Raw genomic sequence first — 93,702 nt, forward strand, 5'->3', positions numbered from 1 at the left:
AGGTTCATCATAGGTACGACAAACTGTTCGCCTGCACATTTCTGCGCGACGGCATCACTTCCCTGTTCCGCAATTTGTTTGCGGATTTGAACGCGCCCTTCATCCAAAACCTTCAGCGCATTTTTTACATCCTGCACGTCTTTGGGATTTGTTCTTTCGTATACGCCCATAAGGTTGCGAGTACAGGCCTCCGCTGCTCTGAAGTACTGATCGCATGCAAGAGGTATTGATTGTGCGCTGGCCAAAGTGGCAAGCACAGTAAGAATTGCGAGCATTGTCCACTTCACCATTTTCGCTCCTGACTGGCATGTCTCGATGTTCAAATATCGTCGTAGGACTTCAAGCCAGCTACCGACGCTTCACCCCGCACGTCACGTAAAGCAGTCTTTGCGTTTTCACTTCTAGCTTCTTCCGCGAGTTTCGTAGTCACGATGCTCTTGCCTATCGGTGCAATAGCCAGCCCAGCCAATTTGAAATGTTGAATTCCAAATGGAATTCCAAAAATGGTCAAACAACAGAAAATGCCCAAAACTGTATGAGCGAGCATGATCCAGAAGCCAAGAAGTAGGAACCAGACAAAGTTGCCGAGAGCGCCAAACCATGAGGTCCCCACATCACGGGTCAACGTCAGTTCGCGCCGATTGATAGCCTCTTTCCCGAATGGAGCTACTGCGAGCTCCGAAATGTTGTAGCAGGCGCGCCCCCAAGGAATACCAACGACAGAAACAAAGGCAACGCCTGAGGCGACCAACCAGAGCAACCACGACCAAAATCCCCCGAGAAAGAAAAACCAGATTGCGTTACCAAGTGTGCGCATCAGAAGCTCCGAATTGGTTGAGCGAAGGCTGGCAGGCAGTCACACCCCCATCAGAATTCAACTCAAAAGGTTGTTATACGTAAATAAACATCTAATATTACTATGCAAAAAGTTGACCGACAACCAATTAATGTGTTACGTGAATAAGGTTGGTAGCCGACCATCTACGTTGTCAAACTAGACGCACGTGGAGAGGTTGAACGTGGCTCTGTCCAAGCAGGAACAGCTGGTCAATCGGAAAATCGGCAAAACGATCGCAAAGAAGCGGCGAATTGCGGGCTATACCCAAGAACAGGTGGCGGAACACCTGGGCATCGGGAACGAAGCCTTCTCTCGTATCGAACGAGGGCTAGTGAGTCCCGGCATCTTCAAGTTGTACGAAATGGCCGAGTTGTTTGAGTGCGGGGTAGAAACGTTTCTGATAGAGGGGTCTAGACGCCCGACCGACCAAGCGGAACACGTTCAGCAGCTACTTTCCCGGTTGTCTCCGGTTGATCGTCAGATGCTCGTTGGAATCATAGAAAAACTCGCGCTGAGAATCGGACGAGAAACTCGCAAGTCCAAATACACGCACGTTGAAGCTGAAGGGGACGAGCTAACCTAACCGGCATCGAAGACGATGCCGGTTAGGTAGATTTTGTGCGGTTTCTACAGAGTTTCGAAGACGGCGACTTCGGAATGACAGATGATCATAGAGATCGCAAGGGAGTTGTCGGCCAATTTGGCAAACTGTCGAATGATGATCCGAGGTTGTTGCCGAACGGAATTTGCTCTCGCATGTGGCGCAAGCGGAACCGGGCCACATGTCTGACGATCCTCGAATATCACTGAGCGCGAGTCCTTCGAGCAAGGTAACGGCAACGACTATGCCTTTGTAGTCGAAGGTGCCATTCTTCGGACCTTCGGAGGCGCCATGCCTGCGTCGATCAACCATTTCGGCGTTCTCACCGGATGAAGCGATAGAGACGCGTTCAGTGGCGCACTTTCAAGATTCGGGCACGCGATGTCGATACCTAGAATGCGGAACTTCGCGCGATAACGCGCCAAGGTACGTGCGGGAAAAATTGACGCGAGGTCGGCCCCGAGCTTATGCAAAAAGAACACACTGCGAAGTTTCGGGGGAATAGCGTTGAATTCATCCTCGGACACAGGCCCGCTCGTGACGTTGAGCGCAGGAAGTTTCGCGACGTACTGTCGAAAAACGTCTCTTGCCCTCTCAGGCGTCCAATCCATGGCACGCGAAAGACCCAGCTTCTTGAGCTCCGGCCGCCGCAAGCGCACTTCAACGCGAAGCAGGCTCTGGCATTCGCTGACGAGCCGCGCGAAGTTTAGATCTGATTTCGAGCGATTCAATTTCGACCTCAATTGCGGGCCCTTTGCGTATCCGGCCACGCAGTATTTTCTAGCGCGCTGCGGAGCCAGAGACACGTAACCATCATATGCGTGGCAGTTGGTATTCCGGCCAATTAGTTGATGAGCTAGCCGTTTGATGAGCGCACGAACGGCCGATTCGGATCCGAGATCGAAGTTGACGGCCAAGTCCACACGATAAAGTTCGATATCGCCACCCTTCCAGCGCTCCCACACTTCGGTGGTTGTAGTGAATCCAATTTGATCCCGAATCCTACGCAATGCTGCGACACAGCCTGAGCGGAGGCGAGCCGACGTGTGCACGTTCTGCCCGTAACGAAATCCGAACAGTGACCCCTCGACAAAAAGAACGCCATTCTTCCCGAAGTGCTCACGAAGTTGTCGATAGCGGACTTGCAGCGGATGGCGTTGATGCGCACCAGCAATCGGCTTGCGATTCGTGGACATTGCCAGAGCTTCACCGTCCGGGCTCGTCGTCGTCATCTTCGTAACACCGAGCGATGGTACGTGAACGTCAGAGACGGAGAACTCAACGGTGTCGATGTTCACCTGGAATTTGTCACCCAGGACTTCAATTAAGGGGTTCTTGTTCATAGTTTTCTTAAATATCAGAGTCAGTTGATGCCGATTTGTCGGTTTCTGAAAACACATAGGAATCCTAAATTTATTGGCAATACCACATGCCAAATAATGTCTAGATGCCATGTATTACAGTGATTCGGTGTAAGTCCGAAACGAAGGAGTGTTACGTACGTTGCGCCATCTTCTGCTGAATCCACGCATCAATTTCGTTCGAGACCCAGCCTACGGACTTGACCGATAGGCGAATGGGTGCCGGAAACGTGCCATTTTGAATCCCGGCGTATATGCTGGAGCGCGAAAGTCCGGTAATGAGTTCCACGTCCTTGCGACGCAGAATTGTCATATCTTGCCAAATAGACCGCGCGCTGTTCTGTTCGATGTGGATGATGTTGGTCATGTCTGTCCTCGGGAGATCTCCGTTTTCTGCAATAGCATGGATGACATGATCCGACATATACGTGCCCTCGCCACGGAGGAAAAACAGTTGTTTTTTCCTCCGCGGGGCTATTATTTGCTGTCCTGTTCTTTGGGTCGAACCGGCATGCGCTCCAGCCGCTTCGGAGAAGAAAAAATTGCGGTGTACCCGAATTCGGTTAAGTCCCTCGCGGACCTGACAGCCTTACGAATCGCATCGGCTTCCAACGTTTTGAGTTGACCTTTCTCCGTATATTCGCGCCACCAAGGCAAACGAGCAATGTCGATAGGATCGTGCCCCACAGCAGTAGCATCTAGCAGTCGAAGATTCCGAAGGTGTTGCTTCCTGCCAAGTTGGCTCTGTGGGTGTTGCTTGCAGTCTTTCTCAAAACCCTTCAGATTCTCGAGGTACTTTTGCAGACATTTTTCTGCGTTGGCCACCATCGCCCCTATCGCATTCTTCGCGTGGAGCGCGGGGCGAAGATTGAATACGATCGCGACTTGATCGTGTCTTAACGCAGTGGACCATTCCGTTGCACCGATTGACTGCGGCAAAGGAGACGGCTTGATAGCTTGAAAGGCGGGCTTCTGTGTCTCACACGGAGCATCGCAATCGCGATACCTTTTCAACATGAACCGCTGAGCGATCTCGGCCTTGCGCGCAAGCCGTTCGGCACTATTTTTTATCGCAGATACTTCGGCACAAGCGGCTCGAAACGACAAATTTCGCCTCAGGTACTCCCATGCCCATCGTCGATAATCCCACTCTTCCCACCCTTTGTAGTCGTCGATGCTTGCCCCATCCGGCAGGGGTATTCGTTGAGATTTTTTCATAATCAGTTGGTATCGGAGCTGCCCAAAGGATTTCCGGCATCACTGCCACGTCGGCCCAGCTCGCTAATCCCAAAGTGGCGATGTGGCAACGCATCAGTGGTTGGACACCAAGCTTGGGCCTAAATAATCGACGGGAAATATAATGAGGCACGTCTGCCTTATGTTCGATCTTCCTCGTGAAGGCCCATCTTTTCGATCGGTAGGAGTAGCCAGGGAAAGGCTGGTGGGGTGCACACCGACGCTCAACCCATAGGCACACCATGTATGCCGTTAGCTCTTAGCTTTTCCAAATAGTCAGCCCACTTCTGCATCATGGCGCATCGCTCTTTGATGAATTTCGTACGGTTGTATGCCTTGCCGAGATTGTCCGGAACCGCATGCGCGAGCTGATGCTCAATTACCTCCGGCTTTTGCTCCAACTCCTCGTGCAAAATCGTGCGGGCCATTGCTCGAAAGCCGTGTCCTGTAATTTCCGTGCGAGTGTCATAGCCGAGTCGACGAAGGGCCGCATTGACCGCGGCCTCACTCATTGGGCGCTGGGAGGAGCGTGCTCCGGGAAAGACGTAACGACCGTTGCCGGTCAGCGCCCGAAGCTCCCGCAGAATTTGCACAGCTTGGGTTGCTAGCGGAACCAGATGCTCTGTCTTCGTTTTGGTGACAAGGTACCGCCACTCGCCCTTATCAAGATCGATCTGAGCCCACTCAGCCTTTCGCAACTCGCCAGGCCGAGTAAACAACATGGGAGCAAGCTTCAGCGCGCACAGAACAGGAAACGTGCCGGAAAACCCGTCGAATGCTCGAAGCATTGCGCCAACCTTCGCCGGTTCGGTAATCGAAGCGAAATGCGTTGTCTGCGCAGGTGGAATAGCATTGACCAAATCACGAGCCGGGTCAGATTTACAGTAGCCTTCCTTGATTCCGTAGCGAAATGCACGACTGATCTCACCACGAACCTTGTGAGCCGTGAAACGCGCACCGCGGCTATCGATCCGCTTGAGGACCGTCAGAACTTCAGGAGCATCGATTTCGGCAACCGGTCGCTTACCGATCCAAGGGAACACATCCTTCTCGAAGCGAGCCTTAGTTTTCGCCATCGACCCAGCCGTAATGTACGGCTTGAGTTCATCCATCCAGCCAAGCGCAACAGCCTCGAAGGAATTGGTCGCCGCCAGACGCACCGCCCGTTTATCGGCTTTCTTCGCTTCGCCTGGGTCAATACCTGCCGCCAGTATCTTTCGCGCACCATCCCGCTTTTCCCGCGCCACAGCCAACGAAACATCCGGATAGACTCCCAACGCGAGCCGCTTTTCCTTGCCAGCAAAACGATACTTGAAGCGCCAGTACTTCCCACCTGAGAGGGCGACCTCCAGGTACATACCACCACCATCAGCAAGGCGGTACGGCTTTTCACGGGGCATCGCTTTCCGGACAGCAATGTCGGTCAATGGCATAAGGCACCTTACAACCCGAGGGGGCATTTTTCTCGGGGGCACATGTCAAATGCCAAAAGTCCCCCGGAGGTGCCCCCACATGCCCCCGGATCTGCACGGGCATCACTGGACAAAGCTGGAATAAAAAAACCCGTGATGCCTTATGCTATCACGGGTTTTTGGATTTCCCAGGACAACCTGGGAATGGTATTTGGTGCCGGCTGCAGGACTCGAACCCGCCACCTGATGATTACAAATCAACTGCTCTACCAGATGAGCTAAGCCGGCGAAGTCGCGTAGTATAACCGATTCGTCGGTCACTGCGACTACCTGTCGGTGCGAAATCGCTCGTTATTTCGCGGCTCGACGCGACACCCGAAAGCCTCGCGTCTCACCGTCGTCACGAATTACTTCACGACCTTCAGATGTGCACGTCCGGCATTGCTGCCAGCCGCGCCATTACCACCGGGACGCGTCGGATCCGGGTCGTCGCCTTCCGGCTCCTGCGCTGTCGGCACCGCTTCCAGCTCGGGACCCTCGTCCGCAGACGCCTGCTTGTCGACCGGGAACGCCATGCCCTGACCGTTCTCGCGAGCATAAATCGCCAGCACGTTCGGCACCTGCACTTCCACCTTCTGCGAGATGCCGCCAAAGCGGGCGCTGAATTCAATCGAGTCGTTGCCCATCTGCAATCCGCTCGTGGCGTCGAAGCTGATGTTCAGCACGATCTCGCCATCTTTCACAAACTCGCGCGGAACACGCGTTCTGGCATCGACATGCACGGCCAGATACGGCGTGTACCCATTATCGGTACACCACTCGTACAGCGCGCGCAGTAAATAAGGCTTGGTAGACGTTTCAGGCATATAACCAACTTATCCCGCCGCGAAACCCGTTCGCCATTCCCCGGCAAACCAGCCTCACCAGCGGGCATATCGACACATTAGCGACGCATGACCTTTTCGGACGGCGTCAGTGCTTCAATGTACGCCGGACGGCTGAAAATCCGCTCGGCATACTTCATCAACGGTGCAGCGTTCTTCGACAGTTCGATGCCGTAGTGATCCAGACGCCACAGCAGCGGCGCAATCGCCACGTCGAGCATCGAGAACTCCTCACCCAGCATGTACTTGTTCTTCACGAAAATCGGCGCAAGCTGCGTCAGACGATCGCGAATCGAAGCGCGGGCCCTCTCGTGCGTCTTCTCCGCCGCCTTGCCCTTTTCGTTCTCGAGCGAGCTCACGTGCACAAACAGCTCTTTCTCGAAGTTGAACAGGAACAGACGCGCACGCGCACGCTGCACCGGATCGGCCGGCATCAGTTGCGGATGCGGGAAACGTTCGTCAATGTACTCATTGATGATGTTCGATTCGTACAGAATCAGGTCGCGCTCGACAAGAATCGGCACCTGACCGTACGGGTTCATCACCGCAATGTCTTCCGGCTTGTTGAACAGATCGACGTCACGGATTTCGAAATCCATGCCCTTTTCGAACAGAACCAGCCGGCAACGCTGGGAGAAGGGGCACGTCGTGCCCGAGTACAAAACCATCATAGCGCGTCTTCCTTAAAAACCAACGGGGCCGGGGCGGGAAACCGAGCTTCCCAAACCCTGGCCCCGTCGTACAGACGTTATTTTACTTCACGTCCTTCCAATAGGCCGAATTCAGGCGCCAGGCAAGTACCGTAAAGAGTCCCAGGAACAACAGAACCCAGACACCCAACTGCCGACGCGTCCGCTGCGCCGGCTCCGACATCCAATCCAGATAAGATACCAAATCCGCCATAGCAGAATCAAATTCCACTGGCTTCATCGTGCCTTGAGTGATCTGCACGAACTGCGCCGCACCATGTTCCGCCCCCTCCGCATGCTTCAGCCCCCGCTGTCCCTGCAACTGCCAGAACGGGTTCGGCATGCCCACATTGGGGAACGCGACGTTATTCCAACCGGTCGGACGGGAATCGTCCCGGTAGAAGGTACGCAAGTAGGTGTACAGCCAGTCCGTGCCCTTGGCACGGGCCTCGACCGACAGGTCGGGCGGGGCCGAGCCGAACCACTCCTTGGCATCCGCCGCGCGCATGGCCACGGTCATCGTCTCGCCGATCTTGTCGGTCGTGAAGAGCAAGTTGTTCTTGATCTCCGTGTCCGACAAGCCCAGATCCTTGAGCCGCGAATACCGCATCGAAGCCGCCGAGTGGCAGTTCAGGCAGTAGTTCACAAACATTTTGGCGCCCCGCTGCAGCGACGCCAGATCGTCGATCCGGTTGGGCGCCGTGTCCAGCGCCCCACCCTCTTCAGCCAAAGCCGGCGCCGTGAAGCCACTCAGGAGCGCCAGGATAAGCAACAGTTTTCTCATCTTGATATCCCTAGTCGTCGTTTGAGTGCGCTCAATGCGCCGCGAAGGTCACGCGCTCCGGCACCGGCTTGAAGGTGCCGCGCTTGCTCCACAGCGGCATCAGCCAGAAGAATCCGAAGTAATACAGCGCGCCAATCTGCGAGATGGCCGTCTTCACGGGCGTCGGCTCCTGGATCCCCAGATACCCCAGCACCGCAAAAACAACGACGAGAATACCCAGCAACACCTTATGGAATCCCGGACGGTAACGAATCGACTTCACCGGACTATGGTCCAGCCACGGCAGGAAGAACAGCGTCACCACCGCGCCGCCCATCACCACCACGCCCCAGAACTTCGCCTCGGTCAGGTACATCGCCAGCAGCAGCAACACCACGCCGCCTGACGCAGCCACCTTGGTTGTCACCGCCGCGCGGCCCTTGATCCACCAGACCGCCGTGACCAGCACCGCAATGCCCATCAGCAGATGCTTGAAGTCATCGGTGGTCGCGCGCAGCATCGAATAGAACGGCGTGAAATACCACACCGGTGCGATGTGCGGCGGCGTCTTGAGAGGGTCCGACGGGATGAAGTTGTTCGCTTCCAGGAAGTAGCCGCCCATCGTCGGCGCGAAGAACACGATCGCCGAGAAGACCATCAGGAACACGCCCACGCCCATGATGTCGTGAACCGTGTAGTACGGATGGAACGGAATCCCGTCGAGCGGACGGCCGTTGGCGTCCTTCTTGTCCTTAATCTCGACGCCGTCCGGGTTGTTCGACCCGACTTCGTGCAGCGCAATGATGTGCGCGACGATCAGACCGATGAGCACCAGCGGAATCGCAATCACGTGGAACGCGAAGAAGCGGTTGAGCGTGGCGTCCGACACGACGTAGTCGCCGCGAATCCACAGCGACAGGTCCGGGCCGATGAACGGAATCGCCGAGAACAGGTTCACGATCACCTGCGCTCCCCAGTAGGACATCTGGCCCCAAGGCAGCAGATAGCCCATGAACGCCTCGGCCATCAGGCACAGGAAGATCAGGCAACCGAACACCCACACCAGCTCGCGCGGCTTGCGGTACGAGCCGTAGAGCAGCCCGCGGAACATGTGCAGATACACCACGACGAAGAACATCGAGGCGCCCGTCGAGTGCATGTAGCGGATGAGCCAGCCCCACGGCACCTCGCGCATGATGTACTCGACCGACGCGAACGCGAGGTTGGCGTCGGGCTTGTAGTTCATCACCAGGAAGATGCCGGTGAGAATCTGGATCACCAGCACCAGCATGGCCAGCGAGCCGAAGAAGTACCAGAAATTGAAGTTCTTGGGTGCGTAATACTCAGATGCGTGGTCTTTCCAGAGCTGCGTGAGCGGAAACCGGCGGTCGATCCAGCCCAGCAAGCCCGTCGTGTCGACTTGTTTGTCGGCGGCCATTTACGCTTCTCCTTTTTCGTCTTTACCGATCACGATCTTGCTGTCGCTCAGGAACATGAAACGAGGAACGTCGAGATTCTTTGGCGCCGGCTTGTTCTTGAAAACACGGCCAGACATATCGTAGGTCGAACCATGACACGGGCACAGGAAGCCCGGGTCCTGGCCAAGGGCCGGGATGGTATTCGCCACGTAAGGGCCGGAAGGGATGCAGCCGAGGTGCGTACAGACGCCGATGACGACGAGCAAATCCTTATGCTCGACGCGCGTGCGGAACTCGTTCTTGGCGTAATCCGGCATCGGAAAGGAAAACGTTTCCTTGGAGTCCGGATCGGCCAGTTCGGCGGTCACTTTGGACAGCGAAGCCATTTCGTCCGGCGTGCGGCGTACGATCCACACAGGAAGGCCGCGCCAGGCGACCGTCATCTTCTCGCCGGGCCGCAACCCGCTGATGTCGGCTTCGACGGGCGCTCCGCCAGCCTTGGCGCGCTCCGAAGGTTCGAGGGAACTGACGAAAGGAACCACGGTTACAACGCCGCCTACGCCTCCTACTACGGACGTTGCAATCAAAAGGTTCCGGCGGTTGCTGTCGACGGCACGTTTCTGATTGTTACTCATCACAAGCCCCACACGGTTGAATTTGTATTTCCGTCAACCTTAAATCATACGCGAGCGTAAATGCCTGAAACAACGGCAAAACGCCTCAGTCTCCTAGTGGTTTTCGCGTATTTTCAAAGGATTAACGTACCCTGCGGGTGGCTACCGCCCACCCGGGGTTTCGCTTTTGGGATGCTGCTCGAGAACCGCTATGATCGCCGCTTTCGTTGACGCGTGCACGACATTTAGTCATCATTTTCCCTGTCTCGCCCCGGTGACATCGTGCGCGACAGCGATGCTCGCCTGGCCACTCATTAAAACAGCGGAGGAATGGCATGAGCTTCATGTCGGAATTCAAGGAATTTGCCGTCAAAGGCAATGTGATCGATCTGGCCGTCGGTGTGATCATCGGCGGAGCCTTCGGCAAGATCGTCGATTCGGTCGTCAAAGACCTGATCATGCCGATCGTCGGCGCGATCTTCGGCGGACTGGACTTCTCGAGCAAGTTCATCCTGCTCGGCACCATCCCGCCTGACTTCAAAGGCAACCCCACGTCCTACGCCGACCTGACCAAGGCCGGTGTTGCCGTGTTCGGCTACGGCAACTTCATCACCGTCGCCCTGAACTTCCTGATTCTGGCGTTCATCATCTTCATGATGGTCAAGCAGATCAACCGCCTGAAGCGCCCGGAGCCGGAAGCCCCGGCCGCCCCGGCACCGACCCCGGAAGACATTGTTTTGCTGCGCGAAATCCGCGACAGCCTCAAGAAGCAGAACGGGTAAGGCAACCGCCAGAACCGCCTGAAGCTGCCGCCCCACGGGTGGCGGCTTGTGCTTCGCCCCCCCAGGTCTCAGGCCGGGTTCGGCATATCGAAGAATCGATGTTCGAGTCCGAAGCGTTCGGCGACATACTCGCCGAGCGCGCGGGCGCCGCCACGTTCAGTCGCGTGATGCCCCGCTGCCAGATACCCCACCCCGCTCTCCATCGCGAGGTGCTGCGTGGGTTCGGACACCTCACCACTGATATATACGTCCGCCCCGGCGGCAATCGCCGCTTCGAAGAAGCCCTGCGCGCCACCGGTACACCACGCCACCCGGCTCACCTGACGGCTGGGATCGCCCAGCATCAGAGGCTGGCGTCCCAATTGCTTTTCGACGTGTGTCGCCAGTTCCGCCAGCGTCATCGGTCGCGCGGGCGCGCCGAGCCATCCGAGCTGATCGGGGCCGAAACGGCCGCCATCGTCGGCGAATCCCAGCAGCTTGCCGAGTTGGGCGTTGTTGCCCAGTTCGGGATGTGCGTCGAGCGGCAGGTGGTAAGCGAACAGGTTGATGTCGTTGCCGATCAGCAACCCGAGACGCTTACGCTTCATCCCGGTAATGCGGGCATCTTCGCTCTTCCAGAAATAACCGTGATGGACGAGCACGGCATCCGCGCCCCAGTCGCGGGCGGCTTCGAGAAACGCCAGGCTGGCGGTCACACCGCTGGCGATTTTCTTTATCTCGCTGCGCCCTTCGACTTGTAGGCCGTTCGGGCAGTAATCGCGAAATTGCGCGGTTTGCAGGGTATCGTTCAGATACAATTCGAGTTCAACACGATTCATATAAGGCCTCGCTTCTTCATGCTCAGACGCTTCTGGCTACTGTTCGCGCAAGCGGTCACCGTGCTGCTTGCGTTGCTCTTCATCATCGCCACTCTCAAGCCTCAGTGGCTGCAACGCCAGGGTTCATTCGGCAAGCAACTCGCCAATCCGATCATCGCCTTGCAGGAAGTCGCGCCGAGTCTGTCCGACAAACCGGCAGCAGGCTCCTATGCGGATGGCGCACAAAAGGCCATGCCTGCGGTCGTCAGCATCTTTTCCAGCAAGGAACAAAAGCAGAATCGCGACCCGCGCCTCGATGATCCGCTGTTCCGCTATTTCTTCGGAGACGGCGGCGGCACGGTGCGTCAGGACCCGGTGTCGAGCCTCGGCTCTGGCGTGATCGTGAGCAGCGAAGGCTATATTCTCACGAATCATCACGTGGTGGACGGCGCGGACGAGATCGAAGTCGCGCTCGCGGACGGCCGCAAAGCGCGCGCCAAGCTGGTCGGCAGCGATCCAGAAACCGATCTGGCCGTGCTCAAGATCACGCTCGACAATCTGCCCGCCATCACCCTCGGTCGCATGGAACAGGTGCGCGTAGGCGACGTGGTCCTCGCCATCGGCAACCCGTTCGGTGTGGGCCAGACGGTCACGATGGGCATCATCAGCGCGCTGGGCCGCAACCACCTCGACATCAGCACGTTCGAGAACTTCATCCAGACCGATGCCGCCATCAATCCCGGTAACTCGGGCGGCGCGCTGGTCGACGTGAACGGTAATCTGCTGGGCATCAACACGGCGATTTACTCCCGCAGCGGCGGCAATATGGGCATCGGCTTTGCGATTCCCGTGTCGACGGCGCGCTCGGTGCTCGAAAGCATCATCACGACCGGCGGTGTTACGCGCGGCTGGGTCGGTGTCGAACCGCAGGACATCACCTCGGACATCGCCGAGTCGTTCGGCCTGCAACAGGATTCCGGCGTCATCATCGCGGGCGTCGTGCAGGCCGGTCCGGCCGACAAGGCAGGCGTCCAGCCCGGCGATATCCTGACGAAGGTGAACGACGAGTCGATTCGCGACACGACCGAGTTGCTCAACGTCATCGCCCAGATCAAGCCGGGCACGCAGGCCAAGCTGCATGTCACGCGCAAGAAGAAGGAGCTGGATCTGACGGTGACAATCGGCAAGCGTCCGCCGCCGCCCAAGCGCGCGGTGCAGGACGAAGACGACGGCAGCGACGACAACAACGCTGACTGATCGGCGGGGGAAACGAAACACCCCGGGTAACGAATAACGGCTGCGCTTCGGCGCGGCCGTTTTCGTTTTGGCGTCCGTCCTGCGAAGAGACTCGAGCGAGGGCTACAAACGACCGCCCACGCTCGTCAGTGCTCAATGACACGCGACCGGCCTCTCCCTCATGAGCCAACAAAAAAGCACGGGACGAAACCCGTGCTTCCTTGTGTTGACCTGGCAGGCTGCGATTAAGACGTCGCCTTGCCGTCCTCTTCGCTGCTCTCGCCGTTGGGGGCATGCCCCTGTTTGACGAAGATCCGTGCAGCGATCAGGCCCAGCTCATAGAGGATACAGAGCGGTACGGCCAGCATCAGTTGCGAGAGGATGTCCGGCGGCGTGACGACCGCGGCCAGCACGAACGCGCCCACCACCACATACGGACGAATCTGCTTGAGCTTGGCGATGCTCACCACGCCCATGCGGGCGAGCACGACGACGACGACCGGCACTTCGAAGGTTACGCCAAACGCCATGAACATCGTCAGCACGAAGCTCAGGTAATTGTCGATATCGGTGTTCATCTCCGCGCCCAGCGGCGCGTTGTAGTGCGCGATGAAGTGGAACACCGTCGGAAAGACGAGGAAATACGCGAACGCCATGCCGATCAGGAACAGCGAGTAACTGCTCACAACCAGCGGCATCACCAGCTTCTTCTCGTGCTGATACAGCCCCGGCGCGATAAACGCCCACACCTGATACAGCACGATGGGCAGCGCAATCACGAACGCGACCATCAGCGTGACCTTCATCGGGACAAAGAACGACCCGGTGATGTCGGTGACGATCAGCTTGCCGTCTTTGGGCAGCGATTGGGTGAGCGGGCGGGCAAGTAACCGGAAGATGTCCGGGGCCCAGTAGACCAGCGACAGGAAGACCACGATCACGGACGTGCCCGCACGAATGATGCGGTTGCGCAGCTCGACCAGATGCGAGATGAAGGTCTCTTCGGTGCCCCCTTCGGGGATTTGTTTCTCGTCGCTCACGTCGACTTATCCAGGAATGAAGCCAGCACAGTGCCCGATGGCGGGAAGTTCGGCGCGATTATGCCTCGGAAGGCCTCAGAAGAACTTGATGGGCCGGCGCAGCTTGGCCGGTGTGTGACGCGCCACGCGCGCCGCACCCGACTGCACCTGCGTGCGCGTCGTGCTGGCCTGCTTGAACCACATGGGCGTCGCGGCCCGGCGCACACGCCAGTTGCGGCGCTTGGGCTTCGCGCGGAGGCTCGACGTCACCACCGGTTCGGACAGATAGCTGTCGGAATACCCAGTCGCGGCATCGGTGCCGCCCCCGGCGGTCTCGTTCGACGACGTACCGGTGGCGCTCGCCCAGGCATCATTGAGCGACGCCTCCTGCTCATGCAACTGCTTCTGAACGGTGTTCTGCGCGCTGCGGGCCGCGTCCTCGAACTGGTTGCGCATGTTGCGCAGCTCGTCGAGTTCCATCTCGCGGCTCACTTCGGCCTTCACGTCGTTGATATAGCGTTGGGCGCGACCAAACAGCGCGCCCGCCGTGCGTGCCACTTTAGGCAGGCGTTCGGGACCGATCACGACCAGCGCAACCACGCCGATCAACATCAGTTTGGAAAGGCCGAGATCGATCATGTCGACGCCGACTTAGCCTTGCTTGTGATTGCTCGCGTCCTTGGCCTGCACGTCGATGGTGGTCGAATCGCGCAGTTCCTTGGCAGCCGCCGGATCTTCCTTGGACGGGGAGGCTTCGCCTTCCTTCATGCCGTCCTTGAAGCCCTTGACCGCACCGCCCAGATCGCTACCCATGTTGCGCAGCTTCTTGGTGCCGAAAACCATCATCACGATCACCAGCACGATCAGCCAGTGCCAAATACTCAACGAACCCATGACCACTCTCCTTGCGTTTACCTACCTCTGCCGCGTCGCGACGAGGTTTTATCGAGCCCCGCTGCGCAGGCCCTCAAGCCTTTGGCGCAGTGCGCTATGTTTGCCCCGCGTTACTCATGTTACGCAACCATGTGCCCCATTGTGGCACATTGCGCGTCACGTCCAGCATCGTAACCGGGCGCGACGCCGGGTAGAAATAAATGTTTCGTGAAACCTTTCCCGATGCGGGAGCGTTGCACCATTCCATCACATAACGCGGCAAACCGTCGCGATATTCCCGGACTTCGCTGTCGCGCTGACTTTACATGCGCTTCCACGGCCGCGGTCCGGCCAGAATGTGCATGTGAAGATGATAAACCTCCTGCCCGCCACCCGGTCCGGTGTTCATCACCACGCGAAACCCGTTGCCATCGATGTTCGACGCATCGCCATCGAAGGCGTAACCCTGCTCGCGGGCCAGCTTCGGCGCAAGCAGCATCATCTTGCCGAGCAGCGCCTGATCTTCCGGCTGGCAGTCCTGCAACGTGGCGATATGCTTGCGCGGAACCATCAGCAGGTGCAGGTCGGCGGCCGGATTGATGTCCTTGAACACCACGACGTCGTCGTCGCTGTAGACCTGCGCGCTCGGGATCTGCCCGGCGACGATTTTGCAGAAGATACAGTTGTCGTGCGTCATGCTTGTGTCTTCCTCTCGAATGCTCTGATGAATCGAAGCGCCGCCCTGCATGCCTCAGGCGCGCGCCGCGTACATGGGTTTGTTGTCGTTCAGATACAGCCAGCCCTTGACGATCCGGTACAGCGTCCAGATGCCGAGCACCCAGAGAATCGCGAACCCGACCACCACGACGGCAAGCGCCACACCCAGCACCGCCCAGACCACCGACCACCAGAAGGTGCGGATTTGCCAGGTGAAATGCGACGCGTACAGCGTGCCGGCCGCGTCGTCGCGTTTGATGTAGTTGATGATGATGGCCACGATGGCGGTCACGCCGCCGGTGAGCCAGAACAGCGCATACAACGCGTAGAGCACGTGCGTGAGCTTACGCATCGCACGTTCCTGCTCCTCGCTAGGGGCACTCGCGATCGTTGTCGTGTTGACGGTATAGGGATGGCCCGGGCCGCCGGATTGTTGCGGATCGTTCATGAAGCGTCTCCTCTTGAGAGCCTGCGTAATGTCTCGGGATGACTCGGCAGTGTCGGACAAATGGAGTGCAGGGAGCAAATTGGGCTGGGGGTGCTGCCGCAAGACAGCGGCAGACGCCGATGTCAGTCCGCGTGTTCGCCGCGCGTGCCGCGCTGTGCCTTCTCGACGAGGCCCGAGAGCCCCTCGCGGCGCGCGAGCTCAGCAAGCACTTCGTTCGGGCTCAGGTCGTGGTGAGCCAGCAGCACCATGCAGTGGAACCACAGATCGGCCGTCTCGTTGACGAGCTTCTGACGCAGATCGTCCGCCCCGCCAATGCGAATGTCCTTGGCCGCGAGCACGACTTCGGTCGCTTCTTCGCCGATCTTCTTGCAGATGGCGTCGTCGCCCTTGTGAAACAGACGGGCAACGTAAGACTTGTCGGGATCGGCGCCCTTACGCGACGCGATCACTTCGGCAACACGCTCGAGCGTATCGTTCATGGCAATCACTTGTAGATCTTGTTCGGGTCCTTGAGCACCGGCTCGACGGTGGTCCACTGACCTTCCGCGGCGTTGCCCTCGAACTTCTGGAAGAAGCAGGAATGACGGCCCGTGTGGCACGCGATGCCATCGTTCTGCGTCACCTTGAGCAGCACGACGTCTTCGTCGCAATCGAGACGGATCTCATGCACCTTCTGCACGTGCCCCGACTCCTCGCCCTTGTGCCACAGACGCTTGCGCGAACGCGAGTAGTAGACGGCCTCGCCGATTTCTACGGTGCGCGCGAGCGCTTCGCGGTTCATCCAGGCGAACATCAGCACGTCGTTGCTGCCGACTTCCTGCGCGATCACGGGCACGAGGCCCTGCGCGTCCCAACTTACTTTGTCCAGCCAGTCTTGCGTCATGATGCGTCGAGTCCCGTTCAGAGGCCTTACAGACGTACGGAAATGCCCTTATCGGCCATGAAGCGCTTCGCTTCGCCGACGGTGTGCTCGCCGTAGTGGAAGATGCTCGCGGCCAGCACGGCATCCGCACGGCCTTCGGTCACGCCGTTGGCCAGATCGGCCAGCGAACCCACGCCGCCCGAGGCGATCACGGGAATGCTCACAGCGTCGGACACGGCGCGCGTGAGCGCCAGGTCGAAGCCGCTCTTGGTGCCGTCGCGGTCCATGCTCGTGAGCAGGATTTCGCCAGCGCCCAGCGCCTCGATCTGTTTGGCCCAGGCCACGGCGTCGAGACCGGTGTTCTTGCGACCGCCGTGCGTGAAGACTTCCCAGCGCGGGGCTTCGCCGTCGGCCGAGACACGCTTGGCGTCGATGGCCACGACGATGCATTGCGAGCCGTACTTGGCTGCCGCATCGGCGACCAGTTGCGGATTCGCAACGGCCGACGAGTTCATGCTGACCTTGTCCGCGCCGGCATTGAGCAGACGGCGAACGTCTGCCACTTCGCGCACGCCGCCACCCACCGTGAGGGGGATGAAGACCTGCGCGGCCACCGCTTCGATGATCGGCAAAATGAGATCGCGTCCGTCGGAGGTCGCAGTGATGTCGAGGAACGTCAGTTCGTCCGCGCCCTGCTCGTCATAACGGCGGGCGATCTCGACGGGGTCGCCCGCGTCGCGAAGTTCGACGAAGTTGACGCCCTTGACCACGCGGCCGGCCGTCACGTCCAGACACGGGATGATGCGTTTAGCGAGAGCCATGATGTTGGCACGCGAGACGGCCGCAGCCGTAGTCCCGCTTATGCCGCTCCTTCGGAAAGCTCGTCGGCACGCGTTTGCGCCGACGCGAAATTCAGATCGCCCGAGTAGATGGCACGGCCGCAGATGACGCCTTCGACGCCCTCGCTCTCGACCTTGCACAGCGCATCGATATCGCCCAGATTCGACAGTCCGCCGCTGGCGATCACCGGCACGGTCACCGCCTGCGCGAGGCGCACCGTCGCTTCGATGTTGATGCCCTGGAGCATGCCGTCGCGGCCGATGTCGGTGTAGATGATCGATTCGACGCCGTAGTCCTCGAACTTGCGCGCCAGATCCACGACTTCGTGGCCGGTGAGCTTGCTCCAGCCGTCGGTGGCAACCTTGCCGTCCTTGGCGTCGAGACCGACGATGATGTGGCCGCCGAACGCGCTGCAGGCATCGCGCAGGAAGCCGGGGTTCTTCACGGCTGCCGTACCGATGATGACGTACGACAGACCGGCGTCGAGAAAGCGCTCGATGGTGCCCAGGTCGCGAATGCCGCCGCCCAGTTGCACGGGGATGTCGGCGCCGACTTCCTCGACGATGGCGTGGATAGCCGCTTCGTTACGCGGCTTGCCAGCAAATGCACCGTTCAAATCCACCAGATGGAGGCGGCGCGCACCTTGCTCGACCCAATGTCGAGCCATGGCGGCGGGGTCCTCCGAGAATACGGTGGCTTGATCCATGTCGCCTTGTTTAAGGCGAACACATTGACCGTCTTTAAGGTCGATGGCCGGGATGAGCAGCATAGGCAATCGTGAAACGTCGCTAGTGGGAAGTAAAAGGAATTCGCAAGTTACGCGGACAACATAAAACCGACCCCGGTCTTGCCGGACTTCGGCGCGTCGGGATCGGGTTCATCAACATGACACAGTATAAGCCGTGATGGAGGGCACGCTCGGGAAGGAAACCGGATTCCGGCGCGTCGCACGGGTCGTCATCAGGGCTTCCACTGTGCAAAATTGCGGTAAAGCGCAAGGCCCGCCTGGGCGCTCTTTTCCGGGTGAAACTGAGTGGCGAAGATATTATCTTGGGCCACAGCACAGGTAAAGGGCACTCCGTAGACCGTCTCGCCGGCCGTCAGTTCGGGCTTCGCGGGCACAACGTAGTAGCTGTGCACGAAGTAAAAATAGCTGTCGTCGGGCACGCCGGCCCAGATCGGGTGGGCGCCCTGCGTCTGATGCACGCGGTTCCAGCCCATTTGCGGCACCTTGAAGCGCGAACCGTCATCCTGCACCTGACCTTCGAGATCGAAGCGCACCACGCGGCCCGGCAGCAGGCCCAGCGCAGGGGTGTTGCCTTCGTCCGACATATCGAACAGCATCTGCTCGCCCACGCACACGCCGAACATCGGCTTGGTGGCGGCAGCTTCGACGACGGCCTCGCGCAGGCCCGACTCGTTCAGGCAGCCCATGCAGTCGCGCATCGCGCCCTGCCCCGGCAGCACCACACGGTCGGCGGCGCGAATCTCGGCGGCGTCGCTGCTGATGCTCACGTCGGCCTCCGGGGCTGCGGCACGCAGCGCCTGATAGACCGAGCGCAGGTTGCCCATTCCGTAGTCGACAATCGCAATCTTATTCATCTCAAACCCGGCAGCAGTATTTTCAAACCATCGATAATGAATTCCACGGCGAGCGCCGAGAGGATCAACCCCATCAGGCGCGTGCCGATGTTGATGCCCGTGCGCCCGAGCCAGCCTTCGATGCGACCGGCACTGCGCAACGCCACCCAGCACACCGCACCCACCCCTACGCCAATCGCCATGAGCGCCAGAATCTGCGCCCAGCCATGCGCGCGGCCGGAGTAGATGATCACGGTACTGATCGTCCCCGGCCCGGTGAGCAGCGGAATCGCCAGCGGCACCACGGCGATGTTCGGCCGCTCCTCCGCTTCGTGACGCTCTTCCGCCGTCGCCCGCGTGTTCCCCGTCTGCGCGTTGATCATGTTCACCGCCATGAGCAGCATGATCACGCCACCACCGACTTCCAGCGACGCAATCGAGATGCCGAAGAAGCGGATGATGGCCTCACCGAACAGTCCCGAACCCGCCACCACCAGTGCAACGGCAATCGCCGCAACGTTGATCGTGTGGCGCTTCTCTTCCCGTGTCTGCGTGGACGTCAGGCTGATGAACAGCGGAATCGCCCCGAGCGGATTGATCAGGGCCAGCAACGAGATGAAAAACTTGAAGGCGTCGAGCGTCATAAGGGGCACACGGCGCCGGCGTCCGGCCGGTCGATGAATCTTCGCAGGGGCGCCGGACTCGCGTCCGGCGGGCTATCCGGCTGGCGACGCCGGTCAGACCGGCGTCACAAGCGCTACAGACCCGTCAATGTCAGAGGCTTCCCTTCGTGGACGGCACGACACCCGCCGCACGCGGATCGATCTCGACCGCCATGCGCAGGGCACGACCGAACGCCTTGAACACCGTTTCACACTGGTGATGGGCGTTGATGCCGCGCAGGTTGTCGATATGCAGCGTGACGCCCGCGTGATTCACGAAGCCACGGAAAAATTCGATGAGCAGGTCGACGTCGAAGTTGCCCACGCGAGCGCGCGTGAAAGGCACATGGAATTCGAGACCGGGACGACCCGAGAAGTCGATCACCACCCGCGAGAGGGCTTCGTCGAGCGGCACATAGCTATGGCCGTAACGCACGATGCCCTTCTTGTCGCCGATGGCCTTGGCCACCGCCATACCCAACGTGATGCCGACGTCTTCCACCGTATGGTGATCGTCGATGTAGGTATCGCCCTTGGCTTCGACATCCATGTCGATGAGGCCGTGGCGCGCGATCTGGTCGAGCATGTGGTCCAGAAACGGCACGCCGGTATCGAGCGTCTTCCGGCCGGTGCCGTCCAGGTCGATCTTGACGCGTATTTGCGTTTCGCTGGTATCGCGAACGACTTCCGCAATGCGCATGATGGTGAGTTCTCGTCGTATAGCTTGTTAGAGTGATGCCGCCAGAGCCTTGGCCATTGCGGCATTCTCCGTGGGGGTGCCGACCGTCAATCTGAGGCAATTGGCCAGCAATACGTGCATTTTACCCACGTTTTTGATCAACACCTTGTGCGCGAGCAGGCCAGTGTGGGTTTTGTCGGCGTCCGGCACCCGAACGAGCAGGAAATTCGCGTCGCTGGCGAACACCGTCACCCCGGGAAGCGCCGCCACTGCGGCCGCCAGCCGGGTGCGCTCCGCGCGCAACTCGGCCGCCTGCGCGTCGAGCACGTCAAGGTGATCGAGCATAAATTCGGCGCACGCCTGCGTCAGCACGTTCACGTTATAGGGCGGACGCACCTTATCCAACTGATCCAGCCACTCGGCGCTGCCCGCCACATAGCCCAGCCGGATACCCGCCAGTCCGAGCTTGGAGACGGTGCGCATCACCAGCAGATTGGGGAATTCGGGCAGACGCGGCATCCACGTCTTGCCCGCGAACGGCTGGTACGCCTCGTCGATCACCACCAGCCCGTTGCCCGCCGCGCGCACCAGCGTTTCGATGTCCTCGTCGGCAAACAGGTTGCCGGTCGGGTTGTTCGGGTACGCCAGATAGACCACCGCGCCGGGATGCGCCGCAATCGCGTTCAGCATCGCAGGCATGTCGAGCGAGAAGTCGGCCGTGAGCGGCACGCCGACAAACTCGACCCCAGCGAACCGCGACGACATCTCGTACATCACGAAACCCGGCATCGGCGCGATGACCGCCGCACCCGGGCGTGCCGTCGCCATCGCGATCATGCTGATGATTTCGTCCGAGCCATTGCCGAGCAGCAGCTTCGCACCTGCGGGCACGCCCATCGTGCGCGAGAGCTTCTCAAGCAGCGCCTGCGGACGCGGTGCCGGATAACGATTGAGCGCCACATCGGCCAGACGCTGCGCCAGCGCGGTGCGCAGTGCATCGGGCAGGCCGTAGGGGTTCTCCATCGCGTCGAGCTTCAGAAAGCCGCTGGCATCGGGCACGGGATAGGTGCTCATGGCGAGCACATCGGGGCGAATCACTTGGTCGACGGACATGGCGAATCGAAGGCGATGGATGACGAATTAGGGATGAATCAATCGGTACGGAAGCGGCGACTCAGTTGAACGCGAACGTCAGCAACCCGGCATCCGCCCCGTCGATCTTGACGGTGCAACGGCGGCCGGTCTCCACGTTGCCGAGCGCGTCGGTAATGCGCTGCACGCGCACGCCCGTCTGCCACGACAACGCCTGCGCCACGGCCGGGCTCACCCGCGCGGGTGACTCCTCGGCCTCGCAGCGCATGGCGACGAGCCGGTTGCCGACACGGCCGAACACGCCGTGCGCCACTTCCTCGTCAGTGCCGCGAAGCGCGGTCTTGCCGTCCAGACGCAGCACGTAAACGTCGTTATCGAACGCCTGACGCCGCACACACACCGTCATCTTCTCGACGGATGTGCCTTCGAATTTGGCGTGCTGGCAATAGCTGCCCGCGGCGTGCGCCGCCGTGGCCAGCGTCATGCCGAGACCGAACAGCACGACCGTCTGCACGGCAGAACGCAGCGCAGCCCGCACAAGGCGGGCTGGCAACGAAACCGATTTGGAAAGCTTGGAAACAGCGTTTGCGCGGGTCCGACGCCGGACAGTGGCCGGCGTCGAAGGACAATACGCGGGCCGCAGGGCGTCGTCGCGCATGTCAGGACTCGTGATGCAAACGGTATTCGGCGCTGCGCGCGTGCGCTTGCAGGCCTTCGCCGTATGCCAGTTCGGCCGCGATCTCGCCGAGCATGCGGGCGCCGCCCTCGCTCACTTCGATGAGGCTCGAACGCTTGATGAAGTCGTACACCCCGAGCGGCGACGAAAAACGCGCGGTGCGCGAGGTCGGCAGCACGTGGTTCGGACCGGCGCAGTAGTCGCCGAGGCTTTCGCTCGTGAACTTGCCGAGGAAGATCGCACCGGCGTGACGGATCTTGTCGCCCCACTGCTGCGGCGTCTCCGCCGAGATTTCCAGGTGCTCCGGCGCGATCACGTTGGCGATCTCGCACGCTTCGGCCGTATCGCGCACCTTGATCAGCGCACCACGGCCTTGCAGGGACGCTGCGATCACCTCACGGCGCGGCATGTCGTCGATCTGACGCTCCAGCGACGCGTACACACGCGCGATGTACTCGGCGTCCGGGCACAGCAGGATGGACTGAGCGAGTTCGTCATGCTCGGCCTGCGAGAACAGGTCCATCGCCACCCAGTCGGGATCGGTCGTACCGTCGCAGATCACGAGGATTTCCGACGGACCGGCGATCATGTCGATGCCGACGGTGCCGAACACGCGACGCTTGGCCGCCGCCACAAAGGCATTGCCCGGGCCGACGATCTTGTCGACAGCCGGCACCGACTCGGTGCCATACGCCAGCGCGCCGACCGCCTGTGCGCCACCGATAGTGAACACGCGGTCCACACCGGCGATGTGCGCCGCCGCCAGCACCAACGGGTTCTGCACGCCGTCCGGCGTGGGCACCACCATGACGATTTCCTTGACACCGGCCACACGCGCCGGAATCGCGTTCATCAGCACCGACGACGGATACGCCGCCTTGCCGCCCGGCACGTAGATGCCGACGCGATCGAGCGGCGTCACCTTCTGACCCAGTACCGTGCCATCCGACTCGGTGTATTGCCAGCTATGGCTGCCGCATTCGATGCGCTGCTTCTCGTGATAGGCACGCACACGCGCAGCCGCTGCTTCGAGGGCAGCGCGACGCTTCGGCTCAAGCCCTTCGAGCGCCGCCGCCATCACGTCGGCAGACAGCTCCAGCGCGCCCATATCGGAGGCGCTGAGACGATCGAACTTGTTGGTGTATTCGATGACGGCAGCGTCGCCGCGCGCTTTCACGTCGGCGAGAATTTCGGCGGCCGCACGGTCGATGGCGGCGTCTTCGCTCGCTTCGAACGCCAGAACGTCGCGCAACTGCGCGGCGAATCCTTCAGCGGACGAATCGAGTTTGCGAATATCGAGTTTCATGCTGTTTGCCGGGACGCCTGCTCGAAGGCATCCAGAATAGGCTGCAAAGACTCACGCTTCAATTTGAGCGCAGCCTGGTTGATCACGAGGCGGGACGAGATATCCATGATCTCCTCCACTTCCACCAGATTATTGGCCCGTAGCGTGCCGCCGGTGCTCACCAGATCGACAATCGCGTCGGCCAGACCCACGAGCGGGCCCAGCTCCATCGAGCCGTACAGCTTGATCAGGTCGACGTGCACGCCCTTGGCCGCGAAGTGTTCGCGCGCGGTCTGCACGTACTTGGTCGCCACACGCAGACGTGCGCCCTGACGTACGGCATTCGCGTAGTCGAAACCCTTCGGTACAGCCACAGACATGCGGCAACGCGCAATGTTCAAATCGATCGGCTGATAAAGGCCGCCACCGCCGTGTTCGATGAGCACGTCCTTACCGGCCACGCCGAAGTCGGCGGCACCGTATTGGACATACGTCGGCACGTCCGTCGCGCGCACGATGATCACGCGCAGATTCGGATCGGTCGTCGGCAGGATCAGCTTGCGCGAGGTTTCGGGATCTTCCGTCACCTCGATACCGGCCGCTGCAAGCAACGGCAGCGTCTCCGTAAAGATACGCCCTTTCGAGAGCGCCAGCGTAAGCGGTTGGGCCAGCGGCTGGGCCGGCTTGGCCGACTTCACGGTACTCATGCAATCTCTCCCTGGCATGCTTCGACACGCCGGATTCGCGCGCCCACGGCGCACAACTTGGCCTCGATACGATGATAGCCGCGATCGAGGTGATGAATGCGGTCGACGAGGGTGCGGCCTTCGGCCGTCAGACCCGCGACAATCAGACTGGCGGACGCACGCAGATCGGTCGCCATCACATGCGCGCCCGACAGACGATCCACGCCGGAAATCCGCGCCGTGTTGCCTTCGATGCCGATATTTGCGCCCAGACGCATCAATTCCTGCACATGCATGAAGCGGTTCTCGAAGATCGTTTCAACGACCTGCGACGCACCCTGCGCAATGCAGTTCAGCGCCATGAACTGCGCCTGCATATCGGTCGGGAACGCCGGATATTCCGACGTCCGAAAACTCACGGCCTGCGCGCGACGACCCATCTGCACACGCAGCCAATCCGCACCGCCGGTCACATTCGCGCCGGTCTCACGCAATTTTTCGATGACGGCGTCGAGCGTACCCGGCACCACGCGGCGCAGCGTAATGTCGCCGCGCGTGGCCACAGCCGCACACAGGAACGTGCCAGCTTCGATACGATCCGGCACGACATCGTGCGTTGCACCATGCAAGCGCGCAACGCCCGTCACCACCAGACGATCCGTTCCGATGCCGTCGATCTTCGCGCCCATCTTCACGAGCAGATGGGCCAGATCGGTCACTTCCGGCTCGCGTGCGGCGTTGGCCAGCACGGTCACACCGTCGGCCAGCGTGGCCGCCATGAGCAGGTTTTCGGTGCCCGTCACCGTGATCATGTCCGTCACCAGCGTTTCGCCGCGCAGACGTGAGGCCTGCGCCACGATGTCGCCATGCGTCAGCGTGATCTCGGCACCCATCTTTTGCAGGCCCTTGATGTGCTGATCGACGGGTCGCGCACCGATGGCGCATCCGCCCGGCAGCGACACGCGCGCCTCGCCGCAACGGGCGAGCAGCGGGCCGAGCACCAGAATCGATGCGCGCATGGTCTTCACCAGCTCGTACGGTGCGGCCGGCTCGGTAATCTGCGACGCGTCCAGCGTCACCGACTCGCCGTTGCGCTCGACCTTCACGCCCATGCGCGCGAGCAGCGTCAGCATGGTGCGCACGTCGTGCAGATCCGGGACGTTGCCCAGCACAAGCGGCTCAGCCGTCAACAGGCTGGCACACAGAATGGGCAGCGCAGCGTTCTTGGCACCCGAGACGGTAATCTCGCCTTCCAGCCGCTCGCCGCCTTCGATTTCCAGGTGGTCTGCGGCCACACGCTCGCCAGCGAGAACCTCGCCGTTGCCGGCAGCGCCAGCGCTTTCTTGCGTAATCCTCATTGCGCCTGATACTCCGCCGGCGTGAGCGTCTTCATCGAGAGCGCATGGATTTCGGCCTTCATGCGGTCGCCCAGCGCGCCGTACACGAGTTGATGGCGCGCAATGAGGCGCTTGCCTTCGAACTGCGCGCTGACGATGGTCGCGAAGAAGTGCTGACCGTCACCTTCGACGGCCACGTGATCGCAAGCCAGACCGGCTTCGATGTACTGCTTGATTTGTTCGGGGGTAGGCAGCATGGCTGATCCTGGAGAAGTTCAGTGACGCAGTTTGTAGCCACGGCGCAGCAAATTCAGCGCCACGGTTGCGAGTATCAGGAAAGTCACGCCGACGACGGCGAGACTCGTCGTCGGGGCCACATCGGACACGCCGAAGAAGCCGTAACGGAACCCGTCGATCATGTAGAAGAACGGGTTGAAGTGCGAGACGGCCTGCCACAGCGGCGGCAGCGACTGGATCGAATAGAACACGCCCGCGAGGAACGTCGCAGGCATGATCAGGAAGTTCTGGAAGGCAGCGAGCTGGTCGAATTTCTCGGCCCAGATGCCCGCAATTAATCCCAGCGTACCGAGGATTGCCGCGCCGAAGAAGGCGAAGCCCAAAATCCACAGCGGTGCAGCAAATGTCAGATGCGTGAACGCGACCGTCACGAGGAAAACGCCCAGCCCGACCGCCAGCCCGCGCACGACAGCCGCCAGCACGTACGCGCCATACATCTCCCAATGGGAGAGCGGCGGCAGCAGCACGAACACGAGGTTGCCCGTAATCTTCGACTGAATCAGCGACGACGAGCTATTGGCGAACGCGTTCTGCAACACGCTCATCATCACCAGTCCCGGCACGAGGAACGACGTGTAGTTGATCTGATCGTAGACCTTCACGCGGTCTTCGAGCACGTGGCCGAAGATCATCAGATACAGCAACGCAGTGAGCACCGGTGCGGCCACGGTCTGGAAACTCACCTTCCAGAAGCGCAGCACTTCCTTGTAGAACAACGTGCTGAAGCCGGTCATGCTGCCACCTCCTGCGCGCGCGAACCCGACATGATCTGCACGAATACGTCCTCGAGGTCGGCCTTCTGAATGTCGATGTCTTCGACGATGCCGCCTGCCGCACGGCAGGTGGCGAGAATGGATTCCACTTCGTCGCAGCCCGACAGGCGCAGCGCGAACTGATGGCCGTTCGTGTCCTGACCGTCGACCAGCAACGGACGCAGCTCGGCCGGTAACGTGCCCTGCTTGAAGCGCAGCACGAGACGCGTGCCCGCAAAGCGCTGCAACAACGACGCCGTACGCTCCAGCGCCACGACTTCGCCGCGCTTGAGCATGGCGATGCGGTCGCACAGCGCTTCCGCTTCTTCAAGATAGTGAGTGGTCAGCACGATCGTGTGACCTTCGCGGTTCAGACGCGAGATGAACTTCCAGAGCGTCTGACGCAGTTCGACGTCGACCCCGGCGGTCGGCTCGTCGAGTACGATCACCGGCGGGCGATGCACCAGCGCCTGCGCCACCAGCACGCGTCGCTTCATGCCGCCCGAGAGCTGACGCATGTTCGCGTCCGCCTTGTCAGTCAGATCGAGGTTAGCCATCACTTCGTCGATCCAGTCGTCGTTGCGCTTGAGTCCGAAGTAGCCGGACTGAATACGCAGCGTCTCGCGCACGGAGAAGAACGGATCGAAGACGAGTTCCTGCGGCACCACGCCGAGCTTGCGGCGGGCGTCGCGGTAATCGCGCACCACATCGTGACCGAGCACACTGATGTTGCCCGAATCCGCGCGCGCGAGGCCCGCAAGAATGCTGATCAGCGTGGTCTTGCCCGCGCCGTTGGGGCCGAGCAGACCGAAGAATTCGCCTTCCTCGATCGAGAAGCTGACGCCCTTGAGCGCCTGCAACGCTTCATAGCGTTTTTTGACGTTACGGATTTCGATGGCGGCCATGACTACACGCACCCGTCTTCGCGGGTACGCCATTATTGTTTTCCGGGTCGGGGGATTGCACCCACCAGAATGGCGGTGCCGGGGCCCGGACGGGGGTCACTGCCCAAAAGTCGGCAGAAAACCCCTGATTATAAAGGAAGCTGGTGGCGGCCGTGCTCGCGCCCGCCTTAACCGGTCTGTAACCTCGGTAACGCACCAGCGGCGCGGCACCGAAGGCTTATGGCCTGCGCCGCCCTGCGCCCAGCCATAAAAAAAGCGCCGTCACGTGACGGCGCTTCTTCGAAAGGGCGGCAGTCCGGCCGGACGAATCAGCTCGAGAGCAGATGGTCGACGCCGTACACCAGCGCAAGACTGGCCAGCCCTGTCGGCAAGTTAGTGAACGCCAACGTCGCACCGCGCCGACTCGCGTGACGGCGCAAAGCCAGCAGCACCGCGAGCGCCGACGAGTCGAAATGCGTGAGCCCGGCGCAGTCGATCTGGGTCTCGCCCGCGTCAATGCGATCGATGGCCCGCGCGAGGACGTCGCCGGCAGTGTCGTGAGTCAGGTCGGTTTGCAACGCGAGCATGGGCTTACTTGCCGCCTGCGAGTTGCTGGTTACGTTGCGTCAGGAACTGGATCAGGCCATCGACGCCAGATTGATTCACCTTCTCGGCAAACTGATTGCGGTACGTCTGAACCAGCCACGCGCCCAGCACGTTCAGGTCATACAGCTTCCATTCGCCGCTCGCCGTCTTGTAAAGACGGTAATCGAGCTCGATCGGTTGACCGTTGTTGACAACGCTCGTGTACACCACGGCATCGGTATCGCTCGGCTGACCGCGGAACGGCTTGTATTCGACCTGCTGGTCGCGAATCTGGGCAATGGCACCGGCATACGTACGCAGCAGCAGCGTCTTGAACTGTTCCGTCAACTGCTTTTTCTGCTCGGGCGTGGCCTGACGCCATGCAGCGCCGCTCGCCAGTTGCGTCGTCTTGGTGAAATCGGCGTGCGGCATGATCTTCTGCTCGACCAGACGCGTGATGCTGGTCATATCGCCCTTCTGGATGTTGGGATCGCTCTTGGCCGCAGCCATCACTTCGTTCACGGTCTGCTTAACGAGCGCATCCGGGGACTGCGCTTGCGCCATGGCCGAGCCAGCGGCGGTGTACGTCATGAAAGCCATGACGGGAATGAGCCAGAACTTCTTCATTGTGGACTTCCTCTTTCGAGTGACGAGTGTTGCGGGTTTGGATACCCGCGCGGCGTCTGGAGTTCTCGGATTGCCGGGAGTGTCGTGTAACAAACTGTTGCCCGGAGACGACGCGACTATCGCCTGAATAGCGCGCCGGGCTCCGTTTCAACAACAGTCGACGACAGTCGTCGACGATCGATGACGATTAGCGACGGAAGGGCAAACCGCCCGGCACCATCTTGCCCGGCACGGGCGAGCCTTGCGGCGCGTCCGGTTCGGCATGCGCACCTGAGGCGGGTGCCGGAGCACTTGCGCCAGAGGCCGGTTGGGCGGCGGGCATCGGCTGTGCGCCAGCGCCACCGGCCGCTGCAGCACCTGCACCGTCTTCATCTTCGTAATTCGGCAGCGACGTATCGCTCGTCGCCCCGCCGTTCACCAGATACTTGCGACGTGCAAGATATGCGTCGCGCGTGAACGAGTACGGATCGAGCGCGGCGGCTTCGAGCAGGTTCGACGCGTCGAGCAGGTTGGCGCGCGTATTCACGAGACGCACACCATACAGCGAGTAGCTGATCCAGTCCGGCTTGATATACGACGTCGGGTCGATGAACATGTTACCGGCCATGCCGACGCCGTCGCGCACCGTGCTCGGGCCGAGCAGCGGCAGCACGAGGTATGGGCCTGCAGGAATACCCCACTTGCCCAGCGTCACGCCGAAATCCTGGCTATGCTTGGGCAGGCCCGCCGGCGTGGCGAAGTCGAACAGACCACCGACACCGAAGAAGGTGTTGATCGTCAGGCGCATCAGATCCTGCGCGGCGGCCGTGATGTCCAACTGAAGCAGGTTGTTGGCGACGTTGTACACGTCGCCAACGTTCGAGAAGAAGTTCGTGACCATGTCACGCGCCGGTTCCGGCACGGTGAAACGGTAGCCCTTTGCCACGGGCACGAGCACGGCCTTGTCGAGCGTGTCGTTGAACTTGTACATCGAACGGTTGAAACCTTCGATGGGGTCAGCGGGGTTGGGGTTCGTGACAGTGGCACAGCCTGCCAGCGCCAACGCGCCAGCGGCCAACACTGCCGAAGTACGGAAGCTGGTCATTTTCTCTTATTTTCCTTGGGTTACCGGTGCTGCCCCAGCCGCCGGCGCTGCCGCCGGTGCTGCCGATGCGCCGCCCGCCTGGGCGCCGCCGGCATCTGCTGCCTTGTTGTACAGGAACTGGCCAATCAGGTTTTCCAGCACGATGGCAGACTGCGTGAGCGTGATCGTATCACCGCCCTTGAGCATCTGATCATCACCCCCCGGCTCAAGTCCGATGTATTGCTCGCCGAGCAGGCCCGACGTCAGAATCTTCGCCGACGAGTCCTTCGGGAACTGGTACTGCGAATCCAGATTGAGCGTGACGTCGGCCAGATAACGCTTGTCGTCGAACTTGATCGACGCCACGCGCCCCACCACCACGCCAGCGCTCTTGACCGCCGCACGCGGCTTGAGACCGCCGATGTTGTCGAACCGCACCGTGACCGGATAAGTATTCGAGAACGACAGCGAGCTCATGTTGCCCGCTTTGAGCGCGAGGAACAGGAGGGCGGCAAAGCCGAGTACCACGAACAGGCCGACCCAGAAGTCGAGAGGGTGTTTTTTCATTGTGTCAGTGTGCGCAAACTGTCTGTCTATGTCTTGGCAGGCGAGCCGGCCTCTTAGCTGAACATGAGTGCCGTAAGCAGGAAGTCGAGGCCGAGCACGGCCAGCGATGCCTGCACGACCGTACGCGTCGTTGCACGCGACACGCCTTCCGGCGTCGGCTGTGCTTCGAAGCCCTGATACAGCGCGATGAAGGTGACGGCAATGCCGAACACGATGCTCTTGATGACGCCGTTCGCGACGTCCGCCCATACGTCCACGCCGCCTTGCATCTGCGACCAGAACGCACCGGAATCCACGCCGATCATCTCGACGCCGACGAGGTAACCGCCGAAAATACCGACCGCAGAGAAGATCGCCGCGAGGATCGGCATGGCGATCACGCCCGCCCAGAATCGCGGTGCGACCACGCGCGCGATCGGATCGATCGCCATCATCTCCATGGCGGTCAGTTGCTCGCCCGCCTTCATCAGACCGATCTCGGCGGTGAGCGACGTGCCCGCACGCCCGGCGAACAGCAGTGCCGTGACGACCGGTCCTAGCTCACGCACCAGCGACAGCGCCACGAGCAGACCGAGCGCTTGCTCCGAGCCGTACTTGTTGAGCGTGTAATAGCCTTGCAAGCCGAGCACGAAACCGACGAACAGGCCCGAGACGGCGATGATAACGAACGAATAGTTGCCGACGAAGTGAATCTGGTCCGTCACCAGACGCGGACGGCGCAGCAGCGCGGCGCTCGATCCGAGCATGCGCAGGAACATGCGCGCACCGTAACCCAGGCGCTCGACGTGGCCGCGAACAAAACTGCCAATGGTGGTAATCATGCACGCGCTCCGATACCGAAGTCTTCCGCGAGCGGCGGCGCGGGATACTGGAATTTCACGGGGCCGTCCGGCTGGGCGTCGATGAACTGGCGCACCGTCGGGTCGTTCGAGGCGCGCAGCGCGTCCGGCGCGCCCTCCGCGGCGATACGGCCTTCGCTGATGAAGTAGATGTAGTCGGCGATGGCGAACGTCTCGGCGACATCGTGCGAGACGATGATCGACGTCGCGCCCAGCGCATCGTTGAGCTTACGGATCAGATTCGCCGTAATCCCCATCGAGATCGGGTCCAGACCCGTGAACGGCTCGTCGTACATGACGAGGTCCGGATCGAGCGCAATCGTGCGGGCGAGTGCCACACGGCGTGCCATCCCGCCGGAGATCTCGGCAGGCTTCATGTCGCGTGCGCCACGCAAGCCCACAGCATTGAGCTTCATCAGCACGAGGTCACGGATCAGGTCTTCGTCGAGACGGGTGTGTTCGCGCAGCGGAAACGCCACGTTTTCGAACACGGTCATGTCGGTAAACAGCGCGCCGAACTGGAACAGCATGCCCATGCGGCGACGCAAGCGGTACCAGCCGTCGCGGTCGAGCGTGGAAACATCGGTCCCGTCGAAATCGACCTGACCTTTACTGGCGTGCACGAGACCGCCGATCAGACGCAGCACGGTCGTTTTACCGCAGCCGGAGCCCCCCATGACCGCAATGACCTTACCGCGGGGAAACCGCATATTCAGCCCCGAAAGCACCAGACGTTCGCCATAACCAAAGCTGACGTCGCGCAGTTCGAGCAGATTTTCCGGATTCGGGGTAGGCACGTTTCGGGTCTTATAGTGCGGCGCAAAACGCCAATTATAGGGGGGTTTACCAATCGATGCCGTCCACGCCGGGTCGGCGAAAGCAAGGAATGGCGCTGCCCCGCGGGATTCTACAGGCCCCGGACGTATTGCTGCGATAACGTTCCAATAGCCGCAACGCCGCAAAAACCCAACGCCACCAAGGACTTATCGTCTTCTGGCCCCGCGCCGGTGTTGCGCCGTTGCTACAATACGACGTTTCGCCCTCGTCATCGTTCCTCGGGATGTCCTCCGCTACCCCTCCTACTTTCCGCCCCGTCGCGCCGCAGTCTACGGCGACATCGGACTTTCGGATTCGTCCGATGCAACCTGGCGACCTTCCCCACGTGCTGACGGTGCAGGCCCTCGCATATGGCCACCTGATGCTGGAATCGGAAGCCACCCTCGCCTCGCGTCTGGCGTTATCGCCGCAGACCTGCTGGGTGGCGGTGGATGCGTCAGATGCTGAGCCGGCCGGGCCGACGGACGCAGGCATCGCGGGCTATCTGTTCACGCACCCCTGGCATCTCACCGCACCGCCGCCGCTGGACACCGTCCTCGACGCGCTGCCGGACGCCCCCGATTGCTGGTACGTGCACGACATGGCGCTTGCACCACGCACGCGTGGCGCCGGCGTGGCCGGTCAGCTTTATGCCGCCGCGTTGTCGGCAGCGCAATCGCTCGGCCTGCGCGCCTCGGCATTGGTGGCCGTGCAGCAATCGCAGGGGTTCTGGGCCCGCTTCGGGTATCAGGTCACAGTGGACGTCTCGCCGCAGATCGCCGCCAAACTGGCGGGCTATGGCGATGGCGCAGTCTTCATGACGCGCGAACTGTAACCACCGCCAACGGCGCACAGCAAACTCACGGCCGTCGCGCGAATTCCTTCTGCATCGAACGGACGGCTGCGGCCACGTCCTCCGCTTCCGTCACGGCGCGCACGACGGCCGTGCATCCTACGCCAGTCTCGAGCACCTGCGGCAGGTTGGCCGCGTCGATGCCGCCAATCGCCACCAGCGGGTAATGCGGCGCGATGAGCCTCACGTAACGCGCCAGCTTCGCCAGCCCTTGCGGAGCGGTGGCGATGACCTTGGTCGTCGTCGGAAACACTGCGCCGACGGCCAGATAGCTTGGACGGAAGTGATGCGCCGCGAGAATCTCGTAATAGCCGTGCGTGCTGATGCCCAGCCGCATGCCGCTCGCGTGCAGCGTCGCGACTTCGTCGGCCGAGAGCGCCGCCATGTCTTCCTGACCGAGATGCACGCCGTAGGCGGCGGCCTGCGCCGCCTCACGCCAGTGATCGTTGATGAACCACGCGCTGTCGTGCGTCACTCGGCGACCCGCCGCCACCGTGCGCTCGATCTCGCTGCGCAGCCCCGGATGCGCCGGGTCCTTGATGCGCAACTGGACCGTCCCGACCTGAAGATCGGCCATCCGCTCGCACCAATCGGCGTCGGGCAGCACCGGGTAGAGACCCAGTCGCGTCGGGCACGCCGGAAAGCGCCCCGGCGACGGCACTTGACCGAGCACAGCGGGAAACGTCTCAAGCACGGTCGGCCATGCGCCCAGCGTGTCGACGTCTTCCGCACGCGCGTGACTGCCGTTCGTGCGCCATGCGCGGCCGAGCACCAACGCGTCGTGCGGTGCGAAACCGCAGTCCAAAAACGCGGCAAATGCAGGAAAGAATGCAGGATCGTCGACGCCCACCACACGATAGACGCCATCCGGCGTGTACAGCGTGTCTTCCACGTGCCCCTGCGCGAGGGCATGCGAGCAAAGCACGACCGCGCCATTCGCGCGCCATGCGTCCAGGCGGACGGACGCCGCCGTGCCCAGTCCATGCTCAGGCACGAGCGGCAACCAGACGACATCGCCCTGCCCAGCACTAACCGGTGTCTCGGCGTGCAGGCGCCATTGCGGCGATGTCGACTCGTCCGGCCACGGTGCGAGGCGCGCGCGAATCGCGTCGGCGGCCTGCTGCCAGGCCACCGCGAGCGGTGCGTCGGCGGGCAGGCATTGCACGTGCAGCATAGGCACAGCCCCGGCGGCGCGAGCGTGCGTCGTCATGAAAAATCCTTGTTGATCCGGCCCCGCGTCGCGCGGCCGTGGGTCATGAAATCGGGAAGGGTCAGCTACCGGACTGATGCCAGAACGGCACGCCCACGACCGGGGTGCTGGCTTCGGCGCTCTCGCGCTCGGCCATCGGGCCCGCGAGCCATGCGGCGCGTCCCGCCTTGATCGCTCCCGCGAACGCACCCGCCATCTCCACCGGCTGCGCGGCAAGCGCGACAGCGGTATTGAGCAGCACGCCGTCGTAGCCCCACTCCATCACCTGACAGGCGTGCGACGGCAAACCGAGGCCCGCGTCGACGATCAGCGGCGTATCCGGCAGACGGTCGCGCAACAGACGCAGACCATACGGATTGATCACGCCCTTGCCGGTACCGATCGGGGCACCCCACGGCATCAGCGCCTGACAGCCAACGTCGAGCAGTCGACGGCACAGCACCAGATCTTCCGTGCAGTACGGCAGGACCTTGAAACCCTCGCGAATCAGTTGCTCGGCGGCCGTCACCAGACCGAACGGGTCGGGCTGAAGCGTGTAGTCGTCGCCGATGAGTTCGAGCTTGATCCAGTCGGTCTCGAAGACTTCGCGCGCCATTTGCGCCGTCGTCACCGCTTCCTGCACTGAATGGCAACCCGCCGTATTGGGCAGCACCGGCACCGCAAGGCGGCGCAGCGTGTCCCAGAAATGACCTTCCGATGCTTGCGCCCCGGTGCCCGAGAGCTGACGGCGCAATGCCACCGTCACCATGCCCGGACGCGCCGCGTCGATGGAATCGTTCAGTGCTTGCAGCGACGGATAACGCGCCGTGCCGAGCAGGAAGCGGCTGCCGAAGCGGGTGTCGTAGAGCGTGAGCGCATCACGCGTGCTGCTTGCGGCCACGTTGTTCGATTCGGTGAATGCGTTCATTTCAGCCTCCGGCCACCGGTTGCACGACATCGATCTTGTCGCCCTGCGCGAGTGCGCGCGCGGCGTATTGCGTCTTGGGCACGAATTGCCCGTTGATTGCCGCCGCGAAAGGCGGCTTGGCGCCGTAGGCGGCGAGCGCCTCGGCCAGCGTCGCCGTGTCGGCCACGCTCAGCATCTGTTGATTGATATGGATGTCCATTGCGTACCGCTTCCTCTCATGCCTGACGAAACAGTTCCGGCCACGGCCGGCTGGCTCGCCACGTCTCCCAGTCGAACGCGTCCGCCGATCCCGACGGCGCGCTCCTCGATTGCATCAATGCCTGCGCCAGCGCGCACGCTTCGCCGGTGACCGCCGGTGCGAGCAGATAGCCGTGACGGTACAGACCGTTCACGCGCAGCAACCGTGCGCCGTCCCACTGCACGCGCGGCAGATGGTCGGGCAGCGCCGGGCGGCAATTGACGTTCAGCTCAACGATGCGCGCCTCGCCGAACGCCGGGTTCAGCGAGTGCGCCGCCGAGAGCAGTTCGAGCGCCGAGCGCACGGTCATCGGCGACATATCTTCCGATTCGAGTTCGGTCGCCCCGATCACGTACAGATCGTTTTCCTTGGGCGCGATGTAGATCGGATAGCGCGGGTGCAACAGGCGCACCGGGCGACGCAGACCGATTCCCGGTGCGTGAATGCGCACCACCTCGCCACGCACACCGCGCAGCTGGGTGAGCGCTTCGCGTGCGCCCAGTCCGCGACAGTCGATGACCAGACCGGCATCCGGATATTCGCCCTCGGCAATTTCGGTGTTCCAGTGCAGGTCCGCGCCCGCCTTCGCAAGTCCTGCGGCCAGCGCACGCAATAACTGACGGTTATCCAGTTGCCCTTCGTTCGGCAGCAGCCAGCCTTCCTGGAAACGTCCGGCGAGCGCCGGTTCCACATCCTTCAGTTGTGCACCCGAAATCCGTTCGACGCCGCCACGCAGCAGTTCGGGCGGTGCATTCGCACGCATGCGACGGTCGAACATCACGGCCTCGGCGCGGTCGGGCTGATGCCACACGACCAGCGTGCCGTTGCGTTGGAAGAAGACGTGTTCGGGAAGGCCGTCGATCAGCGCAGGCCAGCGCTCAAGTCCGACCGCGCCCATCTCGACGATGCTCGGCTCGGCCACGGCGGCCTCGGCCAGCGGCGCGAGCATGGCGGCGGCGACCCAGCCAGCGGCGGACGAGCCATCGGCATCGCCCCGCTCGTAAAGCGCCACGCGCGCGCCGGCGCCAATCAGTTGCCACGCGAGCAGACGGCCGGACAGCCCGCCGCCCAGCACGGCAATGTCGGGACGCGACACGGCCGAACGCGAAGGGGAAATGGCAGCCGTCGCGCTCATACGCGCATTGCCGCGCAAGCCATCACGGCGCGCAGGCACTCAGGGGAATACGAAGAATGTTGTGGAAGGCAACGCATGGGGCCCTTTCCTCATGAAAGCAAAAGGACGAAACGGTGATGGCCACCTTACCCCAATGGAGGAGTCGGAAACTTCCCACGCCGGTATTACCCGGGTCGGGTGCAAAGGGTCTCTCTCAGCCCCGTGACTTCTTTGACGTGACTACGCCAATTACGGAGCACCCCTGTTTCGCCCGGAGCCATTACAACATAGATGCCAACGCCCGTGCAAGCAGGCTTCCCGGGCGATTGCACGCTCGTCGCGTCTCGTTTTTTGAGATCTCCCGCCCCTGATTCCGGCCGCTTGTAACGGTCCGTAAACTGAAAATCCCCGTCACGCGCGGCTCAGGCCGTAAATCGTGCAACGCACCATCGGGAACTGCGGTCAAATGGGCCATATGTGCGAAACGTATAGATAACAACGTTGCCCCACTGCGGCCGCGCCGCCCGACGATCATGGCCAACACGCCGACCCACACGCCACACGCCCCGCAACCCTCGGGCGACACCGCCGCACCACCGCCTAAACCACCCAAACATCCCACCGCCTGGCAACTGATCCGTCCCTACTGGGTCTCGGAGAAGCGCTGGGAGGGTCGACGCCTGCTCGCGCTCGTGATCGCCCTGAACCTCGCCGTCGTGTTCATCAACGTGCGGCTCAACGCGTGGAACGCCAGCTTTTACGACGCGCTCGACAAGCGCAACTGGCCGGTCTTCAAGTCGTCGCTCGCAGAGTTCGCGGTGCTGGCGTTCAGCTTCATCATCATTGCGACCTTCCGCACTTACTTCCGTCAGATGCTGGAGATCCGCTGGCGTCAGTGGGTGACGGACGCGAACCTCACGAAGTGGTTCGCGCATCGCGCTTACTACCGCATCGAACGCGATCACCTCGCCGACAACCCCGACCAGCGTATTTCGGAAGACATCCGCACGCTCGTCAGTTCGTCGCTCGCGCTGTCGCTCGACTTGTTGACGACGCTCGTCTCGCTGTTCTCCTTCATCACGATTCTGTGGACGATCTCGGGCGCGGTGTCCTTCGTGCTGGCGGGGATGAACGTGACGATTCCAGGCTACATGGTGTGGGTCGCCGCGCTGTACGCCATCGTCGGTTCATTCCTGATCTTCAAAGTCGGCCGCCCGCTCGTCGGACTCAGCTACCGGCAGCAACAGGTCGAAGCCGACTTTCGTTTTCTGCTGGTGCGGCTGCGTGAATCGGCCGAGCAGGTCGCGCTCTATCGTGGCGAGGGCGCGGAGTTATCGCGTCTGAAGTCGGCGTTCGGCGCGGTGCGCGACAACTGGTGGCAGATCATGGTCGTGACGAAACGCCTGATCTTCGCGAACTCGATCTACGCGCAGATCGCCATCGTCTTTCCGATCATGGCAGCAGCACCCCGCTACTTCGCAGGCGCGTTCACGCTGGGCGTGCTGATGCGAATCATCGATGCCTTCGGGCAAGTGAGCGACGGTTTCTCCTGGTTCGTGAATAGCTTTTCGACGCTGGCCGACTGGAAGGCAACGATCAACCGTCTGCGCGAATTCACACGCGTCATCGACGCCACACCGCACCCTCAGGGCGGCATCGCCGTGGTGACGGCCAGTGACGCCCCTGCCTACACCGCCGCCGACCTGCAGCTGTCGCTACCGAACGGCGCGCCGCTTACGGCCGCCGGGTCGTTCGCCTTCGCGCCCGGCTCGCGCTGGCTGGTGCGCGGCCGCTCCGGTTGCGGCAAGAGCACCATGCTGCGCGCCCTTGCCGGTCTCTGGCCGTTCGGCAGCGGACGCATCGAAGTCCCCGCCAACGCCCGCGTGCTGTTCCTCTCGCAGCAAAGCTATCTGCCCATCGACACGCTCAAGGCCGCACTCGCGTTCCCGTCGTCGCCCGACACGTTCACCGATGCCGAGTGCCGCGACGCCCTGAACGCCGTGAACCTCGGACAATACGGCGACGACCTGCTGACCTCGGCGCATTGGGCGCGACGTCTTTCCGGCGGCGAGCAACAGCGACTGGCGGCCGCGCGCGCACTGCTGCAAAAGCCCGACTTCCTGTTTCTGGACGAAGCGACGAGCGCGCTCGATGTCGAAACCGAAGAAGCCGTGTACGACGCACTGCACGCGCAACTGCCCGACACGGCCATCGTCAGCGTGGCCCACCGCGACACGCTGGCCCGCTTCCATCAGCACACGATGACGTTGCACGCGGCGACCGAGATCGATCCGCCTCGGGTAGTCGGCGCGGCATGGTGACGGCATAGTGACGACGTAGGGGCGGCAGATCTCACGTCGCCCCGTACCATTCCCACCGGGCGATTCCTCCACTTTGTTCACTTCGTAAATAATATTGACGCGGCTGTCCCGGCACCGAGACGGTTTGGCATAATCACGAGCACCCCTTCAGGCTATCTCCGGGCTCATCGTGATTCCTTCAGATTCCTCGTCCGGCCAGTCGCCGAATTCCTCTCAGCGCGACGGACGCACCGTTGTCGTCACCGGCGCCGCGTCCGGCATCGGCGCGGCCATCGCCCGCCGTCTCGCCTCTCCTGACACACGCTTGCTGCTGCACACACGCGGCGCGTCCGATGTCAGTCAGGCGCGGCTCACTGAGGTACGTCGCGCATGCGAAGACGCCGGTGCGCAGTGCGCCACATGGTTCGGCGATCTGACGCACGCGCAGTCCGCCGCGCGACTCGTCGACGCCGCGCATGACGCCTTCGGCCCGGTCGATCAGATCGTGAGCAACGCGGGCTTCGCCACGCGTCAGTCACTGACCGATATAGACGACGAGGCCTTCGCATGCACGCTCGCCGCCATGCCCGGCGCATTCGCCGCGTTGCTGCGTCACGCGCTGCCCGATCTCCAACGTTCGTCGCAAGGCAGTGTGGTCGCCGTCAGCTCGTTCGTAGCGCATCGCTTCGCGCCGAACCAACCGGGATTCCCGGCGACGGCCGCCGCCAAGGCGGCCATCGAAGCGTTGGCGAAAAGCGCCGCCGCCGAGTACGCCCGCGCAGGGGTGACGATCAATTGCGTCGCGCCCGGCTACACGCGCAAGGACAGCGGCCACTCGGCCATCGATCCGGCCGCATGGCAGCGCGCGGCCGACGCCACACCAACCGGACGCCTCTGCGAGCCCGACGACATCGCCGCCCTTGCCGTCTTCCTGCTCGGCCCGCACGCACGGCAAATCACCGGCCAGGTGATTCATGTCGATGGCGGCCTGACACTCTGATACGGCGCCGCGAATCCACCGATCACCGGGTCAGACGTGGACCCGACCATCGATGCCCGACATCGATACACAACAACCACACGTCGCACACATAACGACAAGCACACGATCCACCGAGGAGTCTTCATGGCGTTTTTTTCCTGGTTCCAAGAACTCAACACGAAGGAGCGCAAGGCCCTGTATGCGGGCTTTGGCGGCTATGCCGTCGACGCGTTCGACTTCATGATCTATTCGTTCCTGATCCCCACACTCATTGCCGCGTGGGGCATGACCAAGGGCGAGGCGGGCATGATCGCGACCAGCTCGCTCATCTCGTCGGCCGTCGGCGGATGGCTCGCGGGCATTCTTGCGGATCGCTATGGCCGCGTGCGCGTGCTGCAATGGACGATTGCCACCTTCTGCCTGTTCACATTTCTCTCGGGCTTCACGAATTCGTTCTGGCAGTTGCTCGTGACGCGCACGTTGCAGGGCATCGGCTTCGGCGGCGAGTGGACCGTCGTCACGATGATGATGGGCGAGATGATTCGCTCGCCGCAGCATCGCGCGAAAGCGGTCGGCACTGTGCAGAGCAGCTGGTCGGTCGGCTGGGCCGCCGCCGCGCTGCTGTACTGGTTCTTCTTCGCAGTGCTCGATGAAGGCTACGCATGGCGTGCGTGCTTCTGGATCGGGATTCTGCCTGCGGTGTGGATCACGTATGTGCGTCGCAACGTGTCGGACCCGGAGATCTTCACGCAAACGCGACGCAAGATCGCCGAAGGTCAGTTACAGAGCAACTTCACGCAGATCTTCGCCCCCGCACATCTGAAGACGACGATCCTCGGCAGTCTGCTGTGCACCGGCATGCTCGGCGGTTATTACGCGATCACGACGTGGCTGCCGACGTATCTGAAGACGGTACGCGGCTTGTCGGTGTTCAACACGAGCGCTTACCTGATCGTGCTGATCGTCGGCTCGTTCGTGGGCTATATCGTCGGCGCGATTCTCTCGGACAAGCTCGGACGCCGTGGCGCATTCATCTTCTTCGCCATCGCATCGTTCGTGCTCGGGATGGTCTACACGATGCTGCCGATCACCGACAGTGCCATGCTGATGCTCGGCTTCCCGCTGGGCATCGTCGTGCAGGGCATTTTCGCGGGCATCGGTGCGTATCTCACGGAGCTGTATCCGAACCACATTCGCGGCTCGGGTCAGGGCTTCTGCTACAACCTCGGGCGCGGCATCGGATCGTTCTTCCCCATCGCAGTGGGCACGCTCGCGCAGACCGGTTCGCTCGTGAAGGCCATCGGGATGGTCGCGGGCGGCGGCTATCTGCTCGTCGTCGTGTGCGCGTTGCTGCTGCCCGAGACGCGCGGCAAGTCGCTCGTCTCGACCGATTTCGTGCATTAACCGTGTACTAGCCGCCTGCATGGCAAAACGGGACGCCGGATCGAACACCACGATCGCTCCGACGTCCCGCCGCCTCACCGGATGGCCATTGTGTAAGCCAGCCAACCCGGAACCGCTTCAGTGCGCGCCGCTTATGCACTACCGCGCGGCGTCGCCACCTTCGTACCCCCGCCTACACCCTTGCTACCGGCCGCGCGTCCACCTCGCCCGAATACGGCACTTCCGGTAATCCTTGCACGCCGCATCGCACGGCGAAGACGTGACCGTCGTGTTCGTTCGCGTTCGTGCCGGGACGAATCGACGTGACGAACAACGTGTCGAAATCGCGTCCGCCGAACGCACACATCGACGGCTTCGACACTGGCAACACGATCTCACGGTCCAGCACACCCACCGGTGTGAAGCGCAGCAACCGGCTGCCGTCGTTGGCGCACGTCCAGTAACACCCGTCGGCGTCGACGGCTGCGCCATCGGGGCGCCCCGGGTACTGGTTCATGTCGACGAACAGACGCCGGTTGCGAATCGCGCCGCTGTCGGCATCGAAATCGAACGCCCACACGCGACGCACCGTCGGATGCGAATCGCTCAGATACATCGTGCGGCTGTCTGGCGAGAAGCCTAGACCGTTCTGTGTGACGAGTCCATCAACGAGCGGCGCGGACAGTCCGTCCTTTGCATCGAAGCGATAGAGCGATCCGGCGTCGCTCGCGAGCGACATATCCGCCACCATCGTGCCCGCCCAGAAGCGGCCCTGACGGTCGCAACGTCCATCGTTGAAACGCATGCCCGAGGCCGGAAATTCGGGGGCAGCCAGACGCGTCCACGCTGACGCGGCCACGTCGCCTGGCGCACCCAGCCGTACCGCGAACACCCCCGTCTCACACGCGGCGAGCAACGTGCCCGCCGTGTCGAACGAGAAGCACGCGACCTGCTCGGGGAACGTCCACTGACGGTGTTCGCCGTCGGCGGGTGTCACGCGATGCAGTTGCTTTGCCGGGATGTCGACCCAGTAGAGCGCCTGTTCGTCGGCACGCCAGAGCGGGCTTTCGCCGACCGCGTGAGGTGTCTCGCGCGACGGCTCCAGCCGTTCGATGGAGACTCCGGCCACACTCACGCCTTCGGCTCCATCGGCCCCATCAACACGAACGGGCCGCCCTGGAAGCGTTGCGTCCAGTCGTCCATTTGCGGATCGGGCGCTTTGGCCGGGAACAGACCGGCGAACTCGGCCGAACTGTCTTGCGGACGGAAGCCGAGGAATGCCGCCTTGGTGTTGTCGACCCACAGCGTCGGGTTATCCGACACGCCGTAAACGATCGCGTGGCCGACGCGATTCGTGAATAGCGAGCAACGCACGAGTTCGACAAAGTCGCGGTAGCTCAGATACGTCACCATCATGCGCGGATTCTTCGGCTGCTCGAACGACGAGCCGATGCGAAGACACACGGTCTCGAGGCCGAAGCGGTCGAAGTAGTAGCGCGAAAGGTCTTCGCCGAAGCACTTCGAAATGCCGTACATGCCGTCCGGGCGATGCGGGGCGTCGACGTCGAGCACTTCCGTCACGGGATGGAAGCCGACGGCGTGGTTCGAGCTGGCGTAGACGATGCGCTTCACGCCTTGCTTCTGCGCGGCGCTGTAGACGTTGTACAGACCGAGGATGTTCGCTTGCAGGATGTCGTCGAACGGCGCTTCGACGGACACGCCGCCGAGGTGCACCAGCGCATCGACGCCTTCGAGCAGCGCATGCACGGCCGCACGGTCGGCGAGGTCGACCTGCATCGACTCTTCGTGCGCCGCAGTGTCGGTGATCGGCACGATGTCGCTTACGCGCACGATGTCCGCCCACTCCGCGAGCTTGCCGCGCAGTTGTTTGCCAAGGTTGCCCGCTGCTCCAGTCAGCAGAAGACGACGGAAGGGTTTGCCGGAAGGCTGGCTCATAGTGATCCTTATTGTTCCTGATTGTTCCTGATTCATCGGTACAACAAAACCGACGCCGCGCCGCACACCCAAGGGGGAGTGTGCAGCGCGGCGTACGCTAAATCTTCAAACGTCTCGCTGGCTACGCATTGGCAGTCCGGTTGACCTCGATGCCAGCGCCCTTGCGTGTCTGTACCGGCGACGGCGTGGCCGTGCCCGTGATGTGCGGCTTGACCACCGTCCACAGAATCACCGCGCCGATCAGATCGCCCAGCCCCAGCGCCACGAAGAACGGCGCGTAGCCGACCGCCGTCACGAACGTGCCGATCACCAGCGTGAAGAGCAGGTTGCCGATCCCGGCGGACAGCCCCGCCAGACCGGTGACCGTCGCCACTTCGTTGCGCTGGAACAGGTCGGCCGACATCGAGATCACGGTGACGGAGAGCGTCTGGTGCGCGAAGCCGCCGAGGCACAACAGGAAGATCGCCATCATCGGATCTTTCACGAAGCCCACACCGCACATCGCCGTCATGATGATCGCGCCGATGGTGAACACGACACGCTTGCCGTTGAAGATCGTGATCTTGAAGTGCTTGTTCAGCCACACCGATACCGTGCCGCCCATCAGGCACCCGATATCGGCCGCGACGAACGGCAGCCACGCGGTCGCGGCGATCGTCTTCAGATCGAAACCGCGTGCCTGATTGAGGTACAACGGCATCCAGAACACGATCGTGCCCCACACCGGATCGGCAAAGAAGCGCGGCAGCGCGATACCCCAGAAGTTGCGCTGACGCAGGATCGAGCCGAGGTTCGGCTTGCGGGCATCGGCGGCAGCGTCGACCACACGGCCTTCGTTGATGTAATCGGACTCGGCCTGCGAGAGCGCCGGGTGATCGGTCGGGTGACGATAGAACACGAACCACAGCACGCCCCACACGAGACCGAGCGCACCGGCGATGACGAATGCCGTCTCCCAGTTGTAGCGCAGGATCGACCACGCGATCAGCGGCGGCGCGAGGATCGCACCGATGGACGTGCCGATGTTGAAGATGCCCGCCGCGAGCGCGCGCTCCTTCGACGGGAACCAGAACGCAGCGGCACGCATGCCCGCCGGGATGAACGACGCTTCGGCAAGACCCAGCAGACCGCGCAGCACAAACAGCCCGACCCAGCCGTCGGCCAGACCGTGCAGCATGCACACCACCGACCACATCACACCGCACAGCAGGAAGCCCAGACGCAGGCCGATACGGTCCATCAGATAGCCGGTGATGGGGGCACCGATCGGATACAACACAAGGAATGCGCCCGTGATCCAGCCGTACTGCTGGGTCGTGATGTGGAGATCCTTCATCACCGTGGGGGCGGCTACGGCAAGCGAGCTGCGTGCGAGGTAGTTCATGACGGTGCCGAGCGTCAGCAGTCCGATCATCCACCAGCGCAGGCCTTTGATCTTCAGTGCCATGATGGTTGTCTCTCTTCCGTGGATATTTTTATGGCAAGCATCACGCTTGCTTGGAGAGGCATCCTACGTGAGACGATGTACGATGACAATGAAAGATTACGCGGTTTACGGATAATCCCTAGTCTTTCGACGGATTCACCATCGCAGCGCTACAAGCCTTATAAGTATTGAAGTTTGCACATGTTGGGAGAGTTATCCCACATGTGAATGTGCGCAAATGACGTCTTGTTGTATGACGTCTTATATTTAGCCGCCTACAGAATTTCGGCGACTGGCGGGATCGCAACGGACCGCAGGCCGCGCAGGAGGAACAGGCAAGAAAAAACCGCCCGGACGTTTCCATCCGGACGGCTTCTTCACAGTGACGCAGATGCCTACCTCCGCGCCCCCTCCTCTCAAATCACAACCACCCCGTATTTGTGGTTTTGGCAGGCATACACCTGCGCGCACCCGAAGGTGCGCCGATCCAACCTACGCAACTTAGTCAGACTTAGCGCGGCAGTTCCGAATGGCCCATCAGGAACTCGTCCACGGCACGGGCGCACTGACGGCCTTCGCGAATCGCCCACACCACCAGCGACTGACCGCGACGCACATCGCCGGCCGCGAACACCTTCGGCAGGTTCGTCGTGTAGGCGCGCTCGCCTTCGGTCGAGGCACGCACGTTGCCGCGCGCATCCTTGTCCACGCCGAACGCGTCGAGCACCGTTTGCAGCGGCGAGACGAAGCCCATCGCGAGCAGCACGAGGTCGGCCTTCAGTTCGAACTCCGAGCCCGGCACTTCCTGCATCTTGCCGTCCTTCCATTCGAGACGCACGGCGATCAGCTTTTCGACCTTGCCGTTCTTGCCTTCGAAGCGCTTCGTGGCCACCGACCAGTCGCGCTCGCAGCCCTCTTCGTGGCTCGACGACGTGCGCAGCTTGGTCGGCCAGTACGGCCACACCATCGGCTTGTTTTCCTGCTCCGGCGGTTGCGGCAGCAGTTCGAACTGCGTGACCGCCTTCGCGCCGTGACGGTTCGACGTGCCCACGCAATCCGAGCCGGTGTCGCCACCGCCGATCACGATCACGTTCTTGCCCGTCGCCAGCATCTGGTTCGCCAGCTTGTCGCCCGCGTTGACCTTGTTTTGCTGCGGCAGGAATTCCATCGCGTAATGGATGCCTTCGAGCTCGCGGCCCGGCACCGGCAGATCGCGCGGCTGTTCCGCACCGCCTGCGATGACCACGGCATCAAACTGCGCCTGCAACTGGTCCGGCGTGATCGTCTCTTTCGAGAAGTTGTTGATGTGCGCTTCGGGGGCCTCTTTGCCCACGTAGACGCCAGTGCGGAACGTCACGCCTTCGGCTTCCATCTGGCGCATGCGGCGATCGATCAGCCACTTCTCCAGCTTGAAGTCGGGGATGCCGTAACGCAGCAGGCCGCCCACGCGATCGTTCTTCTCGAACACGGTGACGTCGTGGCCGACGCGCGCGAGTTGCTGCGCGACCGCCATGCCCGCGGGACCGGAGCCGACGACGGCGACCGTCTTGCCTGTCTTGTGCTTCGCCGGTTGCGGCTCGACCCAGCCTTCGCTCCAGGCCTTGTCGATGATCGCGTGCTCGATCGACTTGATGCCCACTGCGTCGCTGTTGATGTTCAGCGTGCAGGCCGCTTCACACGGCGCGGGGCAGATACGTCCCGTGAATTCAGGGAAGTTATTGGTCGAGTGCAAGACCGAGATGGCCGACTTCCAGTCCTGGCGATACACCAGATCGTTGAAGTCGGGAATGATGTTGTTGACCGGGCAACCGTTGTTGCAGAACGGAATGCCGCAGTCCATGCAGCGTGCGCCCTGCACCTTTGCCTGATCGTCGGAGAGCGCGAGCACGAACTCCTTGTAGTGCTTCACGCGTGCCAGCGGTGCTTCGTAAGACTCGCTCTGGCGCTCGAATTCGAGAAAACCTGTGACCTTGCCCATGTTTCTTCAGTCGGAAAGTTTTGTGGTTACCGTGCCTCACCCGCGCGCGGCACGCCTGCGGGGCCCTCACCCCGCGCGGCGTGACCGCGCCAGCAGATTCAGGCCGCCAGTGCTTGTTTGTCGCCCGCCTTGGCCATTTCGCCCAACGCGCGTTTGTATTCGCTCGGGAACACCTTCACGAACTTGCGGCGTGCGCCGTCCCAGTCTTCGAGCAGCGCCTTTGCACGCGTGGAGCCCGTGTACTGGAAGTGACGCTCGATGAGCTCGCGCAGCTGTGCCTCGTCCGTCTGGCCGCGATGCCACAGACCCTGGCTCACCGTACGCTCCTGCTCGCCGTGCGGCAGCACCGGATCGAGCGCGACCATCGCCGTGTTGCACTTGGCGGCAAACGTGCCGTCAGCGTCGTACACGTAGGCCACACCGCCCGACATACCTGCCGAGAAGTTACGGCCGGTCTCGCCCAGCACGACCACCGTGCCACCCGTCATGTATTCGCAACCGTGGTCGCCCGTGCCTTCGACGACCGCCGTCGCGCCCGAGTTACGCACGCAGAAGCGCTCGCCGGCCACGCCGTTGAAGAACGCTTCGCCTTCGATGGCGCCGATCATCACGGTGTTACCCACGATGATGTTGTCTTCGGCATTGCCGCGGAAGTCGTTGGTCGGACGCACGATGATGCGGCCGCCCGACAGACCCTTGCCGACGTAGTCGTTACCGTCGCCCACGAGGTCCAGCGTGATGCCGCGTGCGAGGAACGCACCGAAGCTCTGACCCGCCGTGCCCTTGAGTTGCACGTGGATCGTGTCTTGCGGCAGACCTTCGTGACCGTAACGCTTGGCCACTTCGCCCGAGAGCATCGCGCCGACCGTACGGTTACGGTTACGCACCGGCTGGATGAACGAGACGTGCTCGCCCTTCTCCAGCGCCGGCATCGCTTTCTCGATCAGCGCGTGATCGAGTGCACCGGCCAGACCGTGGTCTTGCGTCTCGACATGCAGACGCGGCACGTCGGCTTCCATTTCCGGCAGGTGGAAGATGCGGCTGAAATCGAGTCCCTTCGCCTTCCAGTGCTCCACACCCGACTTGGTGTTGAGCAGATCGGCGCGACCGATCAGGTCGTCGAACTTCGCGATGCCCAGTTGCGCCATGATTTCGCGCACTTCCTCGGCCACGAAGAAGAAGTAATTGACGACGTGTTCCGGCTTGCCCTGGAATTTCTTGCGCAGCACCGGATCTTGCGTCGCGACGCCGACCGGGCAGGTGTTCAGATGGCACTTGCGCATCATGATGCAGCCCTCGACGACGAGCGGTGCCGTCGCGAAGCCGAATTCGTCTGCGCCGAGCAGCGCGCCGATCACCACGTCGCGGCCCGTCTTCATCTGACCGTCGGCCTGCACGCGGATACGACCACGCAGGCGGTTGAGCACCAGCGTCTGTTGCGTCTCGGCCAGGCCCAGTTCCCAAGGCGTTCCGGCGTACTTCACCGACGACAGCGGCGATGCACCCGTGCCGCCGTCATGACCGGCGATCACCACGTGATCGGCCTTGGCCTTCGCGACACCGGCAGCCACCGTGCCCACGCCGACTTCCGACACGAGCTTCACCGAGATCGACGACGACGCGTTCACGTTCTTCAGATCGTGAATGAGCTGTGCCAGATCTTCGATCGAGTAGATGTCATGGTGCGGCGGCGGCGAGATCAGACCCACGCCCGGCACCGAGTAACGCAGCTTGCCGATGTACTCGGTCACCTTGTGACCCGGCAACTGACCGCCTTCGCCCGGCTTCGCGCCCTGCGCCATCTTGATCTGAATCTGATCGGCAGAGACCAGATAGTCCGCCGTCACGCCGAAGCGGCCCGACGCGACCTGCTTGATCTTCGAGCGCAGCGAGTCGCCGTCTTGCAGTTCGATATCGGTCTCGATGACGTCGCGGCCCACGATCGAGGCGAGCGATTCGCCCTTCTTGATCGGAATGCCCTTGAGTTCGTTGCGATAACGACGCGGGTCTTCGCCGCCTTCACCCGTGTTCGACTTGCCGCCGATACGGTTCATGGCAACGGCCAGCGTGGCGTGCGCTTCGGTCGAGATCGAACCGAGCGACATGGCACCCGTGGCGAAACGCGTGACGATGTCCTTCGCCGATTCCACCTGATCGAGCGGGATCGCGCGTTGCGGATCGACGCGGAACTCGAACAGACCGCGCAGCGTCATGTGACGCTTGCTCTGGTCGTTGATGAGGTTCGCGTATTCCTTGTACGTCTGGTACGAGTTCGAGCGGGTCGAATGCTGGAGCTTGGCGATGGCGTCCGGCGACCACATGTGGTCTTCACCGCGGATGCGGAACGCGTACTCGCCACCGGCGTCGAGCATGTTCGCAAGCACCGGGTTGTCGCCAAATGCGTCGCGATGCAGACGCACCGCCTCTTCGGCTACTTCGAAGATGCCGATACCACCGACGTTCGACGCCGTGCCCTGGAAGTACTTCTGAATCAGGTCCTGCGACAGACCGATCGCTTCGAAAATCTGTGCCCCCGTGTACGACATGTACGTCGAGATACCCATCTTCGACATGACCTTGTGCAGGCCCTTGCCGATGGCCTTCACGAAGTGCTTGATGGCCTTCTCGGGCGTCAGGTCGCCGCCTTGCTTGCGAGCGATCTGCGCGAGCGTTTCCATCGCGAGGTACGGGTGAACGGCTTCCGCGCCGTAGCCCGCGAGCAATGCGAAGTGGTGCACTTCACGTGCCGAACCCGTTTCGACCACGAGACCCGTGCTCGTACGCAGACCCTGAGCAACCAGATGCTGGTGCACAGCCGACGTGGCGAGCAACGCAGGCATGGCGACTTGTTCGCGGTTTGTCAGACGGTCCGAGACGATGAGGATGTTGTAGCCCGACTTCACGGCGTCGACGGCTTCCGCGCACAGCGATGCGAGGCGCGCTTCGATACCTTCCTTGCCCCATGCGACCGGGTAGCAGATGTTCAACTCGTACGAACGGAATTTGCCGCCGGTGTACTTGTCGATGTGACGGATCTTCGAGATTTCCTTGAAGTCCAGCACCGGCTGCGACACTTCGAGACGCATCGGCGGGTTGATGTTGTTCGTGTCGAGCAGGTTCGGCTTCGGGCCGATGAACGACACCAGCGACATCACCATGTTTTCGCGGATCGGGTCGATCGGCGGGTTCGTCACCTGCGCGAACAACTGACGGAAGTAGTGATAGAGCGTCTTGTTCTTGTTGCTCATGACCGCGAGCGGGCTGTCGTTGCCCATCGAGCCCGTGGCTTCTTCGCCGTTGATCGCCATCGGCGTCATCAGCAACTTCACGTCTTCCTGCGTGTAGCCGAACGCCTGTTGCAGATCAAGCAGCGGCGTGGCCGTGTCGTGATGCACACCGGCTTCCTCGACCTTGGAATCGATCTCGTCGAGCTTGATGCGCACGGCGTCGATCCAGCTCTTGTACGGCTTCGCGTTGGCGAGGTTGTCCTTGAGTTCCTTGTCGTCGATGATGCGCCCCTGATCCATGTCGATCAGGAACATCTTGCCCGGCTGCAGACGCCACTTCTTGACGATCTTCGACTCGGGGATCGGCAAGACGCCCGACTCCGAGGCCAGGATGACGACGTCGTCGTCCGTGATCACGAAGCGCGCCGGACGCAGACCGTTACGGTCGAGCGTCGCGCCGATCTGACGGCCGTCGGTGAACGCGATGGCGGCGGGGCCGTCCCACGGCTCCATCATCGCAGCGTGATACTCGTAGAACGCGCGGCGGTTCTCGTCCATCAGCGTGTGCTGTTCCCAGGCTTCCGGGATCATCATCATCACGGCGTGGGCGAGCGGGTAGCCAGCCATCGTGAGCATTTCGAGGCAGTTGTCGAACGATGCCGTATCCGACTGGCCCGGGTAGATCAGCGGCCACAGCTTTTGCAGATCGTTGCCGAGCACGGCCGAGGAGATCGCACCCGTGCGGGCGTTGATCCAGTTGACGTTGCCCTTCACGGTGTTGATTTCACCGTTGTGCGCGACCATGCGGTACGGGTGCGCCAGTTCCCATGCGGGGAACGTGTTCGTCGAGAAACGCTGGTGAACGAGGGCGAGTGCCGAGACGGTGCGCGGATCGGCCAGGTCGCGGTAGTAGCGGCCCACCTGATCGCACAGCAGCAGCCCCTTGTAGACGATCGTGCGCGCCGACATCGACGGCACGAAGTATTCCTTGCCGTGCTTGAGCTTGAGCGCCTGAATGCGGTGGCTGGCGGTCTTGCGGATGACGTACAGCTTACGCTCGAGGGCGTCCGTCACCATGATGTCCTGACCGCGACCGATGAAGATCTGGCGGATGATCGGCTCGGTGGCCTTCACGTTGGGCGACATCGGCATGTCGCGATCGATCGCGACATCGCGCCAGCCCAGCACGACCTGACCTTCTGCCTTCACGGTGCGCTCGAGTTCCTGTTCGCAGGCCAGACGCGACGCGTGTTCCTTCGGCAGGAAGATCATGCCGACGCCGTATTCGCCAGCCGGCGGCAACGTCACGCCCTGCTTGGCCATCTCTTCGCGATAGAACTGGTCGGGGATCTGGAGCAGGATGCCTGCGCCGTCGCCCATCAGCGGGTCGGCGCCCACAGCGCCCCGGTGATCCAGGTTCTCGAGAATCTTCAGACCCTGTTCGACGATGGCGTGGCTCTTCACGCCCTTGATGTGTGCCACGAAGCCGACGCCGCAGGCATCGTGTTCGTTGGCCGGGTCGTACATGCCCTGTGCGTCCGGCGCCAAGTACGCCTCACCCGGCAGCGCTGCTGCCGTCGCAATCGGTTGCTGTTTCTTTTCCACGAGTTACACCGTCTCTTGGCGAGGCCGCCGCGCGCATGATCGTCGCGGTCGACCGGGTTAAGTGGGGTTGGCCGGGCGGGCCAGAACTGCGGATTCGCACGCGTCGAAGGTCGTTCTCGGGCGTCGCCACAGGGCGCCGACTCAGCGCGCACGGTTTTCCGCATCGCACCAATCGGCCGAAGTTGGAATATACGCCATGAAATTCACAATGACAAAAGAATTTAATGGGGTCAGATTCCAATTAAAAACCGCACCAAAAGAAGGCTTGATTTTATTGGGGTCAGATGGATTTCATGCGACGAAGATTTGACAGAAAAATCTTTAATTTCAACCGCTTGGAGAGCTTACTGGGGGAACGACAGGCCGGAACCGGCCTGTCGGATTCTTGCGTCAGGGGGCATTGGGTGCCGGTTTGCGGGGACGCCCGCGCGTGAGTGGACTCACCCGGCGATTCGCGGCGAGCGACATTCTCGCCTGATATTCGGGACCGCCGAGCAGCCATCCCTTCTGCGTCGCTGTACGCAGTGCGTCGACCTCATGCGCTGGCAGGGGGATCGAGAACCCCTCCGCGTAAGCGCGCTGACGCTCGAACGGCGTGTTGCCCAATTCCCAATAGAGCGCGTGGTCCGTCACGAGGCTATCGACCGTCAAACCGACGTGATGGTTGTAACTCGACCACAGGTAATTACCCGGGGCGTCGACCAGACCGGCACGAACGGGATTGAGCTCGACATAGCGGCTAGCGAGTAACAGATAGTGCTCCGCCTCGATCACCGTGGCGCGATATCGGCCCTCCCACAACGTGCCCGTGCGCTGATGGCGTCGGTTGAAATAAAGCACGTAATAGCGGCCAACCGCCTGCAACGTGGCGGGCAGACTTCGCTCGTCGGAGGGCGTCGCGACCAGATGCAGATGATTCGGCATCATGCACCAGGCGTGGATGGCCAGGCCGTTGGCACGTGCGGCGTCGCGCAGACGGTCGTGGAACACGCGCCGGTCCTCGTCGTCGACGAAGATAGCCTGTCGGTTATTGCCCCGCAGAATCACGTGCTGCGGCTGACGCGGAATGAAGAGTCTCGGTAATCGGGCCATGCTGATTCAAATGTAATGCTTTAAAGCTGGACATCACGATTTGCGAGAGAGTTTCAACATGAAAAATCTCTTTAAATACTGATATCTAGCTAAACCCCGTTGATTCGTACAAAAGTTCTAGATCCGACGATTGCGCACCGAAATCCCAAGCGCATAATGCATCGAAAAATAAATAAATAATCTTGGGAGGAAAGACAAATGACAACTCGGACCTATCGGTCCGCGGCGTGCTTATGCGCGCTCGGACTCGGCATTTCCCTGGCGTCCACCAGCGCCAGTGCACAACAAGCAGGCGATAACGTCGTCAACCTCGGCTGGTTCCACATCGCCCCGCAGGACTCCAGCAAACCGATGACCACCAGCGTCACTCAGGAGGGCCTCACCCCCACGCTCGTGCCATCGAACTTTACTTCACCCGGCAGCGGCGCGAAGGTCAGCAACGCCGACACTCTCGGGCTCGTCATCACGCACTTCTTTACCGACAACATCGCCTTGCAGACCGTGGCCGGCGTGCCAGCCAAGTTCAAGCTCACCGGACAAGGCGTGATTGCGCCACCGGGACTGGCCGGCGCGCTCACGAGTATCGACCTCGGCGCGGCGCAAAACAACCCGATTGTGCAAAGTGTGCGCCAGTGGAGCCCGGCGCTCGTGCTGCAGTACTACTTTGGACAAGCCAATTCGACGTGGCGCCCTTTTCTGGGTGTCGGTGTGAGTTATACGTTCTTCACGAACGTCAGCCTCAATCCGAATTTTGAAGCGGCGCTGAATCAGAATTTCGGCAGCGTGCTGTCTTTTACTTCCGGACATAACGGGCCGACGACGGTCGAAGCCAAATCGTCGGCGTCGTGGCAACCGGTTTTCAACGCCGGTGTTTCTTATGCATTCGACAAGCACTGGGTTGCCAGCGCGTCGGTCTCCTACCTGCCGCTCAAAACCACTGCGAACATCAAAATCAAGGCGCAGGACGGAACGGTACTCTCGTCGTCCGATGCCGAAATCAAGCTCAACCCGATTGTGACCTTCGTATCGGTCGGCTACAAGTTCTAAACCCAGCTGGCGGGACGCTAATTGCGTTCCGCTAGTTGCGGCCAGAATATCGGACTCCGCAGTTATTTCCGAAAGCGTGCTTGACGTATAAGGGCACGCTTTTCTTTCGTCCAGCGCTTTTTTCTAAGGGCATTCCATAGGTCGATGCGCGGATACAACACCTTTAGAGCGACACCTCCAGAGTCGCGCTATCCGCGAATTTGCACGGTCGGCATAATGGCCCTGAATTTCATTTAACGAAATTCTCGACAATAAAGAATCTTGAGCAGGAGACGAAATCGATGAAGTTGAAGCATTTGACGATTGCTGCCGCGGCTATGCTGACGGCATCGGGGGCCGCCTTCGCACAGCAAGCTGGGGATACGATGGTCAGCGCAGGCTGGTTCCATCTCTCGCCCCAGGTTTCGAGTGATCCGCTGCATGTGACTGGATCGAATGTCCCGGGACTGGCAAATCTGGTGAACAGCCGCCTGGGTAACACGGGTGCCAATGTCGATGACGCCGACACGCTCGGCCTCACGCTGACCCACTTCTTCACCGACAACATCGCCGTGGAAGGCGTGTTCGGCGTACCGCCGAAGTTCCGCCTGTATGGCACGGGCAACCTGGCGCTGCCGGGCGGAGGATCGCTGGCTTCGGCCAAGCAGTGGAGCCCGGCCATCTTGCTGAAGTACTACTTCGGTAAGGCGGGCGACACGTGGCGTCCGTTCCTCGGTATCGGTGCGAGCTACTTCTGGTACTCGAACATCGAACTGACGCCGGGCTTCCAGCAGCTGGCGAGCGCAAGCCTGACCGGCGGTGCCGGCGGCAACACGACGGCTAAACTGACCAACTCGTGGGCACCGGTGTTCAACGCAGGTATTAACTGGAACGTCGACAAGCACTGGACGCTGGCTTTCTCGGTGTCGTACATCCCGGTGAGCACGACGGCCAAGCTGACGACGACGCGCGGTCCGATCACGACGACCAGCGAAGCGAAGGTCAAGCTGAACCCGGTCGTGACGTTCCTGTCGCTCGGCTACCGCTTCTAAGTCGCCGCACGACGCAAGTTACACCGAGTCGCATCAAGCTGTACTGGAAACGCCGCCTTGTGCGGCGTTTTCGCATTTCAGGGCGCGACAATCACCATCTCAACGCATGTCAGCGTATTCCGACAGCATCTTCAGCCAAAGCGCCGCAACTTTCCTTTTCCCGAAACTGTCTTTCCAGGTGTACGCACGCAAGTGGGCGGGCCATAATGGCCGCTCGCCTCAGGGTTCCACCGACGTTCGTCCTCCCGGGTTTACCGGACGTCGCATTTCAATACCACCTCTTGGGAGTCTGAAAATGGGAATTGCCTCGAAAGCGGAAACGGCACTCAACAGCAGCATGGAAGACGCACGCTTTGCCGGTCGTCGTACGGCACGCGCCGCGCGGTTGGCGAGTGGTGATGTGTCGTCGCGAGTCCGCGATCTGCTCGATGATCTGGACCACGCACTGTCCAATGCCAAGTCGGCGTCGGATGTTGAAGCGCTTCGTGCGGAGATCGGCGATAAGCTGCGTCAGGCGCGCGACGACTTCGGCGATGCGCGTGCGAATCTGCGCCGTCGCGCCAATGAAGTCTGGGAAGAGGCCGATGGCTACGTGCACGAGCGCCCGTGGCAGACCGTCGGCACGGTGGCCGCAGCCGCACTGGTACTCGGCTTCATCCTCGGTCGCAGTTGAATCAGATGGCTGCATGACGGCGGCGCGGTCGCGAAAGCGCGCCGCCCTCCGGCGGTGTCCGACTCGACGGAATCAGCTTTGAAATCAAAACAGCCGGCAAGTGCCGGCTGTTTTTTTGTGCTTTGCGCCCATCCCTCGTCGGCAGTCTCGTAACCGAGAACCTGTGAACGTCGGACATCCGTGACTCAAAGCGTCGGTTCGACGCTGAACAGTCTGCGGTATTCCTTAATCGCGTAGCGGTCGGTCATACCGGCCACATAGTGAGCAATCCAGCGCGGCTGATCTTCCGGATTCTCCGGACGGTAGTTCGGCGGCAACAGGCGTGGTTCGGAAATGAAGGCTTCGAACAACTCCTGCACGATGCGCTGCGCCTTGGCGGCCATTCGCATCACGAGATAGTGCCGGTAGAGGTTATCGAACAGGAACCGCTTGAGACTTCCCGCCTGTTCGCGCATCTCCGCGCTGAATGCGACGAGCGGTCCCGAAGCGCGCACGTCATCCATGGAGAACGGCGAGGCGTCGGCCACGCGTTGACGTGTCGTCGCAATCAGATCGACGATCAGCGCATTGATGATGCGTCGCGTCGTCTCATGCACCAGACGGCGACCGGAGATGTCCGGCCATGCGAGCTTGGCTTCCGTGCAGTAGCGGTGCCAGAGCGGCACCTCGTCGAGCTGCTCAAGCGTCAGCAGACCAGATCGCACACCGTCGTCGATGTCATGGTTGTTATAGGCGATCTCGTCGGCCAGATTCGCGATCTGCGCTTCGATGCCAGGCTGAAGTCCCTTGAGAAAGCGCTCGCCCAGTTCGCCAAGCCCGCGCGCATTCGCTCGCGAGCAGTGCTTCAGAATGCCTTCGCGCGTCTCGAAGCAGAGGTTCAACCCGTTAAAGCCGCCGTAGTGCTCTTCGAGTTCATCGACAACGATGAGACTCTGCAAGTTGTGCTCGAACCCGCCGTAGTCCTGCATGCAGGCATTCAGCGCGTCCTGCCCCGCGTGGCCGAACGGTGTATGGCCGAGATCGTGCGCCAACGCGACCGCTTCGACCAGATCCTCGTTGACGCGCAAATTTCGCGCGATCGACCGCCCGATCTGCGCCACTTCGAGACTGTGCGTGAGACGCGTGCGGAACAGATCGCCTTCGTGATTCACGAAGACCTGCGTTTTGTATTCGAGACGCCGAAATGCCGTCGAGTGGATAATGCGGTCGCGGTCGCGCTGGAACTCGGTGCGTGTCGTGGGGGCGCTTTCCGCAAAGCGCCGGCCACGTGACGCGGTGGAGCGCGCCGCGTAGGGGGCAAGCGACGCTTCGTAATCGATCATCGCCAGCCCTCCTGTCTCAGACGTTAGCGCGCAGCGTGGCGCGAAGGTCGGCGTCGGGCACGCTCGTCATGAACGCCTGCCCCAACCGGTTGAGCAGCACAAAGCGGATATCGCCGCCTTCCGCCTTCTTGTCGACACGCATCAGATCGATATACCGGTCCTCGCCGAGGGCCGGTCCCGTCACAGGCAGCCTGGCCGCCGCGACCAGCGCCTTGATTCGCTGCACTATCGCCTCGTCGATAAAGCCCAGACGCGCCGACAAGTCCGCCGCCATCACCATGCCGCAGCCCACGGCTTCGCCGTGCAGCCATTCGCCATAGCCCAGGCCGGATTCGATCGCGTGACCGAACGTGTGACCGAAGTTGAGTGTGGCGCGCAGCCCCTGCTCGCGTTCGTCGCTGGCCACGACCTGCGCCTTGATTTCGCAAGAGCGTTGCACGGCATACGTCAGCGCCGCCGTGTCGCGACCGTTCAGCGCATCGATATTGGCTTCGATCCAGTCGAAGTACTTCTCATCTGCAATCGCGCCGTGCTTGATCACTTCGGCCATACCGGCCGCCAGCTCACGATCCGGCAACGTCGACAGCGTGCCGATATCGGCCAGCACGGCGCTCGGCTGCCAGAAGGCGCCGATCATGTTCTTGCCGAGCGGGTGATTGATGCCCGTCTTGCCGCCAACCGAAGAGTCAACCTGCGAAAGCAGCGTCGTCGGCACTTGAACGAAGGGCACGCCGCGCATATAACACGCGGCGGCGAACCCGGTCATGTCACCGACTACACCGCCGCCCAATGCGATCAGTGTGGCCTTGCGGTCCGCCTGCGCGCCGAGCAGTTCATCGAAGATCAGGTTGAGCGTCTGCCAGTTCTTGTAAGCCTCGCCATCGGGCAGCACCGCCTTCACCACGCGCTTGCCGAGACGTTGCAACGTCGCAGCCACCCGTTCCGCATAAAGCGGATCGACGGTCGTGTTGGTCACGATCACGGCATGCGTGCCGCGCACGTGCGGCGCAAACAGCGCGTCCTGCGTCAGCAGATCGGTGCCGATGTGAATGGGGTAGGCGCGCTCGCCAAGGTCGAGTTTCAGGGTAATCATGCCGTTTGTTGGCTTGTTGTCATGTTCTGCAAAATCGGGCAATGCGGTCCGTTCGGGCCACTATCAGCGAGGAAAGGTATCACGGCCAGGCGTCACAGGCGCGGTCGTGATCGCCTCGCCGGTGTCCACTTCATGCGTCGCGCCGACATCATCCGGAGGCAGCTGTTCCACTTCGGCATCGCCATGAGCGCTCTCCGAGGTGTCTGTCGCATCCGCTGCATCCGCCGCATCCGCCGCATCCAGCGCGTCCGTAGCGTCAGGCAATAGCGCTGCGTTGCTCGGTACGATGCCCGCCATTTCCAGTTGCATCAGCACCATGTTGACGAGCGCGTTGACGCTTGGCCGCCCGGTTTCGATGATGAACGTCGCGCATTCCCGGTAGAGCCCGTCGCGCTCCTGATACAACTGTTCGAGTCGCGCACGCGGATCTGCCGTTTGCAGCAACGGACGATTCTTGTCGCGACGCGTGCGTAACCAGAGATCGTGCGGATTAGCGCGCAGGTACACCACCGTGCCGCGCGATTTGATGTACTCGCGGTTTTCTGCGCGCAACACCGCGCCCCCGCCAGTGGCGAGCACGATTCCGCTGCGTTGGGTGAGTTCGTCGATGGTCTGGGTTTCGCGCTGACGAAAGCCGTCCTCGCCTTCGTGCTCGAAGATGACCGGAATGCGCACGCCCGTGCGCGCCTCGATCTCATGGTCGGAGTCATAGAACTGCCGTCCAAGACGTCGTGCCACTGCGCGTCCAACCGTGGTCTTGCCCGCCCCCATCAGTCCGACAAGTATTACGTTTTCCAGCATAAATCGCTGATATTTGGGTTCCAATCCCTGATGATACCGGTATCTGCGTCGGGCGTGCGGAACGCGTCGCCTCGGGGAACACCCCGAGAAGCCGGGGATGACCGGGTGGAAGGTCATCACGCAAGTCGTCCGACAGGGGCAGCGACGCCGCGCTGGCGCTCGTGCCGGGCACATCGGGAGCCCCGACCGCCGCCGCGCCGTCCGGCACGACGCTGGGCGTCAGGAACACCAGCAACTCCGTTCGCCGGTCCTCATTGGCGCGGTTACGGAAAAGTGCGCCCAGCACCGGCACGTCTCCCAGCCAGGGAACGCTTGCGCGGCTGTCCCGCTTTACCTCCTGGTAGATCCCACCGATCGCGACCGTCCCGCCGCTTTCGACTTGCACCTGGGTCCGAACATGCCGGGTATCGACGGCGAAGCCTTCTGCGACGGCCTGCCCCACGCTGTCCTTGCGCACATCCACATCCAATATCACTTGCCCGTCCGGCGTAATCAAGGGCGTGACCTCGAGTCTTAGGGTCGCCTTGCGGAACTGCACGGATGCCACGTTGCGTCGACCATTGCGCGTTTGATAAGGCAATTCTGTGCCTTGCTCGATGAGCGCCTGCACCTTGTCTGCCGTGACCACGCGCGGGCGGGAAACCACTCGCCCTCGCCCGCTGGTCTCCAGTGCGGAGAGCTCCAATTGCAGGAAGCGGCTTGCGGACCGGCCGAATAATGTGATCGCAAGACTCGGCGGCGCCACGCCCGCCAGCGCCGCCGCCGAAAGTCCGACATCCACCGCACTCCCGGGAACGCTCGTGTCGCCGCCCGTTGCGCGGGTGCCGCCGTTCGCGACGCGCCCGCCATCCGGCACATCAAACGATCCTGTATCCGACGTCGGACGCTTTTCACCGCCACGTTGCGCATTCGCACCGCCGTGTTGTCCCGCCAGCCGGACGCCGAGCGACTCGCTGAACCGGTCGTCGGCTTCGACGATGCGAGCTTCGATCAGCACCTGTCGAACGGGCACATCGATGCGCTCGATGAACGACGCCAGCGCATCGAGCCTCTCGGGCAGGTCGGTGACGAATAGCTGATTTGTCCTGGGATCCGCAATGAGACCGCCGCGCGCGGACAAGAGACGCTGCCCTTTGCTGTCCTTCTGTCCGAGAATGATCTCCCGCAACGCCTCGGCCCGTGGATAGTTCAGCCGGAACCGGCGCGCAGCCAGTGGCTGCAATGCCTCACGTTTCGCCGCAGCTTCCAGTTGCGTTCGCTCGTCGGCTAGCAGATCGGCACGCGGCGCAATCCAGTCGACGCCGTTCACGGATTGCACACCCAGGCCCGCGCTTCGGATCATGACGTCGAACGCCGTCGCGGCAGACACCCCTGTCACCTCCATATCGAGTCGCCCCGTGACGCGCTCGCCGATCGCCACACTCCGGCCGGTCAACCGCGCAAACACTCGCAGCGCGTCTGCAACTTCAGCACCGTGCAACACCACGTCCACCGTCGAAGGGTCGGAAGAGTCACGATTCGACAGCGCCTTACCCGGCAATGCCCCGTCATCGCTCCAGGTGGCCGACAGCCCGGCGGTTGCGGTCCGGCGCAACACGACGCGACGAGTACCTGCACGCATTGCCGCCACGGGCTCAGCATTCTCGACGGGCACCTGAGGCATCGATTGGGTCATGGTCACAGCATCTTGTGCAGACCGACGTGTCATGGGCGTGCGAAACACGTCGACGATGTCCGTCGGCATCTCCCATCGCGGTGGCGGTTCAGGCAGCGCAGGGAGCGCATTTGCTGTCGACCTGTCGAGCGACTCGGCGGGCTCGGCCGTGCGGCGCCAACGATATGCAGACACGGTGACGCTCAACGATGCTTCTGCGCTGTCGGGATGCGTTGCACCGCCAGTTGTGCCGGTTTGCATGCGAGGGCCGTCCAGCGAGAACTGCTCGACCGCCAGATGTCGTGGCAGCCGGTTGACCTCAGCAAGCCAGCCGAGCAAATTCGCGACCGTGCCTCGAACACGCAACTCAGCGCGCTCGGTTTCCAGTTCGCCGGATACTGCCGCCGGTCCTGGACGCGAAGACTCCAACGTCAGCCCGCTCCGAGAAACGAGTCGTTCAAGATCGGCGCGCCATGCTGCCAGAGCGTCGTCGTCAGCCTCGGGCGCGTCACTTGCACGCTTTGACAGGGTCGACGAAGCCGACGACTCACCTTCGGACGCCCCTGCAAACGCCTCAGCCCCCGGCTCGACGACGGGCAGCATGCGTTGCCATGTTCTGGTTTCCGCTCCTTCGTTCTGAAGTCGGCGCACGATCGACGGTAAACGGTCGGCAGCGTCCTTGGCACGCGCCAACATCTGCCGCTCGGCTTCGAGCCCCTGTTTCAGGGCCGCACGCGCCGGGAGACTCGTCAACCACCCAATCGACCACGCCAGGAAGAAGCCCGTCAGCACCGCAGCAATCGCGAGGCCCCACCGTACGCCCGGCGACCATTCGGTCGGTGAAATGGAAAGCCATGTCTCCCAGCGCGCCCGCCAACGCGCCTTCACATCATGAAACATGTCGCGCACATCATCTGGAGGGTGATTTTCACCGTACATCGGGCACCTCCTCCGTCGTTTGGCCGTCGAGATCCGAAACACCGGCGAAGACGACGGGTGCAGGCACGGGTTTCAGCGCGATGCGCAGCGTAAAGCGACGAATGTTCAGTGCCCCGGCCTGTGTCTGCGCGTCCGCCCATTGGCGCCGGATGCTCTCCGGCACCACGCTCGATTCGACCTCGGTCACCTTGCGCACCCAGGGCAACGCACGCAGTCGCTTCTGCGTTTCGCGCACCCGCGATTGCGTCGTCGCATAGCCCTCGATTCGCAGATGCGCGTCGGCCATCTTCACCACCGACAACCGCACGCCATCGGCGCAGGCCCGCATGATGTCGAGCAGACGATCGGCCGCAGCAGGCCGACGCTCAACCAGCGCAACGACGGTCCTGCGGTGAGCCCGCAGTTCGGCGAGCTGTCGCCGCGTCATGTCGAACGCCGCCACCTCTCCGGCCAGCCTATCCTTCGTCACGCGTAATGCCGTTTGCTGCGCCTGCATTTCGCTGCGCTGGTGAAGGTCCCACGCAATGGGCACCAGCGAAGCCATGGCGCCGCACGCCGCCAGGCACACCCAGACTCGCCATTGCCGACGCATCTCGCGGCGTCGCCGCTGTGCCAGCGTGGGAAGGAAATCGAGCGGCGGAAATGCCTGCGTCACCCGCATGCCACCCCCTGCATCGACATGGCTCTCAGCGCCAGCCCACAAGACACAGCGAGCGCCGCACGCGGCACGAACGTCTCATGACGCTGTCCGGCAGGATCCGCACCCTCGAATGTCGCGAGCGGGTCGAAGGGATGTACAGCAACACCGCATGCGCTTGCGACTGCGTCACAGATCGCCACCAGTTCCGCCGGGCCAGCCCCTTGCGTCGCGACATCGATTACGCGCGGCGCGATCGGCAATGCTCGCGTCAGATCTCGAACCGCGCTTGCCAACGCCTCCGGGTGCCCGCGCACGCTGTCAAAGCGCTCACGAACATCCCCCACGCAAACCCCACCATCGAACACCGCCAGATCGAGCGTCTGGCCATCGATCTGCAATAGCGCGCCCGGCCCGCCTGTTCTATCTCTGCCGACAGAGGCTGCGGGCGCGAACGCCTCGTGGTCGTTAGATGCGGACGTTCGCTGGGCTGCACGTTGCGCCCACAGAAACGCGCGTCGCCCGGCCTGATGGGCGGCGTCAATGGCTTGTGCGCGTAGCCCTGACATTTCAAGCACAGCCATCCTGTCGTCCACCGGGGTCGCTTCGCAGGCATACAACCGAAGACGATGGCTGCCCGGTTCAGCCCACGCCACGCCAACACGGCTGCGCAAATTGGGGTCGCCGTCGCCGGGCAGCAAAAGCGCCGCACGACGCTGACACCACGCTCGTAGCGCGCGCGGAGGCAGGTCCGCAGGACAGTCGATCACCTGCGTTTTCAGTCCGTGCGACGGAAGCGCCAGCACGATGGCGTCACCCTGCAACGCCTCCGCCCGCGTGCCCAGACGTTCCAACAACTCCTCCAGGCGACGCGCCACGGCCTCCGGCTTGACGATCAGCGCGCCACGCAGCATGCCGTCTTCCAGCGCGGCGGCGCCATAGGCGTCCAGACGCAATCGGTCGCTCCCCGGTGTTCGCGTGATGCGAACGAATTGCATGCCATTGGCGTCGAAGTGGATTCCGCAACCGCCACCACCGCCGTTGCCCGGCCTCATCGCTGTCATCGCCGCCCACTGCTTTCCCATGTGACGCACCCCGCGCAAAACCGCTGCGATCATGACTTCCTCCTGCCTTTCGTCGTATCGATGCGATCGATGCTATCGGGCATGGCACAGCGGTCCAATCGGACGATTCCGAATACTGGCGAAGGAAAGGCGAGCGAAAGGCGCTTTCGGAATTCATGCCGTTTTGCGCTCGGACGATTCCTAGCCCCCATAGGCGCAAACGCCGATTTCGGGAGGCTGTCGAGGGAGGTTGCGGGGCGTTCGTTATAATCGGCCCATCGTTTTTTCCGGTTCTCCCATGGCAAGCACACCCCAAACCGAGACACCCCGCGACAAGCGTCCGCCCAAACCGCGCCGCTCCATCTGGCTGCGCATCGCACTATGGTTCGTAGGACTGATCGCTGCGATGGCCGTTTGCGGCGCGTTGCTCGCTGGGTACATCCTGGTGGTGATGACGCCACAGCTGCCGTCGCTCGACACGATCGTCGACTACCGGCCGAAGATTCCGCTGCGCATCTACACGGCCGACGAAATCCAGATCGGTGAATTCGGCGAAGAGCGTCGCAATCTCGTGCGTTTCGCCGATATTCCCGACGTCATGAAGAAAGCCGTCCTCGCCATTGAGGATGACCGCTTCTATCAGCACGGCGGCGTCGACTTCATCGGCATTTTCCGCGCGGGCGTCGCAAACTTCACGCGCGGCGGCTCGTCGCAGGGTGCGAGTACGATCACCATGCAGGTGGCGCGTAACTTCTTCCTTTCCAGCGAGAAGACGTACACGCGCAAGATTTACGAAGCGCTGCTCGCCTATAAGATCGAATCGCGCCTGACCAAGGATCAGATTCTTGAGCTGTACATGAATCAGATCTACCTCGGGGAGCGTGCCTACGGCTTCGCCAGCGCAGCACGCGTCTATTTCGGCAAGGATCTGAAGGACATCACTCTTGCCGAGGCCGCCATGCTAGCCGGGCTGCCGAAAGCGCCGTCGGCCTATAACCCGATCGTCAATTACAAGCGTGCGCGCGTGCGTCAGGAATACATCCTGAAGCGCATGTACGACCTCGGCTATGCATCCAAGGCCGAATACGATCAGGCAATCGCGCAGGAACTGGTGGTGCGTGGGCTGGGCAGCGAATTCAGCGTGCACGCCGGGTATGTGGCGGAAATGGTGCGTCAACTGCTATATGCGCAGTTCAAGGACGAGATCTACACGCGCGGTTTTAACGTCTACACGACCATCAATTCGGCGGATCAGGAAGCGGCGTACGAAGCGCTGCGCGCGGGCGTCATGGCGTATGAACTGCGCCACGGCTATCGCGGCCCAGAAGCGAATATCGACCTGCCGGACGGCAAGGACGAGCGCGAACAGTTGATCGACGACACGCTGGTCGAGCACCCGGACAGTGGCGACATGGTCGCAGCCGTGGTGCTCGCCGCATCGCCCCAGCAGGTGAAAGCCGTGCTTCTGAACGGCGACGATGTCACCGTGACGGGCGACGGGCTGCGATTCGCCGCCGCCGGGCTGAGCGCCAAAGCGCAGCCGAAACAGCGGATTCGTCCGGGCTCGGTCATTCGCGTGACGAAGGATGCGAAGGACAATTGGCGCATCGTGCAGATGCCGGACATCGAAGCGGCATTCGTGTCGCTAGACCCGCAGAACGGTGCCATCCGCTCGCTGGTTGGCGGGTTCGACTTCAACCGCAACAAGTTCAACCATGTGACGCAGGCATGGCGTCAGCCGGGGTCGAGCTTCAAGCCGTTCATCTACTCGGCCGCGCTGGAAAAAGGTTTTTCGCCAGCGACCATCATCAACGACGCTCCGCTGTACTTCTCGGCGGCACAGACCGGTGGACAGCCGTGGGAGCCCAAGAACTACGGTGGCGGCTTCGACGGGCCGGAGCCGATGCGCGTGGCGCTGATGCGGTCCCGCAACCTCGTGTCGATCCGCATTCTGCAGAGCATCACGCCGGCTTATGCCCAGAAGTTCATCGGGCGATTCGGCTTCGAAGCGGACAAGCATCCGGCCTATCTGCCGATGGCGCTGGGCGCGGGCATGGTGACGCCGCTGCAAATGGCGAGCGGTTTTGCCGTGTTCGCCAACGGCGGCTTCCGCGTCAATCCGTTCATCGTGGCCCGCATCACCGACTCGAAGGGCAACGTGATCATGGAAGAGAAGCCAGTCGCGGCAGGCGACGAGTCGATTCGTGCCATTCCGGCACGTAACGCCTTCATCATGAATTCGATGCTGCACGATGTGGCGACGCGCGGCACAGCCGCAAAGACCAACGTGCTCAAGCGCAGCGATCTCGCGGGCAAGACGGGCACGACGAACGATTCGCACGACGCATGGTTCGCCGGCTATCAGTCTCAGTTGGTGGGGGTCGCCTGGATCGGTTTCGATCAGCCGCGCAATCTGGGCGATCGTGAAACCGGTGGCGGTCTGGCATTGCCGATCTGGATCGACTACATGTCGAAGGCGCTGCGTGGGGTGCCGGATTCTCCTCGCGCGATGCCGCCGGGCGTCATTCAGGCGAATGGCGATTACTACTACGACGACTATCCGCCGGGACGCGCCGTCAGCACCGTCGGTCTGAGCGCCGAGACGGCACCGGACGGTTCGGCAGCCCCGGGTCCGTCGACGGGGGCCCTGCCCGGTCAGATGCCGGCGCAGCCGGGGGCAATGCCCGCACCCGCACCCGCACCGACCCCTGTGGACCGCCAGGAGCGTCAGCGCATCCTGGACATGTTCAACAGCAAGCCCTGACGAACTCAGGGATGACGTGACCTTCGATCAGGCCGGCTGAAGCGTGACCGTTTCTCCGGCCTGTTGCGACGCAAAGCGCGACAAAGCCTCGAACAACTCGGAATCGTCGCGCGTGTCGCGCCACTTGTCGCCCTTCAGGCGGAAGTGGAAACCGCCCGAGCGTGCGGCAATCCAGATCTCGCTCATTGGCGTCTGGACATTGACGATGATCTTGCTGCCATCGTCGAATTCGAGCGTCAGGACATTCCCCGTACGTTCGCAATCGATATCCACATCGCTGTCGTCGACCACCGCCTCGACCGCCGCCTCCACCTGCGTCAGCACTGCCTCGGCGAGCGCCAGGAATTCACTTTCCGTCATGCTAAACTCCACGGTTTGCGTCATCGTTAGCATGCCGCACCACGCGGCGATACCCCCATGACTGCACCTATTCGAACCTGCGCGATTGTAGCGTCGATTGCTCTGTTGAGCGCATTGGCCGCCTGCGGCCAGGCCGGCCCGCTCTACTACCCTGCCAAACCGGTGAAACCGACGCCGCCGCCGGGTGCCCCGCTGCCTCCGCCGCCGCTCGTCCCCACGCCTGAGCGCGGGCCGTCCGTCGACGTGCCGCCGGCCGCCTCGCGCCCCGCAGCAAAACCGGAATAAGCGTAAATTAGCCGATATTGGCCGAATTCCGGCGGATTTGTCCGCGACATTCGGGGCACATCGCCTTCGGCCCGTCTGGCGGCCCCTTGTTTTTCCCGTTGATTACCGAGCACCTCCGATGTCCGACGCCATCTTCTCCTACCGCGACGACGTACTTCACGCCGAAGGCGTAGCGCTGCCCGCCCTCGCCGAACGCTTCGGCACGCCGCTGTATGTCTACTCGAAGGCGGCTCTGACGAACGCCTATCAGGCGTACGCCAAGGCCTGCGAAGGTCGTAACGCCGCAGTCCATTACGCCGCCAAGGCCAATTCGAACCTTGCGGTCCTCGGCGTGTTCGCCAAATTGGGCGCGGGCTTCGACATTGTTTCGGCAGGTGAGCTGGCACGCGTCATCGCTGCGGGCGGAGATCCGAAGCGCGCTGTGTTTTCCGGCGTCGGCAAGCATGCAGACGAAATGCGTTTCGCACTGGAAAAGGACGTGTTCTGCTTCAACGTGGAATCGCGTCCGGAGCTGGATCGCCTGAACGCGGTGGCAGGGCAAATCGGCAAGCGGGCGCGTGTGTCGTTGCGCGTGAACCCGAACGTCGACGCAAAGACGCATCCGTACATTTCCACGGGCTTGCGCGGCAACAAGTTCGGCGTAGCGTACGAAGAAGCCTTCGACGCCTATCGCGCAGCGGCCGCCATGCCCAACCTCGAAGTCGTCGGCATCGACTGCCACATCGGCTCACAAATCACCGAAATCTCGCCGTACCTCGATGCGACCGACAAGGTACTCGATCTCGTCGAGAAGCTCGAAGCGGCTGGCATTTCGCTGCATCACATCGACGTGGGTGGCGGTCTGGGCATCACCTACACCGACGAAACGCCGCCGGACATCACGGCATTCGCCACGACGCTGCTCGACCACATCGCCAAGCGTGGCCACGGCCACCGTCAGGTGCTGTTCGAACCGGGCCGTTCGCTGGTCGGCAACGCCGGTGTGCTGCTCACGCGCGTGGAATTCCTCAAGCATGGCGAGACGAAGAACTTCGCCATCGTCGATGCTGCGATGAACGATCTGGCCCGCCCGGCCATGTACGAGGCGTATCACGGGATCGATCCGGTGGTGCGTCGCGCCGGGGATACCGCGACGTTCGACGTCGTCGGCCCGGTCTGCGAGAGCGGCGATTGGCTCGGCCGTGACCGCGCGTTGGCGATCGAGGCTGGCGACCTGCTTGCCATTCGGTCCGCCGGTGCCTATGGGTTCACGATGAGCTCGAACTACAACACGCGTCCGCGCGCCGCCGAAGTCATGGTCGACGGCAATGAAGCCTATCTCGTGCGCGAACGCGAGACGGTCGAATCGCTGTTTGCGGGCGAGCGACTCCTCCCGACCTGATCCTCGCGATCTGCCGGATGCACTGCATCCCCGCCTAAGACTGCCGCGGTAACGGCCTGCGCAGCGCCCAGATCACACGGGCGCCCAGCAGGCCGGTCACCACGATCGCGTAGATCAGCGGCTCGGCAAGATCGTTCTTGCCCGCCTTCATCCACCAGTAGTGCAGGATCGAGAGCACGGCTATCGCATAAATCGCGCGATGCAGCCGCTGCCAGCGCCGCCCACCGAGACGGCGCATCACCGCATGCGGTGACGTTATCGCGAGCAACGTCATCAGGACAAACGCCACGAATCCCACCGTGATGAAGGGCCGCTTGCCCGTCACGTCGCGCAAAATGCTGGCCCAGTCGAACCATTGATCGAGCCAGAAATACGTCGCGAAATGCAATGCGGCGTAGAAGCACGTGAATAGCCCGAGCATGCGACGAAATCGCAGCAGCCACGACATACCGGTCACGCGTCGCACGGGCGTGACGGCGAGTGTGATGCAGAGCATCACGAGCGTCCACGTCCCCGTCGAACGCGTGATGAATTCGACCGGATTCGCGCCTAGCTGGTCTGTCAGTCCGTAGACCACGAGCCGTAACAGCGGCGCAAGCGCGAGCAGGAAGACGACGACCTTAGCCCACGGCACCCACCGATTCGGACGCTGCGCTGAACGACTGCCGTCGCGGGCATTGGACGCCGAAGCAGCGTTGCCGGGTGTCGACGCAGGAGGCAATCGAGAAGGGGATGGCAGCACGGTGCGTCGACTCAGAAGAATTTACGTAGATCCATGCCCTGATACAGGCTGGCGACCTGATCGGCGTACCCGTTGAACATCAGCGTCTTGCGCTTGGGCGTGAAGATGCCGCCCTCCCCGATGCGGCGCTCCGTCGCCTGACTCCAGCGCGGGTGATCGACCTCGGGATTCACGTTCGAATAAAAGCCGTATTCGTTCGACGCCGCGCGATTCCAACTCGTCTGCGGCATCTTCTCGACGAAACGGATCTTCACGATGGACTTGGCGCTCTTGAATCCGTACTTCCACGGCACCACCATGCGCACCGGCGCGCCGTTCTGATTCGGCAGCACTTCGCCGTACAGGCCGAACGTCAGCAGTGAGAGCGGGTGCATGGCTTCGTCCATACGCAGCCCCTCCACGTACGGCCAGCTCAGCACCGGATAGGACAGTCCCGGCATCTGCTTCGGATCGGCCAGCGTCACGAACTCCACATACCTGGCGTTGCCCGTCGGCTGTACCTGCTTGATGAGCGCTGAGAGCGAGTAGCCGATCCACGGAATCACCATCGACCAGCCCTCGACGCAGCGCATCCGATAGACGCGCTCTTCGAGCGGTGCGAGTTTCAGCAACGCATCGAGATCGTAGATCTTGGGCTGCTTGACCTCGCCCTCGATGGCCACCTGCCAGGGACGTGGCTTCAGCGTGCCGGCGCGACGTGCCGGATCGGCCTTGTCGGTGCCGAACTCGTAGAAGTTGTTGTAGGTGGTGATGTCCTTGATATCGGTCGCCTTGTCGGTCACGACGTACTGCGTGTTGCGCGTCGCCGCCAGCTTGGCCAGCCCGGTGCCCGGACTGTCCGCCGCGAAGGCTGCACCGGACGGAAGCAGACCGAGTGCCGCACCGCCCATCCCCGTCAAGCCAATACCGGACGCTTGCAAGAAGCGCCGCCGACCTGTTGCCACTTCCCGCGGCGTGATGCTGCTCGATGGAATATCTGCCCCACGCAGATGCGCTTTGGTCGTACTCATGATGCCTGCCTCCCGAACGTATCCGAGTTATCTCACCGAGCGACGTGCCGCCAAGTTGCGGGCTACGCGCCGCCCAATTGTCACTCATAAGCGATGGGACCGACATCCAAAGAACGCCGTTCCCCACGTTGCGTTGTGAAAAATCACATATCAGGATGAAAAAAGCCGCCTGCACGTAAGTGAGGCGGCTTTTCAAACGCGATGGCCTTGCAGCTGCCCCTCGGCGAAGGGGTATTACGGCGTCAGAGCTGTCCGTAACTATGCAACCCGGAGAGGAACATGTTCACGCCGAGGAATGCGAACGTCGTGATCAGCAGGCCTGTGAGCGACCACCATGCCGCTACCACACCGCGCAGGCCCTTCATCAGGCGCATGTGCAACCAGGCCGCGTAGTTCAACCAGACGATCAGCGCCCAGGTTTCCTTCGGATCCCAGCTCCAGTAGCCGCCCCAGGCATCCGCCGCCCACAGCGCCCCGAGAATCGTGGCGATCGTGAAGAACGCAAAACCGACGGCAATCGCCTTGTACATCACGTCGTCGAGCAATTCGAGCGACGGCAGGCGCGACGAGAAGAATCCGCTGTCAAGCGGCTTGCCATTGGCAGCCAGACGCTTGTTCTCGCCCGACTTGAGCAAGTAGGCCACCGCCACCATCGCTGCGAGGGCAAACGTGCCGTAGCCGATGAAGTTCGCAGGCACGTGAATTTTCATCCACCAGCTTTGCAGCGCAGGCACCAGCGGTTGAATTTCGTAGGCGCTGCGCGCCACGCTGTACCAGAGGTTGAAACCGACAGCGGCACTGATCACGAGCAACACGAACGGGCCAAGCGAGCGCGTCTCGTAGCGCTGCTCGTAGTACAGATAGAACAGCGACGTAATCAGGCAGAACAGCACGAAGACTTCGTACAGATTCGAGATCGGAATATGGCCGACGTCTGCGCCCACCAGATAGGACTCATACCAGCGCACCATCATGCCGGTGAAGCCGAGCAGCACGGCCGCCCAGCACAGCGACGAACCGACGCTCGCACCGAACGGCGAACGGGCAAGGAGGCCGCCCCAGTAGAAAAGCGTCGACAGGAAGAACAGCGCGCTCATCCACAAAATGGCGGACTGACTCGACAGGAAGTACTTGAGAAAGAACGCCTGATCGGCGCGCGCCAGATCGTGGTGATACATCCCGATGCCCGAGAGCGCGAGAATCGCGATCCCCGCCATCGGCCAGCGCACCGAACGCCAGTGCCAGCCGAGCAGGGCAAACGTCGGGACGGAGAGCACCAGAATCGTGTGCTCGTAATAGTCCATGAAGTGGCCGTACCGGTTGAGCGCGAAGCCCGCGCCCAGCGCCAGCGCCAGCGCGAACAACCAGTCGCCGATGCTGCGACGGCGCAGCCACGAGACCTCTGAATAGCCTTGGGATAACTCCATCTGTCTCACCTTCATCGTTTTGTGACGATCTCGTTCATCTCCGCCTTCGTGCGGGCGAATTCCTTTTCGAAATCCAGGGTGCGACGCGTCGTCGACACTGCCATCAATACCGAACTGCCACCTTCCGGCGTGTCCTTGACCCACAGCCACAGACGCCGCTCACGCACGTAGAACATCGAGAAGATGCCCAGTACCAGCAGCAAGCTGCCAAGATACACGATCTTCTTGCCCGGCGAGCGCGTGAGCTGGAAGACGCTCGCCTGGATCTGCTCGAACGAGTCGAGTTGCAGGAACACCGGGGCGTCGTACAGGAAATTGTCGGACAGCGCGTTAGTGGCCGTGTGCACGAAGCGCTCGGTCTCCGGCGACGGCACCGCCGCCGGCTGCCCCGCCTGTTCGCGAGCGACCTGCCACAGTTGCCAGATCGTGCCGTCCAGAATACGACGGAACATGTCGGCCGCACTCGATTGCTGTTCCTGCGGCACCTTCTCGTTCACGAACTCGGCAATTGCCTGCAATCCGCCTGTCGCATGACCGTTCTTGCTCGCGGGCATCGCACCGGCGAAAAGGTCCAGTTCGCGCTTGGCGCTTTCCTGCAATTGCCCGCGCAAATCGGCGGACGTCTGCGACGGCAGCGATTGCATCGCAAACCGACGAGCCGCTTCAGTCCGCGCGCCGTCGTCCTGAAGCGCCGCACGCAGCAACATCCACTGCTTGACGGAGCCATCGGCGTCCGCCGGAATGCGCAGGTACTGGAACGGACCGTCCGGCGTGTCGCGCACGCCCGTCATGAACACACGCTCGCCGTCTTCCACCAGAATCGGCAGCATGTAGTTGCGGTACTCCTTGGCCTGACCGCTGCGATCGCGCACTTTGTACTGCACCGACGGACCGACGTTTCGCAGATCCTTGCCCACGTCGGTTCGCGCACCGGAACCGAGTTGCGCCCCCAGTTCATCGCGCAACGACTTGCGGGCGACGCCGCGCACGTCGCGCTCGCCGCCGCCGTTGCTGATGTTCTCGACGTTGATGGCACGGAAGTCGCTGAATTCGACGGTGTAGGCGTCCTTCCCTGCCGCGCCACCGCGCAGTTGGGTCGACCCGCCGATGTCGCCAGAGAACGCGAACGGACGATCGGTCGCGCCGCGCATCGGGTAACCGGTCAGCTTCAGCTTGCTGCCACCGTCCTCGAAACTCGACTGATAGATCGCCACGCCCTTGAAGATGAACGGTTCGTTGACCTTGACCGTCGCATCCATCGACTTGCCGGTTTCGGGGTCCGTCACCACGATGTCGCTGGCGAACAGCTTCGGCATGCCCGTCGAGTAATAGTCGACGTGGAATTTCTTCAGTTCGATGGAGAACGGCAGATCCTGCACCACCGAGCCGTCCTGAAAATTCAGAATTGCCGTGGTGGACTTACCGCCTTCCGGTACGAATGCGTAGCCGCGAAACGCGGGGTTGTTCGCTGACAGACGATGGTTCTCGGGAATTTGTGCGATGACGGCATTACCTTGCAGCGGCGACTTGCCGAACAGCGCCATCTGGACGCGAATCAGCAGGTCGCTGTCGACCAGACCGCCCAGACAGATGATCACGATAGCGCTGTGCGCAAAGATGTAGCCGATCTTGTTGATGGCGCCAGCCTTGGCGGCCACCAACGTGGCCCCTTCGCGCTCGCGCACGACGAAACGGTAACCACGATGTCCGAGATAGCCCGTGACACGCTTGAGCAGATCCGTGCGCGAGAGGGGACCGGTGTACTCGGCCTTGTGACCGAACGCGCGCAAACTCCCCTCGCGTACGTGATCGCGCCAGCTGCGGATATCCGCGATCATCTTCGGCGCATTGCGCACGATGCACAGCGTCGTGGACGCCATCAGGAAAAAGAGGATCAGCAGGAACCACCACGAGCTGTACACCGTGTACAGGCCGAGCGAGCGGAAAACGTCGGCCCAGAATGGACCGAACTGGTTGACGTAATTGGGGTAAGGATCGCCCTGCTTGAGCACGGTGCCGACGATGCTGGCAATCGCGAGCACGGTCAGCAGACTGATGGCGAAACGCATCGAACTGACAAGCTCGACGCCATCGCGCACCCAACGCTGCGCTCCCTTGATCTGCATTCCGGAGGTACTGATGCTCATTCTGTTTCCGACAACAAAAAAGGGCGGGGACGCGAATCTCACGCGCCCGCCACCCTGTGTATGCTAAACCAGTTACCCCCGGTCGCTCTGCGGCACCGTAGCAGGTTTCGTTATAAGTCAGCGAATATACCCTGACGTTCACATGATGTCAGGGCAGGGCTCCCGATCATCACGCTTAGCGCAGACCAGCCACGTAATCGGAGACGGCCTTGATTTCCTTATCCGACAGGCGTCCGCCGATCGTATGCATCGGCGCGTTGTTGCCGCGCGTTTCGTTACGGAAGGCGATGAGTTGTGCCTCGGTGTATTCCGCCCATTGCCCGGACAGGCGCGGGTATTGCGACGGCATGCCAGCACCGGTCGGGCCGTGGCATGATGCGCACGCCGGCACGCCCTTCTCCGCGATGCCGCCACGGTAGATCTTCTCACCGAGCGGCACGGTGTCCTTGTTGCGGGCGACGCCCGGCTTCTCGGTCTGTGAGGCGAAGTAAGCGGACACGTTGCGCATGTCCTGCTCGTTCAATGCCGCGACCATACCGGCCATGATGGGGTTGTTGCGTGCCGGGGTCTTGCCGGGCTGCGCCTTGAAGTCGACGAGCTGCTTGTAGAGATATTCGGCATGCTGACCGGCCAGCTTCGGATAAGCGCCGCCGGGGCTATTGCCGTCTGCCGCGTGGCAGGCCGCACACACCTGTGTGGCGATGGCCTGTCCCCGGGCCAGATCGGGTTTTGCGGGCGTTTGAGGCTCGGCGGCTTGTGCCGCACCGCTCAGAAGAATGCATGCCAGCGCCAACGGTGTTGCAGCGAGAGACTTCCACACTCCTCGGTTCATTCGCACACCTTATATCTGTTTTGTCGGGAAATCGGTCGTTCGAACTCACCGTCCGACGCCGCGTTTCTCCTCCAACCTCACGGCGCGCGAGACGTTCGGGCAAGCCTTGGCAAGGCCAAGGTTAACTTTCATATTGTACAATAAAGACTTTCCCCGGCTTTAGGGGATTTCCATGTAGAAGGCCGCAGAACGGGGCTTCCCGGCCTGTCGCCGGTGAGTGCTCAACCCCACCGTTTTGCGTCCCTGCGCCCGCGTTGCGGCCCGATTCCCGTGGCTGCGGCGCTCCCCGGTTTCCGTCATGTCCCTACTTCATCAAGCCCGCTTCTTTACGACCGTCAATCATCTGCGCGACCTGCCGCCTACGGCCGTGCCCGAGGTCGCCTTCGCGGGTCGCTCGAACGCGGGCAAATCCAGCGCGCTCAACATCCTCTGCAACCAGAAGCGACTGGCCTTCTCGAGCAAGACGCCGGGTCGCACGCAGCACATCAACTATTTCGAGATCGCCCACCTCGAACACCTTTACGGCTACCTCGTCGATTTGCCGGGATACGGCTATGCCGAGGTCGGTGGCGGTGTGAAGGTGCACTGGCAACAGCTTCTCGGCGACTACCTCGTCCAGCGTCCGCAATTGCGCGGCCTCGTGCTGGTGATGGACTCGCGCCGCCCGTTCACGGACCTGGATTGCGAACTGATCGACTGGTTCATGCCTACCGGACGTCCGATCCACGCCCTGCTGACGAAAGCCGACAAGCTCACGCGTCAGGAAGCCACGAACGTGCTGCGCGAGACGCAGAAACGCCTGTCCGCGCTGCCGCGCACCGATGGGCTGCCGTCCGACGATCCGACGATTGCCCCGCAATTCACGGCGCAATTGTTCTCGTCGCTCAAGCGTACCGGCGTCGACGCCGCGCAGCGCGTGCTCGAAGACTGGCTCGCCATTCCGGCACGCGAGAAGGCCAAAAAGTAAACGCGGGTCCGCAGACCGCACGCGGATCCAACTTCCAAAGGTAGACGTTCGATACCCCGACCGTGCGCGACAAATCGTCGCGGCGAAGACGCGTGGGTCACGAGGTCCTCTAGGGGAAATCGATAGGGCCGATGCAGCGAGCCGTCGTATCGGCCGAACGGATGATGTCTGCGCGAACTCACCGGAAAGCGAGACGATCCGGGAGGTTGCCGTGCCGTTATGACACGATTCGAGCGCACATAAAAAAACCGCCGTGTAGGCACGGCGGGTTTAAATAAGCCTTATCGTAGAACGACAGGCGCCCGCTCAGGGAGGAGAAGCGGGGGACGTCACACGCAGTGCGAACATCCGGTTGGTATGATATACCATGCGTTCGAAAGTTTCCCGGCAAGCGCCCCTTTTTGCGCGCCTTCCCTCTTACGGAATCGTTGAGCCAGTCGCAACGACAGCACCGTTTTCGGGACACGTCAAAACGTCCGATTCACGGGAATTTCCGACGCGCCATTCTTCGTCCAAAGGACCGATCGCATGAGTTCCTACCCCCTGCTTCGTCCGCGCCGCATGCGACGCGATGACTTCTCGCGCCGTCTGATGCGCGAAAACCGCTTGACTTGCGACGACCTCATCTACCCGGTGTTCGTACTCGAAGGTGAGAAACGCCGCGAGGCCGTCGATTCGATGCCCGGCGTCGAACGTGTTTCCGTCGACGAATTGATGCGTGTGGCCGACACGTGCGTCACGCTCGGCGTCCCAGTCATTGCACTGTTCCCGAACATCGAAGCCTCGCTTAAGACGCCGGACGGCATCGAGGCGACCAACCCCAATGGCCTGATCCCCCGCGCAGTGCGCGAGCTCAAGCGCAACTTCCCCGATCTCGGCGTTCTGACCGATGTCGCGCTCGATCCGTACACCAGCCACGGACAGGACGGCGTACTCGATGAGAACGGCTACGTCATCAACGACGTGACGACGGACCTGCTCGTGAAGCAAGCGCTCACGCAAGCGGAAGCGGGTGTGGACATCGTTGCCCCCTCGGACATGATGGACGGCCGCATTGGCGCCGTGCGCGAAGCCCTGGAAGCCGGCGGCTACATCCATACGCGGATCATGGCGTACGCGGCCAAGTACGCATCGGCGTTCTATGGTCCGTTCCGCGACGCTGTCGGCTCGGCCGCGAACCTCGGCAAGAGCAACAAGATGACCTACCAGATGGACCCGGCCAACTCGGACGAAGCGATCCGTGAAGTGGCGCTCGACATCGAGGAAGGTGCCGACATGGTGATGGTCAAGCCTGGCATGCCGTACCTCGACATCGTGCGGCGCGTGAAGGACGAGTTCCGTTTCCCCACGTACGCCTATCAGGTCAGCGGCGAATACGCGATGCTCAAGGCCGCCGCACAGAACGGCTGGCTCGATCACGACAAGGTGATGATGGAATCGCTGCTGGCCTTCAAGCGAGCCGGTGCGGACGGCATTCTGACCTACTTCGCACTCGACGCCGCACGCTTGCTCCGCGCTCAGGCGTAAGGCGCGTCGCCAGGCGCTAGTCGCGTCGAAGCGATTCGGGTCGGTGCTTCAGGCAGCCGGCCCGAATGCTTTTTCGAGGCTTCGCAGGAACAGATCTGCTGACTGAGCGCCGATCACGCGCGTTCCGGTGACTTCGTTGCCACTGCCATCAAAGAAGATGATGCCCGGCGGCCCAAACAAACCGAAGCGCCTGAGTAGCGCCTGATCGTCTGCATTGTTGGCCGTGACGTCAGCCTGCACGAGCACCACCTGATCGAGGCGGGCCTTCACGCGCGGGTCCGTAAAAACGAAACGTTCCATCTCCTTGCAACTGATGCACCAGTCCGCATAGAAGTCGAACATCACCGGACGCCCGGCGCTCGCCACCACCTGATCCAGTTCCGCCACGCTACGCACACGCTGGAATTTCACACCCTCGACAGCGGGCGCGCCAGCGTTGGCACTCCCCGACGCCACGGTCGACAAGCCAGCCAGCGGCGCTAACGGATCACGCGCCCCGGCGGCTGCACCGACGAGCGCTACGGCTCCCAACAGGGCCACGGCAACGCCAAGGCCTTTCAGAAGACGTCGCACACCGCTGACCCCATCGGGCAAATTGTCGAAAACACGCATGAACGTGGCCGAGACCAGCAGGAGAACGCCTGCGCCGAGAAGCAGCGCCGGCGTCGACAGCAGGGGACGAACGATCCACAGCGCAACCCCGAGCAGCAGGAACCCAAAGAAACGCTTCACGCCGTCCATCCATGCGCCCGCGCGCGGCAACAACGTACCCCCGCCACCGGCAAGGATCACAAGCGGCAGTCCCATCCCCAGCGACAGCGCAAAGAGCGTCGCACCACCGAAAACGGCATCCCCGGTTTTGGCGATGAACGCCAACGCTGCTGCCAGAGGTGCCGTCACGCAGGGACTCACGATCAGCCCGGACAGTACACCCATCATTGCTGCACCAACCCACTGTCCCGACTGCTGTTTGCGCGCGGCATTGTCGATCCGGTCACGCAGCGCGGCAGGCAGCTGGATCTCGTACATCCCAAACATCGAAAGGGACAGGACCACCATCAGCAACGCGAACAGAGCAAGCACCCAGGGGGCCTGCAAGAACGCAATCAAACCCTGCCCGAGCAGTCCGGCAGCTACCCCAATGACAGTGTTCACGATGGCCATGCCGAGGACATACGCGATGGCCAGACGCACAGCCTTCCCACGACTGGCTTCTTGTCCCGCGACGATCGACAGGAGAATTGGCACCATCGGCAAAACGCACGGGGTGAAGGCGAGTCCAAGGCCCAGCACGAAGAAAATCCCCAACGCCAACGCAAAGCTGCCGCCCGAGAGAATCCGTTCCGCTTCGTTGTAATCGTCGCGAGCGGACAGCCATCCGCCTGCTGAGCCACCGGCGGGAGCGACCACGGCGGGGGATGCGACCGAAGCACTTCCAGCCCCCTGCGCACCGCCACCGAGCAATGCCTGAGTCGCCGGACCGACAGAGGAACCGGCGCTGGAAGCGCCACCGGCCCCATTGCCAATCGCCGCGGCGGAAATCTTCAACGGTTTGTCCATCGGCGGATAGCACAGCCCTTTGTCTGCGCACCCCTGCATCGTGACGTTCAGCGTAAACGGCCCGCTCGCCTTATCGACTGGAATCCGGACATCGATCGGCTCGTGATACACCTCCATGTCCTTGCCGAAAGTGTCGTCGTGCTTCACCTCGCCTTTCGGGAACACCGGCGCGCCGAGTTTGACGGCGGAGTTGTCTGTGGCGAAGGCGAACCGCTCACGATAGAGGTAATACCCCTTCGCTACGTCGAAACGCAACACCACGACTCCGGGCTGCTCCGATTTCGACACCTTGAAGGCGACGTCAGGATCGAGGAAGTCGTCCGCTGCGTGGGCACGGCCCACACCCAACGTCAGCATGATCGCCAGCATGGTCAGTGCAAGCATCCAGAGTCGCTGGACACGTTGCGGCATCGTCGCTCCCCGGGTGCTGCAGGAAACCGCTAATTCCGGCCCGGCCAACGTCTTCACATCAAACATGCAGTTCCCCCCGCGTTTCATTCTCGACCCATCGCGCGTAAGCGGGCAGTGCCGCCGTGGCGGGCCACGCCACAATCTCCGGGACGTCGTATGGATGGTGTTCTTTGATGTACTGCTCCAGCGCACCGTAACGCGCGGCAGTCGTCTTGATCATGAGTGGCACTTCAACGCCCGTTTCACGCTTGCCCTGCCAGCGGTAACTCGACCGCACGGGCGCCATTTGCTGCACGCAGGCCGCCAGGCGTGCGGCAAGCATGCCGTCGATGGCCGCTTCTGCGCTGGCCTCGTCGGGAAATGTCGTCATGACGATGAGAAGGGCGTCCATGGTGTGCTGTAGACCGTTCAGGCGTGAGAGGTGTTCACTGTACACCGACACCGGCAAAGATGTGTGCGGCGACAACGATTTCCAGACTGGTGCTGATGCCTGCTCGGACGATGCCCAAAAAACAAAAAAGCCAGGTCAATGACCTGGCTTCTTTTTACGACTGACGGTCTTCAAAAGACCGTTGCGCGAATCGCTTACTCAGCGACTTCCGGCGCTTCCGTGTCGACTTCCGGACGGTCCAGCAGTTCGACGAAAGCCATCGGAGCGTTGTCACCCACGCGGAAACCCATCTTCAGGATACGCAGGTAGCCGCCCGGACGGTTGGCAAAACGCGGGCCGAGTTCGTTGAACAGCTTCGTGACCATTTCGCGATCGCGCAGGCGGTTGAACGCCAGACGACGGTTAGCGACGGAGTCCTTCTTGCCCAGCGTGATGAGGGGCTCGACGACCTTACGCAGTTCCTTGGCCTTCGGCAGCGTGGTCTTGATGGCTTCGTGCTGGAGCAGCGAATTCGACATGTTACGCAGCATGGCCAGACGGTGGCTGCTGGTACGGTTCAGTTTACGCAAACCATGACGGTGACGCATTTTTACTTTCCTTTAAACAGAGTTTTCGACCAAGCTCTTCTATCGGTGACAATCACCGCGGGCCGGTACCTTCGCAATCGGCCGTATCGGACATGCCGACGTGCCGCACTTACGTAGCAACACGGCCGCCCGAAGGCGGCCATGTCGTTACATTACTTCTCGAGACCAGCCGGCGGCCAGTTTTCGAGCTTCATGCCGAGCGTGAGACCACGCGAGGCAAGCACTTCCTTGATCTCGTTGAGCGACTTGCGACCCAGGTTCGGGGTCTTGAGCAATTCGTTCTCGGTACGCTGGATCAGGTCGCCGATGTAGTAGATGTTTTCGGCCTTCAGGCAGTTGGCCGAACGCACCGTCAACTCGAGATCGTCCACCGGACGCAGCAGGATCGGATCGATCTGCGGCGCACGCGACGGCGCTTCGCTGGCGGCTTCCGTGCCTTCCAGCGCAGCGAACACCGACAGTTGGTCGACGAGGATGCGAGCCGATTGACGGATCGCTTCCTCCGGCGATACCACACCGTTGGTTTCGATGTTCATCACGAGCTTGTCCAGGTCCGTACGCTGCTCCACACGGGCCGATTCGACCGCGTAGCTCACACGCTTGACCGGCGAGAACGACGCGTCGAGGACGATACGGCCGATAACCTTGGCCGATTCGTCGCCATAACGGCGCACGTTACCCGGGACATAACCACGACCCTTCTCGATCTTGATCTGAACGTCGAGCTTGCCGCCCTTCGCCAGATGCGCGATCACGTGATCGGGGTTGATCAGTTCCACATCATGCGGCACTTCGATATCCGAAGCGCGCACCACACCTTCACCATCCTTGCGCAGCGTAACGGTGACTTCGTCACGGTTATGCAGCTTGAACACGACACCCTTGAGGTTCAACAGGAAGTTGACGACATCTTCCTGGACACCATCGATGGTGGAATATTCATGCACAACGCCAGCGATCGTCACTTCGGTCGGCGCGTAGCCCACCATCGATGACAACAGCACGCGGCGAAGCGCGTTGCCCAAGGTGTGGCCGTAGCCACGTTCGAACGGCTCCATCACGACTTTGGCGTGATGCTCACCGACCGGCTCAACCGCAATAATCTTGGGCTTCAACAAACTGGTTTGCATAGGTTTCCTTTTCAATACCCTCGGCTCGTTACACCGATAAGGCTGATGGGTGACAACCTGCACGGAACGCAAAACGCGCCGTGAGGCGCGTCAAGCATCATACGGATTAACGCGAATACAATTCGACGATCAGGCTTTCGTTGATGTCGCCCGCGATATCGCTACGTTCCGGCAGTGCCTTGAAAGTGCCTTCCATCTTCTTGGCGTCAACCGAAACCCAGATCGGGAAACCGACTTGCTCAGCCAGCGTCAGCGCTTCTTGAATACGCACTTGCTTCTTGGCCTTTTCGCGAATGCTGATCACGTCGCCGGCCTTGACCTTGATCGACGGGATGTTCGAAACGACACCGTTCACCACGATGGCCTTGTGGCCAACGAGTTGGCGCGCTTCAGCGCGCGTCGAACCAAAGCCCATGCGGTACACGACGTTGTCCAGGCGCGACTCGAGCAGTTGCAGCAGGTTTTCACCCGTGTTGCCCTTGACGCGGTCGGCTTCCGCGAAATAACGACGGAACTGACGCTCAAGCACGCCGTAAATACGCTTAACCTTCTGCTTTTCGCGCAGCTGGTTGCCGTAGTCCGACGTACGAGCACCCGACGTGCGGCCATGCTGACCCGGCTTGCTATCCAGCTTGCACTTGTCGGCGAGCGAGCGACGTGCGCTCTTCAGGAAGAGGTCAGTACCTTCACGACGGGAGAGTTTGGCCTTCGGGCCGATATAACGTGCCACGGTTGTTCCTTTATCTCAAAATTTGACGCAGCGAACTTTGTCCACTACGCAAGTCCGGTACCAATGTACCGGACGGTGGTCTTAGAAATTACTACGCGCACGGCCGAGACCGTGCGCGAACCCGCGATTATAGCAGGATTTTCTGAAGCGTCTTAGATACGACGACGCTTCGGCGGGCGGCAGCCGTTGTGCGGGACCGGCGTCACGTCCGAGATGGCCGTGATCTTGATACCCAGCGCATTCAGCGCACGAACCGCGGATTCGCGACCCGGGCCCGGGCCCTTGATGCGAACTTCGAGGTTCTTCACGCCGTATTCCAGTGCCACGCGGCCAGCCGACTCAGCAGCAACCTGGGCAGCGAACGGGGTCGACTTACGCGAACCCTTGAAGCCCTGGCCACCCGACGTCGCCCATGCCAGCGCATTGCCCTGACGATCGGTGATCGTGATGATGGTGTTGTTGAACGAAGCGTGGACGTGCACGACGCCTTCGGCAACGCTCTTCTTGACCTTCTTGCGAACGCGCTGCGAAGCGGCGTTGTTCTGTTGCTTAGCCATGAGTTCCTATCCTCTGGTTACTTCTTCAGCGAGACGCCGGCCTTACGCGGGCCCTTACGGGTACGCGCATTGGTACGGGTGCGCTGACCGCGAAGCGGCAAGCCCTTGCGGTGACGCATACCACGATAGCAGCCCAGGTCCATCAGGCGCTTGATGCTCATGGTCGTCTCACGGCGAAGGTCACCCTCAACCGTCAGTTGACCAACTTGATCACGCAGCTTTTCGAGATCAGCGTCGTCGAGGTCCTTGACCTTCTTCGAGTGAGCCACACCGGCTGCGTCGCAAATCTGGCGAGCGCGCGTGCGACCGACACCGTAAATAGCCGTCAGGCCAATGACAGTGTGCTGGTGGTTCGGGATGTTAACCCCTGCGATACGAGCCATTCGTAATTCCCCAACTAAATAGCGTTAAAGGCCGATTAGCCCTGACGTTGCTTGTGGCGCGGATCCGAGCTGCAGATCACGCGCAGCACGCCTTTGCGCTTCACAAACTTGCAATTGCGGCAGATGCACTTAACAGATGCCAAAACTTTCATGACAATTCCCTCTCTCTAATCACTTCGCCCGGAAGACGATCCGCGCACGCGACAGATCGTAGGGCGTCAACTCTACCGTCACCTTATCTCCGGGAAGGATGCGGATGTAATGCATCCGCATCTTGCCGGAAATATGTCCGAGTACTACATGACCATTTTCCAGCTTTACCCGGAAGGTGGCATTGGGGAGGTTTTCAACGACCTCACCCTGCATTTGAATAACGTCGTCTTTCGACATGATCCTGGATGATCAGCGAAGCGTCATGTTATTGCCGCCCTTGAAATTCGCCTTGCGGAGCAGCGACTCATATTGTTGCGACATCACATACGACTGCACTTGCGCCATGAAGTCCATCGTCACCACCACGATAATCAGCAGTGAGGTTCCACCGAAGTAGAACGGGACATTCCAGCGCAACACCAGGAACTCAGGCAGCAAACACACCAAGGTGACGTAAGCTGCACCGGCCAGTGTCAATCGCGTCAGGATCTTATCGATATAACGCGCGGTCTGGTCGCCCGGACGGATGCCCGGAACAAACGCGCCGCTCTTCTTCAGGTTCTCAGCGGTCTCCTTGCTGTTAAACACCAGAGCGGTGTAAAAGAAGCAGAAGAACACGATCGCCAGTGCGTAGAGCATCACGTAGATCGGCTGACCCGGCGACAACTTCGCCGCGATATCCTTGAGCCAGCGCGCGTTATCACCTGCGCCGAACCAATTCGCGATCGTTGCCGGGAACAGGATGATCGACGATGCAAAGATCGGCGGAATCACGCCTGCCATATTCAGCTTGAGCGGCAGGTGCGAAGCCTGACCACCGTACACCTTATTGCCGACCTGACGCTTCGCGTAGTTCACCAGGATCTTGCGTTGACCACGTTCGACGAAAACGACGAAGAACGTCACGAGCACCACCAGGGCACAGATCACGATCGCCGAGAACGGACCGATCGAACCGGTACCGACCAACTCGAACAAGCCACCCACAGCGTTCGGCAAACCTGCCGCAATACCGCCGAAGATGATGATCGAAATGCCGTTACCGAGACCGCGTTCGGTGATCTGCTCACCAAGCCACATCAGGAACATCGTGCCGGTCACGAGCGTGATCACCGTCGTCAGGCGGAACAGCATGCCCGGATCGACGACGAGCCCCGGCTCGCTTTCCAACGTCACAGCGATTGCAGCTGCCTGGAAGAGCGCAAGCACCACCGTGAAATACCGGGTGTACTGCGTGATCTTGCGTTGTCCGGCCTGGCCTTCCTTACGCAATGCTTCCAGTTGAGGCGAAACCATCGCCAGCAACTGCATGATGATCGACGCCGAGATGTACGGCATGATCCCCAGCGCGAAGATCGTGAAACGCGACAACGCACCGCCAGAGAACATGTTGAACATGCCCAGGATCCCGCCCGACTGGCGCTGGAACAACTGCGCCAGCTGATCGGGGTCGATGCCCGGCACCGGGATATGCGCACCAATACGGTAGACGATCAACGCCAGCAGCAAGAAAACCAGCCGCCGGCGCAGATCCGCATACTTCGGGCCCTGCGTACCAGGCTTAGCGAGATTAGGAGACTTGGCCAATGATGGCTCCGGGGTGTCCTAACTTACTCTGCGACCGAACCGCCAGCCGCTTGAATGGCGGTGAGCGCACCCTTGGTGACGCCCAGACCCTTCACAACGACCTTGCGGGTGATCTCGCCAGCGGCGATGATCTTGGCCGAAAGCGACAGCTCGCTCACCAGACCGGCCTGCTTCAGAACCAACAGATCGATCTCGTCGACCGGCAGGTTGTTCAGGTCCGACAGACGAACTTCGCCCACGAAACGACGCGTCAGCGACTTGAAACCACGCTTCGGCAGACGACGTTGCAGCGGCATTTGACCGCCTTCGAAGCCCACCTTGTGGAAGCCACCCGAACGCGACTTCTGACCCTTGTGACCACGGCCGGCGGTTTTACCCAGACCCGAACCGATGCCACGGCCGACGCGGCGCTTGGCGTGCTTGGCGCCTTCTGCCGGCTTAATCGAATTCAATTCCATTTTGCCCTCGCTCAGTCGACGATCTTCACAAGGTACGAGACCTTGTTGATCATGCCCCGCACAGCGGGCGTATCCTGCAACTCGCTGACCGAATTGAGGCGACGCAGGCCGAGGCCCTTCACGGTGGCGCGATGTTCTTCGCGCGTACCGATCAGGCTCTTGACCAGCTTAACTTTCACAGTTTGCTGCGACATATTGATCACCCTTAGCCGAGGATCTCTTCCACCGACTTGCCACGCTTAGCGGCGATGTCAGCAGGAGTCGATTGTTTCTTCAGGCCGTCGAGCGTGGCGCGGACCAGGTTATACGGGTTCGTCGAGCCAAGGCTCTTCGTCACCACGTTGGTCACGCCCATCACCTCGAACACCGCGCGCATCGGGCCACCGGCGATCACGCCAGTACCGTCCTTCGCCGGCGACATCAGGACGCGCGAGGCGCCATGCTGGCCGAGAACGTTGTGTTGAAGGGTGCCGTTCTTCAGAGCAACCTTGAACATATTGCGGCGGGCTTGTTCCATTGCCTTTTGAACAGCAACCGGGACTTCCTTCGCCTTGCCCTTGCCCATGCCGATGCGGCCATCGCCGTCACCAACCACGGTCAACGCGGCAAAACCGAGAATACGGCCACCCTTCACAACCTTCGTGACACGGTTGACCGCGATCATCTTCTCGCGAAGGCCGTCGTCGCGTTCGTCAGCCTGAACTTTCGCTTGCATCTTTGCCATGACGGATCCTTACTTAGAACTTGAGGCCGGCTTCACGGGCTGCGTCGGCAAGAGCCTTAACGCGACCGTGATAGCGGAAGCCCGAGCGGTCGAAAGACACGCTTTCGATGCCGGCGGCCTTCGCCTTTTCGGCGATACGACGACCGATCAACGCAGCAGCGGCAGCGTTGCCACCCTTGCCTTCCTTGTCGCCCAGTTCCTTGCGCACTTCGGCTTCCAGCGTCGAAGCGCTGGCCAGCACTTGCGTGCCGTCTTCCGAGAAAACTTGCGCGTAAATGTGCACGTTGGTGCGATGCACGGAAAGGCGATGCACCTTCTGAGCTGCCAGCTTGATACGAGTCTGGCGAGCGCGGCGCACACGTGATTGTTTCTTGTCCATGTTTCGCACCCTTACTTCTTCTTGGTTTCCTTGAGGATCACCGTCTCGTCCGCATAGCGGACACCCTTACCCTTGTAGGGCTCGGGCGGACGGTAACCGCGAACTTCCGCAGCCACTTGTCCGACGCGTTGCTTGTCAACGCCTTTGATGATGATCTCAGTCTGCGTGGGGGTCTCTACCTTCACGCCTTCCGGCATGGCGTGCACAACATCGTGCGAGAAACCCAGCTCGAGCTTCAGGTTGTTACCTTCAGCCTTGGCACGGTAACCCACGCCAACGAGGTTCAGCTTCTTTTCGAAACCCTTGCTCACACCGGTCACCATATTGTTGACCAGTGCACGTTCCGTACCATACAGCGCATTCGCTTCACGGCTTTCGTCAGCCGGGGCGAAGGTGATGGTGCCGTCTTCAATCTTGACGTTCACAAGGACGTTCACGCCGCGGGTCAACGAACCCAGGGCACCCTTGACCGTCAGCACATTGCCAGCCAGCGTCGTTTCAACGCCCTTCGGCAGTGCAATGGGACTCTTACCTACTCGAGACATTTCAACTCTCCTCGGTTAGGCCACGTAGCAGATGACTTCGCCGCCCACGCCAGTGGCGCGTGCCTTGCGATCCGTCATCACGCCCTTCGGGGTCGAGACGATTGCAACGCCCAGGCCATTCATGACCTGCGGGATATCGTTGCGGCTCTTGTACACACGCAGACCCGGGCGCGAAACGCGCTCGAGGCGCTCGATCACCGGACGGCCAGCGTAGTACTTCAGTGCGATGTTCAGCACCGGCTTGGTTTCTTCTGCTTCAACCGCGAAGTCTTCGATGTAGCCTTCGTCCTTCAGGACTTTGGCGATCGAGACCTTCAGCTTGGACGAGGGCATCTTCACCGATGCCTTCTCAACCATCTGAGCGTTGCGGATGCGAGTCAGCATATCGGCGATAGGATCGCTCATGCTCATGGTGCTTCTCCTATTACCAGCTTGCTTTGGTCACGCCCGGGATTTCGCCACGGAAGGCGATTTCACGGATCTTGTTACGGGCCAGGCCGAATTTGCGGAACGTGCCGCGCGGACGACCGGTCAGCTCGCAACGATTGCGTTGACGCGTCGGGTTGGCGTTACGCGGCAGCTGTTGCAGCGCCAGGCGTGCTTCATAACGCTCGTCTTCCGACTTGCTGGTGTCTTCGATGATCGCTTTGAGGTCAGCACGCTTGCCAGCGTACTTCGCCGCCAGACGGGCGCGCTTCTTTTCGCGTTCGATAAGTGCCAGTTTAGCCACGATTACCTCAGTTACGGAACGGGAATTTGAACGCCGACAGAAGAGCCTTGGCTTCTTCGTCAGTCTTCGCAGTCGTCGTGATGCTGATGTTCAGACCACGCAGTGCGTCGATTTTGTCGTATTCGATTTCGGGGAAAATGATCTGCTCTTTCACACCGATGTTGTAGTTGCCACGACCGTCGAACGCACGACCCGAAATACCACGGAAGTCACGCACGCGCGGCAGAGCCACGGTGATGAAACGATCCAGGAATTCGAACATACGCTCGCCGCGCAGCGTCACCATCGTACCGATCGGGTAACCTTCGCGGATCTTGAAACCGGCGATAGCCTTACGAGCCTTCGTGACCACCGGCTTTTGACCGGCAATCTTCGTCAGGTCGCCAACGGCGTGCTCAATGATCTTCTTGTCAGCAACGGCTTGACCAAGGCCCATATTCAGGGTGATCTTGGTGATGCGCGGCACTTCCATCACGGACTTGTAACCGAACTGCTTGGTGAGCTCGGCGACAATCTTGTCCTTATAGATTTCTTGCAAACGGGCCATTATCTATACTCCCTTAGGCACCGACGACCGCACCGGTCGTCTTGAGGAAGCGGACCTTCTTGCCGTCTTCGACCTTGATGCCCACGCGCGACGGCTTGCCATTGGCATCCACCAGCGCCACGTTCGAAACGTGGATCGGCATCGTCTTGTCGACCACGCCACCTTGCGTACCCTTCATCGGGTTCGGCTTGACGTGCTTCTTGGCGACGTTCACGCCTTCGACGACCAGCTTGTCACCATCAACGGCCAGAACCGTGCCACGCTTGGCCTTGTCCTTACCCGTCAGAACGATGACTTGGTCACCCTTACGAATCTTGTTCATGTGTCGGCTCCTTACAGCACTTCCGGGGCCAGCGACACGATCTTCATGAAGCGTTCGGTACGCAGTTCACGCGTAACCGGCCCGAAGATACGGGTGCCGATCGGCTCGAGCTTGGTGTTAAGCAGCACGGCGGCATTGCCGTCGAATTTGACCAGCGAGCCGTCCTGGCGACGCACGCCCTTGGCGGTGCGCACGACCACTGCGTTGTAGATTTCGCCCTTCTTGACGCGACCACGCGGGGCAGCATCCTTCACGCTGACCTTGATGATGTCGCCAATGCCGGCGTAGCGACGCTTGGAGCCGCCCAGCACCTTGATGCACATCACTTCGCGCGCACCGGTGTTGTCGGCTACTTCGAGCCGGGTTTCAGTTTGAATCATGGTGTTATCTTCCCAACTTAATCCGACACCTAGGCGTCGGTCAGTCTTGGTCCCCGTCAGCACCAAAGGGTGCCGTTTGGGTTGAGTCGTTCAAAAGTGGACAACCTTGCTACCTCGTCCAGACCCGTAGAGGATACGAATCGGCTTCGGAAGCCATCCACTCCCTTGCGAAACCAAAGACCGGTTTTGGCGAAAGAAGCGGAAAGTCCGGAATTATACATCGATAATTCCGGACTTGCAAGTCAAGCCTTCGCTTCAAACTGCCTTAGATGATACGGGCAGCTTCCACGAGACGGGTAACCGTCCAGGCCTTGGTCTTCGACAGCGGGCGGGATTCTTGAATCTCGACCAGGTCGCCTTCCTTGTACTGGTTGGTTTCGTCGTGCGCGTGGTACTTCTTCGAGCGCACGATGTACTTGCCGTAGAGCGGGTGCTTCATTTGACGCTCGATCAGCACGGTAACCGTCTTTTCCATCTTATCGCTGGTGACGCGACCCACGAGGGTGCGCTTCAGCGAAGTCTTAGCGGTATCGTTCATTTCTGGCTCGCCTTCTCAGTCAACACGGTACGCACACGCGCGATGTCCTTGCGCACCTTCTTCAGCTGGCTGGTGTTGCTCAGCTGTTGGGTGCCCGCTTGCATGCGAAGACCGAATTGGGCCTTCAACAGATCCGACAGTTCCTTGTTCAGGCCGTCGACATCCTTGGCACGAAGTTCGGATGCTTTCATTTCAAATTCTCCCTTCAGGCGCCAAGGCGACGGACGAAGAACGTCGTCTGAATCGGCAGCTTGGCAGCAGCCAGGCGGAACGCCTCGCGCGCCAGCGCTTCATCCACACCGTCCATTTCGTACAGCATCTTGCCCGGCTGAATCTCGGCGACGTAGTACTCCGGGTTACCCTTACCGTTACCCATACGCACTTCTGCCGGCTTTTGCGAGATCGGCTTGTCCGGGAAGATACGGATCCAGATACGGCCACCACGCTTGATGTGGCGGGTCATAGCACGACGAGCAGCTTCGATTTGACGAGCCGTCAGACGACCACGACCGACCGCCTTCAGACCGAATTCGCCGAACGACACTTCGTTGCCACGGGTGGCGACGCCAGTGTTACGGCCTTTCTGCTCTTTGCGATACTTTCTGCGTTTCGGTTGCAGCATGATTATTCTCCAGTCTTGGCGTCGCCTTCAGGCTTGCCAGCCGGACGGCGTGCACCACCGCGCTTCGCACCGGCCTTGTCGCCAGCATCGTCACGACGGGGGCGACGGTCGCCCGGACGCGCATTGCGGCGCGGACGCTTTTCTTCGGCCGGCTCTTCAGCCACCGGAGCGTCGTTGCGGCCCAGCGTGTCACCCTTGTACACCCACACCTTGATACCGATGATGCCGTACGTCGTCTTCGCTTCCGAGGTTGCGTAGTCGATGTCAGCGCGCAGGGTGTGCAGGGGCACACGGCCTTCGCGGTACCACTCGGTACGGGCGATTTCGATACCGTTCAGACGGCCAGCGCTCATGATCTTGATGCCTTGGGCACCCAGACGCATCGCGTTCTGCATCGCACGCTTCATTGCGCGACGGAACATGATACGGCGCTCAAGCTGCTGAGCGATCGAATCGGCGATCAGCTGCGCATCGGTTTCCGGCTTGCGGATTTCTTCGATGTTCACGTGCACGGGCACGCCCATGCGCTTTTGCAGCTCAGCCTTGAGGATTTCGATGTCCTCGCCCTTCTTGCCGATCACAACGCCCGGACGCGAGCTGAAAATCGTGATGCGAGCATTCTTGGCCGGACGTTCGATGACCACGCGGCCAACCGAAGCGTTCTTCAGCTTCTTCTTCAGGTAATCGCGAACGCCGATATCTTCCTGCAGCATTTTCGCGAAATCCTGGTTGTTCGCGTACCAACGCGAAGCCCAGTTACGACTGACAGCCAGACGGAAGCCAGTCGGATGAATTTTCTGTCCCATCGTGACCCCTTAGTTGCCCAGCGTCACAGTGATGTGACAGGTTTGCTTCTCGATGCGGTTACCACGGCCCTTAGCGCGCGCGGTGAAACGCTTGAGCGAGGTCGCCTTGTCAACGAAGATGCCCTTAACGCGCAGTTCGTCGATGTCAGCACCTTCATTGTGCTCGGCGTTGGCGATAGCCGACTCCAGCACCTTCTTGATGATGACCGCGGCCTTCTTCGGCGAGAAGGTCAGTACATTCAGCGCACGCTCCAGCGGCAGGCCGCGGATCTGGTCAGCGACCAGACGCGTCTTCTGCGCCGAGATACGGGCACCGCGGTGAATTGCTTTCACTTCCATGATCGGCCCCTTATTTCTTCGCCTTCTTGTCGGCCGCATGGCCCTTGAAGGTACGGGTAAGTGCGAACTCACCCAGCTTGTGGCCGACCATGTTTTCCGTCACGTACACCGGCACGTGTTGACGGCCATTGTGTACGGCGATCGTCAGGCCGATGAAATCGGGCAGGACGGTCGAACGACGCGACCAGGTCTTGATCGGCTTCTTGTCACGCGATGCAGCTGCCGCTTCCACTTTCTTCAGCAGATGAGCGTCGCAAAACGGACCTTTTTTAACAGAACGAGTCATTTGCTAGCTCCAATTAGCGCTTCTTGCGACGCTGAACGATCATGCTGTCGGTACGCTTGGTCGAACGGGTACGCTTACCCTTGGTATGCTGACCCCACGGGCTGACCGGATGACGACCAGCTGCCGTACGACCTTCACCACCACCGTGCGGGTGATCCACCGGGTTCATCGCCACACCGCGAACGGTCGGGCGAATACCGCGCCAACGCTTAGCACCGGCCTTGCCCAATTGGCGCAGGCTGTGCTCTTCGTTGCCGACTTCACCGATGGTTGCGCGGCACTCGATGTGCACGCGACGGACTTCGCCCGAACGCAGACGCACTTGAGCGTACGTGCCTTCACGAGCCAGCAGCATTGCCGACGTACCAGCGGCACGGGCGATTTGCGCACCCTTACCCGGCAGTAGTTCGATGCCGTGAATCGTGGTACCGACCGGAATGTTGCGGATCGGCAGCGTGTTACCAGACTTGATCGGAGCTTCCGAGCCGCTCACCACTTGCTGGCCGACGGTCATACCCTTCGGAGCAAGAATGTAACGACGCTCGCCGTCGGCGTAGCAAAGCAGTGCGATGTTCGCGCTGCGGTTCGGATCGTACTCAAGACGCTCAACCTTCGCCGTGATGCCGTCCTTGTTGCGACGGAAATCGACGATACGGTAGTGTTGCTTGTGACCGCCACCCATATGACGGGTGGTGATGTGACCGTTGTTGTTACGGCCAGCGGTCTTGCTCTTGGTATCGAGCAGCGGGGCGAACGGCTTGCCCTTATGCAGATCCTTGTTGACGACCTTGACCAGCGAACGGCGGCCCGGCGACGTCGGTTTCGTTTTGACGAGTGCCATGATTACTTGGCCTCCGCTTCAAAATTGATTTCCTGACCCGGCTTCAAGCTCACGTAAGCCTTCTTCTCGTGGTCGCGACGACCCATGAAGCGGCCAAAGCGCTTTTGCTTGCCCTTACGGTTCAGGATCTGCACCGACTCGACTTCAACCTTGAAGAGAAGCTCAACAGCAGCCTTCACTTCTTGCTTGTTCGCGTCGCGTGCAACTTGGAACACCACTTGTTCATTCTTGTCAGCCACCAGCGTCGCCTTTTCGGAGATCACCGGCGCGAGCAAGACCTGGTACAGACGATGGTCGTTTTTACGCACGTCGCTCATGACAGCATCTCCTCAATCTTGGCGATCGCGCCCTTCGTCAGCAGCACCTTCTTGAAGTAGATGAGCGACAGCGGGTCGGCGAAACGCGGCTCGGTGACGGCAACGTGAGCCAGATTGCGCGAGGCCAGGAACAGGTTCTCGTCCACGCTATCCGTGATCAGCAGCACCGACTCAAGACCCATGGCCTTGATCTTTTCAGCGAGCAGTTTGGTCTTCGGCGCATCCAGCTTGATGTCCTCGACCACCGACAGACGACCTTCACGGGCGAGCTGCGACAGAATCGAGCACACACCGGCGCGGTACATCTTCTTGTTGACCTTGTGGGTGAAGTTCTCTTCCGGCGAATTCGGGAAGATACGGCCACCGCCGCGCCACAGCGGGCTCGACGACATACCGGCACGAGCGCGGCCCGTACCCTTCTGACGCCACGGCTTCTTCGTCGTGTGCTTGACCTGTTCACGGTCCTTCTGCGCACGGTTGCCGCTGCGGGCGTTGGCTTGATAAGCCACCACAACCTGATGGATCAGCGCTTCGTTGTAGTCACGGCCGAACACGACGTCCGACGCGTTGACAGCAGCGCCTTCCTGACCTTGCTCATTCAGGAGCTTAAGTTCCATTGTTACGCTCCCTTCGCGAGTTTGGCCTTGACTGCCGAGGTCACGAAAACCTTGCCTTCGTTGGCGCCCGGAACGGCACCCTTCACGAAGATCAGGCCACGTTCAGCGTCAATGCGCGCGATTTCGAGATTCTGTACCGTCGTCGTGACGTCACCCAGGTGACCCGTCATGCGCTTACCCGGGAACACACGGCCCGGATCCTGCGCCATACCGATCGAACCCGGCACGTTGTGCGAACGCGAGTTACCGTGCGATGCGCGGCCCGAAGCGAAGTTGTAACGCTTGATGGTACCTGCGTAGCCCTTACCGATCGACACGCCTTGCACGTCGACCTTCTGGCCTACTTGGAACAGATCGACACCAACGGCTGCGCCCGGCTGCAGTTCAGCAGCTTTGGCAGCATCGATGCGGAATTCCTTGAGGATTTCACCGGCTTCAACACCAGCTTTCGCGTAGTGACCGGCGGCGGCTTTGGTCACGCGCGAGGCGCGACGATTGCCGAAAGTGACTTGAACGGCGGTATAGCCGTCCGTTTCATCCGTCTTGATTTGCGTCACGCGGTTGTTAGACACGTCGAGCACGGTGACGGGAATCGAATCGCCGTCGTCCGTGAAAATACGCGTCATGCCAACCTTGCGACCGACAAGGCCAAGGCTCATGATTTTCTCCATTCCCGACTGCGATTGGCCGGGGCTAAATGACAAAAGGATGGTCCACGGACGTGGGCCATCTTTTCAAAACTACACTTGAGCCCGCCATTATAGGCGGACTTTTATCGCTTGACAAGTGTTGCTAAATCACATAACAAAAGCCCCGCCGGTCCAGCATTGGCGGGGCTTTCAAGAGCGAAATCGCTCCCAAGCCTTACTGCAGCTTGATCTCGACGTCGACGCCAGCCGGCAGATCGAGCTTCATCAGCGCGTCAACCGTCTTGTCCGTCGGATCGACGATGTCCATCAGGCGCTGGTGCGTACGGATTTCGAGCTGGTCGCGCGACGTCTTGTTGACGTGCGGCGAACGCAGGATGTCGAAACGCTCGATACGCGTCGGCAGGGGCACCGGGCCCTTGACGATTGCGCCAGTGCGCTTGGCGGTTTCAACGATTTCGGCAGCCGACTGGTCGATCAGGCGGTAGTCGAAAGCCTTCAGGCGGATACGGATCTTTTGGTTCTGCATGGAATTTCTCCAAAGAGCATGGCAACCCTCGTTCGGGCGCCGGGTAAATCACAAAGAGCAAACAGAATCACGACGATGGGGGCCGAAACCCCGCACCGTCGTTCAATCCGCTATTAGGCGAGGATCTTAGCAACGACGCCCGAACCCACCGTACGGCCACCTTCGCGGATTGCGAAGCGCAGACCTTCGGTCATGGCGATCGGGGCAATCAGCTTGACGCTGATCGACACGTTGTCGCCCGGCATGACCATTTCCTTGTCGGCCGGCAGCGTGATCGAGCCGGTCACGTCCGTCGTACGGAAGTAGAACTGCGGACGGTAGTTGTTGAAGAACGGCGTGTGACGGCCACCTTCGTCCTTCGACAGCACGTACACTTCGGCCGTGAACTCCATGTGCGGCTTGATCGAGCCCGGCTTGGCCAGAACTTGACCACGCTGGACGTCTTCACGCTTCGTGCCGCGCAGCAGCAGGCCAACGTTATCGCCTGCCTGACCTTGGTCGAGCAGCTTGCGGAACATTTCAACGCCCGTGCAGGTCGTCTTGTCGATGTGCGGCTTGTCGCCGTCCATCTTGATACCGACGATTTCGATTTCTTCGCCGACCTTGACCACGCCCGACTCGATACGACCCGTCACCACCGTGCCGCGACCCGAGATCGAGAACACGTCTTCCACCGGCATCAGGAACGGCTTGTCAACAGCGCGCTCCGGCGTCGGGATGTACGAATCCAGCGCGTCGGCCAGGTTCATGATCGCGACTTCGCCCAGTTCGCCCTTGTCGCCTTCCAGCGCCAG

The 93,702-nt window shown here is 61.4% G+C and carries 106 protein-coding genes, 1 tRNA gene, 1 pseudogene and 1 riboswitch (1 of these 109 cut by a window edge); of the genes and pseudogenes, 15 read left to right on the forward strand and 93 right to left on the reverse strand.

What is annotated here, in order from left to right; genetic code table 11:
• Together PCO31010_RS22470 and PCO31010_RS22475 are read right to left on the reverse strand one after the other, a co-directional pair.
• Positions 1–290 carry the 5' portion of a hypothetical protein gene (locus PCO31010_RS22470; RefSeq protein ID WP_150666230.1) on the reverse strand. It extends 97 nt beyond the left edge of the window, so 290 of the gene's 387 nt are visible here — the first part of the coding sequence; it begins with the start codon at positions 288–290; its stop codon lies off the left edge, out of view.
• A gap of 29 nt (positions 291–319) precedes the next feature.
• The gene (locus tag PCO31010_RS22475) at positions 320–817 is read right to left on the reverse strand and encodes a YccF domain-containing protein (protein WP_150666231.1); all 498 of its coding nucleotides are present in this window, start codon (positions 815–817) and stop codon (positions 320–322) included.
• A 202-nt stretch (positions 818–1,019) separates the two neighbouring features.
• Between PCO31010_RS22475 and PCO31010_RS22480 the strand changes: the two genes are divergently transcribed.
• On the forward strand, positions 1,020–1,421 hold the full coding sequence (locus tag PCO31010_RS22480) for a helix-turn-helix domain-containing protein (RefSeq protein WP_246184738.1): 402 nt from the start codon (positions 1,020–1,022) through the stop codon (positions 1,419–1,421).
• 260 nt (positions 1,422–1,681) lie between these two features.
• Here the strand turns inward: PCO31010_RS22480 and PCO31010_RS22485 are convergent, their stop codons facing one another.
• The 10 genes from PCO31010_RS22485 to petA form a co-directional block, all read right to left on the reverse strand.
• Positions 1,682–2,782, reverse strand: a complete 1,101-nt coding sequence (locus tag PCO31010_RS22485) for a phage/plasmid replication domain-containing protein (RefSeq protein WP_174985058.1) — start codon at positions 2,780–2,782, stop codon at positions 1,682–1,684.
• Positions 2,783–2,933: 151 nt separating this feature from the next.
• Positions 2,934–3,167: a helix-turn-helix transcriptional regulator gene (locus tag PCO31010_RS22490; RefSeq protein WP_246184739.1), complete on the reverse strand. Its 234-nt coding sequence runs from the start codon at positions 3,165–3,167 to the stop codon at positions 2,934–2,936.
• 110 nt (positions 3,168–3,277) lie between these two features.
• Positions 3,278–4,018, reverse strand: coding sequence for a transcriptional regulator domain-containing protein (locus PCO31010_RS22495; RefSeq protein WP_150666233.1), 741 nt, complete (start codon positions 4,016–4,018; stop codon positions 3,278–3,280).
• A gap of 242 nt (positions 4,019–4,260) precedes the next feature.
• Complete coding sequence (locus PCO31010_RS22500) at positions 4,261–5,469, reverse strand: tyrosine-type recombinase/integrase (RefSeq protein ID WP_150666234.1); 1,209 nt, start codon at positions 5,467–5,469, stop codon at positions 4,261–4,263.
• Between the two features lie 191 nt (positions 5,470–5,660).
• Positions 5,661–5,736, reverse strand: a tRNA-Thr gene (locus PCO31010_RS22505).
• Positions 5,737–5,855: 119 nt separating this feature from the next.
• Positions 5,856–6,314: a ClpXP protease specificity-enhancing factor gene (locus PCO31010_RS22510; protein ID WP_150666235.1), complete on the reverse strand. Its 459-nt coding sequence runs from the start codon at positions 6,312–6,314 to the stop codon at positions 5,856–5,858.
• Between the two features lie 77 nt (positions 6,315–6,391).
• On the reverse strand, positions 6,392–7,003 hold the full coding sequence (locus PCO31010_RS22515; RefSeq protein ID WP_150666236.1) for a glutathione S-transferase N-terminal domain-containing protein: 612 nt from the start codon (positions 7,001–7,003) through the stop codon (positions 6,392–6,394).
• Between the two features lie 82 nt (positions 7,004–7,085).
• The gene (locus PCO31010_RS22520; protein ID WP_150666237.1) at positions 7,086–7,805 is read right to left on the reverse strand and encodes a cytochrome c1; all 720 of its coding nucleotides are present in this window, start codon (positions 7,803–7,805) and stop codon (positions 7,086–7,088) included.
• 31 nt (positions 7,806–7,836) lie between these two features.
• Complete coding sequence (locus PCO31010_RS22525; protein ID WP_046289979.1) at positions 7,837–9,222, reverse strand: cytochrome b; 1,386 nt, start codon at positions 9,220–9,222, stop codon at positions 7,837–7,839.
• A complete protein-coding gene (petA, locus tag PCO31010_RS22530) occupies positions 9,223–9,837 on the reverse strand; it encodes a ubiquinol-cytochrome c reductase iron-sulfur subunit (RefSeq protein WP_150666238.1) in 615 nt (204 codons plus the stop codon). It lies immediately after the preceding gene.
• Positions 9,838–10,151: 314 nt separating this feature from the next.
• Here petA and mscL point away from each other — a divergent pair, with 314 nt between their 5' ends.
• Complete coding sequence (gene mscL, locus PCO31010_RS22535; protein ID WP_039393586.1) at positions 10,152–10,598, forward strand: large conductance mechanosensitive channel protein MscL; 447 nt, start codon at positions 10,152–10,154, stop codon at positions 10,596–10,598.
• 68 nt (positions 10,599–10,666) lie between these two features.
• On the opposite strand, the gene PCO31010_RS22540 is transcribed toward mscL, so the two are convergent.
• Positions 10,667–11,416 carry a Nif3-like dinuclear metal center hexameric protein gene (locus PCO31010_RS22540; protein ID WP_150666239.1) on the reverse strand — a complete coding sequence of 250 codons (750 nt, stop codon included), beginning with the start codon at positions 11,414–11,416 and terminating at the stop codon, positions 10,667–10,669.
• Between the two features lie 18 nt (positions 11,417–11,434).
• Between PCO31010_RS22540 and PCO31010_RS22545 the strand changes: the two genes are divergently transcribed.
• Positions 11,435–12,652 (forward strand): Do family serine endopeptidase, encoded by a 1,218-nt coding sequence (locus PCO31010_RS22545; RefSeq protein WP_150666240.1) that lies wholly within the window; start codon positions 11,435–11,437, stop codon positions 12,650–12,652.
• A 224-nt stretch (positions 12,653–12,876) separates the two neighbouring features.
• On the opposite strand, the gene tatC is transcribed toward PCO31010_RS22545, so the two are convergent.
• The 26 genes from tatC to PCO31010_RS22675 form a co-directional block, all read right to left on the reverse strand.
• The gene (gene tatC / locus PCO31010_RS22550) at positions 12,877–13,671 is read right to left on the reverse strand and encodes a twin-arginine translocase subunit TatC (protein ID WP_150666241.1); all 795 of its coding nucleotides are present in this window, start codon (positions 13,669–13,671) and stop codon (positions 12,877–12,879) included.
• 75 nt (positions 13,672–13,746) lie between these two features.
• Positions 13,747–14,289: a Sec-independent protein translocase protein TatB gene (gene tatB, locus PCO31010_RS22555; protein WP_150666242.1), complete on the reverse strand. Its 543-nt coding sequence runs from the start codon at positions 14,287–14,289 to the stop codon at positions 13,747–13,749.
• Between the two features lie 12 nt (positions 14,290–14,301).
• Positions 14,302–14,544, reverse strand: coding sequence for a Sec-independent protein translocase subunit TatA (gene tatA, locus PCO31010_RS22560; RefSeq protein WP_039393592.1), 243 nt, complete (start codon positions 14,542–14,544; stop codon positions 14,302–14,304).
• A gap of 301 nt (positions 14,545–14,845) precedes the next feature.
• On the reverse strand, positions 14,846–15,220 hold the full coding sequence (locus PCO31010_RS22565) for a histidine triad nucleotide-binding protein (protein ID WP_039393594.1): 375 nt from the start codon (positions 15,218–15,220) through the stop codon (positions 14,846–14,848).
• Positions 15,221–15,274: 54 nt separating this feature from the next.
• Positions 15,275–15,592 (reverse strand): DUF4870 family protein, encoded by a 318-nt coding sequence (locus PCO31010_RS22570; RefSeq protein WP_150578368.1) that lies wholly within the window; start codon positions 15,590–15,592, stop codon positions 15,275–15,277.
• Positions 15,593–15,810: 218 nt separating this feature from the next.
• Positions 15,811–16,167 carry a phosphoribosyl-ATP diphosphatase gene (locus PCO31010_RS22575; RefSeq protein WP_039401587.1) on the reverse strand — a complete coding sequence of 119 codons (357 nt, stop codon included), beginning with the start codon at positions 16,165–16,167 and terminating at the stop codon, positions 15,811–15,813.
• Between the two features lie 5 nt (positions 16,168–16,172).
• Positions 16,173–16,571, reverse strand: coding sequence for a phosphoribosyl-AMP cyclohydrolase (gene hisI, locus PCO31010_RS22580; RefSeq protein WP_039393598.1), 399 nt, complete (start codon positions 16,569–16,571; stop codon positions 16,173–16,175).
• Between the two features lie 26 nt (positions 16,572–16,597).
• Positions 16,598–17,371, reverse strand: coding sequence for an imidazole glycerol phosphate synthase subunit HisF (gene hisF / locus PCO31010_RS22585; protein ID WP_150666243.1), 774 nt, complete (start codon positions 17,369–17,371; stop codon positions 16,598–16,600).
• Positions 17,372–17,409: 38 nt separating this feature from the next.
• Complete coding sequence (gene hisA, locus PCO31010_RS22590) at positions 17,410–18,159, reverse strand: 1-(5-phosphoribosyl)-5-[(5-phosphoribosylamino)methylideneamino]imidazole-4-carboxamide isomerase (protein WP_150666244.1); 750 nt, start codon at positions 18,157–18,159, stop codon at positions 17,410–17,412.
• Between the two features lie 191 nt (positions 18,160–18,350).
• Positions 18,351–18,992 (reverse strand): imidazole glycerol phosphate synthase subunit HisH, encoded by a 642-nt coding sequence (gene hisH, locus PCO31010_RS22595; protein WP_150666245.1) that lies wholly within the window; start codon positions 18,990–18,992, stop codon positions 18,351–18,353.
• Positions 18,989–19,615 carry a MarC family protein gene (locus tag PCO31010_RS22600; RefSeq protein WP_039393607.1) on the reverse strand — a complete coding sequence of 209 codons (627 nt, stop codon included), beginning with the start codon at positions 19,613–19,615 and terminating at the stop codon, positions 18,989–18,991. Before PCO31010_RS22600 ends, hisH begins: the two co-directional genes overlap by 4 nt.
• 130 nt (positions 19,616–19,745) lie before the next feature.
• Entirely contained in the window at positions 19,746–20,333 is a 588-nt protein-coding gene (gene hisB / locus PCO31010_RS22605) for an imidazoleglycerol-phosphate dehydratase HisB (protein ID WP_039393608.1), read from the reverse strand.
• Between the two features lie 27 nt (positions 20,334–20,360).
• Entirely contained in the window at positions 20,361–21,425 is a 1,065-nt protein-coding gene (hisC, locus tag PCO31010_RS22610; RefSeq protein WP_150666246.1) for a histidinol-phosphate transaminase, read from the reverse strand.
• Between the two features lie 61 nt (positions 21,426–21,486).
• Positions 21,487–21,957 carry a hypothetical protein gene (locus tag PCO31010_RS22615; RefSeq protein ID WP_150666247.1) on the reverse strand — a complete coding sequence of 157 codons (471 nt, stop codon included), beginning with the start codon at positions 21,955–21,957 and terminating at the stop codon, positions 21,487–21,489.
• A gap of 106 nt (positions 21,958–22,063) precedes the next feature.
• Positions 22,064–23,386 carry a histidinol dehydrogenase gene (hisD, locus tag PCO31010_RS22620; RefSeq protein ID WP_150666248.1) on the reverse strand — a complete coding sequence of 441 codons (1,323 nt, stop codon included), beginning with the start codon at positions 23,384–23,386 and terminating at the stop codon, positions 22,064–22,066.
• Positions 23,383–24,036 (reverse strand): ATP phosphoribosyltransferase, encoded by a 654-nt coding sequence (gene hisG / locus PCO31010_RS22625; protein WP_095178579.1) that lies wholly within the window; start codon positions 24,034–24,036, stop codon positions 23,383–23,385. The genes hisD and hisG overlap by 4 nt, the downstream gene beginning before the upstream one ends.
• Before the next feature lie 32 nt (positions 24,037–24,068).
• A complete protein-coding gene (murA, locus tag PCO31010_RS22630) occupies positions 24,069–25,409 on the reverse strand; it encodes a UDP-N-acetylglucosamine 1-carboxyvinyltransferase (protein ID WP_150666249.1) in 1,341 nt (446 codons plus the stop codon).
• Entirely contained in the window at positions 25,406–25,645 is a 240-nt protein-coding gene (locus PCO31010_RS22635; RefSeq protein WP_039393621.1) for a BolA family protein, read from the reverse strand. The genes murA and PCO31010_RS22635 overlap by 4 nt, the downstream gene beginning before the upstream one ends.
• Before the next feature lie 18 nt (positions 25,646–25,663).
• Positions 25,664–26,419, reverse strand: a complete 756-nt coding sequence (locus tag PCO31010_RS22640; RefSeq protein ID WP_039393623.1) for an ABC transporter permease — start codon at positions 26,417–26,419, stop codon at positions 25,664–25,666.
• Positions 26,416–27,342 carry an ABC transporter ATP-binding protein gene (locus tag PCO31010_RS22645; protein WP_150578367.1) on the reverse strand — a complete coding sequence of 309 codons (927 nt, stop codon included), beginning with the start codon at positions 27,340–27,342 and terminating at the stop codon, positions 26,416–26,418. Before PCO31010_RS22645 ends, PCO31010_RS22640 begins: the two co-directional genes overlap by 4 nt.
• 308 nt (positions 27,343–27,650) lie before the next feature.
• On the reverse strand, positions 27,651–27,908 hold the full coding sequence (locus PCO31010_RS22650) for an STAS domain-containing protein (RefSeq protein WP_150666250.1): 258 nt from the start codon (positions 27,906–27,908) through the stop codon (positions 27,651–27,653).
• A 4-nt stretch (positions 27,909–27,912) separates the two neighbouring features.
• The gene (locus PCO31010_RS22655) at positions 27,913–28,533 is read right to left on the reverse strand and encodes an MlaC/ttg2D family ABC transporter substrate-binding protein (protein WP_150666251.1); all 621 of its coding nucleotides are present in this window, start codon (positions 28,531–28,533) and stop codon (positions 27,913–27,915) included.
• A gap of 187 nt (positions 28,534–28,720) precedes the next feature.
• Positions 28,721–29,617, reverse strand: a complete 897-nt coding sequence (locus PCO31010_RS22660) for an MlaA family lipoprotein (RefSeq protein ID WP_150666252.1) — start codon at positions 29,615–29,617, stop codon at positions 28,721–28,723.
• 6 nt (positions 29,618–29,623) lie between these two features.
• Positions 29,624–30,163 (reverse strand): outer membrane lipid asymmetry maintenance protein MlaD, encoded by a 540-nt coding sequence (gene mlaD / locus PCO31010_RS22665; protein WP_150578325.1) that lies wholly within the window; start codon positions 30,161–30,163, stop codon positions 29,624–29,626.
• Between the two features lie 53 nt (positions 30,164–30,216).
• Positions 30,217–30,984 carry a lipid asymmetry maintenance ABC transporter permease subunit MlaE gene (gene mlaE, locus PCO31010_RS22670; protein WP_150666253.1) on the reverse strand — a complete coding sequence of 256 codons (768 nt, stop codon included), beginning with the start codon at positions 30,982–30,984 and terminating at the stop codon, positions 30,217–30,219.
• On the reverse strand, positions 30,981–31,799 hold the full coding sequence (locus PCO31010_RS22675; protein ID WP_150666254.1) for an ABC transporter ATP-binding protein: 819 nt from the start codon (positions 31,797–31,799) through the stop codon (positions 30,981–30,983). Before PCO31010_RS22675 ends, mlaE begins: the two co-directional genes overlap by 4 nt.
• 341 nt (positions 31,800–32,140) lie before the next feature.
• Here PCO31010_RS22675 and PCO31010_RS22680 point away from each other — a divergent pair, with 341 nt between their 5' ends.
• Entirely contained in the window at positions 32,141–32,653 is a 513-nt protein-coding gene (locus PCO31010_RS22680) for a GNAT family N-acetyltransferase (RefSeq protein ID WP_150666255.1), read from the forward strand.
• 25 nt (positions 32,654–32,678) lie between these two features.
• Here the strand turns inward: PCO31010_RS22680 and PCO31010_RS22685 are convergent, their stop codons facing one another.
• The 4 genes from PCO31010_RS22685 to PCO31010_RS22700 all read right to left on the reverse strand — a co-directional run bounded on the left by PCO31010_RS22685 (position 32,679) and on the right by PCO31010_RS22700 (position 36,161).
• Positions 32,679–33,881, reverse strand: a complete 1,203-nt coding sequence (locus PCO31010_RS22685; RefSeq protein ID WP_246184740.1) for a thiamine phosphate synthase — start codon at positions 33,879–33,881, stop codon at positions 32,679–32,681.
• A gap of 61 nt (positions 33,882–33,942) precedes the next feature.
• Positions 33,943–34,788, reverse strand: a complete 846-nt coding sequence (locus PCO31010_RS22690; RefSeq protein ID WP_150666256.1) for a thiazole synthase — start codon at positions 34,786–34,788, stop codon at positions 33,943–33,945.
• Position 34,789: 1 nt separating this feature from the next.
• Positions 34,790–34,987 carry a sulfur carrier protein ThiS gene (gene thiS / locus PCO31010_RS22695; protein ID WP_150666257.1) on the reverse strand — a complete coding sequence of 66 codons (198 nt, stop codon included), beginning with the start codon at positions 34,985–34,987 and terminating at the stop codon, positions 34,790–34,792.
• 16 nt (positions 34,988–35,003) lie between these two features.
• Complete coding sequence (locus PCO31010_RS22700; RefSeq protein WP_150666258.1) at positions 35,004–36,161, reverse strand: FAD-dependent oxidoreductase; 1,158 nt, start codon at positions 36,159–36,161, stop codon at positions 35,004–35,006.
• A gap of 133 nt (positions 36,162–36,294) precedes the next feature.
• A riboswitch (TPP riboswitch) is annotated at positions 36,295–36,414 on the reverse strand.
• A gap of 259 nt (positions 36,415–36,673) precedes the next feature.
• Between PCO31010_RS22700 and PCO31010_RS22705 the strand changes: the two genes are divergently transcribed.
• The 3 genes from PCO31010_RS22705 (at position 36,674) to PCO31010_RS22715 (ending at position 40,826) form a co-directional block, all read left to right on the forward strand.
• Positions 36,674–38,461, forward strand: a complete 1,788-nt coding sequence (locus PCO31010_RS22705; RefSeq protein WP_150666259.1) for an ABC transporter ATP-binding protein/permease — start codon at positions 36,674–36,676, stop codon at positions 38,459–38,461.
• 169 nt (positions 38,462–38,630) lie between these two features.
• Positions 38,631–39,440, forward strand: a complete 810-nt coding sequence (locus PCO31010_RS22710) for an SDR family NAD(P)-dependent oxidoreductase (RefSeq protein WP_281357770.1) — start codon at positions 38,631–38,633, stop codon at positions 39,438–39,440.
• A 126-nt stretch (positions 39,441–39,566) separates the two neighbouring features.
• Positions 39,567–40,826, forward strand: a complete 1,260-nt coding sequence (locus PCO31010_RS22715) for an MFS transporter (RefSeq protein ID WP_150666260.1) — start codon at positions 39,567–39,569, stop codon at positions 40,824–40,826.
• Positions 40,827–40,998: 172 nt separating this feature from the next.
• Here PCO31010_RS22715 and PCO31010_RS22720 read toward each other — a convergent pair whose 3' ends face one another.
• From PCO31010_RS22720 to PCO31010_RS22745, 6 genes are all read right to left on the reverse strand, one after another.
• Entirely contained in the window at positions 40,999–41,940 is a 942-nt protein-coding gene (locus tag PCO31010_RS22720; protein ID WP_373275337.1) for an SMP-30/gluconolactonase/LRE family protein, read from the reverse strand.
• A complete protein-coding gene (locus PCO31010_RS22725) occupies positions 41,937–42,761 on the reverse strand; it encodes an NAD-dependent epimerase/dehydratase family protein (protein WP_150666261.1) in 825 nt (274 codons plus the stop codon). The genes PCO31010_RS22720 and PCO31010_RS22725 overlap by 4 nt, the downstream gene beginning before the upstream one ends.
• Before the next feature lie 121 nt (positions 42,762–42,882).
• Positions 42,883–44,208 (reverse strand): MFS transporter, encoded by a 1,326-nt coding sequence (locus tag PCO31010_RS22730; protein ID WP_150666262.1) that lies wholly within the window; start codon positions 44,206–44,208, stop codon positions 42,883–42,885.
• Between the two features lie 490 nt (positions 44,209–44,698).
• Complete coding sequence (locus PCO31010_RS22735) at positions 44,699–46,165, reverse strand: glutamate synthase subunit beta (RefSeq protein WP_150666263.1); 1,467 nt, start codon at positions 46,163–46,165, stop codon at positions 44,699–44,701.
• Between the two features lie 98 nt (positions 46,166–46,263).
• A complete protein-coding gene (locus PCO31010_RS22740; protein WP_373275338.1) occupies positions 46,264–50,997 on the reverse strand; it encodes a glutamate synthase-related protein in 4,734 nt (1,577 codons plus the stop codon).
• Between the two features lie 390 nt (positions 50,998–51,387).
• Positions 51,388–52,089 carry a transposase gene (locus PCO31010_RS22745; RefSeq protein ID WP_150666264.1) on the reverse strand — a complete coding sequence of 234 codons (702 nt, stop codon included), beginning with the start codon at positions 52,087–52,089 and terminating at the stop codon, positions 51,388–51,390.
• A 198-nt stretch (positions 52,090–52,287) separates the two neighbouring features.
• On the opposite strand from PCO31010_RS22745, the gene PCO31010_RS22750 reads away from it, so the two are divergent.
• The 3 genes from PCO31010_RS22750 to PCO31010_RS22760 all read left to right on the forward strand — a co-directional run bounded on the left by PCO31010_RS22750 (position 52,288) and on the right by PCO31010_RS22760 (position 54,840).
• Positions 52,288–53,136 (forward strand): OmpW/AlkL family protein, encoded by an 849-nt coding sequence (locus tag PCO31010_RS22750; RefSeq protein ID WP_150666265.1) that lies wholly within the window; start codon positions 52,288–52,290, stop codon positions 53,134–53,136.
• Positions 53,137–53,417: 281 nt separating this feature from the next.
• On the forward strand, positions 53,418–54,167 hold the full coding sequence (locus tag PCO31010_RS22755; RefSeq protein WP_150666266.1) for an OmpW/AlkL family protein: 750 nt from the start codon (positions 53,418–53,420) through the stop codon (positions 54,165–54,167).
• Between the two features lie 295 nt (positions 54,168–54,462).
• Entirely contained in the window at positions 54,463–54,840 is a 378-nt protein-coding gene (locus PCO31010_RS22760) for an ElaB/YgaM/YqjD family protein (RefSeq protein ID WP_174985062.1), read from the forward strand.
• Between the two features lie 185 nt (positions 54,841–55,025).
• Here the strand turns inward: PCO31010_RS22760 and PCO31010_RS22765 are convergent, their stop codons facing one another.
• From PCO31010_RS22765 to pilM, 6 genes and pseudogenes are all read right to left on the reverse strand, one after another.
• A complete protein-coding gene (locus PCO31010_RS22765) occupies positions 55,026–56,162 on the reverse strand; it encodes a deoxyguanosinetriphosphate triphosphohydrolase (protein WP_150666268.1) in 1,137 nt (378 codons plus the stop codon).
• Between the two features lie 16 nt (positions 56,163–56,178).
• On the reverse strand, positions 56,179–57,255 hold the full coding sequence (aroB, locus tag PCO31010_RS26795) for a 3-dehydroquinate synthase (protein WP_150666269.1): 1,077 nt from the start codon (positions 57,253–57,255) through the stop codon (positions 56,179–56,181).
• Positions 57,256–57,537: 282 nt separating this feature from the next.
• Positions 57,538–58,056: pseudogene (locus PCO31010_RS26800) on the reverse strand (shikimate kinase); the annotation flags it as partial.
• Positions 57,962–60,649, reverse strand: a complete 2,688-nt coding sequence (pilQ, locus tag PCO31010_RS22780) for a type IV pilus secretin PilQ (protein ID WP_150666270.1) — start codon at positions 60,647–60,649, stop codon at positions 57,962–57,964. The pseudogene PCO31010_RS26800 and the gene pilQ, both read right to left, overlap by 95 nt.
• Entirely contained in the window at positions 60,639–61,310 is a 672-nt protein-coding gene (locus tag PCO31010_RS22785; RefSeq protein WP_150666271.1) for a PilN domain-containing protein, read from the reverse strand. Before PCO31010_RS22785 ends, pilQ begins: the two co-directional genes overlap by 11 nt.
• Positions 61,301–62,404, reverse strand: a complete 1,104-nt coding sequence (pilM, locus tag PCO31010_RS22790; protein ID WP_150666272.1) for a pilus assembly protein PilM — start codon at positions 62,402–62,404, stop codon at positions 61,301–61,303. Before pilM ends, PCO31010_RS22785 begins: the two co-directional genes overlap by 10 nt.
• A gap of 244 nt (positions 62,405–62,648) precedes the next feature.
• On the opposite strand from pilM, the gene PCO31010_RS22795 reads away from it, so the two are divergent.
• Positions 62,649–65,114: a penicillin-binding protein 1A gene (locus PCO31010_RS22795; protein WP_150666273.1), complete on the forward strand. Its 2,466-nt coding sequence runs from the start codon at positions 62,649–62,651 to the stop codon at positions 65,112–65,114.
• A 27-nt stretch (positions 65,115–65,141) separates the two neighbouring features.
• Here PCO31010_RS22795 and cyaY read toward each other — a convergent pair whose 3' ends face one another.
• Complete coding sequence (gene cyaY, locus PCO31010_RS22800) at positions 65,142–65,474, reverse strand: iron donor protein CyaY (protein WP_150578303.1); 333 nt, start codon at positions 65,472–65,474, stop codon at positions 65,142–65,144.
• Between the two features lie 57 nt (positions 65,475–65,531).
• Between cyaY and lptM the strand changes: the two genes are divergently transcribed.
• On the forward strand, positions 65,532–65,759 hold the full coding sequence (gene lptM / locus PCO31010_RS22805) for an LPS translocon maturation chaperone LptM (RefSeq protein WP_039393675.1): 228 nt from the start codon (positions 65,532–65,534) through the stop codon (positions 65,757–65,759).
• Positions 65,760–65,877: 118 nt separating this feature from the next.
• Entirely contained in the window at positions 65,878–67,140 is a 1,263-nt protein-coding gene (lysA, locus tag PCO31010_RS22810; protein WP_150666274.1) for a diaminopimelate decarboxylase, read from the forward strand.
• A 34-nt stretch (positions 67,141–67,174) separates the two neighbouring features.
• Here the strand turns inward: lysA and PCO31010_RS22815 are convergent, their stop codons facing one another.
• From PCO31010_RS22815 to PCO31010_RS22835, 5 genes are all read right to left on the reverse strand, one after another.
• Positions 67,175–67,861 carry a protein-methionine-sulfoxide reductase heme-binding subunit MsrQ gene (locus PCO31010_RS22815; RefSeq protein ID WP_150666312.1) on the reverse strand — a complete coding sequence of 229 codons (687 nt, stop codon included), beginning with the start codon at positions 67,859–67,861 and terminating at the stop codon, positions 67,175–67,177.
• A 32-nt stretch (positions 67,862–67,893) separates the two neighbouring features.
• A complete protein-coding gene (gene msrP / locus PCO31010_RS22820; protein WP_150666275.1) occupies positions 67,894–68,892 on the reverse strand; it encodes a protein-methionine-sulfoxide reductase catalytic subunit MsrP in 999 nt (332 codons plus the stop codon).
• Positions 68,893–69,134: 242 nt separating this feature from the next.
• On the reverse strand, positions 69,135–70,319 hold the full coding sequence (ccsB, locus tag PCO31010_RS22825; RefSeq protein WP_150666276.1) for a c-type cytochrome biogenesis protein CcsB: 1,185 nt from the start codon (positions 70,317–70,319) through the stop codon (positions 69,135–69,137).
• An 11-nt stretch (positions 70,320–70,330) separates the two neighbouring features.
• Positions 70,331–72,466 (reverse strand): cytochrome c biogenesis protein ResB, encoded by a 2,136-nt coding sequence (locus tag PCO31010_RS22830; protein WP_246184741.1) that lies wholly within the window; start codon positions 72,464–72,466, stop codon positions 70,331–70,333.
• 175 nt (positions 72,467–72,641) lie between these two features.
• A complete protein-coding gene (locus PCO31010_RS22835; protein ID WP_150666277.1) occupies positions 72,642–73,298 on the reverse strand; it encodes a c-type cytochrome in 657 nt (218 codons plus the stop codon).
• A gap of 298 nt (positions 73,299–73,596) precedes the next feature.
• On the opposite strand from PCO31010_RS22835, the gene yihA reads away from it, so the two are divergent.
• Together yihA and hemB are read left to right on the forward strand one after the other, a co-directional pair.
• Positions 73,597–74,265 (forward strand): ribosome biogenesis GTP-binding protein YihA/YsxC, encoded by a 669-nt coding sequence (gene yihA / locus PCO31010_RS22840; RefSeq protein WP_150666278.1) that lies wholly within the window; start codon positions 73,597–73,599, stop codon positions 74,263–74,265.
• Positions 74,266–74,793: 528 nt separating this feature from the next.
• Positions 74,794–75,792 carry a porphobilinogen synthase gene (gene hemB / locus PCO31010_RS22845; protein ID WP_150666279.1) on the forward strand — a complete coding sequence of 333 codons (999 nt, stop codon included), beginning with the start codon at positions 74,794–74,796 and terminating at the stop codon, positions 75,790–75,792.
• 48 nt (positions 75,793–75,840) lie between these two features.
• On the opposite strand, the gene dsbD is transcribed toward hemB, so the two are convergent.
• The 32 genes from dsbD to PCO31010_RS23005 form a co-directional block, all read right to left on the reverse strand.
• Positions 75,841–77,763, reverse strand: a complete 1,923-nt coding sequence (gene dsbD, locus PCO31010_RS22850; RefSeq protein ID WP_150666280.1) for a protein-disulfide reductase DsbD — start codon at positions 77,761–77,763, stop codon at positions 75,841–75,843.
• Positions 77,764–77,821: 58 nt separating this feature from the next.
• Entirely contained in the window at positions 77,822–78,154 is a 333-nt protein-coding gene (gene cutA / locus PCO31010_RS22855; RefSeq protein WP_150666281.1) for a divalent-cation tolerance protein CutA, read from the reverse strand.
• Between the two features lie 194 nt (positions 78,155–78,348).
• Positions 78,349–78,741 carry a 50S ribosomal protein L17 gene (gene rplQ / locus PCO31010_RS22860; RefSeq protein ID WP_039393695.1) on the reverse strand — a complete coding sequence of 131 codons (393 nt, stop codon included), beginning with the start codon at positions 78,739–78,741 and terminating at the stop codon, positions 78,349–78,351.
• Positions 78,742–78,893: 152 nt separating this feature from the next.
• On the reverse strand, positions 78,894–79,871 hold the full coding sequence (locus tag PCO31010_RS22865) for a DNA-directed RNA polymerase subunit alpha (RefSeq protein ID WP_039393697.1): 978 nt from the start codon (positions 79,869–79,871) through the stop codon (positions 78,894–78,896).
• A 106-nt stretch (positions 79,872–79,977) separates the two neighbouring features.
• The gene (gene rpsD, locus PCO31010_RS22870) at positions 79,978–80,601 is read right to left on the reverse strand and encodes a 30S ribosomal protein S4 (protein ID WP_039393699.1); all 624 of its coding nucleotides are present in this window, start codon (positions 80,599–80,601) and stop codon (positions 79,978–79,980) included.
• Positions 80,602–80,753: 152 nt separating this feature from the next.
• A complete protein-coding gene (gene rpsK / locus PCO31010_RS22875; protein WP_010804113.1) occupies positions 80,754–81,158 on the reverse strand; it encodes a 30S ribosomal protein S11 in 405 nt (134 codons plus the stop codon).
• A 17-nt stretch (positions 81,159–81,175) separates the two neighbouring features.
• Entirely contained in the window at positions 81,176–81,541 is a 366-nt protein-coding gene (gene rpsM, locus PCO31010_RS22880; RefSeq protein WP_039393701.1) for a 30S ribosomal protein S13, read from the reverse strand.
• A gap of 35 nt (positions 81,542–81,576) precedes the next feature.
• Positions 81,577–81,693, reverse strand: a complete 117-nt coding sequence (gene rpmJ / locus PCO31010_RS22885; protein WP_010804115.1) for a 50S ribosomal protein L36 — start codon at positions 81,691–81,693, stop codon at positions 81,577–81,579.
• A 19-nt stretch (positions 81,694–81,712) separates the two neighbouring features.
• Positions 81,713–81,931 carry a translation initiation factor IF-1 gene (gene infA / locus PCO31010_RS22890; protein WP_007869286.1) on the reverse strand — a complete coding sequence of 73 codons (219 nt, stop codon included), beginning with the start codon at positions 81,929–81,931 and terminating at the stop codon, positions 81,713–81,715.
• A gap of 12 nt (positions 81,932–81,943) precedes the next feature.
• Positions 81,944–83,281 (reverse strand): preprotein translocase subunit SecY, encoded by a 1,338-nt coding sequence (gene secY, locus PCO31010_RS22895; RefSeq protein WP_010804117.1) that lies wholly within the window; start codon positions 83,279–83,281, stop codon positions 81,944–81,946.
• Between the two features lie 23 nt (positions 83,282–83,304).
• The gene (gene rplO / locus PCO31010_RS22900) at positions 83,305–83,739 is read right to left on the reverse strand and encodes a 50S ribosomal protein L15 (RefSeq protein WP_039393709.1); all 435 of its coding nucleotides are present in this window, start codon (positions 83,737–83,739) and stop codon (positions 83,305–83,307) included.
• An 11-nt stretch (positions 83,740–83,750) separates the two neighbouring features.
• Positions 83,751–83,933: a 50S ribosomal protein L30 gene (gene rpmD / locus PCO31010_RS22905; RefSeq protein ID WP_010804119.1), complete on the reverse strand. Its 183-nt coding sequence runs from the start codon at positions 83,931–83,933 to the stop codon at positions 83,751–83,753.
• Between the two features lie 11 nt (positions 83,934–83,944).
• Complete coding sequence (gene rpsE, locus PCO31010_RS22910; RefSeq protein ID WP_039393711.1) at positions 83,945–84,463, reverse strand: 30S ribosomal protein S5; 519 nt, start codon at positions 84,461–84,463, stop codon at positions 83,945–83,947.
• Between the two features lie 13 nt (positions 84,464–84,476).
• Positions 84,477–84,842 carry a 50S ribosomal protein L18 gene (gene rplR, locus PCO31010_RS22915; RefSeq protein ID WP_039393713.1) on the reverse strand — a complete coding sequence of 122 codons (366 nt, stop codon included), beginning with the start codon at positions 84,840–84,842 and terminating at the stop codon, positions 84,477–84,479.
• Between the two features lie 11 nt (positions 84,843–84,853).
• Positions 84,854–85,387, reverse strand: a complete 534-nt coding sequence (gene rplF, locus PCO31010_RS22920; RefSeq protein ID WP_150666282.1) for a 50S ribosomal protein L6 — start codon at positions 85,385–85,387, stop codon at positions 84,854–84,856.
• A gap of 15 nt (positions 85,388–85,402) precedes the next feature.
• Positions 85,403–85,798, reverse strand: a complete 396-nt coding sequence (gene rpsH, locus PCO31010_RS22925) for a 30S ribosomal protein S8 (RefSeq protein ID WP_010804123.1) — start codon at positions 85,796–85,798, stop codon at positions 85,403–85,405.
• A gap of 13 nt (positions 85,799–85,811) precedes the next feature.
• Positions 85,812–86,117: a 30S ribosomal protein S14 gene (rpsN, locus tag PCO31010_RS22930; protein WP_039393717.1), complete on the reverse strand. Its 306-nt coding sequence runs from the start codon at positions 86,115–86,117 to the stop codon at positions 85,812–85,814.
• 7 nt (positions 86,118–86,124) lie between these two features.
• Positions 86,125–86,664 carry a 50S ribosomal protein L5 gene (gene rplE, locus PCO31010_RS22935; RefSeq protein WP_150666283.1) on the reverse strand — a complete coding sequence of 180 codons (540 nt, stop codon included), beginning with the start codon at positions 86,662–86,664 and terminating at the stop codon, positions 86,125–86,127.
• Positions 86,665–86,677: 13 nt separating this feature from the next.
• The gene (gene rplX / locus PCO31010_RS22940; RefSeq protein WP_023593828.1) at positions 86,678–86,986 is read right to left on the reverse strand and encodes a 50S ribosomal protein L24; all 309 of its coding nucleotides are present in this window, start codon (positions 86,984–86,986) and stop codon (positions 86,678–86,680) included.
• 11 nt (positions 86,987–86,997) lie between these two features.
• Entirely contained in the window at positions 86,998–87,366 is a 369-nt protein-coding gene (gene rplN / locus PCO31010_RS22945) for a 50S ribosomal protein L14 (RefSeq protein ID WP_010804127.1), read from the reverse strand.
• 265 nt (positions 87,367–87,631) lie between these two features.
• Positions 87,632–87,904: a 30S ribosomal protein S17 gene (gene rpsQ / locus PCO31010_RS22950; protein WP_150666284.1), complete on the reverse strand. Its 273-nt coding sequence runs from the start codon at positions 87,902–87,904 to the stop codon at positions 87,632–87,634.
• The gene (gene rpmC, locus PCO31010_RS22955; RefSeq protein WP_010804129.1) at positions 87,901–88,095 is read right to left on the reverse strand and encodes a 50S ribosomal protein L29; all 195 of its coding nucleotides are present in this window, start codon (positions 88,093–88,095) and stop codon (positions 87,901–87,903) included. Before rpmC ends, rpsQ begins: the two co-directional genes overlap by 4 nt.
• 14 nt (positions 88,096–88,109) lie before the next feature.
• On the reverse strand, positions 88,110–88,526 hold the full coding sequence (gene rplP, locus PCO31010_RS22960; protein ID WP_010804130.1) for a 50S ribosomal protein L16: 417 nt from the start codon (positions 88,524–88,526) through the stop codon (positions 88,110–88,112).
• A gap of 2 nt (positions 88,527–88,528) precedes the next feature.
• On the reverse strand, positions 88,529–89,332 hold the full coding sequence (gene rpsC, locus PCO31010_RS22965) for a 30S ribosomal protein S3 (RefSeq protein WP_039393724.1): 804 nt from the start codon (positions 89,330–89,332) through the stop codon (positions 88,529–88,531).
• 9 nt (positions 89,333–89,341) lie between these two features.
• The gene (gene rplV / locus PCO31010_RS22970) at positions 89,342–89,671 is read right to left on the reverse strand and encodes a 50S ribosomal protein L22 (RefSeq protein ID WP_039393726.1); all 330 of its coding nucleotides are present in this window, start codon (positions 89,669–89,671) and stop codon (positions 89,342–89,344) included.
• 10 nt (positions 89,672–89,681) lie between these two features.
• The gene (gene rpsS / locus PCO31010_RS22975) at positions 89,682–89,957 is read right to left on the reverse strand and encodes a 30S ribosomal protein S19 (protein ID WP_010804133.1); all 276 of its coding nucleotides are present in this window, start codon (positions 89,955–89,957) and stop codon (positions 89,682–89,684) included.
• A gap of 13 nt (positions 89,958–89,970) precedes the next feature.
• Entirely contained in the window at positions 89,971–90,798 is an 828-nt protein-coding gene (rplB, locus tag PCO31010_RS22980) for a 50S ribosomal protein L2 (RefSeq protein WP_017235799.1), read from the reverse strand.
• A gap of 2 nt (positions 90,799–90,800) precedes the next feature.
• A complete protein-coding gene (gene rplW / locus PCO31010_RS22985; protein WP_010804135.1) occupies positions 90,801–91,115 on the reverse strand; it encodes a 50S ribosomal protein L23 in 315 nt (104 codons plus the stop codon).
• Complete coding sequence (gene rplD, locus PCO31010_RS22990; RefSeq protein WP_010804136.1) at positions 91,112–91,732, reverse strand: 50S ribosomal protein L4; 621 nt, start codon at positions 91,730–91,732, stop codon at positions 91,112–91,114. Before rplD ends, rplW begins: the two co-directional genes overlap by 4 nt.
• 2 nt (positions 91,733–91,734) lie before the next feature.
• On the reverse strand, positions 91,735–92,391 hold the full coding sequence (gene rplC / locus PCO31010_RS22995; protein ID WP_039401616.1) for a 50S ribosomal protein L3: 657 nt from the start codon (positions 92,389–92,391) through the stop codon (positions 91,735–91,737).
• A gap of 205 nt (positions 92,392–92,596) precedes the next feature.
• Positions 92,597–92,908 (reverse strand): 30S ribosomal protein S10, encoded by a 312-nt coding sequence (gene rpsJ, locus PCO31010_RS23000; RefSeq protein ID WP_010804138.1) that lies wholly within the window; start codon positions 92,906–92,908, stop codon positions 92,597–92,599.
• 113 nt (positions 92,909–93,021) lie between these two features.
• A partial coding sequence (locus PCO31010_RS23005; RefSeq protein ID WP_246184742.1) for an EF-Tu C-terminal domain-related protein occupies positions 93,022–93,702 on the reverse strand: 681 nt, incomplete at its 5' end.

It is taken from the genome of Pandoraea commovens (genome assembly GCF_902459615.1).
Taxonomy (GTDB): domain Bacteria; phylum Pseudomonadota; class Gammaproteobacteria; order Burkholderiales; family Burkholderiaceae; genus Pandoraea; species Pandoraea commovens.

Coding starts and splice junctions, on each gene's coding strand:
- PCO31010_RS22475 (WP_150666231.1), bottom strand. CDS start 817: ATGCGCACACTTGGTAACGCAATCTGGTTTTTCTTTCTCGGGGGATTT.
- PCO31010_RS22485 (WP_174985058.1), bottom strand. CDS start 2,782: ATGAACAAGAACCCCTTAATTGAAGTCCTGGGTGACAAATTCCAGGTG.
- PCO31010_RS22490 (WP_246184739.1), bottom strand. CDS start 3,167: ATGACCAACATCATCCACATCGAACAGAACAGCGCGCGGTCTATTTGG.
- PCO31010_RS22495 (WP_150666233.1), bottom strand. CDS start 4,018: ATGAAAAAATCTCAACGAATACCCCTGCCGGATGGGGCAAGCATCGAC.
- PCO31010_RS22500 (WP_150666234.1), bottom strand. CDS start 5,469: ATGCCATTGACCGACATTGCTGTCCGGAAAGCGATGCCCCGTGAAAAG.
- PCO31010_RS22510 (WP_150666235.1), bottom strand. CDS start 6,314: ATGCCTGAAACGTCTACCAAGCCTTATTTACTGCGCGCGCTGTACGAG.
- PCO31010_RS22515 (WP_150666236.1), bottom strand. CDS start 7,003: ATGATGGTTTTGTACTCGGGCACGACGTGCCCCTTCTCCCAGCGTTGC.
- PCO31010_RS22520 (WP_150666237.1), bottom strand. CDS start 7,805: ATGAGAAAACTGTTGCTTATCCTGGCGCTCCTGAGTGGCTTCACGGCG.
- PCO31010_RS22525 (WP_046289979.1), bottom strand. CDS start 9,222: ATGGCCGCCGACAAACAAGTCGACACGACGGGCTTGCTGGGCTGGATC.
- petA (WP_150666238.1), bottom strand. CDS start 9,837: ATGAGTAACAATCAGAAACGTGCCGTCGACAGCAACCGCCGGAACCTT.
- mscL (WP_039393586.1), top strand. CDS start 10,152: ATGAGCTTCATGTCGGAATTCAAGGAATTTGCCGTCAAAGGCAATGTG.
- PCO31010_RS22540 (WP_150666239.1), bottom strand. CDS start 11,416: ATGAATCGTGTTGAACTCGAATTGTATCTGAACGATACCCTGCAAACC.
- PCO31010_RS22545 (WP_150666240.1), top strand. CDS start 11,435: ATGCTCAGACGCTTCTGGCTACTGTTCGCGCAAGCGGTCACCGTGCTG.
- tatB (WP_150666242.1), bottom strand. CDS start 14,289: ATGATCGATCTCGGCCTTTCCAAACTGATGTTGATCGGCGTGGTTGCG.
- tatA (WP_039393592.1), bottom strand. CDS start 14,544: ATGGGTTCGTTGAGTATTTGGCACTGGCTGATCGTGCTGGTGATCGTG.
- PCO31010_RS22565 (WP_039393594.1), bottom strand. CDS start 15,220: ATGACGCACGACAACTGTATCTTCTGCAAAATCGTCGCCGGGCAGATC.
- PCO31010_RS22570 (WP_150578368.1), bottom strand. CDS start 15,592: ATGCGTAAGCTCACGCACGTGCTCTACGCGTTGTATGCGCTGTTCTGG.
- PCO31010_RS22575 (WP_039401587.1), bottom strand. CDS start 16,167: ATGAACGATACGCTCGAGCGTGTTGCCGAAGTGATCGCGTCGCGTAAG.
- hisI (WP_039393598.1), bottom strand. CDS start 16,571: ATGACGCAAGACTGGCTGGACAAAGTAAGTTGGGACGCGCAGGGCCTC.
- hisF (WP_150666243.1), bottom strand. CDS start 17,371: ATGGCTCTCGCTAAACGCATCATCCCGTGTCTGGACGTGACGGCCGGC.
- hisA (WP_150666244.1), bottom strand. CDS start 18,159: ATGCTGCTCATCCCGGCCATCGACCTTAAAGACGGTCAATGTGTTCGC.
- hisH (WP_150666245.1), bottom strand. CDS start 18,992: ATGAATAAGATTGCGATTGTCGACTACGGAATGGGCAACCTGCGCTCG.
- PCO31010_RS22600 (WP_039393607.1), bottom strand. CDS start 19,615: ATGACGCTCGACGCCTTCAAGTTTTTCATCTCGTTGCTGGCCCTGATC.
- hisB (WP_039393608.1), bottom strand. CDS start 20,333: ATGCGCATTGCGGAAGTCGTTCGCGATACCAGCGAAACGCAAATACGC.
- hisC (WP_150666246.1), bottom strand. CDS start 21,425: ATGTCCGTCGACCAAGTGATTCGCCCCGATGTGCTCGCCATGAGCACC.
- hisD (WP_150666248.1), bottom strand. CDS start 23,386: ATGAAACTCGATATTCGCAAACTCGATTCGTCCGCTGAAGGATTCGCC.
- murA (WP_150666249.1), bottom strand. CDS start 25,409: ATGAGGATTACGCAAGAAAGCGCTGGCGCTGCCGGCAACGGCGAGGTT.
- PCO31010_RS22635 (WP_039393621.1), bottom strand. CDS start 25,645: ATGCTGCCTACCCCCGAACAAATCAAGCAGTACATCGAAGCCGGTCTG.
- PCO31010_RS22640 (WP_039393623.1), bottom strand. CDS start 26,419: ATGACCGGCTTCAGCACGTTGTTCTACAAGGAAGTGCTGCGCTTCTGG.
- PCO31010_RS22645 (WP_150578367.1), bottom strand. CDS start 27,342: ATGGCCGCCATCGAAATCCGTAACGTCAAAAAACGCTATGAAGCGTTG.
- PCO31010_RS22650 (WP_150666250.1), bottom strand. CDS start 27,908: ATGCTCGCGTTGCAAACCGACCTGACTCACGACACTGCCGGCGACGTC.
- PCO31010_RS22655 (WP_150666251.1), bottom strand. CDS start 28,533: ATGAAGAAGTTCTGGCTCATTCCCGTCATGGCTTTCATGACGTACACC.
- PCO31010_RS22660 (WP_150666252.1), bottom strand. CDS start 29,617: ATGACCAGCTTCCGTACTTCGGCAGTGTTGGCCGCTGGCGCGTTGGCG.
- mlaD (WP_150578325.1), bottom strand. CDS start 30,163: ATGAAAAAACACCCTCTCGACTTCTGGGTCGGCCTGTTCGTGGTACTC.
- mlaE (WP_150666253.1), bottom strand. CDS start 30,984: ATGATTACCACCATTGGCAGTTTTGTTCGCGGCCACGTCGAGCGCCTG.
- PCO31010_RS22680 (WP_150666255.1), top strand. CDS start 32,141: ATGCAACCTGGCGACCTTCCCCACGTGCTGACGGTGCAGGCCCTCGCA.
- PCO31010_RS22685 (WP_246184740.1), bottom strand. CDS start 33,881: ATGACGACGCACGCTCGCGCCGCCGGGGCTGTGCCTATGCTGCACGTG.
- PCO31010_RS22690 (WP_150666256.1), bottom strand. CDS start 34,788: ATGAACGCATTCACCGAATCGAACAACGTGGCCGCAAGCAGCACGCGT.
- thiS (WP_150666257.1), bottom strand. CDS start 34,987: ATGGACATCCATATCAATCAACAGATGCTGAGCGTGGCCGACACGGCG.
- PCO31010_RS22700 (WP_150666258.1), bottom strand. CDS start 36,161: ATGAGCGCGACGGCTGCCATTTCCCCTTCGCGTTCGGCCGTGTCGCGT.
- PCO31010_RS22705 (WP_150666259.1), top strand. CDS start 36,674: ATGGCCAACACGCCGACCCACACGCCACACGCCCCGCAACCCTCGGGC.
- PCO31010_RS22715 (WP_150666260.1), top strand. CDS start 39,567: ATGGCGTTTTTTTCCTGGTTCCAAGAACTCAACACGAAGGAGCGCAAG.
- PCO31010_RS22725 (WP_150666261.1), bottom strand. CDS start 42,761: ATGAGCCAGCCTTCCGGCAAACCCTTCCGTCGTCTTCTGCTGACTGGA.
- PCO31010_RS22730 (WP_150666262.1), bottom strand. CDS start 44,208: ATGGCACTGAAGATCAAAGGCCTGCGCTGGTGGATGATCGGACTGCTG.
- PCO31010_RS22735 (WP_150666263.1), bottom strand. CDS start 46,165: ATGGGCAAGGTCACAGGTTTTCTCGAATTCGAGCGCCAGAGCGAGTCT.
- PCO31010_RS22745 (WP_150666264.1), bottom strand. CDS start 52,089: ATGGCCCGATTACCGAGACTCTTCATTCCGCGTCAGCCGCAGCACGTG.
- PCO31010_RS22750 (WP_150666265.1), top strand. CDS start 52,288: ATGACAACTCGGACCTATCGGTCCGCGGCGTGCTTATGCGCGCTCGGA.
- PCO31010_RS22755 (WP_150666266.1), top strand. CDS start 53,418: ATGAAGTTGAAGCATTTGACGATTGCTGCCGCGGCTATGCTGACGGCA.
- PCO31010_RS22760 (WP_174985062.1), top strand. CDS start 54,463: ATGGGAATTGCCTCGAAAGCGGAAACGGCACTCAACAGCAGCATGGAA.
- PCO31010_RS22765 (WP_150666268.1), bottom strand. CDS start 56,162: ATGATCGATTACGAAGCGTCGCTTGCCCCCTACGCGGCGCGCTCCACC.
- aroB (WP_150666269.1), bottom strand. CDS start 57,255: ATGATTACCCTGAAACTCGACCTTGGCGAGCGCGCCTACCCCATTCAC.
- pilQ (WP_150666270.1), bottom strand. CDS start 60,649: ATGTACGGTGAAAATCACCCTCCAGATGATGTGCGCGACATGTTTCAT.
- PCO31010_RS22785 (WP_150666271.1), bottom strand. CDS start 61,310: ATGCGGGTGACGCAGGCATTTCCGCCGCTCGATTTCCTTCCCACGCTG.
- pilM (WP_150666272.1), bottom strand. CDS start 62,404: ATGATCGCAGCGGTTTTGCGCGGGGTGCGTCACATGGGAAAGCAGTGG.
- PCO31010_RS22795 (WP_150666273.1), top strand. CDS start 62,649: ATGGCAAGCACACCCCAAACCGAGACACCCCGCGACAAGCGTCCGCCC.
- cyaY (WP_150578303.1), bottom strand. CDS start 65,474: ATGACGGAAAGTGAATTCCTGGCGCTCGCCGAGGCAGTGCTGACGCAG.
- lptM (WP_039393675.1), top strand. CDS start 65,532: ATGACTGCACCTATTCGAACCTGCGCGATTGTAGCGTCGATTGCTCTG.
- lysA (WP_150666274.1), top strand. CDS start 65,878: ATGTCCGACGCCATCTTCTCCTACCGCGACGACGTACTTCACGCCGAA.
- msrP (WP_150666275.1), bottom strand. CDS start 68,892: ATGAGTACGACCAAAGCGCATCTGCGTGGGGCAGATATTCCATCGAGC.
- ccsB (WP_150666276.1), bottom strand. CDS start 70,319: ATGGAGTTATCCCAAGGCTATTCAGAGGTCTCGTGGCTGCGCCGTCGC.
- PCO31010_RS22830 (WP_246184741.1), bottom strand. CDS start 72,466: ATGAGCATCAGTACCTCCGGAATGCAGATCAAGGGAGCGCAGCGTTGG.
- PCO31010_RS22835 (WP_150666277.1), bottom strand. CDS start 73,298: ATGAACCGAGGAGTGTGGAAGTCTCTCGCTGCAACACCGTTGGCGCTG.
- yihA (WP_150666278.1), top strand. CDS start 73,597: ATGTCCCTACTTCATCAAGCCCGCTTCTTTACGACCGTCAATCATCTG.
- hemB (WP_150666279.1), top strand. CDS start 74,794: ATGAGTTCCTACCCCCTGCTTCGTCCGCGCCGCATGCGACGCGATGAC.
- dsbD (WP_150666280.1), bottom strand. CDS start 77,763: ATGCCGCAACGTGTCCAGCGACTCTGGATGCTTGCACTGACCATGCTG.
- cutA (WP_150666281.1), bottom strand. CDS start 78,154: ATGGACGCCCTTCTCATCGTCATGACGACATTTCCCGACGAGGCCAGC.
- rplQ (WP_039393695.1), bottom strand. CDS start 78,741: ATGCGTCACCGTCATGGTTTGCGTAAACTGAACCGTACCAGCAGCCAC.
- PCO31010_RS22865 (WP_039393697.1), bottom strand. CDS start 79,871: ATGCAAACCAGTTTGTTGAAGCCCAAGATTATTGCGGTTGAGCCGGTC.
- rpsK (WP_010804113.1), bottom strand. CDS start 81,158: ATGGCTAAGCAACAGAACAACGCCGCTTCGCAGCGCGTTCGCAAGAAG.
- rpsM (WP_039393701.1), bottom strand. CDS start 81,541: ATGGCTCGTATCGCAGGGGTTAACATCCCGAACCACCAGCACACTGTC.
- rpmJ (WP_010804115.1), bottom strand. CDS start 81,693: ATGAAAGTTTTGGCATCTGTTAAGTGCATCTGCCGCAATTGCAAGTTT.
- infA (WP_007869286.1), bottom strand. CDS start 81,931: ATGTCGAAAGACGACGTTATTCAAATGCAGGGTGAGGTCGTTGAAAAC.
- rplO (WP_039393709.1), bottom strand. CDS start 83,739: ATGGAATTGAATTCGATTAAGCCGGCAGAAGGCGCCAAGCACGCCAAG.
- rpmD (WP_010804119.1), bottom strand. CDS start 83,933: ATGTCGCAGCAAACTGTGAAAGTTAAGCTGGTCAAGAGCCTGATCGGT.
- rpsE (WP_039393711.1), bottom strand. CDS start 84,463: ATGGCAAAGATGCAAGCGAAAGTTCAGGCTGACGAACGCGACGACGGC.
- rplR (WP_039393713.1), bottom strand. CDS start 84,842: ATGGACAAGAAACAATCACGTGTGCGCCGCGCTCGCCAGACTCGTATC.
- rplF (WP_150666282.1), bottom strand. CDS start 85,387: ATGTCTCGAGTAGGTAAGAGTCCCATTGCACTGCCGAAGGGCGTTGAA.
- rpsH (WP_010804123.1), bottom strand. CDS start 85,798: ATGAGCATGAGCGATCCTATCGCCGATATGCTGACTCGCATCCGCAAC.
- rplE (WP_150666283.1), bottom strand. CDS start 86,664: ATGGCCCGTTTGCAAGAAATCTATAAGGACAAGATTGTCGCCGAGCTC.
- rplX (WP_023593828.1), bottom strand. CDS start 86,986: ATGAACAAGATTCGTAAGGGTGACCAAGTCATCGTTCTGACGGGTAAG.
- rplN (WP_010804127.1), bottom strand. CDS start 87,366: ATGATTCAAACTGAAACCCGGCTCGAAGTAGCCGACAACACCGGTGCG.
- rpsQ (WP_150666284.1), bottom strand. CDS start 87,904: ATGAACGATACCGCTAAGACTTCGCTGAAGCGCACCCTCGTGGGTCGC.
- rpmC (WP_010804129.1), bottom strand. CDS start 88,095: ATGAAAGCATCCGAACTTCGTGCCAAGGATGTCGACGGCCTGAACAAG.
- rplP (WP_010804130.1), bottom strand. CDS start 88,526: ATGCTGCAACCGAAACGCAGAAAGTATCGCAAAGAGCAGAAAGGCCGT.
- rpsC (WP_039393724.1), bottom strand. CDS start 89,332: ATGGGACAGAAAATTCATCCGACTGGCTTCCGTCTGGCTGTCAGTCGT.
- rplV (WP_039393726.1), bottom strand. CDS start 89,671: ATGGAAGTGAAAGCAATTCACCGCGGTGCCCGTATCTCGGCGCAGAAG.
- rpsS (WP_010804133.1), bottom strand. CDS start 89,957: ATGACTCGTTCTGTTAAAAAAGGTCCGTTTTGCGACGCTCATCTGCTG.
- rplB (WP_017235799.1), bottom strand. CDS start 90,798: ATGGCACTCGTCAAAACGAAACCGACGTCGCCGGGCCGCCGTTCGCTG.
- rplW (WP_010804135.1), bottom strand. CDS start 91,115: ATGAGCGACGTGCGTAAAAACGACCATCGTCTGTACCAGGTCTTGCTC.
- rplD (WP_010804136.1), bottom strand. CDS start 91,732: ATGGAACTTAAGCTCCTGAATGAGCAAGGTCAGGAAGGCGCTGCTGTC.
- rplC (WP_039401616.1), bottom strand. CDS start 92,391: ATGAGCCTTGGCCTTGTCGGTCGCAAGGTTGGCATGACGCGTATTTTC.
- rpsJ (WP_010804138.1), bottom strand. CDS start 92,908: ATGCAGAACCAAAAGATCCGTATCCGCCTGAAGGCTTTCGACTACCGC.